The sequence below is a fragment of the Nocardia sp. NBC_01503 genome (genome assembly GCF_036327755.1).
Classification (GTDB): domain Bacteria; phylum Actinomycetota; class Actinomycetes; order Mycobacteriales; family Mycobacteriaceae; genus Nocardia.
In genome coordinates this window covers 1773708-1889050 of record NZ_CP109596.1, presented here as the reverse complement: position 1 = coordinate 1889050, position 115343 = coordinate 1773708, and the positions used below count along the sequence as shown (strand labels likewise).

General features: G+C 66.4%; 104 protein-coding genes and 4 tRNA genes (1 of these 108 only partly in view). 55 read left to right on the top strand and 53 right to left on the bottom strand.

Going from position 1 to position 115343, the window contains the following annotated elements:
• Positions 1–565, top strand: the final stretch of a protein-coding gene (locus OHB26_RS08390; RefSeq protein WP_330183633.1) for an HNH endonuclease signature motif containing protein. The gene continues 932 nt to the left of window position 1, outside the view; only the last 565 of its 1497 coding nucleotides appear in the window; its start codon lies off the left edge, out of view; it ends in the stop codon at positions 563–565.
• 306 nt (positions 566–871) lie between these two features.
• Here OHB26_RS08390 and OHB26_RS08385 read toward each other — a convergent pair whose 3' ends face one another.
• Together OHB26_RS08385 and OHB26_RS08380 are read right to left on the bottom strand one after the other, a co-directional pair.
• A complete protein-coding gene (locus tag OHB26_RS08385; RefSeq protein WP_330183632.1) occupies positions 872–1063 on the bottom strand; it encodes a DUF397 domain-containing protein in 192 nt (63 codons plus the stop codon).
• Complete coding sequence (locus OHB26_RS08380) at positions 1060–1974, bottom strand: helix-turn-helix domain-containing protein (protein ID WP_330183631.1); 915 nt, start codon at positions 1972–1974, stop codon at positions 1060–1062. Before OHB26_RS08380 ends, OHB26_RS08385 begins: the two co-directional genes overlap by 4 nt.
• 152 nt (positions 1975–2126) lie before the next feature.
• On the opposite strand from OHB26_RS08380, the gene OHB26_RS08375 reads away from it, so the two are divergent.
• The 5 genes from OHB26_RS08375 to OHB26_RS08355 all read left to right on the top strand — a co-directional run bounded on the left by OHB26_RS08375 (position 2127) and on the right by OHB26_RS08355 (position 4884).
• The gene (locus OHB26_RS08375; protein WP_330183630.1) at positions 2127–2591 is read left to right on the top strand and encodes a DUF4254 domain-containing protein; all 465 of its coding nucleotides are present in this window, start codon (positions 2127–2129) and stop codon (positions 2589–2591) included.
• A gap of 24 nt (positions 2592–2615) precedes the next feature.
• Positions 2616–2825, top strand: coding sequence for a hypothetical protein (locus OHB26_RS08370; RefSeq protein ID WP_330183629.1), 210 nt, complete (start codon positions 2616–2618; stop codon positions 2823–2825).
• A 72-nt stretch (positions 2826–2897) separates the two neighbouring features.
• Positions 2898–3218 (top strand): type VII secretion target, encoded by a 321-nt coding sequence (locus OHB26_RS08365; protein ID WP_330183628.1) that lies wholly within the window; start codon positions 2898–2900, stop codon positions 3216–3218.
• The gene (locus OHB26_RS08360; protein WP_330183627.1) at positions 3215–4039 is read left to right on the top strand and encodes a hypothetical protein; all 825 of its coding nucleotides are present in this window, start codon (positions 3215–3217) and stop codon (positions 4037–4039) included. Before OHB26_RS08365 ends, OHB26_RS08360 begins: the two co-directional genes overlap by 4 nt.
• Positions 4040–4050: 11 nt before the next feature.
• Positions 4051–4884, top strand: a complete 834-nt coding sequence (locus OHB26_RS08355) for a hypothetical protein (RefSeq protein ID WP_330183626.1) — start codon at positions 4051–4053, stop codon at positions 4882–4884.
• A 272-nt stretch (positions 4885–5156) separates the two neighbouring features.
• Here OHB26_RS08355 and OHB26_RS08350 read toward each other — a convergent pair whose 3' ends face one another.
• Complete coding sequence (locus OHB26_RS08350) at positions 5157–6419, bottom strand: glycosyltransferase 87 family protein (RefSeq protein WP_330183625.1); 1263 nt, start codon at positions 6417–6419, stop codon at positions 5157–5159.
• A gap of 299 nt (positions 6420–6718) precedes the next feature.
• Here OHB26_RS08350 and purL point away from each other — a divergent pair, with 299 nt between their 5' ends.
• Positions 6719–9013 (top strand): phosphoribosylformylglycinamidine synthase subunit PurL, encoded by a 2295-nt coding sequence (gene purL / locus OHB26_RS08345; RefSeq protein ID WP_330183624.1) that lies wholly within the window; start codon positions 6719–6721, stop codon positions 9011–9013.
• A gap of 97 nt (positions 9014–9110) precedes the next feature.
• Here purL and OHB26_RS08340 read toward each other — a convergent pair whose 3' ends face one another.
• Entirely contained in the window at positions 9111–9401 is a 291-nt protein-coding gene (locus tag OHB26_RS08340; protein WP_067568436.1) for a YiaA/YiaB family inner membrane protein, read from the bottom strand.
• Positions 9402–9545: 144 nt separating this feature from the next.
• Here OHB26_RS08340 and OHB26_RS08335 point away from each other — a divergent pair, with 144 nt between their 5' ends.
• The 3 genes from OHB26_RS08335 (at position 9546) to OHB26_RS08325 (ending at position 12487) form a co-directional block, all read left to right on the top strand.
• Positions 9546–11315 (top strand): alpha/beta hydrolase, encoded by a 1770-nt coding sequence (locus OHB26_RS08335; RefSeq protein WP_330183623.1) that lies wholly within the window; start codon positions 9546–9548, stop codon positions 11313–11315.
• Positions 11316–11411: 96 nt separating this feature from the next.
• Entirely contained in the window at positions 11412–12122 is a 711-nt protein-coding gene (locus tag OHB26_RS08330; RefSeq protein ID WP_330183622.1) for a CPBP family intramembrane glutamic endopeptidase, read from the top strand.
• On the top strand, positions 12101–12487 hold the full coding sequence (locus OHB26_RS08325; RefSeq protein ID WP_330183621.1) for a sterol carrier family protein: 387 nt from the start codon (positions 12101–12103) through the stop codon (positions 12485–12487). Before OHB26_RS08330 ends, OHB26_RS08325 begins: the two co-directional genes overlap by 22 nt.
• Positions 12488–12529: 42 nt before the next feature.
• Here OHB26_RS08325 and OHB26_RS08320 read toward each other — a convergent pair whose 3' ends face one another.
• A complete protein-coding gene (locus OHB26_RS08320; RefSeq protein WP_330183620.1) occupies positions 12530–13864 on the bottom strand; it encodes a YhgE/Pip domain-containing protein in 1335 nt (444 codons plus the stop codon).
• Positions 13865–13979: 115 nt separating this feature from the next.
• Here OHB26_RS08320 and purF point away from each other — a divergent pair, with 115 nt between their 5' ends.
• From purF to purM, 6 genes are all read left to right on the top strand, one after another.
• Positions 13980–15545, top strand: a complete 1566-nt coding sequence (purF, locus tag OHB26_RS08315; RefSeq protein ID WP_330183619.1) for an amidophosphoribosyltransferase — start codon at positions 13980–13982, stop codon at positions 15543–15545.
• A gap of 332 nt (positions 15546–15877) precedes the next feature.
• A complete protein-coding gene (locus OHB26_RS08310; RefSeq protein ID WP_330185540.1) occupies positions 15878–17419 on the top strand; it encodes an ABC transporter substrate-binding protein in 1542 nt (513 codons plus the stop codon).
• Entirely contained in the window at positions 17419–18441 is a 1023-nt protein-coding gene (locus OHB26_RS08305; RefSeq protein ID WP_330185539.1) for an ABC transporter permease, read from the top strand. Before OHB26_RS08310 ends, OHB26_RS08305 begins: the two co-directional genes overlap by 1 nt.
• Positions 18441–19436 (top strand): ABC transporter permease, encoded by a 996-nt coding sequence (locus OHB26_RS08300; protein WP_330183618.1) that lies wholly within the window; start codon positions 18441–18443, stop codon positions 19434–19436. The genes OHB26_RS08305 and OHB26_RS08300 overlap by 1 nt, the downstream gene beginning before the upstream one ends.
• A complete protein-coding gene (locus OHB26_RS08295; RefSeq protein WP_330183617.1) occupies positions 19429–21111 on the top strand; it encodes an ABC transporter ATP-binding protein in 1683 nt (560 codons plus the stop codon). Before OHB26_RS08300 ends, OHB26_RS08295 begins: the two co-directional genes overlap by 8 nt.
• 104 nt (positions 21112–21215) lie before the next feature.
• Positions 21216–22295, top strand: a complete 1080-nt coding sequence (gene purM / locus OHB26_RS08290) for a phosphoribosylformylglycinamidine cyclo-ligase (protein WP_330183616.1) — start codon at positions 21216–21218, stop codon at positions 22293–22295.
• 292 nt (positions 22296–22587) lie between these two features.
• On the opposite strand, the gene OHB26_RS08285 is transcribed toward purM, so the two are convergent.
• The 4 genes from OHB26_RS08285 to ygfZ form a co-directional block, all read right to left on the bottom strand.
• The gene (locus tag OHB26_RS08285; protein WP_330183615.1) at positions 22588–22797 is read right to left on the bottom strand and encodes a DUF3073 domain-containing protein; all 210 of its coding nucleotides are present in this window, start codon (positions 22795–22797) and stop codon (positions 22588–22590) included.
• Between the two features lie 207 nt (positions 22798–23004).
• A complete protein-coding gene (locus OHB26_RS08280; RefSeq protein ID WP_330183614.1) occupies positions 23005–23961 on the bottom strand; it encodes an asparaginase in 957 nt (318 codons plus the stop codon).
• A 148-nt stretch (positions 23962–24109) separates the two neighbouring features.
• Positions 24110–24769 carry an MOSC domain-containing protein gene (locus OHB26_RS08275; protein ID WP_330183613.1) on the bottom strand — a complete coding sequence of 220 codons (660 nt, stop codon included), beginning with the start codon at positions 24767–24769 and terminating at the stop codon, positions 24110–24112.
• Positions 24766–25881 carry a CAF17-like 4Fe-4S cluster assembly/insertion protein YgfZ gene (gene ygfZ, locus OHB26_RS08270; protein ID WP_330183612.1) on the bottom strand — a complete coding sequence of 372 codons (1116 nt, stop codon included), beginning with the start codon at positions 25879–25881 and terminating at the stop codon, positions 24766–24768. The genes OHB26_RS08275 and ygfZ overlap by 4 nt, the downstream gene beginning before the upstream one ends.
• A 424-nt stretch (positions 25882–26305) precedes the next feature.
• On the opposite strand from ygfZ, the gene OHB26_RS08265 reads away from it, so the two are divergent.
• The 5 genes from OHB26_RS08265 (at position 26306) to OHB26_RS08245 (ending at position 33555) form a co-directional block, all read left to right on the top strand.
• A complete protein-coding gene (locus OHB26_RS08265; protein ID WP_330183611.1) occupies positions 26306–27235 on the top strand; it encodes an aminodeoxychorismate lyase in 930 nt (309 codons plus the stop codon).
• Between the two features lie 184 nt (positions 27236–27419).
• Entirely contained in the window at positions 27420–28895 is a 1476-nt protein-coding gene (locus OHB26_RS08260; protein ID WP_330183610.1) for a cytochrome ubiquinol oxidase subunit I, read from the top strand.
• Positions 28896–28904: 9 nt separating this feature from the next.
• Positions 28905–29960 carry a cytochrome d ubiquinol oxidase subunit II gene (cydB, locus tag OHB26_RS08255; RefSeq protein WP_330183609.1) on the top strand — a complete coding sequence of 352 codons (1056 nt, stop codon included), beginning with the start codon at positions 28905–28907 and terminating at the stop codon, positions 29958–29960.
• Between the two features lie 38 nt (positions 29961–29998).
• Positions 29999–31849, top strand: a complete 1851-nt coding sequence (cydD, locus tag OHB26_RS08250; protein WP_330183608.1) for a thiol reductant ABC exporter subunit CydD — start codon at positions 29999–30001, stop codon at positions 31847–31849.
• Complete coding sequence (locus OHB26_RS08245; protein WP_330183607.1) at positions 31846–33555, top strand: ATP-binding cassette domain-containing protein; 1710 nt, start codon at positions 31846–31848, stop codon at positions 33553–33555. Before cydD ends, OHB26_RS08245 begins: the two co-directional genes overlap by 4 nt.
• A gap of 402 nt (positions 33556–33957) precedes the next feature.
• Here the strand turns inward: OHB26_RS08245 and OHB26_RS08240 are convergent, their stop codons facing one another.
• The 6 genes from OHB26_RS08240 to OHB26_RS08215 all read right to left on the bottom strand — a co-directional run bounded on the left by OHB26_RS08240 (position 33958) and on the right by OHB26_RS08215 (position 38203).
• Positions 33958–34671 carry an FABP family protein gene (locus tag OHB26_RS08240; RefSeq protein WP_330183606.1) on the bottom strand — a complete coding sequence of 238 codons (714 nt, stop codon included), beginning with the start codon at positions 34669–34671 and terminating at the stop codon, positions 33958–33960.
• Between the two features lie 317 nt (positions 34672–34988).
• A complete protein-coding gene (locus OHB26_RS08235) occupies positions 34989–35294 on the bottom strand; it encodes a DUF1416 domain-containing protein (RefSeq protein ID WP_067568422.1) in 306 nt (101 codons plus the stop codon).
• 6 nt (positions 35295–35300) lie between these two features.
• Positions 35301–36134, bottom strand: a complete 834-nt coding sequence (locus OHB26_RS08230; RefSeq protein WP_330183605.1) for a sulfurtransferase — start codon at positions 36132–36134, stop codon at positions 35301–35303.
• Between the two features lie 26 nt (positions 36135–36160).
• Positions 36161–36646 carry a DUF4395 domain-containing protein gene (locus OHB26_RS08225; protein ID WP_330183604.1) on the bottom strand — a complete coding sequence of 162 codons (486 nt, stop codon included), beginning with the start codon at positions 36644–36646 and terminating at the stop codon, positions 36161–36163.
• Positions 36647–36908: 262 nt separating this feature from the next.
• Positions 36909–37364: a thioredoxin family protein gene (locus tag OHB26_RS08220; RefSeq protein WP_330183603.1), complete on the bottom strand. Its 456-nt coding sequence runs from the start codon at positions 37362–37364 to the stop codon at positions 36909–36911.
• Entirely contained in the window at positions 37361–38203 is an 843-nt protein-coding gene (locus tag OHB26_RS08215; RefSeq protein WP_330183602.1) for an LmeA family phospholipid-binding protein, read from the bottom strand. The genes OHB26_RS08220 and OHB26_RS08215 overlap by 4 nt, the downstream gene beginning before the upstream one ends.
• A gap of 311 nt (positions 38204–38514) precedes the next feature.
• Here OHB26_RS08215 and OHB26_RS08210 point away from each other — a divergent pair, with 311 nt between their 5' ends.
• The 7 genes from OHB26_RS08210 to OHB26_RS08180 all read left to right on the top strand — a co-directional run bounded on the left by OHB26_RS08210 (position 38515) and on the right by OHB26_RS08180 (position 46295).
• The gene (locus OHB26_RS08210) at positions 38515–39273 is read left to right on the top strand and encodes a winged helix-turn-helix transcriptional regulator (RefSeq protein ID WP_330183601.1); all 759 of its coding nucleotides are present in this window, start codon (positions 38515–38517) and stop codon (positions 39271–39273) included.
• A complete protein-coding gene (gene mshD, locus OHB26_RS08205; RefSeq protein ID WP_330183600.1) occupies positions 39273–40169 on the top strand; it encodes a mycothiol synthase in 897 nt (298 codons plus the stop codon). The genes OHB26_RS08210 and mshD overlap by 1 nt, the downstream gene beginning before the upstream one ends.
• Before the next feature lie 252 nt (positions 40170–40421).
• Entirely contained in the window at positions 40422–41549 is a 1128-nt protein-coding gene (pstS, locus tag OHB26_RS08200; RefSeq protein ID WP_330183599.1) for a phosphate ABC transporter substrate-binding protein PstS, read from the top strand.
• Positions 41550–41677: 128 nt separating this feature from the next.
• The gene (pstC, locus tag OHB26_RS08195; RefSeq protein WP_330185538.1) at positions 41678–42649 is read left to right on the top strand and encodes a phosphate ABC transporter permease subunit PstC; all 972 of its coding nucleotides are present in this window, start codon (positions 41678–41680) and stop codon (positions 42647–42649) included.
• On the top strand, positions 42646–43545 hold the full coding sequence (gene pstA, locus OHB26_RS08190; RefSeq protein ID WP_330183598.1) for a phosphate ABC transporter permease PstA: 900 nt from the start codon (positions 42646–42648) through the stop codon (positions 43543–43545). The genes pstC and pstA overlap by 4 nt, the downstream gene beginning before the upstream one ends.
• Positions 43546–43562: 17 nt before the next feature.
• The gene (gene pstB / locus OHB26_RS08185; RefSeq protein WP_330183597.1) at positions 43563–44339 is read left to right on the top strand and encodes a phosphate ABC transporter ATP-binding protein PstB; all 777 of its coding nucleotides are present in this window, start codon (positions 43563–43565) and stop codon (positions 44337–44339) included.
• Between the two features lie 351 nt (positions 44340–44690).
• Positions 44691–46295 carry an MFS transporter gene (locus tag OHB26_RS08180; protein WP_330183596.1) on the top strand — a complete coding sequence of 535 codons (1605 nt, stop codon included), beginning with the start codon at positions 44691–44693 and terminating at the stop codon, positions 46293–46295.
• A 95-nt stretch (positions 46296–46390) separates the two neighbouring features.
• On the opposite strand, the gene phoU is transcribed toward OHB26_RS08180, so the two are convergent.
• The 6 genes from phoU to OHB26_RS08150 all read right to left on the bottom strand — a co-directional run bounded on the left by phoU (position 46391) and on the right by OHB26_RS08150 (position 52941).
• Entirely contained in the window at positions 46391–47062 is a 672-nt protein-coding gene (gene phoU / locus OHB26_RS08175; RefSeq protein ID WP_067568412.1) for a phosphate signaling complex protein PhoU, read from the bottom strand.
• A gap of 111 nt (positions 47063–47173) precedes the next feature.
• Positions 47174–49342, bottom strand: a complete 2169-nt coding sequence (locus OHB26_RS08170; protein ID WP_330183595.1) for an LCP family protein — start codon at positions 49340–49342, stop codon at positions 47174–47176.
• Positions 49343–49587: 245 nt separating this feature from the next.
• Positions 49588–50745, bottom strand: a complete 1158-nt coding sequence (dusB, locus tag OHB26_RS08165; RefSeq protein ID WP_442942875.1) for a tRNA dihydrouridine synthase DusB — start codon at positions 50743–50745, stop codon at positions 49588–49590.
• A gap of 185 nt (positions 50746–50930) precedes the next feature.
• Positions 50931–51902, bottom strand: coding sequence for an acyl-ACP desaturase (locus tag OHB26_RS08160; RefSeq protein ID WP_330183594.1), 972 nt, complete (start codon positions 51900–51902; stop codon positions 50931–50933).
• Between the two features lie 213 nt (positions 51903–52115).
• Entirely contained in the window at positions 52116–52712 is a 597-nt protein-coding gene (locus OHB26_RS08155; RefSeq protein WP_330183593.1) for a DUF937 domain-containing protein, read from the bottom strand.
• Positions 52713–52868: 156 nt separating this feature from the next.
• A tRNA-Lys gene (locus tag OHB26_RS08150) sits at positions 52869–52941 on the bottom strand.
• A gap of 1116 nt (positions 52942–54057) precedes the next feature.
• On the opposite strand from OHB26_RS08150, the gene OHB26_RS08145 reads away from it, so the two are divergent.
• The 6 genes from OHB26_RS08145 (at position 54058) to OHB26_RS08120 (ending at position 56281) form a co-directional block, all read left to right on the top strand.
• A complete protein-coding gene (locus tag OHB26_RS08145) occupies positions 54058–54723 on the top strand; it encodes a TetR/AcrR family transcriptional regulator (protein WP_330183592.1) in 666 nt (221 codons plus the stop codon).
• A 94-nt stretch (positions 54724–54817) separates the two neighbouring features.
• Positions 54818–54890, top strand: a tRNA-Glu gene (locus tag OHB26_RS08140).
• 36 nt (positions 54891–54926) lie between these two features.
• Positions 54927–55000 (top strand) — tRNA-Asp (locus OHB26_RS08135).
• Positions 55001–55035: 35 nt separating this feature from the next.
• Positions 55036–55112, top strand: a tRNA-Phe gene (locus tag OHB26_RS08130).
• Between the two features lie 85 nt (positions 55113–55197).
• Positions 55198–55371, top strand: coding sequence for a hypothetical protein (locus OHB26_RS08125; RefSeq protein WP_330183591.1), 174 nt, complete (start codon positions 55198–55200; stop codon positions 55369–55371).
• 190 nt (positions 55372–55561) lie between these two features.
• A complete protein-coding gene (locus OHB26_RS08120; RefSeq protein WP_330183590.1) occupies positions 55562–56281 on the top strand; it encodes a polyprenol monophosphomannose synthase in 720 nt (239 codons plus the stop codon).
• Here OHB26_RS08120 and OHB26_RS08115 read toward each other — a convergent pair.
• Together OHB26_RS08115 and OHB26_RS08110 are read right to left on the bottom strand one after the other, a co-directional pair.
• On the bottom strand, positions 56278–57777 hold the full coding sequence (locus OHB26_RS08115; RefSeq protein ID WP_330183589.1) for an HAD-IB family hydrolase: 1500 nt from the start codon (positions 57775–57777) through the stop codon (positions 56278–56280). The two genes, OHB26_RS08120 and OHB26_RS08115, sit on opposite strands and share 4 nt — an antisense overlap.
• Positions 57774–60140, bottom strand: a complete 2367-nt coding sequence (locus tag OHB26_RS08110; protein ID WP_330183588.1) for a glycerol-3-phosphate 1-O-acyltransferase — start codon at positions 60138–60140, stop codon at positions 57774–57776. The genes OHB26_RS08115 and OHB26_RS08110 overlap by 4 nt, the downstream gene beginning before the upstream one ends.
• Positions 60141–60340: 200 nt before the next feature.
• Between OHB26_RS08110 and OHB26_RS08105 the strand changes: the two genes are divergently transcribed.
• Positions 60341–61675, top strand: a complete 1335-nt coding sequence (locus OHB26_RS08105) for a salicylate synthase (RefSeq protein ID WP_330183587.1) — start codon at positions 60341–60343, stop codon at positions 61673–61675.
• 2 nt (positions 61676–61677) lie between these two features.
• Here the strand turns inward: OHB26_RS08105 and OHB26_RS08100 are convergent, their stop codons facing one another.
• From OHB26_RS08100 to OHB26_RS08085, 4 genes are all read right to left on the bottom strand, one after another.
• Positions 61678–62556, bottom strand: a complete 879-nt coding sequence (locus OHB26_RS08100) for an oxidoreductase (RefSeq protein WP_330183586.1) — start codon at positions 62554–62556, stop codon at positions 61678–61680.
• Positions 62557–62690: 134 nt separating this feature from the next.
• Entirely contained in the window at positions 62691–64316 is a 1626-nt protein-coding gene (locus tag OHB26_RS08095) for a (2,3-dihydroxybenzoyl)adenylate synthase (RefSeq protein WP_330183585.1), read from the bottom strand.
• Between the two features lie 76 nt (positions 64317–64392).
• Positions 64393–65052 (bottom strand): disulfide bond formation protein B, encoded by a 660-nt coding sequence (locus OHB26_RS08090; RefSeq protein WP_330183584.1) that lies wholly within the window; start codon positions 65050–65052, stop codon positions 64393–64395.
• Entirely contained in the window at positions 65046–65210 is a 165-nt protein-coding gene (locus OHB26_RS08085; RefSeq protein WP_330183583.1) for a DUF5993 family protein, read from the bottom strand. The genes OHB26_RS08090 and OHB26_RS08085 overlap by 7 nt, the downstream gene beginning before the upstream one ends.
• 159 nt (positions 65211–65369) lie before the next feature.
• Here OHB26_RS08085 and OHB26_RS08080 point away from each other — a divergent pair, with 159 nt between their 5' ends.
• The 3 genes from OHB26_RS08080 to OHB26_RS08070 all read left to right on the top strand — a co-directional run bounded on the left by OHB26_RS08080 (position 65370) and on the right by OHB26_RS08070 (position 67998).
• A complete protein-coding gene (locus tag OHB26_RS08080; protein ID WP_330183582.1) occupies positions 65370–66254 on the top strand; it encodes an oxidoreductase in 885 nt (294 codons plus the stop codon).
• 3 nt (positions 66255–66257) lie between these two features.
• Complete coding sequence (locus tag OHB26_RS08075) at positions 66258–66620, top strand: PH domain-containing protein (protein WP_330183581.1); 363 nt, start codon at positions 66258–66260, stop codon at positions 66618–66620.
• Positions 66621–66909: 289 nt separating this feature from the next.
• Positions 66910–67998, top strand: a complete 1089-nt coding sequence (locus tag OHB26_RS08070; RefSeq protein WP_330183580.1) for a 3-deoxy-7-phosphoheptulonate synthase — start codon at positions 66910–66912, stop codon at positions 67996–67998.
• Between the two features lie 188 nt (positions 67999–68186).
• Here OHB26_RS08070 and OHB26_RS08065 read toward each other — a convergent pair whose 3' ends face one another.
• Positions 68187–68768, bottom strand: a complete 582-nt coding sequence (locus OHB26_RS08065) for a GNAT family N-acetyltransferase (protein ID WP_330183579.1) — start codon at positions 68766–68768, stop codon at positions 68187–68189.
• 133 nt (positions 68769–68901) lie between these two features.
• Between OHB26_RS08065 and sigJ the strand changes: the two genes are divergently transcribed.
• Entirely contained in the window at positions 68902–69828 is a 927-nt protein-coding gene (gene sigJ / locus OHB26_RS08060) for an RNA polymerase sigma factor SigJ (protein ID WP_330183578.1), read from the top strand.
• A 50-nt stretch (positions 69829–69878) separates the two neighbouring features.
• Here the strand turns inward: sigJ and OHB26_RS08055 are convergent, their stop codons facing one another.
• Positions 69879–70133: a hypothetical protein gene (locus OHB26_RS08055; RefSeq protein ID WP_330183577.1), complete on the bottom strand. Its 255-nt coding sequence runs from the start codon at positions 70131–70133 to the stop codon at positions 69879–69881.
• 174 nt (positions 70134–70307) lie between these two features.
• Here OHB26_RS08055 and OHB26_RS08050 point away from each other — a divergent pair, with 174 nt between their 5' ends.
• Positions 70308–71489 carry a pyridoxal phosphate-dependent aminotransferase gene (locus tag OHB26_RS08050; RefSeq protein WP_330183576.1) on the top strand — a complete coding sequence of 394 codons (1182 nt, stop codon included), beginning with the start codon at positions 70308–70310 and terminating at the stop codon, positions 71487–71489.
• 248 nt (positions 71490–71737) lie between these two features.
• On the top strand, positions 71738–72382 hold the full coding sequence (locus OHB26_RS08045) for a LysE family translocator (protein ID WP_330183575.1): 645 nt from the start codon (positions 71738–71740) through the stop codon (positions 72380–72382).
• A gap of 31 nt (positions 72383–72413) precedes the next feature.
• Here the strand turns inward: OHB26_RS08045 and OHB26_RS08040 are convergent, their stop codons facing one another.
• The 4 genes from OHB26_RS08040 to OHB26_RS08025 all read right to left on the bottom strand — a co-directional run bounded on the left by OHB26_RS08040 (position 72414) and on the right by OHB26_RS08025 (position 76950).
• A complete protein-coding gene (locus OHB26_RS08040; RefSeq protein ID WP_330183574.1) occupies positions 72414–73823 on the bottom strand; it encodes a M1 family metallopeptidase in 1410 nt (469 codons plus the stop codon).
• A gap of 61 nt (positions 73824–73884) precedes the next feature.
• On the bottom strand, positions 73885–74523 hold the full coding sequence (locus OHB26_RS08035; RefSeq protein ID WP_330183573.1) for a LysE family translocator: 639 nt from the start codon (positions 74521–74523) through the stop codon (positions 73885–73887).
• Between the two features lie 61 nt (positions 74524–74584).
• Positions 74585–75253, bottom strand: coding sequence for a DUF3239 domain-containing protein (locus OHB26_RS08030; RefSeq protein ID WP_330183572.1), 669 nt, complete (start codon positions 75251–75253; stop codon positions 74585–74587).
• A gap of 38 nt (positions 75254–75291) precedes the next feature.
• Entirely contained in the window at positions 75292–76950 is a 1659-nt protein-coding gene (locus OHB26_RS08025) for a DNA repair helicase XPB (protein ID WP_330183571.1), read from the bottom strand.
• A gap of 207 nt (positions 76951–77157) precedes the next feature.
• Between OHB26_RS08025 and OHB26_RS08020 the strand changes: the two genes are divergently transcribed.
• Positions 77158–78714 (top strand): endoglycoceramidase I, encoded by a 1557-nt coding sequence (locus tag OHB26_RS08020; RefSeq protein ID WP_330183570.1) that lies wholly within the window; start codon positions 77158–77160, stop codon positions 78712–78714.
• A gap of 292 nt (positions 78715–79006) precedes the next feature.
• A complete protein-coding gene (locus OHB26_RS08015) occupies positions 79007–79534 on the top strand; it encodes an LppU/SCO3897 family protein (protein WP_330183569.1) in 528 nt (175 codons plus the stop codon).
• Positions 79535–79593: 59 nt separating this feature from the next.
• On the opposite strand, the gene OHB26_RS08010 is transcribed toward OHB26_RS08015, so the two are convergent.
• The 4 genes from OHB26_RS08010 to OHB26_RS07995 form a co-directional block, all read right to left on the bottom strand.
• Complete coding sequence (locus tag OHB26_RS08010) at positions 79594–81858, bottom strand: helicase-associated domain-containing protein (protein ID WP_330185536.1); 2265 nt, start codon at positions 81856–81858, stop codon at positions 79594–79596.
• A 361-nt stretch (positions 81859–82219) separates the two neighbouring features.
• Positions 82220–82408, bottom strand: coding sequence for a hypothetical protein (locus OHB26_RS08005; RefSeq protein ID WP_067568388.1), 189 nt, complete (start codon positions 82406–82408; stop codon positions 82220–82222).
• A gap of 156 nt (positions 82409–82564) precedes the next feature.
• A complete protein-coding gene (locus tag OHB26_RS08000; RefSeq protein ID WP_330183568.1) occupies positions 82565–83191 on the bottom strand; it encodes a resuscitation-promoting factor Rpf1 domain-containing protein in 627 nt (208 codons plus the stop codon).
• A 426-nt stretch (positions 83192–83617) separates the two neighbouring features.
• Complete coding sequence (locus OHB26_RS07995; RefSeq protein ID WP_330185919.1) at positions 83618–83848, bottom strand: hypothetical protein; 231 nt, start codon at positions 83846–83848, stop codon at positions 83618–83620.
• A gap of 182 nt (positions 83849–84030) precedes the next feature.
• Here OHB26_RS07995 and OHB26_RS07990 point away from each other — a divergent pair, with 182 nt between their 5' ends.
• On the top strand, positions 84031–84459 hold the full coding sequence (locus OHB26_RS07990; RefSeq protein ID WP_174562516.1) for a cold-shock protein: 429 nt from the start codon (positions 84031–84033) through the stop codon (positions 84457–84459).
• Between the two features lie 113 nt (positions 84460–84572).
• On the opposite strand, the gene OHB26_RS07985 is transcribed toward OHB26_RS07990, so the two are convergent.
• The 3 genes from OHB26_RS07985 to OHB26_RS07975 form a co-directional block, all read right to left on the bottom strand.
• The gene (locus OHB26_RS07985; protein WP_330183567.1) at positions 84573–85157 is read right to left on the bottom strand and encodes a DUF2771 domain-containing protein; all 585 of its coding nucleotides are present in this window, start codon (positions 85155–85157) and stop codon (positions 84573–84575) included.
• A gap of 15 nt (positions 85158–85172) precedes the next feature.
• On the bottom strand, positions 85173–86753 hold the full coding sequence (locus tag OHB26_RS07980) for an MFS transporter (RefSeq protein WP_442942990.1): 1581 nt from the start codon (positions 86751–86753) through the stop codon (positions 85173–85175).
• Positions 86754–87397: 644 nt separating this feature from the next.
• Positions 87398–88192, bottom strand: a complete 795-nt coding sequence (locus tag OHB26_RS07975; RefSeq protein ID WP_330183565.1) for a glutaminyl-peptide cyclotransferase — start codon at positions 88190–88192, stop codon at positions 87398–87400.
• Positions 88193–88209: 17 nt separating this feature from the next.
• Here OHB26_RS07975 and OHB26_RS07970 point away from each other — a divergent pair, with 17 nt between their 5' ends.
• Together OHB26_RS07970 and OHB26_RS07965 are read left to right on the top strand one after the other, a co-directional pair.
• Complete coding sequence (locus tag OHB26_RS07970) at positions 88210–89427, top strand: DUF3027 domain-containing protein (RefSeq protein ID WP_330183564.1); 1218 nt, start codon at positions 88210–88212, stop codon at positions 89425–89427.
• 176 nt (positions 89428–89603) lie between these two features.
• Positions 89604–92618, top strand: a complete 3015-nt coding sequence (locus OHB26_RS07965) for a sacsin N-terminal ATP-binding-like domain-containing protein (protein WP_330183563.1) — start codon at positions 89604–89606, stop codon at positions 92616–92618.
• Positions 92619–92764: 146 nt separating this feature from the next.
• Here the strand turns inward: OHB26_RS07965 and OHB26_RS07960 are convergent, their stop codons facing one another.
• Positions 92765–93379, bottom strand: a complete 615-nt coding sequence (locus tag OHB26_RS07960) for a TetR/AcrR family transcriptional regulator (protein WP_330183562.1) — start codon at positions 93377–93379, stop codon at positions 92765–92767.
• A 127-nt stretch (positions 93380–93506) separates the two neighbouring features.
• Between OHB26_RS07960 and OHB26_RS07955 the strand changes: the two genes are divergently transcribed.
• Positions 93507–95582 carry a neutral/alkaline ceramidase gene (locus tag OHB26_RS07955; RefSeq protein ID WP_330183561.1) on the top strand — a complete coding sequence of 692 codons (2076 nt, stop codon included), beginning with the start codon at positions 93507–93509 and terminating at the stop codon, positions 95580–95582.
• A gap of 138 nt (positions 95583–95720) precedes the next feature.
• Here OHB26_RS07955 and OHB26_RS07950 read toward each other — a convergent pair whose 3' ends face one another.
• Positions 95721–95960 (bottom strand): DUF2530 domain-containing protein, encoded by a 240-nt coding sequence (locus OHB26_RS07950; RefSeq protein WP_330183560.1) that lies wholly within the window; start codon positions 95958–95960, stop codon positions 95721–95723.
• Positions 95961–96123: 163 nt separating this feature from the next.
• Here OHB26_RS07950 and OHB26_RS07945 point away from each other — a divergent pair, with 163 nt between their 5' ends.
• On the top strand, positions 96124–96561 hold the full coding sequence (locus OHB26_RS07945; RefSeq protein WP_330183559.1) for a MarR family winged helix-turn-helix transcriptional regulator: 438 nt from the start codon (positions 96124–96126) through the stop codon (positions 96559–96561).
• Positions 96562–96570: 9 nt separating this feature from the next.
• Here OHB26_RS07945 and OHB26_RS07940 read toward each other — a convergent pair whose 3' ends face one another.
• From OHB26_RS07940 to pdxH, 7 genes are all read right to left on the bottom strand, one after another.
• Positions 96571–98187 carry an AMP-binding protein gene (locus tag OHB26_RS07940; protein WP_442942989.1) on the bottom strand — a complete coding sequence of 539 codons (1617 nt, stop codon included), beginning with the start codon at positions 98185–98187 and terminating at the stop codon, positions 96571–96573.
• 128 nt (positions 98188–98315) lie between these two features.
• The gene (locus tag OHB26_RS07935; protein WP_330185535.1) at positions 98316–98705 is read right to left on the bottom strand and encodes a YccF domain-containing protein; all 390 of its coding nucleotides are present in this window, start codon (positions 98703–98705) and stop codon (positions 98316–98318) included.
• Positions 98706–99461: 756 nt separating this feature from the next.
• Entirely contained in the window at positions 99462–100667 is a 1206-nt protein-coding gene (locus OHB26_RS07930) for a GNAT family N-acetyltransferase (RefSeq protein WP_330183557.1), read from the bottom strand.
• 484 nt (positions 100668–101151) lie between these two features.
• Positions 101152–102465, bottom strand: coding sequence for a citrate synthase (locus OHB26_RS07925; RefSeq protein WP_084514680.1), 1314 nt, complete (start codon positions 102463–102465; stop codon positions 101152–101154).
• 202 nt (positions 102466–102667) lie between these two features.
• A complete protein-coding gene (locus tag OHB26_RS07920) occupies positions 102668–103027 on the bottom strand; it encodes a DUF4189 domain-containing protein (RefSeq protein ID WP_330183556.1) in 360 nt (119 codons plus the stop codon).
• A gap of 97 nt (positions 103028–103124) precedes the next feature.
• Positions 103125–104405, bottom strand: coding sequence for an MFS transporter (locus OHB26_RS07915; RefSeq protein ID WP_330183555.1), 1281 nt, complete (start codon positions 104403–104405; stop codon positions 103125–103127).
• Between the two features lie 109 nt (positions 104406–104514).
• Entirely contained in the window at positions 104515–105240 is a 726-nt protein-coding gene (pdxH, locus tag OHB26_RS07910; RefSeq protein WP_330183554.1) for a pyridoxamine 5'-phosphate oxidase, read from the bottom strand.
• Positions 105241–105340: 100 nt separating this feature from the next.
• Between pdxH and OHB26_RS07905 the strand changes: the two genes are divergently transcribed.
• Entirely contained in the window at positions 105341–106480 is a 1140-nt protein-coding gene (locus tag OHB26_RS07905; RefSeq protein ID WP_330183553.1) for a citrate synthase 2, read from the top strand.
• 165 nt (positions 106481–106645) lie between these two features.
• On the opposite strand, the gene OHB26_RS07900 is transcribed toward OHB26_RS07905, so the two are convergent.
• Positions 106646–107455, bottom strand: a complete 810-nt coding sequence (locus OHB26_RS07900) for an RDD family protein (RefSeq protein ID WP_330183552.1) — start codon at positions 107453–107455, stop codon at positions 106646–106648.
• Between the two features lie 179 nt (positions 107456–107634).
• Between OHB26_RS07900 and OHB26_RS07895 the strand changes: the two genes are divergently transcribed.
• Both OHB26_RS07895 and OHB26_RS07890 read left to right on the top strand, forming a co-directional pair.
• The gene (locus OHB26_RS07895; RefSeq protein WP_330183551.1) at positions 107635–107814 is read left to right on the top strand and encodes a DUF1272 domain-containing protein; all 180 of its coding nucleotides are present in this window, start codon (positions 107635–107637) and stop codon (positions 107812–107814) included.
• 50 nt (positions 107815–107864) lie between these two features.
• On the top strand, positions 107865–108734 hold the full coding sequence (locus tag OHB26_RS07890; protein ID WP_330183550.1) for a polysaccharide deacetylase family protein: 870 nt from the start codon (positions 107865–107867) through the stop codon (positions 108732–108734).
• 10 nt (positions 108735–108744) lie between these two features.
• Here the strand turns inward: OHB26_RS07890 and OHB26_RS07885 are convergent, their stop codons facing one another.
• Complete coding sequence (locus OHB26_RS07885) at positions 108745–109581, bottom strand: hypothetical protein (protein WP_330183549.1); 837 nt, start codon at positions 109579–109581, stop codon at positions 108745–108747.
• A 133-nt stretch (positions 109582–109714) separates the two neighbouring features.
• Here OHB26_RS07885 and serC point away from each other — a divergent pair, with 133 nt between their 5' ends.
• The 3 genes from serC to OHB26_RS07870 all read left to right on the top strand — a co-directional run bounded on the left by serC (position 109715) and on the right by OHB26_RS07870 (position 113412).
• A complete protein-coding gene (gene serC, locus OHB26_RS07880) occupies positions 109715–110839 on the top strand; it encodes a phosphoserine transaminase (RefSeq protein ID WP_067568373.1) in 1125 nt (374 codons plus the stop codon).
• 310 nt (positions 110840–111149) lie between these two features.
• Positions 111150–112298, top strand: a complete 1149-nt coding sequence (gene sepH, locus OHB26_RS07875; protein ID WP_330183548.1) for a septation protein SepH — start codon at positions 111150–111152, stop codon at positions 112296–112298.
• A gap of 376 nt (positions 112299–112674) precedes the next feature.
• Positions 112675–113412, top strand: coding sequence for a DUF6928 family protein (locus tag OHB26_RS07870; RefSeq protein ID WP_330183547.1), 738 nt, complete (start codon positions 112675–112677; stop codon positions 113410–113412).
• A 5-nt stretch (positions 113413–113417) separates the two neighbouring features.
• On the opposite strand, the gene OHB26_RS07865 is transcribed toward OHB26_RS07870, so the two are convergent.
• Together OHB26_RS07865 and OHB26_RS07860 are read right to left on the bottom strand one after the other, a co-directional pair.
• Positions 113418–113708: a DUF2537 domain-containing protein gene (locus tag OHB26_RS07865; RefSeq protein WP_330183546.1), complete on the bottom strand. Its 291-nt coding sequence runs from the start codon at positions 113706–113708 to the stop codon at positions 113418–113420.
• Between the two features lie 46 nt (positions 113709–113754).
• Positions 113755–114558: a TrmH family RNA methyltransferase gene (locus tag OHB26_RS07860; protein WP_330183545.1), complete on the bottom strand. Its 804-nt coding sequence runs from the start codon at positions 114556–114558 to the stop codon at positions 113755–113757.
• A gap of 91 nt (positions 114559–114649) precedes the next feature.
• On the opposite strand from OHB26_RS07860, the gene OHB26_RS07855 reads away from it, so the two are divergent.
• The gene (locus OHB26_RS07855) at positions 114650–115012 is read left to right on the top strand and encodes an FKBP-type peptidyl-prolyl cis-trans isomerase (RefSeq protein ID WP_330183544.1); all 363 of its coding nucleotides are present in this window, start codon (positions 114650–114652) and stop codon (positions 115010–115012) included.
• Positions 115013–115343 lie beyond the last annotated feature (331 nt).

Sequence of the window (115343 nt, the reverse complement as noted above, 5' to 3'; positions counted from 1 at the left end):
CGGGGTGGCGACCACCGCCACCGGTGGCACCCTGTCCATCGGCGAAGCGATAGAGCTCGCCGCGAACTCCACCCAATACCTGGCGGTGTTCGACGCGGCCGGTATGCCACTGCACTTGGGTCGTGGCAGCAATCGCCGGTTGGCGAGCAAGGCGCAGCGTTTGGCGTTGATCGCCGCCGAAAAAGGTTGCACTCGCCCCAACTGCACCGCCCCGGCGACCCTGGCCGCCGTGCATCACGTCACCGAATGGTCGAAGGGTGGGCGCACCGATATCGAGAATCTCACCCTGGCGTGCGATAGCTGCCATGCCCTGGTCCACGACGGTCCGGGTGGTTGGAAGACGGTGAAACTCGGTGCGGACAGCGAGTTCCCGGGCCGTACCGGCTGGATCGCCCCACCCCACATGAACCCGTCGGGGATACCGCAGGTGAACCACCGACACCATCCGGGTGAGTTGATGGCCGCGACCGTCTCCCGTATCCAATCCCGCAACGAGGTTGAGCGACAACGCCTGAAGGAGTGGCTCAACCGACGCCGCTGCACCCCACCGCCCACAACCGAATAGCCGTGGCCGCCCGGCCCGTGACACCGCAGGTTTCCACTGCCGGTGCCACGGGTGTTGCCGTGCAGGCCCTATGTCATTCCGGCTCTTGGTCTTTGGGGTTCTTATCGCTTCGGGTTGTGTCCCGAAACGGGACCACAGCCAGTCTCCCCGTCAGGTACTGCCACCCACCCACCTGATGGGGGAGCGACAGCCGGGTACGGCAGGCGAGGTTCCCACACCTCTTCTTTTCCGCATGCACTTCCTCAACCGAACCCGGCCCGCAAAGCATCCGCGCCGCAAGCCCCACCCAGCACGAGAAACCCCCTTTCAGCCCAGCCAAATCCCACTGGCGAGGAAGCGATCCCACTGCTCGCCGGAGAACACCAGCGCCGGTCCCGCCGAGTCCTTCGAGTCCCGCACCCCGACCGCTCCGGCCGCGAGATGAGCGATCTCAACACAGGTGTCCGCGTTCGGGCTCTTACTGGACTTGAACCATCGGGCGTCGGATAGATCGATCACGCCTCGCACTCCTCTGCGACCCTCGAAAATAGTTGCCTGGTATCGCTTTCACTCAACGCTACCCGCTCGATTCCGGCTATCGCCTGCCGATGTCGGTCGATGACGCTGCTCTGTTCGAGATAGAGCGCGCCTTCATAGCCCTCGACGTAGACGACCGGTGGTTCGGTCAGATTGCGGCTTTGCAGTGGCGGGAATTCGAGCAGCGTGAATGACTGGACCACGAACCCCGGGTGATCGTCGCCGTCGAGCGGCACGATCTGAAGAGAGATATTGGGCCGCGTGGCCAGGTCTGCGAGGTGACGTGACTGCGTCGCCATCACCTTCCGCCCCCCGGGCCTGTGCCTCAGAACCGCTTCCGACAGTAGACATTTCATGCTGAAGCTGTCGGCTCGATCGACGAGCATCGCCTGCCTGCGCGCCGCCAGTTCGAGTCGCCGTTCCACGTCGACCGCCGACAAGTCCGGGAAGCCGATCCGGATCATGGCGCGTCGATAGTCGGGATGCTGCAACAGGCCGGGGATCAGTGCGAGATGGAAGATCGTCACGCGCCGGGCGGTGGCCTCGAGCGACAGATAGTGGTCGAAGTGGTTGGCATACTGATCGGAATACGCCCGCCACCAACCGGCCGATGACTGGTTGAGTTTCGTCGCGCGTATCTCCTGCTTCACCTCTTCCCAGAGCCCGAGTGCCTCGGTGCGCTCCGCGCTGGGTTCAACGATTCCGTAATAGTCGAGCAGTGAAGCAATCTGGACGGTCGATATCTTTATCTTCTGTCCATCCTCCAGTCGGCCGAGGGTCTGCGGCGATATTTCGATATGCAAACCAGCGGCCAATTGGCTTTTCCCCGTGCGTATTCGGTGTGCGCGAAGCAGTCGACCGAGAGCTCTGAGTGGAAGCGTGGATCCAGCCATTTTGTTAGCCTCGCTATCGGGGATGCTCCAGATTGGATGCCCCATACTGGGTTACTAGTTGATTTTATCGAATTACTGGTCTGGACATTCCTTTTCATGGAATTTGGATGTCTACTGAAGTAGCGAACGCGAAATGCCGAGGGGAGCAACGGATGACGACCTACCTGCCATCGAAGGATCTACTCCTGGAAGCCTGTGCGGGCAGGGTCGCGCTACCGCATCCCCTCCTGGAGGCGGCTTACGAACTGGCCAGTCTCTTCGAAGCTCGCCAGTCCGCCGATCCGGCCGAGGTCATCGAAATCGACTGTGCTCGTGCGAAGTTGGTTCACGAGGTGGACTGTTGGATTGCCCGCGAACTCCCACGTCCCTACGCCGCGGCGGCCCTGCACACCGAAACGGTGGGCATGGTCGTGGACCGCCTGGCTCAATTCTCGGTCGCCGCCCGCACCGCCCTGGGCGCCCCGGCCCGCGAATGCAGTTTGCACTACACCTGGAAACGGCTGGCCGAACTCTCCCTCGCCTACGCCGACCTCTCCCACGACCTCAATCTCCGCACCCGCCGCATCCCCGACTACATCGCCCCGCTCCTGGAAGACCTTCAACACCAACAGTTTTGAGTTCGCCCCAGAAAGAGGTGCCCAATGACCGCAGTATGGCTGCCCTTCCTCCTCGGCCTCACCGCCGGAAGCCTCCTGGTCTGGTTGACAACCCAGCTCTCCACCCAGCACCGCCCTCCAGCCGCCGAAGGCTGGACCGTCGCCGCCATAACCTCCCGCCTGGAGAATGAACGCCGACAACTGCCACCCAAACCCATTGCGTCGAAACCGGCTGTGGCAGAGCGTCTCTGGTAATATCCAGGGGTATTTTCGTAGGGTGGGCGACGAACAATACGGGGCTTGAACCCAATGTGAACCGGGGGCGAAATGCAGGTTTCTCCAGAGGAATTGCGGGACGCGGCGAACACATTCGACGGCATCGTCGGAGCGGTCGGGAAGTTGCCGGTCATCGATACCGCCTCCGGCGTGCTGGGGACGCTGGGATCGTTCATGCAGGGCTCCGATACCGGCCCGGAGTTGGATCGGATAGAAGCGGTGCGCGCCAAGGCGATCCCCATCGTCAGCGGCCGCTATCAGGAGTTCGCCGCCGTGCTGCGCGAATCCGCCGACACCTACCACGGATCCGATCAGGACTCGGCGGCCAGGTTCGATGCCCTCGGCGACTTCAACTCCGGGGCCGGGGCGTGAAGGTTCCCACCCCGGACCAGGTGATGTTCTGGAATGTCGATATGGGATCGGTGGCTCCCAAAGCCGAGTTGATCGCCAAGGGCATCCGGGATGCCGCCGACGATATGCACAAGACCATCGACGGCATGAACTGGTCCGGGGACGGCCGCAACGGCGCGGAGCACCGCTCCGAGCGAGAACGTTCGCAAATGCGGTTCAACAGTGCGGCGTATGCGGCCGTCTCCGAACTGAACCAGCAGTTCGGACTGACCGAAGGGTCCGGCTCGAGCAGTCACAACTACCGCGTGGCCGAGTGGGCTGGACGGATCGACCAGACTGCCCGGGACGGTATGCAGGCCGAATTCGCGGTGCGCAATCTCGATGCGACGGCGCAGGGCAAGGAGCAAACCGCGCTATTCGATTCGGTTCGCGAAGGAACCGCGTTCGTCTCCAAACGTATGCCCGTCATCGGCAGCGACATGTTGGAGCTCGCGGTGAAGTCAGGGTCACCGGAGGTCAAGATGTGGCTGCTGGGCTCGGTCCCGGATTCCCATGTCACGGTCGACCTCACCTCGGACGCCAACCCCAGCCAGCGCTACCACAGCATCCTCGCCGGGATGTCCCAGGCGTCCGGGCAGCACGATTTCCGGTCGGACCCGAATGTCGGTCAATACTTCGACCAGACAACCGGCAAACTGAAGTCGCTGGAGGAGATCGCCGGAAAGAACCCGCAAACGACACTGACCGAATTCGACAGCGCCATGCGGAACTTCCTACCCAATCTGGCCAATTACGACGCCAGCTGGACCCTCGGACACAGCCCGAACGAACTCCCGAAATGAGAACTGACACGATGCGATCGCACGCCCGCCTGATCGGTGCCGTTCTTTCCGCCTGCCTGCTCACCGGGTGTTCGACCGATCATGCGCCCGCGAAATACCAGCTTCCCGAGAACGTGCAGTACAACTATCGCTGGACGGCCGCAACCGGAGTGGATCTCACCTCCGATGCCGCGATCGTCACGCGTGCCGTCATCGAGTCCGCACTCATCGCATCGATTACGCAGACGACCACGAAACGTGACATAGGGAAGTACACCTATCCCGGATATACCCGCGCTGTAGACCCCGCTATCGGGGACCAGGACAACTTCCTCTACAACGCTTGGAGCGTAAGCAATCTCGATGCCTGGGGTCCGGTTCACGGCACCGCCTACGCCGAAATCGTTTCGCTGCAAAAATCATCCGACGCTCGTGCACCGCGCTCGGTGGATGCATTGGCTTGCGTCTGGTTCAACGGCCTCAGCATCAGCCTGAGCTCTCCCAGCATCAAGTACCGGTCGCTGTTCGAACCGGCTCTCGCACCGCAGGCCGTCAAGATGAAACTGCTTGCCCCGCAAGACGAAACGCCGAAACTGACCGCATTGGGTCAGGGTCCGGCCCGCTATCCGACAACCGATGTATTCGGTGACTGGTCGGCGGAATCGATTGAGGTGAACAGCAGTTGGTGGGCTGCTCGAGCTAGCAAGCCCTACCAAGATCCGTGCGCCGCACTGCCTGTCAATCCGGTTCCACCCGAACAGCTTGCGACGACCACGGTGACGTTCTATCCGGCCCACCTGCCGACTCTCGACCCCTACCCCGGCTGGCCCGCCGACGCCGAACATCCGACCGGTACCGGCAAATGAGTTCCCCGAAACTGCCGCCCGAGATTCTGGCAGCGCTGCGGATGCCTGCCGCCGAACCTGTGGAATCTCAGTCCGGAGATGAGCCTTCGGAGGTTGCATCGGCTGACGGTTCAGCCGAACGCGATGATTCGGACACCGACGCTGCCACCGGCTTCACGAACGCGGTGAGTTACGAAGAGTGGCACGGCGAACAGACGTGGTCGGTTCGCGCGCCACCGTGATCGTGAGATCGCCCGCTATCCCGCACGCCGAAATGCCAAGGACGTAACGACTTACGCGGCGACGCGCTCGGAGTCTTCCTTCGGCCGCGGGTGATACGTCAGCACCGCCACCACGAACAGCGCCAGGGTGAACAGCACGTAGCTGCTGCCGATGATCTGTTGCCACCACGCCCAGGTGAGCTCGCGGTCACGGTCGTGCGGCAGCAGCCACTGCGGGCCGATGGCGAACAGGATGACCGCCAGACCCGTCGCACCCAGGAACGCCGGGCTGCGGCGGCCATTGGCGATGGCATCGGCCACCACGATCAGCACCGGCGCGATCCACACCCAGTGATGCGACCAGGACACCGGCGAAACCAGCAGTACCGCACCGGCGTTCACCATCAGCGCCGCCGCGTCCGCGCCCACCGAGATGAGCCGCTTCATCCAGATCGCGGCCAGCGCCACGGCCAGCACCGACAGCAGCACCCAGATCAGCGTCGCCGCCGAATCCGAGACACCCAACCGGTACGCGAAACCCTTCAGCGACTGATTACCCGCGTACCAGGGCGGACCGATCCGCCCGGTATCGGAGAGCGTGTGGAACCAGTACTGCACCGAATCGTGCGGGAAGAGCGCGAAACCCACCGCCACCGCGCCGATGGTGGAGAGCACCAGCGTGGCCGCGCCCTTCCAATCCTTGCGCAGCAGGAAGTAGAGCAGATATCCGCCGGGCGTCAACTTCACCGACACCGCGATACCGATCAGCATGCCGCGCGGCCAGAAAGGCTTGCGCGCCAGGCAATCCAGCGTGATCGCGGCCATCAGCACCAGGTTGATCTGCCCGAACCCGTAGGTCTGGCGGATCGGCTCGGCCAATTGCAGGATGGCGAGCGCACCGATCACGATGGCCAGCCGATTCGCCCGCGCCAGCTGCGGCCGCAGCCGATCCAGCACCACCCACAGCGTGATGGCGAGCGAGAGGATCGAGACGATCAGCACCGCCCACTCCGAGAGCGCCAGCGGCATGAGCGCCAGCGGCGCGAAGAACAGCGCCGCCAAAGGCGGATAGGTGAACGGCAATCCGAGCCCGTACACCGGCGGCATCGGACCGTACAGATCCTTGTCGTCCAGCCAGGCCCGCGCGCCATTGCGGTACACCTGTAGATCGATGTACCCGTGCCAGAAGTGCGCGAAATAGCTCACGAGAGCGGACACCACGAACAGCGCGACCGCGATAACGAGCAGCTTCTTCTGCTGCCGAGTCAGCGAAGAACCCCGCGGTGCACTCGTGGGCTTCTCCGCCGGATCCGCCAGCCCGGATCGTTCGTTCACCGGGACAGACTAGCTCTGCCTTTTGCCTTCGCTCCGCTACGGCGGGTTCGCGGCCCCGAAGTCTCGCTTCTTCCCTCCCTCCGCTCCTCCGCTGCGCTCCCCCGCTCCACTCAGTCCAGAAGCGAGACGGCCGCGAACCTGGCCGGTGTAAGGGATCTCAGGGCATGCCGCCGAGGTGAATCCGAGGCAGGTTCGGAGGCGTGTTGCGTGGCAACTAGACTCTGACCAGTATCTCGCCGAAATCCAGCATGCCGGTTCTCGGTTCTGACCTGCCCGGCCGAAAGGACTCTGGTTTCCCCGTGACCAGCCACGTCGATACCGTCAGCAACGCCGCGGCCAGCCCGGACCTTGCGCAGCCCTATAAGGAACTCGGCCTCAAGGACGACGAGTACGCCCGCATCAAGGAGATCCTCGGCCGCCGGCCGACGGATGCCGAGCTGGCGATGTACTCGGTGATGTGGTCCGAGCACTGCTCGTACAAGTCCTCCAAGGTGCACCTGCGCTACTTCGGCGAGACCACCACCGAACAGATGCGTTCCTCGATGCTCGCGGGCATCGGCGAGAACGCCGGTGTGGTGGATATCGGTGACGGCTGGGCGGTCACCTTCAAGGTCGAATCGCACAACCACCCTTCGTACGTGGAGCCCTATCAGGGTGCGGCCACCGGCGTCGGCGGCATCGTCCGCGACATCATGGCCATGGGCGCGCGCCCGATCGCGGTGATGGATCAGCTGCGCTTCGGTGCGGCCGATCACCCGGACACCCGCCGCGTCGTCGACGGCGTGGTGCGCGGTGTCGGTGGTTACGGCAATTCGCTGGGTCTGCCCAATGTCGGCGGCGAGACCGTGTTCGATGCTTCCTACCAGGGCAATCCGCTCGTCAACGCGCTGTGCGCGGGCGTCATGCGGGTCGAGGACCTGAAGCTGGCCTTCGCCTCCGGTGAGGGCAACAAGATCATTCTGTTCGGCGCGCGCACCGGCCTGGACGGCATCGGCGGCGTGTCGGTGCTGGCCTCGGACACCTTCTCCGGTGACGAATCCGGTTCCGGCCGTAAGAAACTCCCCAGCGTGCAGGTGGGCGATCCGTTCACCGAGAAGGTGCTCATCGAGTGCTGTCTCGAGCTGTACCACTCCGGTGTCGTCGTCGGCATCCAGGACCTCGGCGGTGCCGGACTGTCCTGCGCCACCTCCGAACTGGCCGCGGCCGGTTCCGGCGGTATGCATATCAACCTGGACCAGGTGCCGCTGCGCGCCGCGAATATGTCTCCCGCCGAGATCCTTTCGAGCGAATCCCAGGAGCGCATGTGCGCCGTGGTCGCGCCCGAGAATGTGGATCGCTTCATGGAGATCTGCCGCAAGTGGGACACCACCGCCACCGTCATCGGTGAGGTCACCGACGGCGAGCACCTGCAGATCACCTGGCACGGCGAGACCGTCGTCGACGTTCCGCCGCGCACCGTCGCCCACCACGGCCCGGTGTACGAGCGCCCCGTCCAGCGCCCCGCCGACCAGGACGCGCTGAACGCGGATTCCACTGCCGCGCTGAACCGTCCGAAGACCGGCGACGAACTGCGCGCCACCCTGCTGAAGATGATCGCCAGCCCGCAGCTGTGCTCGCGCAAGTGGATCACCGAACAGTACGACCGCTACGTGCGCGGCAATACCGTGCTCGCCGAGCACGCCGACGCCGGTGTCATCCGCATCGACGAGGAGTCCGGCCGCGGTATCGCCCTGGCCACCGACGCCTCGGGCCGCTACACCAAGCTGGACCCGTACACCGGTGCGCAGCTCGCGCTGGCCGAGGCGTTCCGCAATGTCGCCACCACCGGCGCCACCCCCAAGGCCGTCACCAACTGCCTGAACTTCGGTTCCCCCGAGGATCCGGGCGTCATGTGGCAGTTCCAGCAGGCCGTGCGCGGTCTGGCGGATGGCTGTGTGGCCCTGGGCATTCCGGTCACCGGCGGTAACGTCTCCTTCTACAACCAGACCGGCCAGACCGCCATCCTGCCGACCCCCGTGGTCGGCGTGCTCGGCGTCATCGACGATGTGCACCGCCGCATCCCGACCGGCCTGGGCCTGGAGCCCGGCGAGACGCTCATCCTGCTCGGTGAGACCCGCGATGAGCTGGACGGCTCCATCTGGGCGCAGGTCGAACACGATCACCTGGGTGGCGTCCCGCCCAAGGTCGACTTCGCCCGCGAGCAGCTGCTTTCGGAGATCCTCACCGCCGGTTCGCGCGACGGCATGATCAGCGCCGCGCACGACCTCTCCGAGGGTGGTCTGGCGCAGACCGTCATCGAGGCGTCCCTCGCCGGTGAAACCGGTTGCCGCATCCTGCTTCCCGAGGGCGCGGACCCGTTCGTCGCGCTCTTCTCCGAATCCGCCGGTCGCGTGCTCGTCGCGGTGCCGCGCTCGGAGGAGACCCGCTTCACCAAGATGTGTGATGCGCGCGGCCTGCCGTGGGCGCGGATCGGCGTGGTCGATCAGGGCTCGGACTCGGTCGAGGTGCAGGGCCAGTTCTCGATCACCCTGGACGAACTGCGCACCGCCTTCGAGGGCACGCTGCCCGCACTGTTCGGCCACTTCGAACACTGACCCAGCGCGCGCAACGCGAAAACCGAAGCACCCCGCCGCACCCGGACCCCTCGTTCCGGGTGCGGCGGGGTGCTCTCGTCTCCGCGCGGTTCGGGGATCACGAGACGACCTTGAACGGATCATGCTCGGCCATCAGCTTTTCCAAGCGGGCCTCGTCGATCCGGGAATGCACCTTCGTCGACTCGTACTGATCGCGAATCACTTTCGCGAGGGTGAAGCAGCTGCTCACCAGGAACAACATGGACATCAGCAGAAATCCGCGCTGCCAGAAATCCAAGGGGAGTCGCGCGATGCCGATACCCATGGCGCAGAAGCTGATTCCGAAGGCGATGACGGCCTGAGCCAGAAAAGCGGTGGTGCTCTTGGTCTGTGCGCTGGAGGTGCTCATGGCCATTGAGTCTGTCGAGCGCGCGCCTCGCCGCACCCCGTACAACTACTCGAGTGGCGTGCGTAGAAGCAACACGCCGTGATCATGGTGCCACTCACATCGGTGCATCCCCGGATTCGAGGGCAGGCCGTCCATACTTGACGGGTGCTGGACCCCGCCGTGACCTTGACGCGGCTGCGCACGCGCAGCGCCGCGCTCATGCGGCGTGGCTGGGGACAGCGGGCCGCGCGCATCGCCTCCCGCGCCGAGGACATCATCGACCTCAATCACACCGGTCTGGTGGTGGCGACCCTCTTCTTCGCCCTCTCCCTCACACCGTCGCTGGTACCGCGCGATTGGTTGTTCCAGGGATTGATCTCCGGGCTCAACGCGGCGGCCGGATACGGCGTGGGCTGTGTCCTGCAATGGTTGTTCCGCAGGTGGATTCGGCCGCGGTTGCCGATCGACACCCCGCCCGAATGGGTGCGCTACGTGGTGAGGGTCGCCGTCGTGCTCACCTGTGCGCTGGCCGCGGCGTACATGCTGGTCATGTCCGCCGACTGGCAACGCGAGATCACCGGGCTGATGGGTATGGAGGGCACCACCCGCGCCGCCTACCTGCGCACCGGCGGTTTGAGTTTCGTGGTCGGCGCGCTCGTGGTGGCGGTGTTCCGCACCCTGCGCGAGACGGTGCGATTCATCGGGCGGCAGCTCAGTCGCTGGGTACGGATACCGCCCGCGCTCGCACCCGCCACCGGTGCGCTACTGCTGTTCGTACTGATCATCACGCTCTTCAACGGCGTGGCCACCCGGGCGTTCTTCGCGGTCGCCAATTCCGCGTTCAGTGTGCGCAACGACAAGATGACCCCGTATGCCGTACAGCCCACCCGGCCCGAACGCTCCGGCAGCCCGCAGTCACTCGCCACATGGGAGACCCTCGGCTCGGAGGGCCGCTGGTTCGTCTCGCACGGGCCGGATCCCATGCTCATCAGCGCCGTCACCGGAAAGCCCGCGCGCCAACCCATTCGGGTGTACGTGGGTTTGCAGTCCGCCGATGCGAACACCACCGAGGAGGAGCTGGCCGTCGCCGAACTCCAGCGCACCGGGGCCTTCGACCGCAAGGTGCTGGTCATCGTCACCACCACCGGCACCGGCTGGGTGAACTCCATGAGCGCGGCCGCGCTGGAGTACATGTACGGCGGCGACACCGCGATTCTGGCGTCGCAGTACTCGTATCTGCCCAGCGTGCTGTCCTTCCTCGCGGACCGGCAGAAGGTCGCGGTGGCCGGGCGCAAGATGTTCGACGCGGTGTACTCGGCGTGGTCGGCGCGACCGGAGAACGCGCGCCCCAAACTCCTCGTCTACGGCGAGAGTCTCGGCTCACAGGGCTCCGAATCGGCCTTCGACGGCCTGGCCGATCTGCGCTCCAAGGTGGACGGCGCGCTCTGGGTCGGCCCGCCCAACTCGAATCGGCTGTGGGAGCAGTTCGTTTCGCGCCGCGATCCGGGCACCCGCGAGGTGGACCCCATCTACGCCGACGGTCTCGTCGTCCGATTCGCCGCCACCGCGGCCGATCTCGACAAACCCTCGGCCGACTGGCGACGCCCCCGCATCGCCTACCTCATGCACCCGTCGGACCCCATCGTCTGGTGGTCCTCGGATCTCATTTTCTCGCAACCGGATTGGCTCTCCGAACCGCGCGGCGCGGATGTCTCCTCCCAGATGCGCTGGTCGCCCTTCGTCACCTTCTGGCAGGTGGCGGCGGACCTCACGAACGCACAGGGCGTCAGTGACGGCCACGGTCACCGGTACGGCTCCCTGGTCCTGGACGGCTGGGCCGCCATCGCCGCACCGCCGGACTGGACCCCCGAACTCTCCGAGAAGATCCGCACCCAAATCGAACTCGCCGAAGAATACGAGCGAGTGGTGAAGTAGGTGCGCGCCACGAAAAAGCCTGCTGCCCCTGCTGATTCCGGTGTTCCCGCCGCTCCTCATGACCTCGGTGTAGCCGCCACTCCTCGTCATCCCGGCATGCTTGTGGCCGGGATCCACATCGCGGCGGTTGCCCTCCCGCTGCTGTGGAGCAATCGGGTATTGCCCGCACTCGACCTGGATATCCGGGGCCGCACCGCCGCCAACACCGCCTTCGCGGTCGCCTATACCGTTGCCTTCCAAGGGAATCCGAGATGGATATCCGCGGGTGGACTGCGGGCCGGTGCCGGCGCGGGAGGTGTGGTCCTCGCCGGTTACGGTGCGGGCCTGGCGATTCCGCCGATCCGCCGCCAATTGGCCGGGACCGCACACCGTGGACCCGCCGTCTCGACGGCCGAATGGGCCGCACTGCATATCCCCGGCGGCACCGTGTTCAGTGAAGAGCTGGTCTACCGCGCCACCCTCACTCCACTGCTCGAGCGCACTCTCGGCAGCACCGGAACCTGGCTGGGCGCACTGACTTTCGGCCTCTCGCACATCCGCGCCGCGCGCTCCGCCGGTGACCCGGTCCCCGGCACCGTGGCCGTCACCACCCTGGCGGGCGCGGTCTTCGACCAGCTGCGCCGCCGCACCGGCAGTGTCACCGCCCCGGCGCTGCTGCACCTGGCCATCAATGGCGGCGGCGCACTGGCGCCTTTCGCCGCCCGCCGCCTCCTGCCGCGTTCCCGAGCGGCTGCCCCACCAGGGATGACGGGAGATGTGTCGGAGAGCGGCGGTAGCCTTTTCGCGTGGCAGGACGTGGAGCGGTGAATCCGGGGGAGGTCAGGGCGGCGGTGGCCGCGGTGGGGGAGTGGCTGCGGGACGAGTCGGCCGGGGCTCCCGCGCGAGCAGAGTTGGCGGCGGCGGTGCGGGGGACCGCGCGATCGCTGGCGGCGGACGCGCCGGGCGGGGCCGTCGAGGTGCGGGTGCCGCCGTTCGTGGCGGTGCAGTGCATCGAGGGATTGCGGCATACCCGGGGGACGCCGCCCAATGTGGTCGAAACCGATCCGCGCACTTGGCTATTGCTGGCCACGGGGCTCTTGGACTTCGAGGGCGCGGTGGCCTCGGGGGTGCTCACGGCATCGGGGAGCCGGGCCGGTGAAGTCGCCCGGTGGCTGCCGATCGTGCCGCTCTGAATTCTGCCCTGCGGCACTCGGCCTCGATGCCGGGCGTGAAACCTACTGCGCCGCAGCGGCTGTCGCGGGCTTGCGCTCCAAACCCTTGCGGTCGTAGAAGCGCGTGATCGCCAAACCGAAGACCAGGCCGATGGCCAGACCCAGCGTCGCCATCCAGGCGCCCCGCGCGAGTCCGGCCTGGCCGCTGCCGTAGAAGTAGAGGATGGAGCGGGTACCCAGGAATACCTGGTGCATGGGCTCGAAACCGGCCAGCCAGCCGAAGTACTTGGGCGTCGCCTCGATCGGCACGGTGCCGCCCGAGGACGGCAGGCCCAGGATGATGAAGATGATCAGATTGATGATCAGACCGGCGGTGCCCACCGCCGCGAGGATCGAGGTGCAGGTCACCCCGACCGCGGTGATCACGAACGCACCGTAGATGAACAGCAGCAGCGGTCGATCGATCGGCATGCCCAGCAACGCCCCGATACCGAGCAGTGCCCCCGATACCGCGATCGACATCACCACCACCGCGGACCATTTCAGCAGCAGCGTATGCACCCGGGAGATCGGCGTGCGCGGGAAATGCACGTACCACGGCCCCCATTCGGTCGGCAGGAAGCCGAGCGCCGAATCGATGAGCTGGTGAATGATCATCGCCCCGACCATGCCCGCCAGCAGGAGCAGCAGGCTGTAGAAGAAGGCGGTCAGGCCCTCACCGGAACCGCCGGGCAGCGGCCGGAACTCCTCGACCGCGATGCTCAGCGGGTGCGCCAGGGTGATCATGGTGGCCGCCGACAGCGTGGGTGCGGGCGGACCGCCGGGCGGTGGCGTCAGGGTCGTCTTCACCTGGTCGGTCAGCTGCTGCCCGACCTGCGCGTCCACCTGGGTGAGCGCCTGCGCGCCGAACTTCTGCACGATGGCCGTGGCGAAGGCCCCGGTGCGCGGATTGGTCTGCAGGGTGATCGCCGGTTTGCTGATCTCACCCGGCACCACACTGCCGACGCCGAGAATGCCGAGCCGTTTGGAGAAGTCACTCGGAATGATGAGCGTTCCGTACACCTGCGCCGACTGCATCTGCAGCTGCGCCTCATTGATGCCGAGCACCCGCAGATCGATCTTGTCGGACGGCACCGCCTGCTGGAGTCCCGCCGCGACCTGATCGCCGAAGTTCACATGCTTGGTCTGATCGCCCGTGGTCAGGTCGTCGCCGACATCCTGATTCACCAGCGCGATCGGGAAATTGTGCAGGTTCTTCTCGGGATCGACGATGTAGTCGAGGTACATCACACCCAGCAGCGAAGCCAGCAGCGTCACCACCAGAATGGGAAAGGCCCACCTGAACGGCGTCAGCCGCCGCGGGGCCGGAGTCGATGCCGAAGTACCGGTGCTCGCCACGCCCGAACGCTAACAGCAAACCTCCTGTCATCCGGGTTATCCCAGCGGTGGGTTGCGCGACGGTTACCAGTACTATGGGGTCTGCCCCCCGCCCGCCGAACAGGGAGCAAACACGGTGACCCTGCCCCCCGCCGACACCACCCCCGATCAGCCCGAGAACGAACCCCGCGAAGAGTGTGGAGTTTTCGGTGTCTGGGCCCCGGGCGAAGATGTGGCCAAGCTCACTTACTACGGGCTGTACGCCCTCCAGCATCGCGGTCAAGAGGCAGCCGGCATCGCCGTCTCCGATGGTTCGCAGGTGCTGGTATTCAAGGATTTGGGCCTGGTGAGCCAGGTCTTCGACGAGCAGACTCTCGCGGCCATGCCCGGCCACGTGGCCGTCGGCCACTGCCGGTACTCCACCACCGGCTCCACCACCTGGGAGAACGCTCAGCCGATCTTCCGCACCACCGCGGTGGGCTCCGGACTTGCGTTGGGCCACAACGGAAATCTGGTCAATACCGCCGAATTGAGTGCTCGCGCACGAGAACTCGGCCTGATCAGCGGCCGACTGGCCGGCAATATGGCCGCCACCTCCGATTCGGATGTGATGACCGCGCTGCTCGCGCACGCCGCCGCCGACAAGAGCATCGAGCAGGCCGCCCTGGAGCTGCTGCCGACCCTGCGCGGCGCCTTCTGCCTGACCTTCATGGATGAGCACACGCTCTATGCCGCGCGGGATCCGCACGGTGTGCGCCCGCTCTGCCTGGGCCGGCTCGAACGTGGCTGGGTGGTCGCCAGCGAAACCGCCGCGCTCGATATCGTCGGCGCCGCCTTCGTGCGCGAGATCGAGCCGGGCGAACTGCTGGCGATCGACGCGGACGGGGTGCGCTCGCTGCGCTTCGCCAATCCCACGCCCAAGGGCTGCGTCTTCGAGATGGTGTACCTGGCCCGTCCGGACAGCACCATCTCCGGTCGTTCGGTGCACGCCACCCGCGTGGAGATCGGCCGCCGCCTGGCCGTCGAGCATCCCGTCGAGGCGGATCTGGTCATCCCGGTGCCGGAGTCCGGTACCCCGGCCGCCGTGGGCTACGCACAGGGCTCCGGTGTGCCCTACGGTCAGGGCCTGATGAAGAACGCCTATGTGGGCCGCACCTTCATCCAGCCCAGTCAGACCATTCGCCAGCTCGGCATTCGACTCAAGCTGAATCCGCTGCGCGAGGTCATCCGCGGTAAGCGCCTGATCGTGGTGGACGACTCCATCGTGCGCGGCAACACCCAGCGCGCGTTGATCCGAATGCTGCGCGAGGCAGGCGCTTTGGAGATCCATGTGCGGATCGCCTCGCCGCCGGTCAAATGGCCGTGCTTCTACGGCATCGACTTCGCCTCGCGCGCGGAGCTGATCGCCAACGGGGCCGGGCCGGACGGTATCGAGGGCACCAGCATGGACGAAATGGTCGACGGCGTCCGCCGCTCCATCGGCGCGGACAGCCTCGGCTACATCTCCCTCGACGCCATGGTCGCCGCCACCGAACAGCCGCGCTCACGACTATGCTGCGCCTGCTTCGACGGTGACTACCCGATCCCGCTGCCCACCGAGGCGGCCATCGGCAAGAATCTGCTGGAGAGCGTCCTCACCGGCGCGACCGAGGCCGAGCTGCTGGCGGACAACGCGAATGCGAGCGCCCTCAGTCGTCCGTAGTAAACCCCCGCGCCGCCGGTAACCGGCCTCGCGCATCCCGTGCCCGTCCGCGATCTTCGCGGGCGGGCACGAGTGTTTTCGCGCCCTTTCCTGCCATTGCTCGCGAATTGCGCTGTCGCAGTTGAGACATCGTCCTGCTCGGGCAGGTAATGCAAAAGTGATGAGTTTGTTCGGATTCGCAACATTCCGGTTATAACCGGCAGATACTGTCCGCAGCCAAACGAAGTCCACCGCGGCGCGGCGGGGTCGCGACCCGGCCCACGCGCCGCGTCTCGAAAGCAGGCGGTATGCGCGCGAAAAGTATTGCGGCAGTGGGGCTGGCGGGCCTCACCATGCTCGCGGCGGCAGGATGTGGGTCCGGGCGGACCGGCGGAGACAGCGGAGGTGCGGGCCTGGTCGTCGGCACCACCGACAAGATCTTCGCGCTCGACCCGGCCGCGGCCTACGACAATGGATCACTGCTGGTGGAGACGCAGGTCTACCAGTTCCTGATGAACTTCGCCCCCGGCGAGGCGGTTCCGAAACCCGATGCCGCGCAGAAGTGCGGCTTCAGCAGCCCGACGGTGTACAGCTGCACGCTCAAGCCGAATCTGAAGTTCGCCAACGGCAATCCGCTCACCGCGAACAGCGTGAAGTTCTCCTTCGACCGCATGCTGAAGATCAACGACCCGAACGGCCCGGCCTCACTGCTGGGCAATCTCGACCACACCGACGCGGTCGACGCGACCACCGTCAACTTCACCCTGAAGGTCGCCAACGATCAGACCTTCCCCGCGATCCTGCCCACCCAGGCCGGACCCATCGTCGACGAGAAGGTGTTCCCCGCGGACAAACTCCTCGACGACGACGCCATCTGGAAGGCCAAGCCGTTCTCCGGCCCGTACTCCATCACCAGCTACGACAAGAACAAACTCGTGTCGTACCAGGCGAATTCGGACTACGACGGCCTCTTCGGCAAGCCGAAGACCGAAACCGTCTCCACCAAGTACTACGCCGGTTCGGAGAATATGCGCATCGATGTGCAGAACGGCGATATCGACGTGGCCTGGCGCTCCCTCGCGCCGACCGATATCGACTCCCTGCGCGGCAACGACAAGGTGACGGTCAAGGAGGGACCCGGCGGCGAACTGCGCTACCTGGTGTTCAACATGAACACCATGCCCGGCGCCAACCCGGCCGCGAAACTCGCCGTCCGCAAGGCGCTGGCCTCGTCGATCGACCGTGAGGCACTATCCACCGGCGTGTACAAGAACACCTATGCTCCCGCGTATTCGTCGGTGCCGCAGGGTGTTCCGGGCGCCACCGAACCCTTCAAAGACATCTACGGCGCCAAGCCGAACAAGACCGCCGCGGCCAAATTCCTCGCCGACGCCGGCGTGCCCACCCCGGTGGATCTGAACATCCAGTACAACACCGACCACTACGGCAGCACCGCGTCGGAGGAGTACGCCGCGATCAAGAGCCAGCTCGAAGCCACCGGGCTGTTCAAGGTGAATCTGCAATCCACCGAATGGGTTTCGTATCAGAAGGAACGGGTCAAGGACACCTACCCGATCTTCCACTTCGGCTGGTTCCCGGACTACCCGGACGCCGACGACTACCTGACCCCGTTCTTCGGCACCAACAACTTCCTGCAGTCGCACTTCGAGGATCCGCGGATCAATGCCGAACTGCTGGCCGAGGTGACCGAACCCGACAATGCCAAGCGCATGGCCGCCCTTGCCACCGTGCAGCATTCGCTCGCGGCCGATTTCATTCCGATCCTGCCGCTGCTCTCGGGTAAGCAGATCGCCGTCGCGGGCAAGAACGTCTCGGGCGTGGAGAACACCCTCGATCCGTCGTTCAAGTTCCGGTTCGGAGTGCTCAGCAAGTGATCTCCGGTCAACTGCTGCGGTACCTCGGGGTACGGCTGCTGCTGATCGTGCCCACCACCTGGATTCTGGTGACAGTCGTATTCTTCCTGATGCGGGTGGTGGGCGATCCGATCACAGCGGCGCTCGGCGGACGGCTACCGGCCGACCAACTCGCGGCGCGGAAACACGCCGCCGGACTGGATCGGCCCATCCTCACCCAGTACTGGGACTACATCAGCAAGCTCGTACAGGGGGATTTCGGCCGCTCCCAAGACAATCGGGCGATCACCGAAGTGGTGTCGACCTACGGGGCGGCCACCCTCGAGCTGGTGTTCTGGGCGCTGATAGTGGCCTTCGCCGTGGGAATTCCGTTGGGGCGCTACGCCGCCACCCGTCGTGATACGGCCGCGGACGCGGGATTGCGCTTGTTCGCCATCCTCGCCTACGCGGCGCCGGTGTTCTTCGTCGGCCTGCTGCTCAAACTGATCTTCTCGGTGAAACTGCACTGGCTGCCCGCCTCCGGACGGGCCAGCACCAATGTGGAGCTCGCCCTGCAACATGTCTCGCCCAAGACGAACGTGCTGTTCATCGACGCGATTCTGTACGGCGACACCGGGTACCTGATGGATGTGCTCAAACACGCTGTGCTGCCGGCCATCGCACTCGGCCTGCTCACGGCGGGCGTCTTCCTGCGCCTGGTCCGGATCAACCTGATCCAGACCCTGCGCAGCGATTACGTCGACGCCGCCCGCGCCCGCGGCCTCTCCGCGCGCGTGGTGACCCGGCGGCACGCCTTCCGCAATGCGCTCATTCCCGTCGTCACCGTCATGGGCATGTATATCGCCTCCATGCTCGGCGGCGCCATCCTCACCGAACGGACCTTCGACTGGAAGGGGCTCGGCTATCAGCTCACCGAGTACCTGACCCAGCGCGATTTCGTCGCGGTGCAGGGCATCGTCACCTTCCTGGCGCTGGTGGTGGCGGTCATGAGCTTCCTGGTGGATCTGATCGTCGCGCTGATCGACCCGAGGGTGAGGTTCTGATGACTGCACCGGAAGTAATGGCTGATCCCGCCGTCCCGACCGGCACCGTGGCGGGGCGGCGCGGGCTGCCAGGACTGCGGCTGTTCCGTATGACGCACGGATTCCAGCGCGCCACACTGATATTCGGCCTCGCCCTGATCGCCGCATTCCTGCTTGCCGCCCTGCTGGCGCCCTGGTTGGCGCCCTACGGATTGGCCCAGAACGCCGCGGACGGAGTCGATTTCGCACGCCAGCAGGCGCCGTCGAGTCAGCACTGGCTCGGCACCTCGGTGCGCGGTGAAGACGTACTCTCGCGCGTGCTCTACGGCGCGCGCACCGCGCTGTACGTGATCGCCGTTTCCCTCGTGCTTTCGCTATTCGTCGGTGTCCCTTTGGGATTGATCTCCGGCTATATCGGGCGCTGGGTGGATCGGGTGCTCGTGCTGTTCATGGACGCCATGTTCGCGTTCCCGACCCTGCTGCTGGCCATCGTGGTCTCGATCATGGTGGCCGGTGGTAACTCCAGCAAGCTCGGCGGTGTGCTGTCGGCGGCCGTCGCCATCACGGTTATCTTTGTGCCGCAATACTTCCGGGTGGTACGCAATGCCACCGTCGCGGTCAAGAACGAACCGTATGTGGACGCCGCGCGGGTGAGTGGAGCCTCCACTTTGCGCATTCTGTACAAGCACATCTTCGCCAATGTCACCCAGTCACTGCCGGTGATCATCACCCTCAATGGCGCGGAGGCGATTCTCACCCTCGCCGGACTCGGCTTCCTCGGCTTCGGTATCGAACCCACCCAGGCCGCCGAATGGGGTTTCGACCTCAACAAGGCACTCCAGGACGTGCCCAACGGCATCTGGTGGACCGGCGTCTTCCCCGGCGCCGCGATCGTTCTGGTGGTGCTGGGCATGACACTGGTCGGCGAGAGCCTCAACGAAGTACTCAACCCGCTGCTGCGCACCCGCCGCGGCGTCGACGCCGCCGCACCGGAACAGGAGGCCGCCGATGCCTGATCAGCCCCGGCCCGAGCAGGCCACGACACCCGAAAAGCGCAGTCCCGCACTCTCGGTCGAGGCACTGTCGGTCACCTTCGCCACCGACGCCGGAGCCGTCCGCGCGGTCTGCGACGTCTCCTATGCGGTGTACCCGGGCGAAGTGCTGGCCGTCGTCGGCGAATCCGGCTCCGGCAAATCGGTGAGCTCACGCACCGCCATCGGACTGCTGCCGTCCACCGCACGGGTGAGCGGCACCGTCATGCTCGGCAGCGCCGAGATCACCAAGATGAGCGAACGCCAGCTCACCGCGGTGCGCGGCGGCGATATCGCCATGATCTTCCAGGAACCCGGCTCCGCGCTGGACGCGCTCTTCACCGTCGGCTACCAGATCATGGAAGCCCTACGCGCACACAAGAAGATGTCCCGGATCGCCGCGCGCACCCGCGCCATCGATCTGCTGCGCCTGGTCGGGCTGCCCGAACCCGAGCGTCGCGTCAACTACTACCCGCATCAACTCTCCGGCGGGCAGAAGCAGCGCGTCATGATCGCCATCGCGATCGCCTGCGAACCCAAGGTGATCATCGCCGACGAACCCACCACCGCCCTCGATGTCACCGTGCAGGCCGAAATCCTGGAGCTGCTCCGGGATCTGCGCGATCGCATCGGCAGCGCCATCGTTCTCATCACGCACAATATGGGCGTGGTCGCGGATATGGCCGACCGCGTAGTCGTCATGCGCGCCGGGCGCGTCGTCGAACAGGCCACGGCGGATGAGCTTTTCGCCAACCCCACCCAGGAGTACACCCGCGCACTGCTCGCCGCCGTCCCGCACCTGGGCACCTCGACCCGGGTGGCGCCCGCGGCGGACTCCGGTGAACCCGTGCTCGAGATCACCGATCTCACCGTCGAATTCGCCAGTGGTCTGCGCAGATCCACCTTCACGGCGGTGCGGCGGGTGAGCTTCGAGATCGCGCGCGGCGAAACCCTCGGCCTGGTCGGCGAATCCGGCTCGGGCAAATCGACCATCGGCCGTTGCGCGGCCGGATTACAGCGCGCCACCGGCGGATCCGTGCGCGTGCTCGGCTCCGAACTCACCGGACTCTCCGAGCGCCGCCTGCGACCCATGCGCCGCCGTCTCGGCTTCGTCTTCCAGGACCCGGCGACCTCCCTCAACCCGAGGCTCACCGTCGGCGACTGCGTGGCCGAACCGCTCGTGGTGCACCGCGCCGCCACCGGCACGGCCATGCGCGACCGGGTCCGCGCACTCCTCGATGACGTCCAACTCCCCGAGGGCACCGAAAAGCGCTACCCGCACGAACTCTCGGGCGGCCAGCGCCAGCGCGTCAGCCTGGCCCGCGCCCTCGTCCTCAATCCGGACCTGCTCATCGCCGACGAACCGACCAGCGCCCTGGACGTCTCCGTCCAGGCCACCGTCCTGGAGCTCTTCGCCGACCTGCAGCGCGAATACGGCTGGGCCTGCCTGTTCATCAGCCACGACCTGGCCGTTGTCGACCAACTCGCCGACCGCGTAGTCGTCCTCTGCAATGGCGAAGTGGTCGAACAGGGCACCCGCGACCAGATCCTGCGCACCCCCGCGCAGGACTACACCCGCCGCCTGGTAGCCGCGGTTCCGGTCCCCGATCCGGAGGAGCAGCGCCGTCGTCGCGCGGAAAGAAGTCAGCTGATTTCGTAAGGGTTGGTTTCTGCTATATGGGGAGGCGGCACGGTCGTTATGCGTCTCCGGTACCGTGAGCAGCGCATCTATCCGTCCGATTCGGCTTGGAGCTTTCCCCGACAATGACTGAACAGACACCCAGTGGCGCTGGTGCTTCGTACGCAGCGGCCGGAGTGGATATCGAAGCTGGCGACCGCGCGGTAGAGCTGTTCGCGCCGCTGGCCAAGAAGGCTTCCCGGCCCGAAGTACAGGGTGGACTCGGCGGCTTCGCCGGACTGTTCGCGCTGAAGGGCGGATACAAGGAGCCGCTGCTGGCCTCCTCCACCGACGGCGTCGGCACCAAGATCGCCATCGCGCAGGCCATGGACAAGCACGACACCGTCGGCCTCGACCTGGTCGCCATGGTCGTCGACGACCTCGTCGTCTGCGGTGCCGAACCGCTGTTCCTGCAGGACTACATCGCCGTCGGCAAGGTCGTCCCCGAGCGCGTCGCCCAGATCGTCTCCGGTATCGCCGAAGGCTGCATCCTGGCCGGCTGCGCCCTGCTCGGCGGCGAGACCGCCGAACACCCGGGCCTGATGGGCGCGGACGACTACGACATCTCCGGCACCGGCGTCGGCGTGGTCGAGGCCGATGCCGTGCTCGGCCCGGATCGCGTCCGCCCCGGCGATGTGGTCATCGGTATGGGCGCCTCGGGTCTGCACTCCAACGGTTACTCCCTGGCCCGCAAGGTGCTGCTGGATATCGACCGCATGCAGCTCTCCGGACATGTCGAGGAGTTCGGCCGTACCCTCGGCGAGGAGCTGCTGGAGCCCACCAAGATCTATGCCAAGGACTGCCTGGCCCTGATCGCCGAAACCGATGTGCGCACCTTCTCGCACGTCACCGGCGGCGGTCTGGCGCAAAACCTGGCCCGCGTCCTGCCGGCCGGTCTGGTCGCCGAACTGGATCGCGGCACCTGGAGCCCCGCCCCGGTCTTCAAGCTCATCGCTCAGCGCGGTCGCGTCGAGCGCGCCGAGATGGAGAAGACCTTCAATATGGGCGTCGGCATGGTCGCCGTCGTGGCCCCCGAGGACGCCGACCGCGCCCTCGCGGTGCTGACCGCCCGCCACATCGACTGCTGGACCCTCGGCACCGTCAAGAAGGCCAAGGACGCCGACGCCCAGCGCGCCGTCCTGCTCGGCGAGCACCCGCGCTTCTGATCACCTAGGCAAAGCACAGGGCCCCGGCTACTCCACGGAGTAACCGGGGCCCTGCTGTATGTCTGGAATGCCGGATATCGTTGCCGCCCGCCACCTTCGGAGCACCGAGCCGGGAATCCACGTACGCGGAATTCCGGTACGCCGGTACAGAACACACATCGGCGCCTCGTCCTGGTTGGACGAGACGCTCGTATCAGCGGTCCTTCAATGTCGTCGGAGCTCGGCGCGCATCGACGTGTCAAAGGGCAGGCCAGTCACGGCCTGCCCCTTACTCACGTGCGATAAATCCGAGTCAGCGGCGCCAGTCGTCGTAGTCGTCTTCGTCCCAGCTCGACTGCGAGTCTTTCGCGTCGTGCTCGTCGGAAAGCACACCACTCCGCGGCAATTCGGAGGGACTTCCTCCCAGCTCCCGCTGAAGGCTCTGGAAGTCGGTCGGCGCCGAGCTGTACTTGAGCTCGCGTGCCACCTTGGTCTGCTTTGCCTTAGCCCGGCCACGGCCCATGGCTGACCCCCTCGTGTCACTGCGGGGCGGCCTGGGGTGGTTTGGCGGCCCCGTTCGAATTAATAATCTTCCTGACAGACACTTTAGCGTGTGTCAGGCGGTCTCGCTTCCAGGAGTGGGGGAGAAACCGTCGAAGTGCCGCCCGTGACCGGATTTCGCGGCTCCGGAGCAGCCGCGCGATCGAGGCGGAACGAGGGGCGCGGGTGGCTAGAACACCCCCGGCACGGCGCGAATCACACCCACCCGGGCGCCACCGCCGAGCACCGCGGGCGAGGCCAACTCCGCGTGCTCATCGGTCCACTCGATACCCATACGCTGCAACAGCGCCAGCGTCAGCGGCAATCGGGCCCGATCGGAACCGTCATCGATCTTGTAGGCGAAAGCCGAGCCATCCGGCAGCGCGCCCGCGTGCACACCATCCGCGCCGATCTTGCAGACCAGACCCGGCGTGGCCGACATGACCCGGAAATCCGGGCCGTCCGTGCCGGAAATCACTCGCGGATGCGCGCGAATCGCGTCCGCGACGCGCCGCTCCGGGCTATTTTCCGGCGCGGTCGCCAGCGTGGCGTAGGCGCGCGCCAGATTCACCAGCGAGACCGGCACGATCGGCAGACCACAACCGTCGATACCGAGATCGGTCTCCGGCTCACCTGTGACATCGGTGATGGTGGACAGCACCGCCTGCTGCAGGGGATGCGCGATGTCGAGGTAACCGGTCGTAGGCCAACCGTTGATCTGACAGGTCGCGAGCATCGCGGCGTGCTTGCCCGAGCAGTTCATGAAGATCCGGCGGGCCGCCGTATCGCCAGCGGCCAGTGCCTGGGCGCGCGCATGATCCTCGAAGGGCAGATCGGGTGGGCATTCGAGATCGTCCTCGGTGAATCCGAAGCGATCCAGCAGGCGCTGTACCAGGTACACATGGTCGGGTTCACCGAAATGCGAGGCGGTCGCGATGGCCAGCTCGGCGGTGTCGACCGGTTCGAAACCATTGCGCAGCAGGGCCAATGCCTGCATGGGCTTATTGGTCGAGCGCGGGAAGATCGGACCGTGCACCGCGCCCACCTCGACCAGCGGTTCACCATCCGGGCGCAGCACCACCGCGGAACCCCGGTGCACACACTCGCGGAAACCCGACCGCACCACCTCGACCAGCTCTGTGCTCAATTTGCCCTCCACTTCGCTCCGGGCAGGTTCGCGGCCCCGCAAGCCCGGTTCTTCACTCCTACGCTCAGTCGCTGCGCTCCACCGCTTCGTCGCTCCAGAACCGAGCCGGGCCGCGAACCTGATGTCCGCGCTCGGCTGCGAGTCTGTTTCATCGGCTCGCGCTCACATGCCTGCGGCGATGCCGCTCGATCTGCATGCGGACATCGTCGGAGATGGTCGGCTCGGACTCCAGGAGCAGCTCCAAGCGAGTCATATCCGCGCCGGTGAAGAGATCGCGCACGGTGACACCGTGCGCGGGGATGTGCAGGACGCGCACCTCGTCGTCGGCACCGATCGTGCCCTCGGTCAGTACCCGCAGGTAAGCGCCCGTATTCGACTGTGCGGTGAACCTTTTCACCCACTGCTGCTCGCCGGACCAGTGCTGGAAGGTCGCGCACGGGACCCGCGGCGCGGACACCTCGAGGACGGTATCGCCGATGGCCCAGCGGGCGCCGAGCACGGCATCGCTCACCGCGAGACCTGTGACGCGCAGGTTTTCGCCGAACCAGCCGGGCGGGAGCGCCCGATTCAGCTCGGCCGTCCAACCGTCGGCGTCCTCGTCGGCGTAGGCGTAGACGGCCTGATGCACTCCGCCGTGATTGGCGGTATCGCAGACGTGATCGCCGTCCAGGCCCAGGGCGCGCACCGGAACCCGATGCGACACCGGACGTTTGTCGATGGCGGTGCGCCCGACGCGGGTCGGGACCGCAAGCTCCTCGTGCACCACGCAGACGGCGATGACCCGTCCGATGGTGGCGTTCGCGCTCATCGGCCGCGCAGCCGCTCGACGGCCAGCCTGCCCGCCTGCGGTTCGTCATGGGCCGGAACGGAATCCGGATCGATGGCGGCCGAGCACGGGCCCACCTCGAGCGGAGTATCCGCGGGGACATTGCGTTTCACCAGCGCCAGCGCGATGGGACCGAGTTCGTAATGGTCCACGATGGTGCCCAGCACGCCCACCGCGCGACCGCCCGCCGTCACCGCATCACCGGTGACCGGGCGCGAATCCGCGGAGCCGTCCAGGTGCAGCAGCACCAGATTGCGGGGCGGCTTACCCAGATTGTGGACGCGCGCCACCGTCTCCTGCCCGCGATAGCAGCCCTTGTTCAGATGTACCGCGCCGTACTCCTCGATACCGCCGACCCAGTTCGCCTCGTGCGGGATCGTGCGGTCATCGGTATCGATGCCGATACGCGGGCGCAGGGCCGCGACCCGCAGCGCCTCGAAGGTCCAGCTGCCGGCCGCCTCCGCACCGGCCGCGCGCAGTCGCGTCCACCAGGAGGTGAGCTGATCGCGGGGGACCAGGAGATCGAAGGAGTCGGCGGTGGGCCACGGCATCCGGCGGAGGAAGCCACCGCCGGGCAGGGCCACGGCCTGATAGGTGTCGGGAAGGGCGGTGATGCCCAGGGTTTCGGTCAGCTCCGGCACGCGCGGGCCGAGCAGGCTCAGCACCGCGTACTCGGGTGCGGCCTCGGGCTTGGCGTCCGCCCAGAACACCATCTTCTGTAGGAAGGCGAGAAGATCGGGGCCGCGGGTCGCCTCGGTATCGATCCAGAGGGTGCCGTCCAGATCGGTGAGCACGAAGTGATGCAGGACGCGACCGTTCAGATCGAGATCCAGATCCTCGGCCGACTGCCCATCGCCCAGGTCGGTGATCGCCTGACTGGAGATGGTGTTCAGCCAGCTCAACCGCTCTTTACCGGTGATGCTGAGTACGAACCGGTGCGATCGATCCACCACGGCGGCGCGTTGAACGGCGGCGCGCTGCTCGCCCAGCGGATCTCCGTAATGCCACGCGACCGCCGCATCCGGTGATTCGGGCGGCCCCGCGACAGCCCCTGGAACCTGAAGAATCGGACTGGGTGCTACCTCGAAGGACACCACCCCACCCTAGCTGTGTCTAATTTGCGCCGCCTTCGGTGCCTATTCGCGCCGCCTTCGGCTTCGCGCACTGTGCCTGTTTGCGCCGCCTTCGGCGTCGCGGTTCGCGGCCCTCGAAGGCTCGGTTCTTCACTTTCTGCGCCGCCTTCGGCGTCGCGGTTCGCGGCCCTCGAAGGCTCGGTTCTTCACTTTCTGCGCCGCCTTCGGCGTCGCGGTTCGCGGCCCTCGAAGGCTCGGTTCTTCACTCCTCCGGTCAGTCGCTGCGCTCCTTCCCTCCGTCGCTCCAGAACCGAGCCGGGCCGCGAACTCGGTGGTTTTGGGTCTATTAGGGATGGGTGTTTGGAGGGCTTTGTATTGGCGGGTTGGCGTTTATTGGTGGCCGGATATCGCTCGTCCGCGGGGTATCTGTCATAGGGTCGGTCGCATGGTGGAACGGGTTCTGGTGACTCTTGACGGCGCGATCCGGGATCCGGACGCGCCGCTTTTGTATGCGGACGATATCGGCGCACTGCGGGGCGACGGGATATTCGAGACGGTGCTGGTGCGGGACGGGGTGGCCTGCGCACTGGAATTGCATCTGGCTCGACTGCGGCGCTCGGCGCAGGCTCTCGAACTGCCCGCCCCGGATCTGGACGCGTGGCGGTTCGCGGTGGAGTTGGCGGCCGAGGAGTGGGGGAGCGAACAGGAGGGCATGCTGCGCATGGTGCTCACCCGCGGGCGTGACAGCGATCACGGATCGAGTGATGGCAAACTTGCAGCAAACGCACCCGGTGGGTTGTCCGCGGCCGAACCCGCCAGCACCGGTTACGTTTTGGTGGCTCCGGTGCACGAGCGGGTGAAAACCGCTCGCAGCGAGGGTGTTTCGGTCATCACGCTGTCGCGCGGGATCTCCATCGATCTGGCGCAGGCCGCGCCCTGGCAGCTGCTCGGGGCCAAAACCCTCTCGTACGCAACGAATATGGCGGCCCTGCGGTTCGCCCGCCGGATGAACGCCGATGATGTGATCTTCACCAGCACCGAACATCGCGTGCTGGAGGGTCCGCGCTCGACAGTGGTTGTGCAGCGCGAGAATCAGCTGATCACCCCGCCCGCGCGCAATGGTGTGCTGCCCGGCACGACACAGCGCGCACTCTTCGCGCAGGCGGAGAAGGCGGGCTGGGACTGCCGCTACGAACCGCTGTTCACCGCCGACCTCATCACCGCCGACAGTGTCTGGATGCTCTCCAGCGTCACCCTGGCCGCACGGGTGAAATCCCTGGACGGCCTGCGCATGTCGGCTCCCGAGAATGCCGCCGAGATCGCCGCGCTGGTGGATCGGGGTGTCGCGCTGCCCGGCAGCATCGCGGACTGGTGACCTGATTCCAGGGCCCTTTTCCGGAACCTCATCCGACCGAGGTCCTCGCCTTCCGGGGCTTTGGTCGGTGATTCGTCACAAGTGGGCAAATTGGTAGCACGCTGTGGCGCGTCACATGTTGATCTGAATTACGAAAAGCGTAGTGTCCATTACTACGTCATGTCGTAGATCGGCTGGAGGTCGGATGAGCGTCGTTGACTTAGCGCGCTGGCAGTTCGGAATCACCACCGTCTATCACTTCATCTTCGTGCCCCTGACCATCGGACTCGCGCCGCTGGTGGCGGGCATGCAGACCGCATGGGTGATTACGGGCAAAGAGCACTGGTACCGCCTCACCAAGTTCTTCGGGAAGCTCTTCCTGATCAACTTCGCCCTCGGCGTCGCCACCGGCATCGTGCAGGAGTTCCAATTCGGCATGGCCTGGAGCGAATACTCCCGCTTCGTCGGCGATGTCTTCGGCGCACCCCTGGCCATGGAGGCCCTGGTCGCCTTCTTCCTCGAATCCACCTTCCTCGGACTGTGGATCTTCGGCTGGACGCGACTACCCAAGAAGGTGCACCTCGCCACCATCTGGCTGGTCGCCATCGGCGTCAACGCCTCCGCGTACTTCATCGTCGCGGCAAACTCCTTCATGCAGCATCCGGTCGGCGCGGAGTACAACCCGAACACCAAACGCGCCGAGTTGACCAGTATTTGGGAGCTCATCACCAACAACACCACCCTCGCGGCCTTCCCGCACGTGGTCGCCGGAGCCTTCCTGACCTCCGGCACCTTTGTCGCCGGAATCGCGGGCTGGTGGATGGTGCGCCGGGTGCGGCAGGGCCAAAAGGCCAGTGACAGCACCCCGGTCGAGGAGGCTCGCACCATGTGGCGGCCCGCCGCGCGCATGGGCCTGTACGTGGTGCTGGTCGCCGCGGTCGCACTCGTCTTCACCGGTGACATCCAGGGCAAGCTCATGTTCAAACAACAGCCCATGAAGATGGCCTCGGCGGAATCGTTGTGCCACACCGAAACCGATCCGGACTTCTCCGTCCTGACCATCGGTACGCATAACAACTGCGACAGCGTGAACCACCTCATCGAGGTGCCCGGCGTACTGCCGTACCTCGCCGAGGGCAAGTTCAGCGACGTCACCCTGGACGGCGTCAAGGATCTGCAGTTCTCCTACAACGAGAAGTTCGGTGTCGGCGACTACCGGCCCAACCTCTTCGTCACCTACTGGTCCTTCCGCGCCATGATCGGCTTCCTCGCGGGCTCGATCCTGTTGGCGCTGGTCGGATTCTGGGTCACCCGGCGCGGCCGGGTACCGGACCAGAAGTGGTTCTCCTGGCTGTCGCTGATCGCCATCGTCACCCCGTTCCTGGGCAATATCTCCGGCTGGGTCTTCACCGAAATGGGCCGCCAGCCCTGGGTGGTCGCACCCAATCCCACCGGCGATCAACACATTCGAATGACGGTGCAGCAGGGCGTCTCCGGCGTCACCGCGGGCACCATCGTCACCTCGCTCATCGTCTTCACCCTGCTGTACGGCCTGCTCGCGGTCGCGTGGTTCTACCTCATGCGCCGCTATGTCGTTGCGGGACCGGAGGATCCGGCCCCCGCCGATACCGGCCCGCGCATGACCGGGGACGCCGTCGACAAGCTTTCCTTCGCCTACTAGGAGCCGAGGATGAGTCTCCCTGAATTCTGGTTTCTACTGATCGCGGTGCTCTTCACCGGCTACTTCGTCCTGGAGGGCTTCGACTACGGCGTCGGCATGCTCATGCCGATCCTGGGTAGGGGATCCGAAGTGCGAAAGCGGGTGGTGCTCAACACCATCGGACCCGTATGGGACGGCAATGAGGTGTGGCTGCTCACCGCGGGCGGCGCCATGTTCGCCGCCTTCCCGGAGTGGTACGCCAGCCTGTTCTCCGGGTTCTACCTCGCACTGCTGCTCATTCTGGTCGGACTGATCGCCCGTGCCTGCGCCATCGAATGGCGCAGCAAGATCAATGACGACAAATGGCGGGTGTGGTGCGATATCGGCATCGGACTCGGCTCCTGGATCCCTGCTCTCGCATGGGGATTGGCCTTCGCCAATATCGTGCGCGGTGTGAAGCTCGGCGAGCACCGGCAGATCGGCGGCAACCTGCTCGATCTGCTCAACCCGTACGCGCTGCTCGGCGGGCTCACCACACTGCTGCTGTTCATGCTGCACGGTGCGCTCTTCATCGCGCTCAAGACCGGTAACGAAGTGCGCGACGACGCACAGGCGCTGATCCGCAAACTCTTCGTGCCCACCGCCGTGGTGGTCGCCGCCTTCGGTATCTGGACCCAGCTCGCCTACGGCAAGGGCTGGACCTGGATTCCGCTGGTACTGGCAGTGGTCGGATTGCTGCTCGCGGGCTTCGCCGCCACCCAGGGCCGGGACGGCTGGGCCTTCACCGGCACCGCGCTCACCATTGTCGGAGCGACCGCGCTGCTGTTCGGGTCGCTGTTCCCGAATGTGCTGCCCTCCACCATCGATGCCGCCTTCAGCCTCACCGTGGACGGGCGCGACGGCACCGTCTCGGCCTCCTCCACGCACTACACGCTGGTGGTGATGAGCTGGGTCGCGGTGGCCATGGTGCCGGCGGTGCTGATCTACCAGGGCTGGACCTACTGGGTGTTCCGTCAGCGGCTCACCGTGGAACAGATTCCCGCCCCGATCGGACTCCCGCTCGAATCCGCTCGAACCGATGCCTGAGATCTCCGAACCGCAACGCACAGTACGGAACTGAACAGATGGCACGACCGGTAGACCCGCGCCTGTGGCGGTACGCCCGCTCGGCACGCACATATCTCGCGCTGAGCGTCGGCCTGTCGCTGGCGACCACGAGCTGCATCGTGGTCACGGCCCTGGCCCTGGCGCGGGTCCTCGCCGGAGTCATCACCGATCCGGCCCGCCGCGATATCGATTCCTGGACAGCGGAACTGACGGTGTTCGCCGTCGCCGTGCTGATCCGGGTCACCGCCACCTGGTGGCAGTCCCGGCTCGCGCACCGCGCCGGAGCGCGGGTGGTCGCCGAACTCGAGACCGCGGTCCTCACCGCGGGCGCTCACCTGCCTCCCCGCGAATTGGAAAGCCGCCGAACCGAATTGGCGGTGGTGGTCGGCAACGGCCTGAGCGGTCTGCGCGCCTACCTCGCCGGATACCTGCCCGCCCTACTGCTCTCCACGCTCATCCCGCCCATCGTGCTGGCCGTCATAGCCGCCCACGACTGGATCTCCGGCGCGATCATCCTGGTCACCCTGCCGCTGATTCCGATCTTCATGATTCTCATCGGCCTGCTCACCCGGGGACGCGCCAACGAAACCCTGGCGGCCACCACCCGCCTGTCGGACCAACTTCTGGACCTGTTCGCGGGCATGCCCACGCTGCGCGCTCTGGGCCGCGAAACCGGCCGCGCCACAGCCGTTCCCGACCGGTCGGCCGACAGCGTCGAACCGTCGCGCACCACCATGCAACACCGAGTCCGCGAACTGGGCGACGCCTTGCACAAGCGCACCATGTCCGCCCTCCGCATGGCCTTCCTGTCCTCCATGGTCCTGGAATCCCTCGCCACCCTCTGCGTGGCTTTGGTGGCAGTCTCCATCGGCCTGCGCCTGGTCTTCGGCGATATGGGCCTGTACGCCGGACTGCTGGCGCTGATCCTGGCTCCCGAGGTCTACCTCCCCATCCGCGCGGTGGGCGAACGCTTCCACGCAGCCCAGGACGGAATGGCCGCCGCCGAAAAGGCTTTCGCCATCCTCGACCCCGAAACCACCCCCGGCTCGGATCGAGCCAGTTCGGCTACCGCGCCGCAGCCCCACCCGAACCGTGCCGTACCGAATGATCGGGAATTTCACGGCCGCATAGAGATTCGCCAACTCACCATCGCAGCGCGCGACGGCGCGGCCCCGGAGAATCTCTCCGCGATCCTGCGCCCCGGTGCGGTCACCGTTCTGACCGGCCCGAACGGCAGCGGCAAATCCAGTGCCCTGCAAGCGATCCTCGGGCTCATCACTCCCGACGCGGGCGAAGTGACCGTGGACGGCGTTCCCCTGCCGGACCTGGATCTCGAAGCCTGGTGGTCCGATGTGGCCTGGCTACCCCAGCGCCCCGTCCTGGTCCCCGGCACCCTCCGCGACAACCTCGAACTCCTCGGCCCGCCCGCCGACCCGGCTCAGCTCGACGGAGCCTGCCGCGCAAGCGGATTCGACACCGTCCTGGCCGAGCTACCCGCGGGCTGGAACACAATGGTCGGCACCGGCGGCACCGGCCTGTCCCTTGGTCAACGCCAACGCTTGGCCCTCGCCCGCACTCTCGCCGCCGACCGCCGCGTCCTGCTCCTGGACGAACCCACCGCCCACCTGGACCCCGAATCGGAGTCCCGGGTCCTGGCAGCCCTGGTCGCCCGAGCCCGAGCCGGTGTCACCGTGGTGATCGTCGGCCACCGCCCCTCGATCCTGGCCATCGCGGACCACACCGTCCCCGTACAAGCCACCCTTGCCGCCGCCGACCGCCAATCTCCGCCCGGGACGCGAATGTCCGCCGGCTCGAAAGGCGTCGAGACGTTCGTGGGTTCGGACCGTGCGGAAGCGGGTGTGCGATGAGCGCGGTGCTGATGGACTTCCGCCGAATACGGGACCTGCTCGAGCTTTCGAAAGGCCGGTTGGCGCTTTCGGTCGTGTGGGGAGTGGCCGCACTCGGGAGTGGGCTCGGGTTGGCGGCGCTGGCCGCTTGGCTGATCGCGCGGGCCTGGGAGATGCCGCCGGTGCTCGATTTGAGTATCGCGGTGGTGACGGTGCGGGCGTTGGGTATCTCGCGTGGAGTGGCGCGGTACCTCGAGCGGCTCGCCACCCACGATGTGGCGCTGCGGTCGATGAGTCTGGCGCGCACCACCACCTATCGCACGCTTGCCGCCGCTGACATCTGGCGGCCGCGTCGTACGGGTGAGCAAGGGCGTGGGCCTGCCCTGGGGGCGGCGGGAGACAATGGGGAGGAAGCCGCCCTCGGCGCCGCCGAAGTGACTGTGCGCGAAGGCGATCCGACCCGGCTGCGGCGAGGCGAGCTGCTCGGGCGGGTCGGGAGCGATATCGATGATCTCGGGGCGGTGGTGGTGCGGGCGTTCGTGCCGATCGCGGTCGCGGTGATTCTGTCGGTGCTCGCGGTGGTGCTACTGGCCTTCATCTCGATTCCGGCGGCGCTGATTCTCGCTGTGGCGCTGGCTGTTTCCGGGATCGTCGCACCGTGGCTCGCCGCTCGGGCGGCACGGGAGGCGGAGTTGGCGGTGCGGGCGGATCGGACCGAGTTCACCGCCGAGGCGCTCACCGTGCTCGACCACGCACCCGAATTGCGGGTCGCCGGAAGGCTTTCCGGTGCGATCGCGGCCGCCGAGCGGGCGGGGCAGCGGGCGGTGGCGGCCGAGGATCGTGCCGCCGCGCGCAGTGCGTGGTCGGCGGCGGTGCTGCCCTTGTCCATCGGTGCGAGCGTGCTCGGATCGCTGCTCATCGGTATCGCCCTGTACGGCGACGGTCCGGCGCTGGCCACCAAGGGTTTTCAAACCATCCCGGGTGGCGGGATCACCCCCATGGCCTTCGCGGTCCTGGTGCTGGTGCCGCTGTCGGCGTTCGAGGCGGTGGCCGTACTGCCAGCCGCCGCGCAGGCGCTCACCACCGGGCGGGCCGCACTGCACCGGCTGCTGCGCCTCGAACGCCCTGAAAACGCTCCCGTGGCAATGGATCTGCCGCCGCTGCCGCAGGGGCACCGGATCGCCGTCACGGGGCCGAGCGGAGCGGGTAAGACCACGCTGTTGATGGCCTGGGCGGGGCTGTTCGATACCCCGCGCCCCGGGGTCACGTTCTTCGCCGAGGATGCGCATATCTTCGGCACGACCGTGCTGGAGAACCTGCGGGTGGCTCGCGGCGATATCACCGCCGCCGAAGCCGAGAACGCCCTGCGGGCGGTCGGCGCGGGAGAGTGGCTGGATTCACTGCCGGACGGCGTGGACACCGATCTCATCGGGGGAGCGGCCGCGGTATCGGGTGGGCAGCGCCGCCGCATTCTGCTGGCCCGCGCCCTGCTGTCCCCGGCCGAGGTGCTGCTCCTGGACGAACCCACCGAGCACCTCGAGGCCGAAGCGGGCGCGGAGCTGCTGCGCGAACTCCTCGATCGCGACAGCGGTCCGGTCGCACCGGATCGCACGGTTGTGGTTGTCACCCACCAGCTTCCGGCGGAACACCGCGCGGACACGATCGTGGAAGTAGCCGCGAACTCAACCGTCTCGATCCGCCGATTTATTCCGGCAAACCAGCACTGACCTGCGATTTCGCGGACCGAGAAAATACGTTGCCGCTTCCCGTCCGGCCGACTAGTTTCGTCTGTACACAGGAAGGAGGTGGTTCGAATAATGAGTAATTCGAGGACGCGTGAGGTGGCTGCCAGCTAGGCGCCTCCGCTGCAACGGATTCTCGTAGCGCGAGCGCTGAGCGAATCCCAGGCAGTCACCCGGCCCCTGAGTCCCAGATCTGTCCGGTCTGGATCGCGTGAGTTGCCTCCGCGATATGACTCAGGGGCTGTTCTCGTCCGCCTCTCCGCGACTATTGCCGGTCGCTGGGCGCGGCGGGACTCAGTTCCCGGACCGGCGGTCGGATCTCCGCCCAGTTCTGGGGGTACCCCAGGAGTTACCCTCGGCTCCCGAGATCACGAATTGCGTTGGGAATTAACCGACGTAGCGCTGCAAACGAGCCGACAATCGCGGCTCCAAGGCGCCGTCCGGAGCGATGCGCTCCTCGACGTAACCCAGATCGCCGCCCTCGACAATGCCGTAGAGCCGCTTGGCCCCGCCGACCACGATGCCGGACTGACTGCGAATCACCACATCGGTGGCGAGCTCCCAGGAGGACTGGGTCAGCGCCTGGCCGTAGAAGAGCTCGACAATCCCGGAGGAGTGCGTGAGCAGCAGTTCCAGGACCTCGTCGTCACCGTCGATACCGACCCGCCAGAAACCGCTCTCGCGCAAGTCCGGTCCGGCGTACTCGCCCTCGGAGTCGATGACCCAGGAACGCGCTTCCCAGGTGAGATAGTCGCCGCCGTCATGCGAGACGATGATCTGCTGACCGAAGCGGTAATCGCCGGTCTCGGGATCATTGCCCTCACCCTCACCGCGCCACACACCCACCAGGGGCAGCAGCGCGAGCATGGAGGAGCTCAGGTCCGGACCCAGGCGCAGATTCGCGGTATCGATCGGCAGGGGTAGGCCGTCGAGCGAGGGGATGTTCGTCGCACCGGTCACCTTGGCGCGCTCGGCGGCCTCGGCTACAGCCTGATCACCGCTGCGACGCTGAGCGTCGCCGCCACGGCGAGCGGTCAGCTCGTCCGGCGTTGCCTGATCAGATGTTCCGTTGTCGACGTTCTCGCTCGCCGGTTCGCTCACGACTCGGTGAACAGCCGGTAGAGGACGTACAGACCGAACCAGGCGATCAGCACGGAGACGAGAACCAGCAGAATCTCGAAGGTAAGCACCACGCCTCGGAGTCTATCGGCCCGGTCGCCAGACATGAAAACGGCCCCGGAAATTCCGGGGCCGTCTCAGGTCTTTCGACTTCCTGCCCAACGTAACTCGTGATTTCGAGAGTTACGGGTAACTCACCGGGTACGGGCTAACCAGACAACTGCGTGACCGTCAGCGGCCAACGCGGCTGTCGCGGCTCCCGAGTCTGGCTCGAAGTCGCGGAGAGGCGGGTCTGCCTTTTACTTGGCGACGGTCACGTCCACATTGTGGATGCCGTTGCCCTCGGGGGCGATCTCGGTGGTGCCGTTGCCCGACGCCGACAGCGCGCGGATGGTCCACGAACCCGGCGCGGCGAAGAAGCGGAAGTCGCCGGTGCCCGAGGCCACGACCTCGGCGGTGAAATCGCCGTTGCCGTCCAGCAGCCGGACGAACGCGCCACCGACGGTCTGGCCGTCAGCGGTCAGGACGCGGCCGGTGATGACCGTCTCCTTCTCCACGTCGACGCCCGCCGGAATGGCCTGTCCCTGGGTAGGTGCTGCACACATATCTGATTACGCTCCCAACTCGATCGGTGCACCGACGAGGGAGCCGTACTCGGTCCAGCTCCCGTCGTAGTTCTTGACGTTCTTGTGGCCCAGCAGCTCCTGCAGCACGAACCAGGTGTGCGAGGAACGCTCGCCGATCCGGCAGTAGGCGATGGTCTCCTTCTCGCCGTCCAGGCCCGCTTCCTTGTAGATGGCGGCGAGGTCCGCATCGGACTTGAAAGTGCCGTCCTCGTTCGCGGCCTTGGACCACGGCACGTTGATGGCGCCGGGGATGTGGCCGGGACGCTGCGACTGCTCCTGCGGCAGGTGCGCGGGGGCCAGGATCTTGCCGGAGAACTCGTCGGGCGAGCGCACGTCGACCAGATTCTTGGTGCCGATGGCCTGGATGGCCTCATCGCGGAAGGCGCGGATGGACAGATCCTGCTCGCTGGCCTTGTACGCGGTGGCCGGGCGGACCTTGACATCCTTGACCAGCGGGCGGCCGTCGAGCTCCCACTTCTTGCGGCCACCGTCGAGCAGCTTCACGTCCTGGTGGCCGTAGAGCTTGAAGTACCAGTACGCGTACGCCGCGAACCAGTTGTTGTTGCCGCCGTACAGCACCACGGTGTCGTCATTGCCGATGCCGCGGGTGGAGAGCAGATCGGAGAACTGCTCGCGGTTCACGAAATCGCGACGAACCTGATCCTGGAGATCCTTCTTCCAGTCCAGACGCACGGCGCCCTCGATGTGCCCCAGGTCGTAAGCCGAGGTGTCCTCGTCGACCTCTACGAGGACGACGCCGGGGGTGTTCAGGTTCTCTTCGACCCAGTCTGCGGAGACCAGGACATCGGAGCGAGCCATGTTGTTCCTTTCGGGGTGGTGCCGGGTCAGGCGGTGGGAGTGGGGGTGGTCGGCGCGGTCTTGAACCGCGAGACGAGGGGGTAGATCTTGCAGCCCAGGCAGATACCGAAGGCCGCGTTCAGGAAGGCCGCGAACAGCGCGAAACCGGTGAAGATCGCGCCTGCGACGGTGGCCCCGGCGGCGAAGCCGATCACGCCGAGGACGGCGAAGGCCAGGCCGACCAACTGCGCGAACCGAAGCGGCGCAACGGGTTCCACCTCGGGGGCGGGTCCGACGCGGGGTGCGACGAAGTTCGCGTAGATCAGGCCGTAGGGGCTGCGCCGCGGACCATTGGCCGCGCCGAGTGCGAAGACCACGGCCTGCGCGGCGAGCAGCACCGCTGCGGCGGGGATGGAGAAGGTGGCGATGATCAGTACGAGAGCCAGGACGGCGGTGGTGATCCAGGCCGCGAAACGCGGGCCGCGAACATCGACCTGTCCGGCGGGCGGCCTGGTGGGATTGGGGTTCGACATGTGCGTACTCCTGCGCGAAGTGGTCTATTGGTCATTTCCGCCGGAGGATCGGAACGATCACTCAACAGCGGGACACACCCGGTCGGCGCGAGGGATGGGGCAAACGAAAGGCCGACCGGCTAGCGGCACAGGCAGCAACAACCACCGAGGCGGCACAGGTCTACCGTGCGGCGTCGGGTGAGCATCAGCTCGCGGTTGGTTTGCACGAGAGGGAGTTTACCCAATTTTCGGGGGAAATTGGACCCCGGGTCCGTAATGCTGGTCACTCGGAGCCCTCGGAGACGGTTACGGACGCCAGTGACCTGCGCAAATCGGCAGATTTCGGAACTCCGGCTATCCGGAATTTTTCCTGCCCATTGGGATCGAGGATGAAAGTTGTCGGTAGCGAGAGCACATTCAGCTCGCGCGCCAGGTCCGGATTCGCATCGATATCGAGCTCCAGATCCAGCGGCGGCGCGGGTGTACCGGCCAGCTCGGCGACCACGCTCGCCACCACCCGGCGCACCGCCGCGCATGGTCCACACCAGTCCGCGGAGAAGTGCAGGACGGTGGGGCGACCGGGAATCACTCCGGCCGCGGCGAGCAGCGCCGCGCGGGCGCTCTCGGGGGCCGACGGTGCGGGAGCGAGCTCGCGTACGCGACCCTCGTTGCGGCGCACCAGGATTCCTATCCCGATGGCGGCGACGAGTGCGACGGCCAGCACGCCCAGCGTGATCACGGCTGCTGTAACCGATCCAGATCGATGGTGACGTTCCGGCCGCGACCCTCGACCACGATCTGCCCGCCACTGGCCTCGACCTTGGTGGGGCGAATGCCGAACGGCAGATCACGGGTGTCGATGGTGCGGGTGAACAGCGCCAGCACCCGGGGCTTATCGCTCTCGGGTGTCACCGGCGGGGGCGAGGAGGCGACATCACCCTGATTCGCCGCGCCCACCCCGCGGTAGATATCGGTCGCGGTGATCCGCACCTGATCGTCGACCAGGCGCAGATCGGCCAGCACGCTGACCGTCTCACCGCTGCTCCGAGTGCCCGGGACGACCGGCGCGTCGGCGTCCGGGAGCGGAATGGTGCCGGTCAGGATGATCGCCCCGGCCGTGGTCATACCCGAACCGCCGGAGCCGCCGGTGCCATCGGATTTATCGGCGGGCGGGCCGAACACCTGCAGATCCGGGATCTTGAACAGGCGTCCCAGCTCGACCGGTTCGATGCGCATGCGCGCCTCCACCTGATCCACCGGTACCGACTGCACCTTGCCGTCGATCAGATCGCGCAGCGACATGTGCACGCCGCGGAGGTTGGTCTCGACCATGATCTCGCCCGGAATGTCCGGTCGCATGGCCCGCGCCCGAATGTCCACATTCTTGTATTCGTCATTCAATGCCTGTGCCACGAACGGGAATCCGTGAAAGGTGACCTCGGGGTCCGCGCTCAGGTTCGACCCGTCGCGGAGCATTCGCGACACCCGGTACTCGGAATACGCGGCCGCTCCGAAGTCGAGCACGACGGCCAGCCCTGCCAAGCAGAGCAGCCCGATGATCACCCGACGGAAAGCCATATCTGCACCTTAATAGTGTCCGCACCCCAGTATGGTTCGCGGCCGTCCCGGTTCTGGACTGACCGGAGGCGGGGGAGCGCAGCGGAGGAGCCGGAGGGAGGGAAGAACCGGGACTTCGGGGCCGCGAACCCGCCCGTAGCGAAGCGGAGGGCAGAAAATACCGATAGCCAAGGCCCGATAAGCTGCCCGGATTGCGTGGGTGTCGGTCCGGACACGCTAATGTAGCAACCGATATACCTGTGATAACCAGCATGAGGTCGTGGCGTACAGAGCGGTTGCCACGCACATGCCAGATGGGATGGAGGGCCCCCATGGAGCTGCTCCTGCTGACCTCCGACCCCAACCCCGAGGCGGTGCTGCCTTCACTCGCGCTGTTGCCGCACCACGTGCGGCCCGCGCCGACCGAGGTGGCATCCCTGCTCGAGGCAGGCTCCGCCGACGTCGCGCTGGTCGATGCCCGCACCGATCTGGCCGCCGCGCGCGGCCTATGTCGTTTGCTGGGCAGCACCGGATCGTCGGTGCCGGTGGTCGCGGTGCTCACCGAGGGTGGGCTGGTGGCCGTGAACGCGGACTGGGGGCTGGACGACATCCTGCTGCCCGGCACCGGTCCGGCCGAACTCGACGCCCGCCTGCGACTGCTGGTCGCGCGCAACGGTGGCGTCGCCAGCCCGGAGAACACCGGCAAGATCACCTTGGGTGAGTTGGTGATCGACGAGGGCACATACACCGCGCGCCTGCGCGGTCGCCCGCTCGATCTGACCTACAAGGAATTCGAGCTGCTGAAGTACCTCGCGCAGCATGCGGGCCGGGTCTTCACCCGCGCCCAGTTGCTGCAGGAGGTGTGGGGCTACGACTTCTTCGGCGGCACCCGCACGGTCGACGTGCATGTGCGTCGCCTGCGCGCCAAGCTGGGCAGCGAGTACGAATCGCTGATCGGCACGGTTCGCAATGTCGGGTACAAGGCGGTGCGCCCGGCGCGCTCGTCCGGCGCCAAGGGTGAGACGGTCGCCTTCGCGGAGACCGATGGCACCGACGACTCCGAATTGACCTCGGCGAACGGCACTTTCTGATGATCTCCTACACCGATCGGCTGCCCTTCGAGACCGCCGAGCAGGTGCGGGGAGTGCTGGAGCGGGCCACCGCCGCGGACGGGGTGGCCCCGGTCTCCGAACAGGCGGTGCTCTCACTGGGCGCCGACGGCCCGGCCCTGCACCTGGTGGAGCAGTGGGACGATGCGATCGGCGGCTACGCCAATGTGACGCCCGCTCACGGTGAGCATCCGGCCATGGCCGAGGTCGCGGTCGATCCGCGATTCCGGAAACAGGGCCTCGGCGCGGGTCTGGTGGCGGGTGCGCTGTCGGCCGGTGGGCCCGGCGCGCGGGTCTGGGCACATGGGAATCTGCCCGCCGCGCAGGCTGTCGCCAAGCGTCTCGGTTTGGTTGTCGCGCGCGAACTCTGGCAGATGCGCCGTGATCTGGCTAACACGGAGCTACCGGAACTGGTGGTTCCGGAGGGTCTGGCACTGCGCACCTACGCCGGACCGTCCGACGATGCCGAGATCCTGCGCGTCAACAATGCCGCCTTCTCCTGGCATCCCGAACAGGGCGGCTGGACCGAGCGCGATATCGACGCGCGCCGCGGTGAGTCCTGGTTCGATCCGGCGGGGCTGTTCATCGCCGTCGATCCGGCCGATCCGGAGCGCATCCTCGGATTCCATTGGACCAAGGTGCATTCGGATGAGACCCCGGCGATCGGCGAGGTCTACGTGGTCGGGGTGGATCCGGCCGCGCAGGGTCGCGGGCTCGGGCGGCTGCTGACCCTGGCGGGTCTGCATCATCTGCGCGAGCGTGGTCTGGGCGCGGTGCTGCTCTACACCGAGGCCGACAACACCGCGGCGGTCAATACCTATACCAAGCTCGGGTTCGCGCCCGCCCATATCGATGTGGCGTATACCACCGCCTCTTAGCTGCGGTTCGTCCCGTTGAGCGGGGTCTCGGGCAACGTTGCGGCAAATGTCACATATCGTGCAGCGGAATCGCGCCGGGTTGTTCATCTGCCGTTCACCTTCCCAGGTCCAGTTGGCCACCGAGCGCCCTTACGTTGCATGTGGGCAGCACTCAGCTGACCGGTGCGCTAGTTCGCAGCGAACAGCCGCCACATATGCCCGTCCGACCGTTGAGGGGTTGGGCGTGCAAACCGTGATTCGCGGAGGAATCAAGTGAATCTCAAGCGCAGCAGCGCCCTGATCGGTGTGCTGGCAGCAGCCGGCGCCATGACGCTGACCGCCTGTGGCAGCGACGACAACTCGGCCTCGACCGGGAATGTCGCCAAGATCGACGTCGCCTGCGGCGGCAAGACCGCGCTCAAGGCCAGCGGTTCGTCGGCCCAGAAGAACGCCATGGACCGCTTCATCGCCGCCTACGAGGGCAACTGCCCCAGCGCCAAGCTGGACTACACATCCTCGGGCTCCGGCGCGGGTGTGAACGAGTTCATCGGCGGCCAGACCGATTTCGCGGGCTCCGACTCGGCGCTGAGCGCCAAGAAGGGTGAGACCGACAAGGCCGCCGCCCGCTGCGGCAGCCCGGCCTGGAACCTGCCGACCGTCTTCGGCCCCATCGCCGTCACCTACAACGTGCCCGGCGTGACCGATCTGGTGCTGGACGCCCCGACCCTGGCCAAGATCTTCAACGGCCAGATCACCACCTGGGATGACGCCCACATCAAGGCGCTCAACACCGCCAAGGCCGACAAGCTGACCTCGGACAAGATCGCGGTCCTGTTCCGCTCCGACGAGTCCGGCACCACTGACAACTTCCAGACGTATCTGGACGCCGCCTCCGAGGGCGCGTGGGGCAAGGGCGCCGGTAAGGCGTTCGTCGGCGGCGTCGGTGAGGGCGCGAAGGGCAACGAGGGCACCTCGGCCGCCATCAAGAGCACCCCGTTCTCGATCACCTACAACGAGTGGTCGTTCGCCAAGGCGCAGAACCTGTCGGTGGCGCGCATCCTGACCACCAGCACCTCCAACGACCCGAAGCCGGTCGAGCTGACCACGGCGACCGCCGGTAAGGCGATCGACAGCGTCAAGATCGCCGGTCAGGGTAACGACCTGGTGCTGGACAACAGCTCGATCTACAAGCCCACCACCGGTGGCGCCTACCCGATCATGCTGGCCACCTACGAGATCGTCTGCTCGAAGTACAGCGACGCCGACACCGCCAAGGCTGTCAAGGCGTTCCTGACCTCGGCCGTCGGCAACGGTCAGACCGGCCTCGCGGACGCCGGCTACGTGCCGATCCCGGACGCGTTCAAGACCAAGCTGACCACCGCGATCAACGCCATTTCCTGATCGACTGATCGCCACCGACTGATCGAAGAAGCACCATGACCGTGCACGATGAAACAGCCTCGGCGGGCCTGTCGGTGACGACGGACCCGCGCGAGGACCGTGCCCAGCCGCCGGGGGATACTGCGCTCATGCCGACCGAACCCAGCACCAAGCCGGCCGCAGGGCGCAAGGCCCCGACGAAGTACGGGGCGGAGTTCATTTTCCGTTCGGCGGCCACCACCGCCGGCGGCGTGATCGTCGCGGCCATCGCGTTGATCGCGCTGTTCCTGCTGATTCGCGCGGTGCCCTCGGTGGCGGCGAACAAGGCGAACTTCTTCACCAGCACCGAGTTCAGCACCTCGAACCCGGACAACCTGCGCTTCGGCATCAAGGACCTGTTCATGGTCACGGTGCTGAGTTCGGTGTTGGCGCTGGCGATCGCGGTTCCCATCGGTGTGGGTATCGCGTTGTTCCTGACGCAGTACGCGCCGAAGGTGCTGGCTCGGCCGTTCTCCATGGTGGTCGACCTGCTGGCCGCGGTGCCTTCGATCGTGTTCGGTCTGTGGGGTGTACTGGTCCTGGCTCCGAAGATCGAGCCGTTCCAGCGCTTCCTGAACGAACATCTCGGTTGGTTCTTTCTCTTCTCCGACGGCAATGTCAGCATTGCCGGTGGTGGCACGATCTTCACCGCGGGCGTGGTGCTCGCGGTGATGATCCTGCCGATCATCACCTCCGTCAGTCGTGAGGTCTTCGGCCTGACCCCGCTCTCGCATGTCGAGGCGGCGCAGGCGCTGGGCGCCACCAAGTGGGAGGTCGTGCGCATGACGGTGCTGCCGTACGGCCGCTCCGGCATGATCGCGGGCTCCATGCTGGGCCTGGGTCGCGCGCTCGGTGAGACCATCGCCGTGCTCGTGGTGTTGCGCACCTCGGCACAGGCGGGTGGCTGGTCGCTGTTCGACGGCGGCTACACCTTCGCCTCCAAGATCGCCTCTGCCGCTTCGGAATTCAGCTCCAAGCTGCCTACCGGCGCTTATATCGCCGCCGGTTTCGTGTTGTTCGCTTTGACCTTCGTGGTCAACGCGCTGGCCCGGCTCGTCGCAGGCGGGAAGGTGAACGGATGACCACCACACTCGACAAGCCGATCAAGGCCCCGACCTTCCGGCACGTCAGCACCTCCCGCCGGATCAAGAACGGGCTGGCCACCGGCATCGTCTGGGCCTGCTTCGCGATCGCCCTGGTGCCGCTGCTGTGGGTGCTCTACACCGTCATCGAAAGGGGCTTCGACTCGATCGCCTCGCTCGACTGGTGGACCAAATCGCAGAAGGGCGTGCTGCCCGAGCAGTCCGCGGGCGGTGTCTACCACGCCATCTACGGCACCATCGTGCAGTCGGCCATGGCCGCGATAATCGCTGTGCCGCTGGGCATCATGGCCGCCATCTATCTGGTCGAATACGGCCGCGGCTGGCTGGCCAAGACCACCACGTTCATGGTCGACATCCTGGCGGGTGTGCCCTCGATCGTGGCGGCGCTGTTCATCTTCGCGCTGTGGATCGCCACTTTCGGTGCGCCGCAGAGTGCTTTCGCGGTCGCGCTGGCCCTGGTGTTGCTCATGCTGCCGGTGGTGGTGCGCAGCACCGAGGAGATGCTCAAGCTGGTTCCCGACGAATTGCGGGAGGCCTCTTACGCTCTCGGTATTCCGAAGTGGAAAACCATTCTGCGGATCGTGGTTCCGACCGCGGCCCCCGGCATGATCTCCGGCATTCTGCTCTCGGTGGCCCGTGTCATGGGTGAGACCGCACCCGTGCTGGTGCTGGTCGGCTACTCGAAGTCGATCAACCAGAACCTTTTCGACGGCAATATGGCCTCGCTTCCGCTGATGATCTACCAGGAGCTGGCCAACCCGGAACCCGCCGGCCGGGCCCGGGTGTGGGGCGCCGCCCTCACCCTGATCCTGATCATCGCGCTGCTGTACCTCGCCGCTGCGGCGGTCAACAAGCTGCTGACGCGGAACCGATAGAGGAACGGAAAAGACTGATGGCCAAGCGGATCGACGTCAAAGATCTCAATATCTACTACGGCAAATTCCATGCGGTCTCCGATGTTTCGCTGACCGTGCTGCCGCGCAGCGTGACCGCCTTCATCGGCCCGTCCGGCTGTGGTAAGTCCACCGTGCTGCGTGCGCTGAACCGCATGCACGAGGTGACCCCGAGTGCCCGTGTCGAGGGCGCGGTGCTGCTCGACGGTGAGGACATCTACGGCGCCACCATCGACCCGGTGGGCGTGCGGCGCACCATCGGCATGGTGTTCCAGCGGCCGAACCCGTTCCCCACCATGTCGATTCGCGACAATGTGGTGGCCGGGCTGAAGCTGCAGGGTGTGCGCGGTAAGAAGGAGCTCGAAGAGGTCGCCGAGCGCTCACTGCGCGGCGCGAACCTCTGGAACGAGGTCAAGGACCGGCTGGACAAGCCCGGTGGCGGGCTCTCGGGTGGTCAGCAGCAGCGGCTGTGCATCGCCCGTGCCATTGCCATCTCCCCGGATGTGCTGCTCATGGACGAGCCGTGTTCGGCCCTGGACCCCATCTCCACGCTCGCGATCGAGGATCTGATCTCCGAGCTGAAGAAGGAGTTCACGATTGTCATCGTCACGCACAATATGCAGCAGGCCGCGCGTGTGAGTGACCAGACGGCGTTCTTCAATCTGGAGGCGCAGGGCAAGCCCGGCAAGCTCATCGAGATCGACGAGACCGAGCGGATCTTCTCCAACCCGTCGCAGAAGTCCACCGAGGACTACATCTCGGGCCGTTTCGGATAGAAATCCCCGCCTCCCCGCGACTTCGAGCCGGGCCCAGGGGCCGCACCAGTTGCGTTGGCCACTGGCGGTGCCGTGGGTGCTGGGTTGGCCCGTACCCCGGGAGTTACCCGGATCCTTACGGGATCAGCGGTCGCTGTCCCATATCGATCGCTCGACGCGGCCCCGGACCACCAGGTCCGGGGCCGCTTTTTGCGTTGCGAACGGCTCCTGTGTGCTGCGTCATACATACCGTGGGAGGTTGTGTGCAACTCTCGGTAACATCTACTCTGACCGAGTTGGTAAACCAATCGGTCTAGTTGGAGGTGTCGGGTGACTGTTTCAATGGCGAACCGGGTATCCGGAACCGCCGGGATGAGTCGACAGGCGCGCATCGCCGCGCTGGTCGCCATCTGCCTGGCGGAACTGCTCGTGGTGCTGGACAACACGCTCGTGAATGTGGCGCTGCCATCCATGGCGGTACAGCTCGAAGCCGATATGAGCGGATTGCAGTGGATTGTCGACGCGTTCACGCTGGCGTTCTCGGGCCTGCTGCTCGCCATGGGGCATCTCGGTGACAGGTTCGGCCGGCGCAGGTTCATGATCATCGGATTGATCGGCGTCGCGGTCATGTCGGCGGCGGGGGCGCTCTCCTCCGGGCTCGGACAGGTCATCGCCGCCCGCGCGGGGATGGGAGTCTTCGCGGCGGTGGTGTTCCCGGCGACGCTGGCGCTGCTGATCAATATCTTCACCGATGCCAGGGAGCGGGCCGCGGCCGTCGCCTCCTGGACCGCCATGGCGGGTATCGCGGTCGCGCTCGGACCGACCATCGGCGGCTGGCTGCTGAAGTACTTCTCCTGGCATTCGGTGTTCTGGATCAATGTGCCGGTGGCGCTGATCGCCATCGCCGCGGTCATTGTCACGGTGCCGGAATCGCGTGCGGCGCATGTGGATCGGCTCGATCGCATCGGTATCGTGCTGTCGCTGGTGGGTGTGACGGCGCTGGTGTGGTCGATCATCGAAGCGCCCAAGCACGGCTGGCTGTCGGCGCAAAGCCTGGCGGGATACCTGCTTTCGATCCTGGCGTTGACGGTGTTCGTCGGCTGGGAGCTGCGGGTGGCGACACCGGTGCTGAATATGCGGCTGTTCCGCAATCGCCGCTTCGCACTCCCGTCGCTGGCCATCACCGTCTCCTACTTCGCGGCGTTCGGATTCCTGTTCCTGATCACGCAGTACTTCCAGGGCGTCAAGGAGCTGACCCCGCTCGAATTCGGCATCCACTCACTGCCTTTCGCGATCGCCGTCGGTTTCGGCGCACCCATCGCGACCATGCTGGCGCAGCGGTTCGGCACCACGGCCATGGTGGTGAGCGGACTGTTGATTCTCGCGGTGGCCATGTACATCGCGGGGCAGACGAGGGTCGAAACCGCCTATGTGGGACCGGTTGTGGTCTCCATGATCCTGATGGGCCTGGGATTCGCGGTGGTTCAGGGTCCGGCGACCGAATCCATCATGGGCTCGGTGCCTTTGGCGGAGGCGGGCGCGGGTTCGGCGGTCAATGACACCACCCGTGAGGTCGGCGGTGCGCTGGGTGTGGCGTTGCTCGGCTCGATCATGACCTCGGTGTACACCCACAATGTGGGTGACAAGATCGCCGGGATTCCCGATCAGATCATGAATCCGCAGCAGAAGGAGCTGGCGAGCAATACCCCGATCAGCGTCCTCGAGATCATCAAGACGCCGGTGAATCCCCTGCTGTCACAGGCGAAGACGGACCTGATCCACGCCATGAAGGTGGCCGCGCTTGACGGCGCGCAGGCGGCCTCCTACGTCGCGGTGGGCACCCTGGTCGTCGCGGCTCTCATTGTGGCGCTCACGCTGCCGTGGCGGCCGGAACGCCGTCCGTCGGTGCTGTTGGGCTGGCGCGAAAAAGAGCCCATCGCAACCGATTCGGATGCCGAGTCGGCGCGGCGGGCGTGAGACGGCTCGACGCCCGCACCGTGTCGTGTGCGGGCGTCGAGGCAATTCCCTTGTCGTCTCCGGATTTCAGGATGGATCCGGAGCCACGGGAGTTGTCAGATGCTTTCCTTCTCGGAATCCGGGTCCGGGGGCAGGACGCCGGTCACCAGGAACACCACGCGGCGTCCGATCTCCACGGCGTGATCGGCGAAGCGCTCGTAGTACCGGCCCAGCAGCGCCACATCGACGGCGGAGGGCACACCGAACTGCCAGTCGCGGTCCATGATCAGCGTGAACAGATGCTTGCGCAGATCGTCCATCGCCTCGTCGTCGTCGGTGAGCTTGGCGGCCCGCTCGGGATCGCGGGTCTCCAGCACCTCCTTGGCGGTCGCGCCCATCTTGACCGCGATCCGGCCCATTTCGGCGAAGTAGCTGTTGACCGCCTCGGGCACGGCGTGGTTCGGGAAGCGCCGACGGGTCATCTTGGCGACGTGCAGGGCGAGCGCGCCCATCCGGTTCACATCGGCGACGATCTGGATGGCGCTGACGACCTGCCGCAAATCACCGGCGACGGGGGCCTGCAGGGCCAGCAGTGCGAAGGCCTTCTCCTCGGCCAGCTGGATCATCTCGGCGATGCGGTCGTACTCGGTGATCACCTGCTCCGCGAGCTCGAGATCGGCATTGAGCAGCGAGTTGGTAGCCCGCTCCATGGCCGATCCGGCGAGCCCGGCCATGCCGCCGAGCAGATCGGCGAGCTCGGCCATTTGTTCGTTGTAGATGACACGCATGAGTCAAGACATTAGTGGTAGCCGCTGTCCAAGTCACCAACGGTGGGTGAATCATCGGTGCCGTTCCGGCTCGGCAACGTCGGCGCACGTCGAGAGCGTGCGGGCGGCCGCCTACTTGCAGGTGTCGTCGGCGGCGTTCACGTGTTCCAGGTCGGAGGGGAGTGTGATCGGGGCCGCACTAGCACCGCCGGAATCGGTGGGGATGTCGGGCAGCGACTGGCCGAACGCGACGGGCGCGCGCACGCTGCCCGCGTAGTCGGAGCCGAGCACGACCTCGACGATGCTGCCGAGTCCGGTGGCGGATTCCAGGACCGCGCCGGGCAGGGCGCTGGCGACCGTGGCGGCGGCGGCCTCATGCCCGCTGGAGTAGCGGACCAAGGTCTTGAGCGAGGTGCCGTCGGCGTAATTGCCGGTGCTGTAGATCTGGAAGCCCTGATTGGCGAGTTTGGTCGCGGCGGCGGAGGCCACGCCCGAGATGCCGGATCCGTTGGAGACCTGCAGCGATACCGTGGATGGGTCGACGGCGGTCAGCTTCGGTTTGGCAGGGGGCGCGTCGGCGGTGGTGGTCGCCGGATCGGACTTCTTCTCACCGGGCAGCGGCTGATCGTCGATGACCGCGCGGAAGATGGCCTTGATATCGGATTCGCGCGGAATCTCATTGCCGTACGAGGTGGTTCCGGCGGTCGGCACGGTCAGGAAGGTGATGGATCCGGCCTGCATCTTCTGCATGGACCGGCCCAGCATGAGCAGATCCTTGGTGGTGACGTTGTCCATGAAGGAGTGCTGGGCGAAGGCGTTGATGAAGCCGTTCATCTTGCCCGGATCGAAGAGCACCTTGCCGGACATCGCGCCACGCAGCAGCGAGGACAGAAAGCGCTGTTGCCGATTGATCCGGTCGTAGTCGCTGCGCTCTTCGCCGACCACATGCCGGGCACGGACGTAGTCCAGAGCGGTGGCGCCGTTCACGATCTGCTTGCCCGGAGTGGTCAACACCGTGCCGAGGACTTCGTCGACGAGGGGTTTGGTGGTGCAGACCTCGACGCCGCCGATGGTGTCGACCATGGTCTCGAAACCGGCGAAGTCGATGCCGACGAAGTGGTTGATCTTGAGGCCGGACATCTTCTGAATGACCTTGGTCAGGCACTTCGGCCCGCCGAGCGCGTAGACGGCATTGAGCTTGTCGCCGATGGCGGACGGGAAGCTCTCCCCGGTGTACGCGCCCTTGTCGTTGTCCCAGCCCTCGCAGACCGGGCGGGTGACGTCGAGGTCGCGGGGGAAGGAGACGGCGACCACGCGCTGCCGGTTGGCCGGAATGTTCACCAGCATGACGGTGTCCGAGCGTGCGCCTTCGGCGTCATTGGTATCGCCCGCGCCCAGTTGCGAATTCACGCCCGCGCGGGTGTCGGTGCCGACGATCAGGAAGTTCTCGTCGCCGTATTGCGCGTCGGCGTCGACCACGTCGGGGGAGTCGTTGTCGAGTGCGGAGACCTGGTTGAAGCCATTGTCCTTGGCGTGCAGGTAACTCCAGCCGCCGCCGGTGATCAGCATGGCGATGACCGCGAGCAGGGCGCCCGCGCTGCGCCCGGCGAGCCGCAGTCGGCGATCGCGCTTGCGGCGTGCGGGGGAGAGCGGTTTGGGTCCGACCGCGGTCGGGAGCGCGGTGGTGGGGTAGTCGGCGGGCGATTCGACGGGGGCGGTGGCCCGCAATTTCTTGCGCCCGGCGCGGGGCGGTTCGGTGATCGCGGGTAGTTCCTCGGTGACCGGATCCGCGGTCGGATCGATCCGTTCGGGCGGAACCGCGCGTCGCGCAGCGGTATTGGCGGGTGTGGCGACCCGGCGTAGGCCCTCGGCCGCGGCGTTGGCGGGGACGGTTCGCTGAGAACCGGTGCCGCCGGGCGGATTCGGGGGGACCACGTGCTGGGAGCCGGTGCCACCCTGGGGATTCGGCCGGACCGTGCGCTGCGAGCCGGTGGCCTCCGCACCGTGCCGGGAACCGTTGGGGGCGTTCGATTCCGGGGGCAGGGCGCGCCTGCCGGTGGTGTCGGCGGGTGGCTGCTGGGCGGGTTCGTCGTCGCGGCGGCGCCGGCGGCGGGATTTGCGTTCGCTGTCCACGCGTTCGACGAGATCCTGCACCGAGATGGGCGCGGAGCCGGGGTCCGGGTTGTCATTGTGCCGGGACCGCCGGGAGGCGCGAGGCTGGGCGTCGTCATCCGCGGGATAGCGCTCCCACGGGGCGCGACCTCCGGGCCGTGGCGTACGCCCGTACCGATCGTCACCCACCAACGAACCTCACTTTGCTTTTCGATGCCGACCGTCATGATAACGATTCCGCCACGGTCGACCACTCGAACGCCGATCCGGCGGGTGTGGCCGACCTCGCCACGCCCGGTTTCGGAGAGCCTGAGCTCGGCGAGTCGAGTGCTGTCGCGATCGGCCGGAGGGTTGCTGCGAAAAAGTGTGCCAGGGAGCGGGCTATCGCTGCGCCGACGCGGCGCCGAAGCTGTCAGGCGTTACGACTTCGCCGCTCAGCCGCCGCTGTGCATGACATCGGCGGCGCACGGCACGGTGGGATCCTCCGGATCGTCCAGCCAGCCGTCCGGTAGCGCGACCTTGCCGGGGGAGCCCTGGCGGCCGCGCGGGCCCTCGGCATCCTTGGGGAATGGCGCATCGGCGTCGAGTTGCCCGATCAGGTCGTCCAATCGCGCCATACTGCTGACCGTCGCGAAGCTGCGGCGTAGATCGCCGCCGATCGGGAAGCCCATCAGATACCAGGCCATATGCTTGCGGATATCGCGCATGGCCTTGTCCTCGCCGTCGTGCGCGACGAGCAGTTCGGTATGTCGGCGCAGGATCTCCCCGACCCGGCCCAGGTTCGGCGGGGCGGGCAGCGGTTCACCGCGCAGGGCGGCCTGGAGTTCGGCGAAAAGCCAAGGGCGGCCGAGGCATCCGCGGCCGACGACGACGCCGTCGCAGCCGGTCTCGGCCATCATGCGCAGGGCGTCGTCGGCGCTGAAGATATCGCCGTTGCCGAGCACCGGAATGCCGGTGACGGCCTCCTTGAGGCGGGTGATGGCGGTCCAGTCGGCCTCGCCGGAGTAGCGCTGGGCGGCGGTGCGGGCGTGCAGGGCGACCGCGGCCGCACCCTCCGCCTCGGCAATGCGGCCGGTGTCCAGGAAGGTGTGGTGCTCATCGTCGATGCCGATGCGGAACTTCACCGTGATCGGTACGCCCGCAGGTTCGGCCGCCGACACCATCGCCTTGACGATGTCGCGGAACAGCTGTCGCTTGTACGGCAGTGCCGCTCCGCCGCCGAGCCGCGTCACCTTGGGCACGGGACAGCCGAGGTTCAGGTCGATGTGGTCGGCCCATCCCTCGCCGACGATGATCCGTACGGCCTCGCCGACGGTCTTGGGGTCCACCGCGTACAGCTGCATCGATCGGGGACTCTCGTCCGCGCCGAACGACATCATGTGCAGCGTCTTCTCATTACGCTCCACCACGGCCCGCGCGGTGATCATCTCGCATACGTAAATCGAAGTGGCGCTGCCGAATTCCCGGCACAGCGTCCGGAAGGCCACATTGGTGATGCCGGCCATCGGAGCCAGTACGACGGCCGGATCGACCGGATACGGTCCGATCCGCAGCGCGGTCTTGGAGGCTTCGATCGAGGTCGTCACGCCCACCAGTGTCTCATCACCCGCCCGGTGCCCCCGCTCACATCCCCCGCGAGCAAGCTCTGAGAGATGAAACGGCTCCTCGCGACTCGAGGTCGCGAGGAGCCGGAGGCTGGGGGGTTTGGGGGCGAAGCCCCCGAGACCCCAGCGTCAGCGTCCCCCACACCCGGGGGTTTGGGGGCGGACCCCGACGCCTACGCGCGAGCGAAAGCCTTTTCTGCCTTGGCTGCTTCGCGGGCGAGCATCTTGTCGCGCTGCTCCTCGAACTTGAGGACGTCCTTGCCGAGCTTCTCGAGGAAGAGGCCCAGGCGTTCGCGGGTCTCCTCACCGCGTGCGGTGAAGTCGTCGCGCTCGAAGATGCGCCACTTCTTCAGGACCGGGTTGACCACTTCTTCCAGGTGCTGGCGCAGGTCGTAGATGCCGTGCTTGGCCATCAGGACGCCGTTGCGGCGGAAGTTCGGCATGCCAGCGCCCGGCATCTGGAAGTTCTCCAGGATGAGGGTGATGGCGTCCAGGGTCTGGTCGGGCGAAAGGTCAAGGGCCGCACCGCACATATTGCGGTAGAAGATCATGTGCAGGTTCTCGTCGGCGGCGATGCGCTGCAGCATGCGGTCGGCGATCGGGTCGTCGCAGACGCGTCCGGTGTTGCGGTGCGAGACGCGGGTGGCGAGTTCCTGGAAGGTCACGTAGGCGACCGAGTAGAGGAAGCCCGCATCGGTCTGGCTGACCTGTGCGGGGGAGGCGAAGCCGTTGGTCATGTGGATCATGCGGGCTTCTTCGAGGGCGACCGGGTCGACGGCGCGCGTGGTGACGAGGTAGTCGCGCATCACGATGCCGTGCCGGTTCTCCTCGGCGGTCCACCGGCCGACCCAGGTGCCCCAGGCGCCGTCCTGGGAGAAGTTCTCGGCGATCTCACGGTGGTAGGAGGGGAGGTTGTCCTCGGTGAGCAGGTTGGTGATCATCGAGGCCTTGGCGAGTTCGCTCAGCCGTGACTGCGACGGATCCCAGTCCTCGCCGCCCATGGCGGCGAAGTTGCGGCCCTCGTCCCACGGCACGTAGTCGTGCGGATGCCATTCCTTGGCCAGGGAGAGGTGCCGATCTACGTTCTCCGCGGCAACCGGCTCCAACTCCGTCAGTAGCTCGAGTTGAGTCAGATCCTTTGCCATGTATATGCCCTTCGTAATCGTGCGATCAAGCTGTCGTACCCTCGCCGGCCTGCCGCCGCGGCCCATACCTTACGGCACCGTATGGTGATGTGAAACTCATGCGAGTGCCATTGCGGGGTCAGTGAGAGATGTCATATGACAAGCGGCCCACGGCGCCCTGTCTATCGCCGTGAGCCGCAGTTCGTTAGCCGCGCACCGTGTCTCGATGCATACTCACTTCTTGCCGAGCAGTCCGCCCAGTACGTTGCCGAGCACATTTCCGGCGTTCTGGCCGACGGCCTTGCCGAGGATGTCCCCGAGTCCGCCGCCGCCCTTACCGCCGGTGGCGCCGCCGAGCAGGCTGCCCAGGATGTCGCCGATACCGCCGCCACCGCTGGCAGCGGCTTCGCCGCCGGTGGCCGCGCCGCCACCGCCCATTGCCTTCTTACCAAGGTAGGCCAACACGATGGGGGCGAGCATGGGGAGCAGTTTGGCCATCAGGTCCTGCGCGTTACCGCCGCCCACATTGCCGAGCGCGCTGATCACCGTGTTCTTCTCGGTGCCGAAGGTCTGATCGACGATCTGGTTGCCGTTTTCGGTGTCGACCTGGTTGATGTCGACGCCGCCGTCGAGCAGACCGTGCGGCTGGTTGGCGACTTCGCCTTCGAGGTTCAGGCCGACGTCGGGGTTGCCGGCCTGTGCCTGGAATCCGCCGAGGAGGACGGGAATGGCCGCGTTGATCGCGGTGGTGGCGGTCGCCTCGTCGACTCCGAGCTTGTCGGCGATCTGTGCGACGGGCACATTGGAGAGCAGGTCATCGAAGGAAGTCATGAACTCCGCCTGTGGTGTTGGCATCCCGGAAAAGCCCTACCCGGGTCACGGTAGGCGAAATCCGGACAGATTGCCACGGATTCGCCAATGTGGCGAGGGGCCCGAATGTAGTATCCCGGACCCCTCGGCAACTGTGTCCCGAACAGGGACAAACGGTGCCCCCAGCAGGGCTCGAACCTGCGACCTGCGGATTAAAAGTCCGTAGCTCTACCAACTGAGCTATAGGGGCGCGGCGGTGAGTTTAGTAGGTTGACCCCGCAACTGTTAAACGAGTATCCGATTGTGTTCTGACGTGGGGCATTTGCGCTGGTCGTGGCGGTTCGCGTCGAGTGTGTCGTGGTGTCGCCGGGCGTTGCGGGCCGATCATGGGGTTGGGCTCGGGGGTGGCGGCGGCGGGGGGACCGCCGGGTTACCGGATGTCCGGTTCGCGGGGTGCCGGGTGGTGGTAGACCGACCGGTTGTGCCGAAGGGGTGACCGCTTGTGCCGATCCCCTATTTTCGGGGGCATCGGGGTGGGTCCCCCGGGGCACGATGAGGGGCTGTGAGGGTGCGGACCGGTCGGTGGGGATTGTGAGGGGGCGAGGGGCGCGCCCCCGCCGCCGTCCGAGCGTGCTCGCGCCCGCCGGAACCGGCGCTGTACTGCTGTTCGGCAATCGCGTTGACTCGCAGATTGTTTCGATGCGCCTAATTGTGAATATCATCCAATGGTGATGTGGTGCAAGCGTTTTGGGTCGTGGGGAGGGAACCGGGTCGATTCGGCACCGGTGCGGTGGCCGTGCCGCGCCGGCGCCGCCGGGCGTTCCGGGGTGGGGTCCGCGGGTGCGGTCGAATGGCGAACATCCGTGGGATATGGGCGAATTCAGCTTTTCGGACCATTCGCCCAGTGGTTAGCTGGGGAATTGCGGCTTTCGATAGGGGGCGTGCTGGCTAACTGACTCTCCGGTACACCTCACGCAGGGTGCGCATTCCGGGTACGGTGACCGACTGGTGAATTCCTGAAGAACCGGGATTGCCCCGGTAGCACGGGATTCGGCTTATCGTTGAAGTGCCCGAACGTGTTGCGACCGGTTCCGGCCGATCGTGGCTCCAACAGATCAGGCTGCGGGAGGCCCATCCAGACGACTTGAACGCCCGGGTGCGCACCCCCTGCGGCGCACCCGGGCGGGAAAAACTATACCAGTTGGTGTGTTTCAAGTTTTTCGCGCTTTTTCGTACCAAAAGTTTGGTAATTCGGGCGAAGCCCGTTTTGAAGTATTTGAAAGACACGTAACTTTGCGTCGATGGCGCTTTGTGGAACACCACGGAGTAGCCAGCGGCGGTAGCTAGCTTCGGAGGCGTTTCGAGCATGGCACGGCAGCAAGAGCGGGCCCGCCGGACACGCGCGGCGATCATAAGGTCCGCCGCCGTTGAGTTCGGGAAGAGCGGCTATGCCGCTGCATCGCTCAACCGCATATTGGAAGGTTCACGCGCGACCAAGGGCGCCATGTACTTTCACTTCGACTCCAAGGAGGACCTGGCTCGCGCGGTCTTGGAAGCGGCCGTCGACCGCTACCGCGCGTCCACCGAAAGATGGCTCGGCAGAGGGGATCTCGGACCCCTGGATGTCCTGCACGGCATGATCGACGAGATCGCGCTGCGGTTGGAGAACGACATCATCATCCAGGCCGAGTTCCGGCTCATCATCGAACCGGAGTTCTATCGCGATATCCAGGCCGGTGGCGGTCGCATTCTCGGGCGGTCCATCCGGCTGCTCGCGGTGCGGGCGATCGAGCACAAGCAATTGCGCCAGGACGCCGATCCGGATCGTTTCACCCGCACACTGGCGGCGGCCCTGGCGGGTCAGCGCTATATCGCCGATGTGCTGGGCGGTCCGGTGGATCTGCGTTCCCGGTTCACCGAGGCGCTCGAGATGATCGTGGAAGCCACCGCGACTCCCGAGTGGACCGAGGAGTTCCGGCGCGTCGGATGGCGGGTGTCCGCCAAGTTGGAAGATCTCAATTTGGCTGTTTGACCAGCAGATTTGGGATTACGGCGGATGCTGTCATAAGCTATCTCCGCTCCCAACGGAAGCCGTTGAGTGTAAACGGTCCAGAGAAATCTGGCGGGCCCCCTTCGTCTAGCGGCCTAGGACGCCGCCCTTTCAAGGCGGTAGCGCGGGTTCGAATCCCGTAGGGGGTACAACAGTGGAGACACTGTTGTTGAGGAGCAGAGCAAGGCCCTGTGGCGCAGTTGGTTAGCGCGCCGCCCTGTCACGGCGGAGGTCGCGGGTTCGAGTCCCGTCAGGGTCGCAAGACTTATCTTGGCATTCGATACCGGGTGCTTCGGCCAGGTAGCTCAGTTGGTACGAGCGTCCGCCTGAAAAGCGGAAGGTCGCCGGTTCGATCCCGGCTCTGGCCACCATAGTCATCAAGGACCGCACCCTCGGGTGCGGTCTTTTTTGCGTGTTCGGCACGGGGCCTTCTGATCTTGGTGGGATGCTGGGGTCATGGCTGAGGAAGACAACCAGTGGTACTACTGCATCGACCATCACCGGGCCGAACAGGGTAAGCAGTGCTGGGTGGGTGGCCGGATGGGCCCGTATCCCGACAAGGCAACTGCCGAAAGGGCTTTGGAGATCGCGAAGGCGCGGAATAGGGCCGCGGATGAAGGCGAGGACTGATCTCGTAAGATCGGGGTAACTCCTGGGGCACGCTCGAAATTGGGTTGGCTCCCAACCGCAGGCACGCGTGTCCAACCGTCGACGGCTCTTTGCTGGGCGCTGAAGATGCGGGGAGGCGGGGGAGTGCAGAAACGACGATGTGCCCGCCCGTGCTGGGGGTACGGGCGAGAATCGAGCGGGAGGGCGACCCTTGAAGGTGACCGTTGTGGTGCCGACCTACAACGAGCGGGAGAACCTGCCGGTGGCGGTGGAACGACTCACCGCGCTACCGGTGGCCGACCTGCATGTGCTGGTGGTGGACGACAATTCACCCGACGGCACCGGCGAGGTGGCCGACAAGCTGGCCGTGGACCTGCCGAATGTGGTCGGCGTGCTGCACCGTACCGAGAAGGACGGGCTGGGCCGCGCCTACATCGCGGGCATCACCAAGGCCCTGGACGAGGGCGCGGATGTGGTGATCCAGATGGATGCCGACCTCTCGCATCCGGCCGAGGTCATCCCGGCCATGCTGGAGAAGCTGGAGACCACCGACGCGGGCGTCGTGCTCGGGTCCCGTTACGTGCCCGGCGGTTCCACCGCCGAGGAGTGGAAGTGGCATCGCAAGGCGCTCTCGGCGTGGGCGAACTTCTACGTGAATCTGATTCTGCGCCTGGGCGTCAAGGACGCGACCGCCGGTTTCAAGGCGTGGAAGGCCGATACGCTGCGCGCCATCGATGTGGCGTCGATCAAGAGCAATGGCTACTCGTTCCAGGTGGAGATGAACTACCGGACGGTCAAGAAGGGCATTGCCATCGCCGAGGTGCCGATCCGCTTCGAGGAGCGCACCAAGGGCGCGTCCAAGATGACATTCAAGGTGCAGCTGGAGTCGGCGCTGATGCCGTGGAAGCTGTTGTTCGGCAAGCAGGTCTAGTTCTCCGGCCAGTGCAGCAGGGTGTCGACGAAGAGTTGACGGACCCGCTCCACCTCGTCGTCCAGCTGTGCGGGGTCCCAGCCGCTGACGTCGATGGGTGGCAGGACGGCGACGTCGACCACCCCTTTCCGTACCACCGCCGAGTTCCGCCAGGCGATTTCGCCCGCATTGCGGATGACGACCGGGATGATCGGTACCCCCGCCTGGATGGCGATGTGGAATGCGCCCTTCTTGAAGGCGCCCACGCGCGGTGTGAGCGACCGGGTGCCCTCCGGAGCGATGACGACCGACAGTCCGCCCCTGAGGGTTTCGACGACGGGCTGCAAGGCCGCGCGGGCGGCGGCGCTGTCGCCGCGGTTGATGAAGGTGACCTCCACGAATCGCATGAGCGGTCCGAACAGCGGATTGTTGGCGACCTCCTGCTTGGCGACACCGGTGAATCCCGCACCGAGCACCTCGGCGATCACGATGATGTCGAATTGACTCTGGTGATTGAAGATGAAGACGGCGGGCCTTGGGGCGCGGGCATTTTCGGCCCCGGACACGCGTACGCGCACACCGGTGCCGCGCAGTGTGGAGTCGGCGGCGACGGTCATCATGGAATCGGCCATCTGCCTGCGCTGTTTGGTGTGCGCCTTGGCGGCGACCCCGAAGAGCGCGCCGCCGACCAGTGCCCCGAAGCCGCTGACGGTGCGCGCGTAGTCGGTCGGTTTGGGGGCCTGCCGGGGCCGGAAATGCAGTACCGGCCAACTCTTCTCGGCGGCCTCGAGTACCACGCGCGGATCCGGGTTGACGGCGAACGGATGCCCCGCGAGTTGGAGTAGCGGCAGGTCCGCGGCGCTGTCGGCATAGATCCAGCTCTGGGCGAGGTCGATGCCGCGGGTGGCGGCGAACCGGCGGACCGCGTCCGCTTTGCCATTGCGCCACAGCGGTTTTCCGTCGACGTGCCCGGTCAGGACGCCGTCCTGTACGGACATGGTGGTGCACAGTACGTTCGGTATGCCCAGCTCTTCCGCGACGGGTTGGACCTGATACCTGGTCAGCGAGCTGACGAGTATCAGTGTGTGCCCGGCGGTTTCGTGTTCGCGTACCAGGCGCCAGGCTTCGGGGTAGAGGTGGCCGTGCACGGTCCTGTGGAACAGTGCCGCGCCGAGTTCGTCGAGTTCGGTCTCGGGTACTCCGGCCCAGGTGTGCATGGCCTGCTGCAGGAATCGCTCGTACTCGCCCTCACTGCGCGCCCCGCGGATACTGCCGAGCATCACATTGGTGACGGCGGTGCGCCCGCTGCGCCGCCGCACCAGGCGTTCGAGTGCGGCGGGTGGATTGAATCCGCTGACCACGGTCCCGCCGAAGTCGAAGACCGCCGCGACCCGTGGCCCCCGCGGACCGCTCCGGATGGCCGCCACCGCCTCCTCGAGATCCATTGCGCCGATGGGCTGTTCGATGATGCCGACGCCAGGCGCGAGGAGTTCACCGCCGGAGGCTCGGTGCGTCATAGCGCATCCAGCCGGTTGGACGGGTCGAGGGTGGCGGCGCGGGAGATGCGACCGCCGATGGCCCGCAGTTCGGCGGCGAAGTGGGTGCGCCGGGTGACCAGGTCCTGTGGGTCGTCGCCGGCTTCGAGCAGACCGTGATTATCGGCGAGTTTGAGTGCGCTGCCGAATAATTCGGAGGAGACCGATTCGGGGCTGTGCAATCGCTGTTGTAACAGCATCTGTTTGCCCACCTGCAGACATTCGTCGATGAACGTCTTCTTGTCGATGGTGACGGCGGGATCGCGGGCGGCGAGGCGTTCGGCCACCACGAGTTGGGCGTCGAAGAAGGATCGCAGTACCCGGTGCGCCATCATGAAACCGGATTCCGCCAGGCGGGCCAGGATTTCCGAGCCGACGGTGCCTGCCGCGGTGCGCCGATGCCACTCCGGATCGACCCGCAACATTTCAGCGGTGAGCTGGCTGGTGAACTCGGTGCGTTCGGGGAAGAAGAATTCGAATTTGAGCAGGTCGCGCAGCCGGTAGGCGGCCTCCCAGCCGACGCGCAGCTGATCGCCCTCGGGCGCCTCGACGGCGGTGAGTACGGCCAGCTCGAGGATGGCGCGATTGGCGAACCAGTGCACCGCGCTATTGCGGTAGAACGCGGCCTCGAGGTGTGCGCCCGCGCCGATGGCGTAGACCGGTTCCAGGCCACCGCGATACACGGTGACGACCTTGGCGACGGCGAGCTGCTCCAGCACCACGGCCAGGCCGTGATCATCGCGCAGGGTCTCGAGCTCACCGCGCGGCAGGTTCCGGTCTTCGATGTAGTCGAGCACGGGTGCGATGGCATTGCCCAGTTCGGCGCGGGTGAGCGCGCGCTCGTGCACACCGAGCAGGACCAGGGTGGTGAGGGCGTTGACGGTGATCGGGGTGACGTCGTTGATGCCGACGGCGACCTCGAAGGCGAGCCGCTGCACCGCCCGGTGCTCCAGCTCCTCCAGCTCGGGTTCGGCTGTCAGGGCGTGCGTCTTCAACGGATCGCCGTGTGCCGACAGCCGGTCGCGGGCGGAGAGCGGATTCCCGAATCGCACGTAGACATGTCCGGCGGAGTGCTGTTGATTGCGCACATACCGGGCCAGCCAGGCCAATCCCTCGGCCTGTTTCATACCGCCGGTCTGTTCGTCGGCAATGGCTCCGATTTCATTGAGTCGCTCATAGGTGATGGAGACCGGAACGAGCATCACATCGTCGATGCGGGATGAACGCAAAGCCGCCGCAAGGTAATTCAACAATCCATAGCGCGGGGGCCGGAGTTTTCCGGTGCGGGTGCGTCCGCCTTCGAAATACCATTCGAGATTGAATCGTTTGGCGAGGAGATAGGCGAAGTATTCTTCGACGACCGCTTTGTATACCTCGTCATCGCCGAAACTGCGCCGGATGAATACGGTTCCGGTACGCCGGGCAATGGGTCCGATCGGCCAGAACTTCAGGTTTGCCCCGCCGACCACATGATTGGGCGGAAAGTCATTGCGCGCCAGAATATCCCCGAGGACGAAGGCGTCCACATAGGAGCGATGCGAGGGCAGGAATACCAGTGGATAGCGGCGGTTCAGCGCGCGCAGCCGGTCGAGTCCGATGGGGTCGTCGTCGACCTTCCAGGTGGAGGCGTGCACCGGCCGCATGGCCTGGGTGAACAGATCCGAGACCAGGCGGCTCTGCGCGGCGACGAGTTCGCGCAGCGCCTTCTCGGCGCGCCGGTACACCTCGCGCGGGTTCGTATCCGCCTGTTCGGCAATGGCATCGAGGCGGCGCAGGAATTCGGGGGAGTCCAGGATCTCCTCGGCCACCAGGCGCGGCACCTTGTAGCGGTCGCCGATCACCGCGCGTTCGGCGCGTTCGAGGGCGACGGTGCCCGCGCGCACGATGGCGCGCGCGAAAGATTCGGGGGCGCCGACGGATCCGGGATTATTGGCGCGCAGCTCGCTGAGCCGGGCGGGTGCGCCGGTGAGGACCAGATGCCGGTCCGGGGCCTTGGTGACGAGCCTGCGCTGCATGAACCGATTGGGTTTGCGCGGATTCGAGAGGGTGACCAGGTCGCCGAAGCTGGTGCGCCGCACACCGTCTCGCTCGGGCGGCAGCCACAGGACGCGGACCGGCACCACCAGCGGATCGTCATGCCGCTCGACGAGGCGGGTGGTGAGGGCGTCCGGGTCCAGATCGATCTGGATGACGGGCGCGGCGGTGCCGAACTCCTGGGCGATACCGCCCTCTGCGAGCCAGTTGCCGATGAGTTCGCGTTCGACCCGTCCGGCGGCGTCGACGAGCGCGACCACCGACCCGGGGGTGCTGGCGGCCTCCGGGAGCCGACTGTCGTGATCGAGCATCTGTTATTACCTCCGCACGTGGACCGCCGCAATCCATTGAAGCCGATGGGGCGGTCGCGGGGCGGCGGGTCGGTCAATTCCCCGATCGTGCTGCGGGTTTCGGCTGGTGTGACGGAGGCCGTACGGCGAGGTTGACCATTCGAAGGAAGGTAATGCTAACCTTCCGCAATAAGTTAGGTAAGCATAACCTTGGAGGACCGGTGGCGGCCACGGACGAACGGGTACGGCTCGACGACGAGCGGCAATGGGGCGAGTACGTCACCGATCCGGTGGCGGCGGTCGCCGCACTGGCCGCGGCGGATCGCTTCGGCGAATACGTGGTGTACGAACGCCCCGGCACCTGGGTGTTCGCGGCCGACCCGATCGGCGGTATCGAACTCGACGCCGACGAACTGCGGGTGAGCTGGGACGGCGAGACCACCTCCGGCGCGTGGGAAGGCAGTCCGGCGCAGGCCGTGGACCGCGCCCTCGCCGGTATCCCGCTGGGGCGGCGAAACGCGTACGGCTGGATCGGATTCGAATTCTGCGCCTGGTCGCTGGGTGCGACCGCGCATGTGCATCCGCGAGCCACGCTGGCGCACTTGATGATTCCGCGCATCGAGGTGCGCATCGACGCCTCCGGGGTGCGGGTCGCCGGTGCGACCCCGGCCGAGACGGCCGATATTCACGAACTCATCGCGGCGGCCCAGGGCAGTGCGCTGCCGGTCGCGCATCCGGTGGATGTGACCATCGACCCCACCGGCTACGCGGACCGGGTGGCGGCGGGCGTCGCCGAGATCCGCGACGGCAAATATCAGAAGGTGATCTTGTCGCGGAAGGTGGATCTGCCCTTCGCCGTGAACATTCCGGACTCCTACCGGCTGGGGCGGATGCACAATACGCCCGCGCGCTCGTTCCTGCTGCGACTGGGCGGCCTGGAGGCCGCGGGCTTCAGCCCGGAGCTGGTGGCCGCGGTCGACGGTGAGCGCGTTGTCACCACCGAACCGCTCGCGGGCACCCGTGCCTTCGGCCGCGGTGACGCGGTGGATTCGGCGGCCCGCGCCGAGCTGATCAGCGATCCCAAAGAGATTGTCGAGCACGCGATCTCGGTGCAGACCTCGTTCTCGGAGATCGCCGCCGTCGCCGAGCCGGAGACCACCGCGGTCTCGGATTTCATGGCGGTGCGCGAACGCGGCAGTGTTCAGCATCTGGCCTCCACGGTCAAGGGCCGCCTCGCCGCGGACCGCAGCCCGTGGGACGCGCTGGAGACCCTCTTCCCGTCGGTGACCGCCTCGGGTATCCCCAAGGCGGCGGGTGTGGACGCGGTCTTCCGCCTCGATCATGACCCGCGCGGCCTGTACTCCGGTGCGGTGGTGACGATTTCGCCGGATGGCGCGCTGGAGGCCACCCTGGTGCTGCGCGCGGTCTACCAGAGCGGTGCGGGCGCGTGGCTGCGCGCGGGCGCGGGCGTGGTCGGGCAATCCCGCCCCGAACGCGAATTCGAGGAGACATGCGAGAAGCTCGGCAGCGTCGCACCGTATGTGGTGCGCGCGTAGTTTCAGTCCGGGTGCACCTGGAAGTCGACGCCGGTGAGTTTCTCGGCCAGTTCCCAGAGTTGAGCGGCGACCTTCTCATCGTGTGAGGCGGCATTGGAGGAGACCGGGGCCGGGTAGCCGCTCCAGTTGAAGTGATCGGGGCCGTAGTAGCCGCCGGGCTCCGCCTCCGCGGTGGCGGCGAAAAGGGTTGGCAGTGCGCCCATCTCGGCGCTCTGAGCGATCAGGCGATTACCGAGCCCGATGATCTGCTCCAACAGGTTCTGGGTTTTGGAGTTGATCTCGGTGGCCGCGTACCCGGGGTGCGCGGCCACCGCCAGTTTGGCCGATCCGGCCGCGAGCAGGCGGCGCTGGAGTTCATAGGTGAACAGCAGCAGCGCCAGTTTCGTCTGCGCGTACGCCCCGAAGCGCGAGTAGGCGCGGTGCTCCCAGTTCAGATCCTCCAGATCGATGCGCCCGATGAAATGGGTGATGCTGGAGACGTTCACCACGCGCTCGCGGATGCGGTCCATGAGCAGTCCGGTGAGCGCGAAGTGGCCGAGAAAGTTCGTGCCGACATGCATTTCGAAGCCGTCGGTGGTGTGGCCGTACGGCACCGCCATCACCCCGGCATTGTTGATCAGCCCGTGCGCGTAGTCGACGGTGTCGGCGAAGGCGCGCACCGAGGCCAGATCGGCCAGATCCAGCGGGCGCACCTGTACCCGCCCGTCGATGGTCTTGGCGACCGCCTGTCCCTTGATCTCATTGCGGCAGGCCATGATCACCAGTGCGCCCGCCTCGGCGAGTCCGCGCGCGGTGGCCGCGCCCAGTCCGCTGGTCGCACCGGTGACGATGTAGGTCTTATCGGTCAGATCCGGGATATTCGACGTACTCCACCCACCCATAGACGAACCCTATGATGTGCGCGGCGGGGCGTCGCGTGGAAACGCGGTGATGAAGTGCACACGCCCAAAATGGCCGATCGCGGGTGCCCGGGATGCGCCTGGCGGCGATCCGTGCTCGCGGCGCCCGCGCGGGTTCACGCCGCGCGCAGTGCCTTCTTGTCGATCTTGCCGACGGCGGTGACGGGCAGGGTATCGGCCTGGCGCAGTACATCGGGGAGTTTGTAGGTGGCGAGTCCGCGCGCGGTCAGGAAGGCTTTGATCTGCACCAGTGAGGGCATATCGCCGTCGACAACCAGTACGGCACAGACCCTTTCGCCGAGCGCGGCATCGGGCAGTCCGACCGCCGCCGCATGCCGGACCGCGGGGTGGGCGAGCAGATGCTCCTCCAGCTCATCGCAGGATATGTTCTCGCCGCCGCGATTGATGACATCCTTGATGCGCCCGGAGACCATGAGATGTCCACTGGGCAGGCGGCGCACCAGGTCACCGCTGCGGTAGAAGCCATCCGGGGTGAAGGCGCGTGAATTATGTTCGGGGGCACGGTAATACCCGCGCAGCGTGTACGGGCCACGGGTGAGCAGTTCGCCCTCCTCGCCGTCCGCGACGTCCTTGCCGTCGGCATCGACCACCCGCACCTCGTCGGCGGGGGACAGGGGCCGCCCCTGGGTGGTGCAGACGATCTCGTCGGAGTCCTCGAAGCGGGTGTAGTTGAGCAGTCCTTCGGCCATGCCGAACACCTGTTGCAGGCGAACATTCAAGGCGGGTCGCACTTCTCGTGCGTTGACCGCGGCCAGGCGAGCGCCGCCGACCTGGAGCAGGCGCAGCGTGGACAGATCCGCCTCCTCCCAATCGACCGCGGCGGACCACAACTGCGCCAGTGGCGGCACCACGGCGGTGACCGTGACGCCGTGCCTCTCGATGGCGGCGAAGGCGTTCTCCGGGCTGGGATCGGTGATGAACACCATGCCGCCGCCGGTGGCGATGGTGCCCAGAATGCCGGGGCAGGCGAGTGGGAAGTTGTGCGCCACGGGCAGAGTCGCGAGATACACGTCCTGCGGCCGCAGCTCGCATACCTCGGCACTGGCCTCGGAGTTGTAGGTGTAGTCGTCGTGTGTGCGGGCGATCAGCTTGGGCAGGCCGGTGGTACCGCCGGAGACCAGCATGAGCGCGATATCGGAGGCATCGATGACGGGCAGCGAATTGCCGTGTGCGGGAACCGAATGCAGATCGGTGAAGGCGCCCGGATCGCCGAGGACCAGCACATGCCGCAGCGCCGGCACGGCGGCGCACACCTCGTGCGCGAGTACGCGATAGTCGAAATCGGCTGCGCGGTCGGCGATCACATAGGCGACCGCGCCCGAGAGCCGGGTGAGATGTTCGATCTCGGCGCGGCGATGCGCGGGCAGGGTCAGCACCGGAATGATGCCCGCGCGCAGCAGTCCGAAGAGCACGGGCACGAATTCGAGCACATTGGGCAGCTGCACCACGACCCGATCGCCCGGTGCGATACCGAGTTTCAGCAGGCCGTGCGCCATGCGGTCCGCGGCGGTGTCGAGTTCGGCGTAGGTGGACCCCGCGCCCGGCGTTCCGGGATCGCCGAGCAGGGCGGTGCGCTCGGGCCACTGTCGCGCCGCGTTCCGTAGCAGTTCGCCGAGCGGGCGTCCGGCCCAGTATCCGGCCCGCCGATAGCGCTCGGCGAGGTCGTCGGGGAAGGGGACGAAGCCGTCGCGGTGGTCGCGGGCGGTGGATGGCGATGTCACGGTGCTTGAGCCTCTGCGAGTAAGGGTTGCTTAACGAAGGTTAGGCAACCCTATCTCACGATGGCAATCGCGTCGTTCAGTGTGCGGGCAGCACACAGCCGCCGTCGAGAATCCCGAGATCGTGCGGCAGTTGATAGCAGGCCGGATCATCGGGCAGCTTCGGGTGGAAGCCCTCCAGGAAGAACGTCGCCACCAGATTCACCGCGATGACCAGCGCGAGGAATCCGAAGGCCAGCTTCCCGGCCGTGCGATGCGGTGACGCGGGCAGGCTCACGGTCGAGGTGGCGTACGAAAACGTCAGCACCACGCCGATTGTCGTAATCGCCGCGACGAACAGAATCCACGCCCACACGTACAGGTGCAGCCCGAACACCGCGCCCATATATCCGGGATCGCCGGGCAGGATATGCAGCATGGTCTGCCGCCAGGCGGTGAACGCGCCGCCGAAGCAGGCCACGATCGCCATACCCCAGCCCACCGCGTAATCGCGCGGCGCGATGGTCCCGGTCATCCCCTTGCGCACGATATAGGCCCCGCCCAGCGCGGCCAGCATCATGAAGTAGCGCTGCAGCATGCACAGCGGGCACGGGTACTCCCAGTTCACGAATTGGAAGCCGAGTCCGCCGCAGATCACCCCGGCCCAGCCGACGATGAAGATGAGCGCCAGCCAGTACTGCAGTTGATTCAGTACTCCGCCACGGCTTTCCACGGTTCCGGGAGCGGTATCGGTCACCATGTCAGCCCCAATCCGAGGCTGCTGGTGATGTGCACCTTCAGCAGCACACCGCAGGCGATGACGACAACCCACCAGGCCGACAGGATCGCGCGCCGCGAACTCTGTCCGACAATGAGGAACAGCACGCACAGCAAGCCCGCGAGTATGAGCGTGTCCATACGCGCGGACGCTACCGCTCTGCCTGGTCACCGCCTACGAACGCGTTGCGGACACGCCGTCCGGCGCGCGAGTGTAGCGAACTGTCGGCGAATTCGGCGCGAATCGCGGTTGCGCGCGAGACCCGACGGGCGGGCTGTCGCGCCCCTAGACTCGACCTCGTGAGTGGTTGGGACATCGCCGACATCCCGGATCAGACCGGTCGAACGGTCATTGTGACGGGGGCCAACAGTGGGCTCGGCGCGGTCACCGCGCGAGCACTCGCCCAGGCCGGGGCGCAGGTGATCATGGCCTGCCGCAATGAGGTCAAGGCGCGTTCGGTCGCCGACGGCATCGGTAAGAACGTGCAAGTGCGCCGCCTGGATCTGGCGGATCTGGCCTCGGTGCGCGAATTCGCCGACGGTATCGACGCGGTGGACCTGCTGATCAACAACGCGGGTGTCATGGCGGTTCCGCTCAAGCGCACCGCCGACGGCTTCGAAATGCAGATCGGCACAAACCATCTCGGCCATTTCGCGCTGACCGGACTGCTGCTGGACAAGGTGCGCGATCGCATCGTCACCGTCTCCAGCGGTATGCACGCCATGGGCAAGATCGACCTGGCCGATCTGAACTGGGAGCAGCGCCGCTATCAGCGCTGGCTCGCCTACGGGCAGTCCAAGCTGGCGAATCTCATGTTCACCTATGAACTACAGCGGCGACTGACAGCCGCTGGCTCGCACAAGCTTTCGGTCGGTGCGCATCCCGGCTTCGCCGCCACCGAACTGCAATCCCATACCGAGTCGATCCAGGACTTCTTCCTCGGGATCGCCAATCGGGTCTTCGCGCAGAGCGCCGAAATGGGCGCGCTGCCAACGCTTTACGCAGCCACCGCCGCCGAGGTGCGGCCGGGCGGATACTACGGGCCCACCGGATTGCGCGGTATGCGTGGCAATCCCGGGCCGAGCGGCTCCACCGCCGCGTCACGGGATGAGGTGACCGCGCGCCGCCTCTGGGAATTGTCCGAGCAGCTGACCAAGGTCAGCTATGCCTTTCCACGTAGGTAGGTCATGAGCATTCCGTTCGATCGACCGGATCAGCTGGAGAAGATCCAGCAGGGCCTGCTTCAGGGAGAGCAGATCCTGGCGGTGTACGACGCCATCGGCGTGGGTACCGGATTTCTCGGGCTCACCGATCGCCGGGTGATCATTCAGGACAATTCGTTCGTGGGGAAGAAGGTCGCCATCACGAGCATCCCGTACTCGCGCATCAGCACCGTCAGCGTGATCACCAACAAATCCTTCGCCGGACAGTTCTTCTCCTCCGGGCACATAGTCATCAGCACCGGGCACAACGAGTACGAGGTCGAGTTCCGCGGCGATGAGAAGACGCGGCATGTGCACGACGTGATCCTGCATTACATCGCGCGCTAGCTACGCGCCGGCGAATGTCGTTCGCGGGCGGCGTTTCCCGAATTCGCATCTCATATATTGAGACGACGTTCCATAGTGTGTCAGCGGCCACACGCAATCTCCGCGATCTCTGATACGGTGTCCGGCATGCAGCGCGTGTATTTCTGGTTTAGCCAGCCGGCCCCGGGTGGGTCGAGCGGCGTGAACCTGCGCTGACCTCCTCCACCCCGAGCCGGACAACAGACCGGCTCCGAGGGGTTCCAGAAATTCGAATCTCCGTGGGTCGGCCTGAGAAAAGGAACCCACGATCATGACTCTCGCTGCCGATCTCGATCCCCGGCACGCCGATCTCGACGACCAGCGCACTCTCAGCGTGAGCCCGCTGCGCTCGCCCGCCGACGTGCGTGGATCGCATCCGCTCGATGACACCCTGGCCGATACCGTGCGCGCCGGCCGCAAGGCCACCATCGACGTACTCAATGGCGCTGACGACCGCCTCATGGTGATCGTCGGCCCGTGTTCGGTGCACGACACCGCCGCCGCCATGGATTACGCGCGCCGCCTGGCCGCCAAGGCCGATGAGCTCGGGGACCGGCTGCACGTGGTCATGCGCGTCTACTTCGAGAAGCCGCGCACCACGCTCGGGTGGAAGGGGCTGATCAACGATCCGCACCTGGACGGCAGCTTCGACATCAACACCGGACTCGATGTGGGTCGTCAGCTGCTGGTGGACATCACCGCGCTCGGCCTGCCCGTGGCCTGTGAGTTCCTCGATCCGATCACCCCGCAGTACATCGCGGATCTGGTCTCCTACGGTGCGATCGGCGCGCGTACCGCCGCCAGCCAGGTGCATCGGCAGCTGTCCTCGGCGCTGTCCATGCCGGTCGGCATCAAGAACGGCACCGATGGCGATGTGCAGGTCGCGGTCGACGGGGTGCGCGCGGCGGCGGCCAGCCATGTCTTCCCCGGCACCGATCTGGACGGGCGTTCGGCGCTGATCCGCACCGCGGGCAATCCGGACTGCCATGTCATCCTGCGCGGCGGCAGCAACGGCACCAACTTCGATGCCGAATCCTGCGCGGAAGCCATTATCCGACTGGAGAAGTCGTCGCTGGCGCAGCGCCTGGTGGTCGACGCCTCGCACGGCAACAGCAATAAGGACCACAACAAGCAGGTCGACGTGGTCACCGATATCGCCGGGCGCATCGCCGCGGGCGAGAAGAGCGTGGTCGGCCTGATGATGGAGAGCTTCATCGTCGCGGGCCGCCAGGACCTCACCCTCGGCCACCCGGAGACCCTGACCTACGGCCAGTCCATCACCGACGCCTGCCTCGACTGGGAGGTCACCGCGGCTCAGCTCGACGTCCTCGCCGACGCCGTCGCCGCTCGCCGCGGCTGAAAAGACCGTCTCCCGCGTCGTCCCGGACGTCGTCCTGCGTCCTCCCGGACGGTATACCTCGTCATCCCGGCGCGTTCTTGGCCGGGATCCACTGAAATTTGTTGCGGTGCAACAGGTGTGGATCCCGGCCAAAACCATGCCGGATGACGGTGCTGCCGGGACGACGGGCTGGATTCCGGGATGACGGGCTAGATTCCGGCGGGCCAGTCGGTGGCCGGGACGGCCGGATCGGTGCGGAGGCGGGCGGCTATCCAGCTGTCGAGGCGGGTGCCGCGCTGAACACAGCCGCCGCGCAGTAGGCCCTCGTAGTGGAAGCCCGCCCGGCGGGCGACGGCGGCCGAGGCGTGATTGCCGACGATCGCGCGCCATTCGATGCGCTCGAGGGTGAGCCAATCGTCTGCGAAGGCCGCCGCGCAGACCAGATTGACCGCGTGGGTCATGAGCCCCCGGCCGCGGACCGCCGCGGAGAGCCAGAAGCCGATCTCGGCGGAGTTGTGGTCGCGGCGGGAATCGACCGGCCCGAGGCCGATCATGCCTACGACCTGTGAGTCTTTACCGAGGCGCAGTGCCCAGGTGGGGCTGCGGTCGGCCCAGCCGGGCGTCACCATGTCGTAGATGAACTTCTCGGCGTCGGCCCGGATGTAGGGGACCGGCATGGTCGTCCACTGTCCGACCGAAGGCTGTTGGCAGCACGCGGTGATGTCGTCGATATCCAGGACGGTCGGCGGTGCGAGCCAGACCGTGCCATTCGAGAGCGTCCGCGCGTCCATCCGGCCATGCTGTCACGGAACGATATACCGGCGCAGGGGGATTCCGGCGTGGAGTCGGGCGGGTGTCGATCACCGTATCCGGCATTCCGGGCCGGTGCCCGATTGGTCGGACCGCGACCGTAGGATCGGTTCGATGGTCGCCGCGCTGCTCACCGATTTGTTCGAAACCCATCGGCCACACCTGCTCTCGGTGGCCTACCGGCTGACGGGCAGCGTCGCCGATGCCGAGGATGCGGTGCAGGAGAGCTGGTTACGGCTCGCGGTCGCCCGCCAGCACGAGATCGAGGATCTGCGCGCCTGGCTCACCACGGTGGTCTCCCGCATCTGCTTGGATCGGCTGCGCAGTGCCAGCGCGCGCCGCGAGCAGTATGTGGGGCAGTGGCTTCCGGAGCCCATCGTCACCAGCCCGCTACCCTCGAGCACGCCCGATCCGCTGGCCGCGGTGGTCCGCAAACAGGATGCGCGCTTCGCCGCCCTGGTGGTGATGGATACCCTCACCCCGCCGCAGCGCGTGGCTTTCGTTCTGCACGACGGGTTTTCGGTGCCTTTCGACGAGATCGCCGATATTCTCGGCGTCTCCACCGAGGCTGCGCGGGCACTGGCCACGCGGGCCCGGAAAGCCTTGGCGCACACGCCGGAACCGGTCACCGATACCGAACACGATGCCGCGGTGCAGCAGCTGCTCGAAGCGCTCTACCGCGGTGATGTGGATGCCGTTGTGGCGGCGCTGCATCCGGATGTGCGCACCATCGGCGATGCGGGTGGCACCACCGCTACGGCCATCAATGTGGTTGCGGGCGTGGATAAGAACGCGCGGTTGTGGCTGGGACTGCGCACCCGGTACGGCTTCGACGATCCGGCGACCTATCAGGCCGGCGCGTTCGAATTCGTACTCGTCAATGGCCAATTGGGGATGCTGATGCACGAGCGGGCCTCGGAGAACGGTCGTCCCGGGACGCCGCCCCGCGTATACGGATACACCGTGCGCGACGGAAAGGTCTGGGGCATCTACGATCTCGTCAATCCGGCCAAACTCAAGGGCCTGCGGCTGCCGCACTGAGACCCGATGGGCGGCACACCCCCGACCGACATGCCGCACATCGGAGGTCATCAGCCCGGGTAGCTGGCTCCGGAGCCGGAGCTGCAGTCCATACCGCCGGACAGGCTGACCGAACCGGTGGGCATGCAATTGCCGATACCCGAACCGGTGCCGGAGCCGGAGCCGCCCGAACCGGAGGGCGGGAAGCTGGAGCCGAGGTTCCAATCACCGGTGGTCCAGTTGCCAGCAATAAGCTGGTGTGCAATCTGGTGCACAATATCGACGGCCTGTGTCGGGTGCAGAAGAAGTTCCAAGTACGAGGGCATATTTCGCCCCTTTCGAGAAAACCGCTGATAGGCGGTTGTGAGATAAAACACGGGCAGGCTAGCCGCCTTTGCGACATTGCACAACGAGCCAGGTAGAAGGTCCGATCACGAAGTGAAACATAGCCTTTCGCTATCGAATCGCAACCATTCGGACGGGTGGACTATCCTCCGGACATGCCTCAGATTCCGACCGTCGCAAGGCTGCGTCCCTACGCTTCGACAATCTTTGCCGAGATGACCGAACTCGCCGTTCGGCACGGCGCGGTCAACCTCGGTCAGGGCTTCCCGGACTCCGACGGACCCGCCGGGATGCTCGAGGTCGCCCGGCAGGCCATCGCCGACGGGTTCAACCAATACCCGCCCGGCCGTGGGGTTCCCGCACTGCGCCAGGCCATCGCCGCCGACCGCGCGCGCCGCTACGGCACCCACTACGACCCGGACAGTCAGGTGCTGGTGACGGTCGGGGCCACCGAGGCCATTGCCGCCACCATCCTCGGACTGGTCGAGCCCGGGGACGAAGTGGTGCTCATCGAGCCCTATTACGACTCCTATGCCGCCGCGGTCGCACTGGCCGGGGCCCAGCGGCGCACCGCCCGACTGGTTCCGGACGGTGACGGCTTCGCCCTGGATCTGGACAGCCTGCGCGCCGCCATCACCCCGAAAACCCGTATGCTGCTGGTTAATTCACCCCACAACCCGACCGGCACCGTCCTGTCGCGCGCCGATCTCACCGCCATCGCCGAGATCGCCATCGAACATGATCTCTACGTCATGTCCGATGAGGCGTACGAGCATCTGGCCTTCGACGGCCACCGGCACATCAGCATCGCCACCCTGCCCGGCATGTTCGAGCGCACCATCGTGATCTCCAGCGCCGCAAAGACTTTCAGTGTTACCGGCTGGAAGATCGGCTGGGCCTGCGCCCCCGCACCACTGCTGGACGCCGTCCTGGCCGCCAAACAGTTCCTCACCTTCGTCGGCGGCGGCCCGTTCCAGCCCGCCGTCGCGCACGCGCTGGAACACGAACAGCAGTGGGTTGCCGCCTTGCGAGACACCCTCTCCGAGAAGCGGTTGCGGCTCTCCGCCGCGCTGTCCGACGCGGGCTTCGCCGTAAAACGAAGCGACGGAACCTATTTCGTCTGCGCCGATATCAGGCCCCTGAGCGCCGCCGACGCCTACGACTTCTGCCGTGAACTTCCCGAACGCCTGGGCGTGGCCGCGGTCCCGGTCAGCGTCTTCGCCGATGACAAACCCGCCTGGAACCACCTGGTCCGCTTCACCTTCTGCAAGAAGGAAGAGACCATCGCCGAGGGCGTCCGCCGCCTGCGCGCGGGCCGCACCGCCGCCAGCCACTAGCCAATCCCTGCGGCCCCACCCGCCTGTCATCCCAGCTTGGCCGGGCGCACCTGTTATCCCAGCCCAGCCTGGCCTGCCGCCTCGTGTGGCAGCGTGCCGGTTGCCCTGCCCGCCATCCCAGCCAGGCCGGGCCCGCCGCAGCCCGCCCGTCATCCCGGCATGCTTGTGGCCGGGATCCACACCCGTGACGTCCACCGGTGATCAACTGGACCGCGACAGTCGAGGTCCGGTCGGCGCAGGATCGAGGCATGATCCCGCTGACCGCCATCCTCGGCGTCGCCTCGGTGGCACTCGGCATGGTGCTCACCCCCGGCCCGAACATGATGTACCTGGTATCGCGGACCGTCTCACAGGGCCGCCGCGCCGGATTCATCTCCCTCACCGGCGTGGCCGCGGGTTTCGCGGTCTACCTGACCGCCGCCGCGATCGGCATCACCGCCGTCTTCGCCATGGTGCCCGCGCTCTACCTGGCCCTGAAGCTGGCCGGTGCGGCCTACCTGCTCTACCTGGCGTGGAAAACCCTTCGCCCCGGCGGCCTTTCGGCCTTCGCCCCCGAGACGCTCCCCCCGGATCCCACCCGCCGCCTCTTCGTCATGGGATTCCTCACCAACCTGTTGAACCCCAAGATCGCCATTATGTACATGGCCCTCATCCCGCAGTTCGTGGTTCCCGCCCACGGCAGCGTCTGGTTGCAGAGCCTGGCCCTGGGCGCGGTCCAGATCGTCATCGCCGTCACCGTCAACGGCCTCATCGTCCTGACCGCGGGCGCCATCGCGACCTTCCTCGGCGGCCGTCCGCTGTGGCTGCGGGCCCAGCGCTTCGTCACCGGCTCCGTACTGGGCGCCATGGCGGCTCTGGTGATCACAGACCGCGCCCGCCCGGTTCCCGCCTAGCGGAACAGGTTTCGGCCCCGCAGCGGTCCGCTCAGGACCGCAGCGAGCCCGGGTACAGGAATTCGTCGGCGGGTGGTTCGGCGCGATCCAGCCAGGCCGCGAGGAAACCGGTCAGATCCGTCGGGGTGCGGGACTGCATGAACCGGCGGAACTCCGGCATGGAGGCATTGCCGTAGCGGTGGCCGTCCACGAAATCGTGGATGGCGCCGAAGAAGGCGGTATCGCCCATGGTGCGGCGCAGGGCGTGCAGGAAGAGCGGACCGCGGTAGTAGACCGAGGTGAATTCGTTTCCCACACCCGGATTCTGCAGGGTGATCTGCCAGAACTTGGCCTCGGTGCGGTACTTGGCCACGGTCTCGCGGTATTGGGCGTCGACATCCTTGCCCTCCACGCGCTCGGGCCACAGATAGTCGGCGGTGTAGCTGGCGAAGCATTCGTTCAGACAGATATCGGACCACTGCTTCACCGACATGGAGTCACCCCACCACTGGTGGGTGAGCTCATGCACCACGGTGTCCAGATCGGTCCAGGGCGCGTAGATGGGGCGGGACTGCGTCTCCAGCGAGAACTGCAGATCGGTGTCCACGTAGATGCCACCGGCGGTGTCGAACGGGTATGGGCCGTACAGGGTTTCGAGGAAGTCCAGGAACTCCGGCAGCCTGGCCTCGTTGTCCCGGGCCTGTTTGCTGGCATCGGGTGCGAAGGCGCTCAACAGCGGCGTGCCATTGGCGCGCTGCTGGGCCAGGAAGTCGAATTTGTCGATGGCGATGGTGGTCAGATAGCCGACCACCGGCTGGCGCATCTCCCAATTCACCGTGCGATTGCCGCCGTTCACCACATCGCTGATCTTCAGCCCATTGGACATGACCTCCCATTCGGCCGGCACGGTGGCGTGCAGCGCGAAAGTGGCTTTGTCCAAAGGCGTGTCATTGAGCGGATACCAGGCCGAGGCCGAATGTGGTTCGCCCGCAACGAAAGCGCCGCCGCTGGGGGAGAGCACCCAGCCGTCGCCGTCGGTGCCGGTGATCTCGCCCGCGTACTCCACCCGCACGGTGAACGGCAGGCCGGGCAGCAGCGGCAGCATGGGTGTGATCACCAGTTCGTGGTCCTGCGTGCGATCGAACCAGGCGGGCAGATTATTGACCGTCACCTTGGAGATCTGCGGGCCGCTGTAGTCCAGGTCGAAGGTGTGCAGCGCCTGGGTGGCGACCGCGTCGACGCGGGTGGAGCCGGTGATGACGTGCGCGGCCGGGTCGTAGCCGAGGGTGACGTCGTAGTTCTCGGCGTCGTATCCGCCATTGCCGTCCAGCGGATAGTACGGATCGCCGAGCCCCGGCGCGCCCGCCCAGGGGTCATTCGGATCCGCCTGTGCGGGAACCGCGTTCGCGGCCGCCACCAGTGCCGCGCCGACCACCGTGTACCGCCACCAGCTATGCCTCATACGTCGAGCCGCCCCTTTCCGGGGTGCACACCCCGACCCGCGACTCTAGTCGCCGCCGTGATCAATGACTGGTGCCCGACACGGCAACGCTCGCGCCGAGTCCGATGATCATCACTCCGCCCGCGCCGCCGACCCGCTCCAACCGCTTGGGCGAGCGCGCGAACCAATCCCGGGCGAGCCCCGCCGCCAGCCCCCAGGCACTGTCCGAGACCACCGCGATCGACAGGAAGATGACGCCCAGGATGAGCATCTGCACGGGGACCGGCCCGCTTGCCGGATCCACGAACTGCGGCAGCACCGCGGAGAAGAAGATGATGGCCTTGGGATTGCTGATCCCGACCAGGAACGCCTGGCGCATGAGCTTGCCGCCCTCGGCCGGATCGCGGTTGGACTCCCATGCCTCGCGCAGTGATTTACGCTCGCGAATCGCCTGTACGCCCAGGTAGATCAGGTACAGCGCACCCGCGATCTTGACCGTATTGAGCGCGATGGCCGAGGCCGCCACGATCGCGCCGAGCCCGACCGCGACCAGGGCGAGCACCAGGAGCACGCCCAGGGCGTGACCCAGGACCGACAGCAGGGCCGCCTTTCGCCCGGAGGTGAGGGCACGGCCGATGACGAAGAGCACGCCGGGGCCGGGGATGATGATGAGGACGGTGGCCGCGACGAAGAAGGCGGCAAGATTCGCGCCGGGGATCATCGGATCATTCTACGTTCGGGCGCAACGGATTTCGGGGAATATTCGCCGGGCAGACTTCCCGCTATCCGCGTAGCTCCTCGGGTAGTTGCTGCGGGTCCAGCAGCAGCCGTTTGGCATCCACATGCCGCACCTTGTCCGCCAGATCCAGATTGTCGGTGAGCAGCTGCCACTCGACCTCCCGGATGGTGGCGCGGGCGCGCTCGATGATGTTCAGATCGCGAGTGCCCCAGGCGATCGGCATGGCGCTCACCGCCTGCCACAGATCGCCCACCGAACCGGGTGCGCGGTCGATGCGCACCGTTACCGACGGCACCTGTTCGCCGATCCGATTGCGATGTCCGGGCAGGGTGCGCACCGTGCGCGTCACCAGGGCGTAGCGCGGGCCGTCGGTATTCGGCTTGGCCAGATCCACCAGCGCCAGCAGGACCGTCCTGGAGCCGTCGGTCTCGGACACCACCGCGGGCACGAGTTCGCCTGCGGCATAGAGTCGATCGACCCGACCGCGATGCGGTGTCCACAATCCGATGAAGAGCGAGGTGGCCGCCCCCAACAGGAATGCCACCGCCAACAACCAGGACCACGGGTGATTCACCCACACCAGAAACCCGGTGCCCAGACCCAGCACGATCGCGGCACCCACCCCGAGCACCCGCAGACGCCGCAGGTCGGCGACGACTTCGTTGACCGCCCGGGCATGCTCACGGTCCACCGCGAATTCGAAGCGTCGCACGTGCGTTCCCTCCCGCCTACTGGAGGCTTCTCCTCCAGTTATCCTAACGTCGGCCCCAGCAGGTCGTCCGCATCGGTGATGCGATAGGCATACCCCTGCTCCGCAAGGAAACGCTGCCGGTGCGCGGCGTATTCGGCGTCCAGCGTGTCACGTGCGACAACCGAATAGAAGTGAGCCTGGCCGCCATCCTGTTTCGGCCGCAACAGTCGCCCGAGCCGCTGCGCCTCCTCCTGCCGGGATCCGAAGGTGCCCGAAACCTGCACGGCCACAGAGGCTTCCGGTAGATCGATGGAGAAATTCGCGACCTTGCTGACCACCAGCACCGGAATCTCCCCGCGCCGGAAGGCGTCGAACAGCGCTTCGCGCTCCTTGGTACGGGTGGAACCCTGGATGATCGGGGCGTTCAGATGCTCACCCAGCTCTTCCAGCTGGTCCAGGTACGCCCCGATGACCAGGCTCGGCGAGCCCTTGTGCTGGGCCAGGATCGACTCCACCACCGGAAGCTTGGTGCGCGCGGTGGAGCACAGCTTGTAGCGCTCCTCCGGTTCGGCTGTGGCGTATGCCATACGTTCGGCATCGGTGAGCGTCACCCGCACCTCGACACAGTCGGCGGGGGCGATCCAGCCCTGCGCCTCGATATCCTTCCACGGCGCGTCGTAACGCTTGGGGCCGATCAGCGAGAACACATCACCCTCGCGGCCGTCCTCGCGCACCAGGGTCGCGGTCAGGCCGAGGCGGCGGCGGGACTGCAGATCCGCGGTCATCCGGAAGACCGGTGCGGGCAGCAGATGCACCTCGTCGTAGATGACCAGACCCCAGTCACGGCTGTCGAAGAGCTCGAGATGGCGGTACTCGCCCTTGGTCTTGCGCGTGATCACCTGATAGGTGGCGATGGTGACCGGGCGGATCTCCTTGCGCTCACCGGAGTATTCGCCGATCTCCTCCTCGGTGAGCGAGGTGCGGGCCAGCAGTTCGCGCCGCCACTGCCGTCCGGCCACCGTATTGGTGACCAGAATCAGGGTGGTGGCCTTGGCTTTTGCCATCGCGGCCGCGCCGACCATGGTCTTGCCCGCACCACAGGGCAGGACGACGACGCCGGACCCGCCCGCCCAGAACGAGTCCGCGGCCATCTGCTGATAGTCGCGCAGCTCCCAGTGCCCGCCCTCGTAGTCGAGGTCGATGGCGTGCGCCTCACCGTCGACATAGCCCGCGAGGTCCTCGGCCGGCCAGCCGATCTTCAACAGCATCTGTTTGATGCGACCGCGCTCGGAGGGATGCACCACCACGGTGTCGTCATCCACGCGGGTGCCGAGCATGGGGGCGATCTTCTTGTGCCGGAGCACCTCTTCGAGCACCGCGCGATCCAGGCTGACCAGGGTGAGTCCGTGCGCCGGATTCTTCACCAGCTGCAACCGGCCGTACCTGGCCATGGTGTCGACGATGTCCACCAGCAGCGGCTGCGGGACGGCGTACCGGGAGAACTTCACCAGTGCGTCGACCACCTGCTCGGCATCGTGACCGGCGGCGCGGGCATTCCACAGGGCCAGGGGGGTGATGCGGTAGGTGTGCACATGCTCGGGGGCGCGCTCGAGCTCCGCGAAGGGTGCGATGGACTGGCGGGCGGCGTCCGCGGCCTCGTGATCGACCTCGAGCAGCAGTGTCTTGTCACTTTGAACGATGAGCGGTCCGTCGGTCACGGCACCTCCTGGCTTGTCGGGCCCGATCGGGCCGCAGTCCATTGTTCCTGATCGCACCGACAGCTGTTCCGGACGGTTGCCGCGGGAGCGGTGCCGGGCATTTCCGCGAAAACGGTCAAGACCCGAGTTTCGGTGGCTACGATCACCTGCAACTTGGGCGCTTGTCCAGTTAGTTCGTATTACTCCGAAAGCTGAATAGAGGTGCCGATGCGCAGGGGACAACGGGGCAGACGGTGGCTGGTGAGTCTGGTGGCGGGTGCGCTCGGGGGAGCGCTGCTGGTCGCGCCGCCGAGCGCGCAGGCCGCACCGACGCCGATCGCGGCCATTCACGCCGACGGCGGCAGGTTCGTCGACGAGTTCGGGCGCGTCGTACTGCTGCACGGTGTGAACAATGTGGATAAAGACGCGCCCTACATTCAGCTCGGGGATGGCTTCACCCTCACCGCCGAGGACGCGGCGCTGCTGGCCGGGCACGGATTCAATACCGTGCGGCTCGGGGTGTCGTTCGACGGACTCATGCCGACCAGGGGTGTGGTCGACGCCGACTATCTGGATCGGGTCGCCACCGTGGTGGATACCCTGGCGCAGAACGGGATTCACACCCTCCTGGACAATCATCAGGACGGACTCTCGAAGATATGGGGCGGCAACGGTTTTCCCGAATGGGCGCTGAAATCTCGTCCGGGCGCATTGGAACCGAATCTGGGCTTCCCGCTCTACTACCTCATGCCGAGTATGAATCAGGGCTGGGATGAGGTGTGGGACAACAGCAATGGTGTGCTGGACTATCTCGGCTCCGCGCTCGGCGCGCTCGCCGGACGCCTCGACGGGCATGCGGGCGTACTCGGCTTCGAGCTCATGAACGAGCCGTGGCCGGGCAGTGCGTTCCTGTCCTGCTATCCGAACGGCTGCCCGGGCTTCGATGTGAAATATCAAGCGGCCATGCAGAAATTGACCGATGCGGTGCGGGCGCGCAATGCGAACACCATGGTGTTCTGGGAGCCCAATGTCACCTGGAATGAGACCATGCCCTCGAACCTGGGCAAGAATCCGCCGATCACCGCGCCGAATATCGCCTTCGCCCCGCACGACTACTGCATTCCGAGTCAGCTCGCCATCTATCTGGGTCTTCCGGCGTTCCTGCGCGGGCTCTGCCCGGTGCAGCAGGACAAGACCTGGGGCAATATCGACTCCTTCGCCCAGCGCACCCACTTGCCTACGCTGGTAACCGAATTCGGCGACGGTGATCCGACGGTGCTGCGCAACACCGTAATTCGCGCCGATGAGCGTTTCGTCAGCTGGCAGTACTGGCATTACGCCTCCCGGTTCGGCGCGGGTGGTATGCGGCCGGACCCGTTCCTCGGGGATATCGGACAACAGCTGGTGCGGACCTATCCGCAGGCCACCGCGGGGACGCCCGGGCGCATGATCTTCGACTCCGCCACAGGCGATTTCGCTTACCGTTACACCCCGCATGCCGCGGCGAAGCCGACCGAGATCTACGTCTCGGATCTGCATTATCCGAACGGATATGAGGTACGAGTGGAGGGCGGAACGGTGACCTCGGCCGCGGGCGCGCGGGTGGTGACGGTGGAAGCCGGTTCCGCCCTGCCGGTGACCGTCCATATCAATCGGCCGGGGTCGAAGGGTGCGACCGTCCCGACCGGTCCGATCGGCAGCGGGTCGGCCGGTTCGGGTTCCGCCGGGCTCTCCTCCGATGCGGGCTCGGCGCTGGGCTCGGGTGATACCGGATCCGCATACTGACGCCGCGATTTATCGCCTCGACTGTGTAACGATCCATTCCGAACAGGCGACACAGGTGCGTGGCGCCACTTCTGGACATGCGCCCAAATCGAGAGGGAACAGATGAACTACCTGAGCCTGCAGATGCTCAACACGCTCCTGCCCACCATCCTGAATCTGTCCATGTTGGGCATGCGCGGCATGCATATGGTCTGAAATACCCCGATTCGGTGATGCGTCCGCCGATCGCGCAAAGGTATCCTCACCGCGTTCACGGCAGCCGTGAATTGTACGGTGAGAAAGGTTTTCGCAGGTGAAGTTCACAGGAACGAGGCCGCTACTGCGCCTCGTACTGGCCCTCGTGGCCGTGGCGGTGGCCGCGCTGGCAGTGACCGGTTGTTCGATGGTCAAGGACGCCAGCAAGTCCGATACCGCCAAATCCAAGGTCGGCGATTGCATCAATGTGATCGAAGGATCCATGGTCGACTCCAAGACCGAGCCGGTCGACTGCTCCTCGGAGCAGGCGGTCTACAAGGTCGCCCAGATTTTCGACACCAAGACCGACTGCAAGGAAGAGCAGACCTCGTACGAGGAGACGCTCAATGGCGGGACCACCGCATTCCTGTGCCTGACGCCCAACTTCAAGGAGGGCGCCTGCTACAACGAAAGCCAGACCACCGGATACAAGAATGTCGCCTGCACCGCGCCGGAAGCCTCTTTCAAGGTGACCAAGCGCATCGACGGTCAGGCCGACGAATTCCTGTGTGATGCCACCACCTCGATCGGTTTCCGTACCGTCTCCGACCCGAAAACCACTTTCTGCCTAGGGAATCCGAAGTAGGAAGCCCCACTCTCGGGGCTGTCGGGGGCTCGGCCCCCGAACCCCCGGAAGCTTCGGTTCTATTCGATAAGTGCTACCGACGCGATCCGGTGCAGGGTGAAGTGCCGGATCGCGCCGGTTACCGGGTCGAGTGCGTCCAGTTGTCCGCCACCGACTTTGAGTGGTTCGACAATGCGCTGCGTGGCTATGCCCGAGGCGTCCACATAACCGATATGTACGGGTCGCCTTGTGCGCGCGGCCAACTGGAGCAGGTTCAGGGTGGCGGCGGTGGTGGTTCGCGAGCCATCCGAGCGAACCGTTTGACCCGAACGCGACTGTGCCGCACGCTCACCCGCGCGCAGCTCCGAGACCAGGGCCTGAAGCTGTTCGGGGCTGGGCGGATTCGGCCGCCAGTTCGGCTTCTGCCCGTTGCGCGCCGGGATTCGGGCACCGCGTGGCCGCAGATCCACGATCGCGCCGGAGGAGTCCTCACCGGCGGGGCTGAAGCCCGCGGCGCGCAGCTGCTCCAGCACCTCGTTCAGCGATGCCTGCGAGATCGCCACCGTCGGGGCCACCGCCCGCAGCGCCAGTTGCCCGGCGACCGGTGCGGCCAGTACCTCCGCCAGCAGTGCGGGATCCTCACTGCGAACGAAGGATTGGGCCATACCCGCGCGCAGTCGGCCGTGCCGGCGCGCCACATCGTCGATGAGATAGGTCAGCGCCTGCGGTACCGGGGTGCGCGAATGCGCGGCGAACAGATTGTGCAGCTCCGCCGCGGTCGCACCGCCGTCCAGCGCGCGCCGCACCGAGGTTTCGCTGAGTCGGTAAACCGTTGCCGCACCGGCGGATTCGATATCGGCGACCATCGAGATCCGGTCCTGCAGCTCGGGGACGAGCGGTCCGGGCGCGATAATCGTCAGATCCGCCTGTACCAGCACATGATCCACGGGTGCGGGCAGCGCCGCCGCCATCTCCGACTCCGCGTCCTCCGGGCGGCCGTGCAATAGCGCGCGGCCCGCCGAGGTGACCGCGCCGCGCGCGACCAGTCCCAGCGCCTCGGCCTCGGACAGCGTGCGCTCCACCGACTCCAGCCGATAGTGCCGCCGCCAGCGCGGCTGTCGCCAGGCCAGGGCGCGCCCCAGATCGGCGGCGGAAACCGCGTTGCCGGAGGGGTATTCGGCCAGCAGGCTCAGGATGGCACGGCGGTCGCGTACGGCGTGCACATTGCGCAGCTCCGCGGAGAGCGCGGCGAGGGGCTTGTCATTGGCGTCGCGCAGCCCGATCATCCACGGGAAGCGATCCAGGTCCAGCCACGCCTGCGCCAAGACCACCCAGCGGCGCGGGGGCACCACGGCGAGCCAGGCGTCGGCGGTGGTGGTCGGCGCCCAGAAATCCTCGGTGCCGTCATCGGGAAGTGGTTCGGGGGAGCCCTTGTCGAGTAGTCGGGCGGCGGCCAGCACCTCGGCGATGAGGCCGATCCGGGTCTCGTCGATACCGGTCTGCTTGACCACCCGCCGGATCTCCCGCACCCCGAGCCCGCCGGAGCGCAGCGCGGGCGCGGGTGCCTGGCCCAGAACATCGAGGACGGATGCGCTGTGCCGCAGCAGTTCTCCCACCTCACCGGCGGCCGCGGCATTCACATCCGAGCTGGTCTGTTTACGGAGTTCGGGTTGCGGCGGGGTCAGCGCGTGCGGATCGGTGACCGGCTCGTCCCGCAGCACCTGACCGACCGAGAGCGGCAGTTCGACCGTCTCGTCATCGATCCAATGCAGTAGTCGGCGTGCCAGCAGTCGCTGTACCGGCCGATCCTCGGGGGTACCGGGAGCCGCGTCGCGGGTGCGCCCGCGCGGTCCGGTCGCCGCCAGTTTGTCCAGCAGTCCGCGCTCGGGCGGATTCAGCTCCGCCAGTGCGGTATTGATCTCGGGTTCGGTGAGCGCGTCCGGTAGTTCGGTGGTGCTGCCCAGCGGCCAGGGCAGGGCCTCCTGCGCGGCGGTCGTCAGACGCAGCGCCTTGTCCGACCCCCACACCAGCGCGCGGGCGCGCAGCGTTGCCACCGCGGCATCGAGGGCCGCCTTGCCGACCCGATCCCCGAGCAGTTTGGTCAATGCGGTGCGCGGCACCGGTTTCGGATCGCGTAGATCGGCGGCTCCCTGCACCACCAGGGTTTCGATGACCGCGAAGTCGAGTGTGTCGAGCTCGTCGGTGGCGCGCAGTACCGAGGCGCGCTGTTCGGTCCGGGCCGCCAGCACCGCCATGGAGGCGGGCAGCGGCACCGCGAGATCCGGGCGCAACTGCAACAGCCGCACGAGCGCCTCGTCCTCGAGCCCGGCCAGCCAGTCGGTCAGCGTCGTGGGCTCGGGAGCCTTCGCGGCGGCTTTGCGAGGTTTCGCGGTCTTGGTCGCACGGCCGGAGGAGTTTGCCTCGGTCGCCGCGCGGGCATCGCTCGCGGCGCCGTCGGTCGCGGGGCTGCTGCCGTTCTCGGCAGGAGGAACGGTATCGGTCACTTCACCCGATCCAGGCGGAAGACTGCTTCTGTCTCGAATACCCGGTGAGACAGGCGGAATGGGCGCCGCGGGCCCGGGAGGATGCGACCGAGCGCACGGCGAAGGGGCGGTATGAGGCGCGGTGCCGGGGCCGCCGCGGATGCGACGGCCGCGTGGGAGCGAGCCGCGCCGTCAACCGCATTGTTATCGGTCGAGAGGCTGATCAGCGGTTGATGATCGTGTGCGGGTGCACGTAGGGCAGCTGATCCACGGGAAGCGGGAACTCGGTGTCCTCACCGTACGGGGAGAGGCCGCCCGAGCGGGTCGACGAGAGCTCGGTGACGGCGTGATCGCCATTGGCCGTCTCCGGCCAGCCATTGTCGACGTAGGGTTTCTTCGATTTGTTCACCACGCGCTCATTCTGGCATGCGCGGTAGACGAGTGTCCCCTCCGGCACCCGGAAGTTTGCCCGCGGCACGGCGTTCGAGCAGCAACGCCGGTGTGCGACAAACACAAACGCCCCGCATCGTCATTGATGCGGGGCGTCTGTATACGCGAGGCAAGTGTCTCAGTTGGGGAGCAGACCCTTGTTCGCCTGGAAGAAGTTCACGATCGACGGATCGAGCTGAGTGTTGTTGGCCTTGCTGACATTCAGGAAGTCGAGCACCGGCTGCGGGATGTTGATGCCCTGCTGCTGTGCGATCTCCATGGCGCGATCGACGGCCTGGAAGACCTGCTGGCTGCCGTCGGCGGCCTGGACGTTGCCCGGGGCCGGGGGATTCCACTTCGTCGGCGCTTCCGTCTGCGGGGCGGTGCGCTGCGACGGGGCGCTGTGCAGGCCGAGGCTCGAGGAGCAGGAGGGCCATGCGCCCCAGCCCTGCGAGGCGAGTACCTTCTCGGCGACGGTGATCTGCTGTTCGCGGCTGGCCTGGTTGGCGGTGGGGGCGTATTCGCCGCCGCCGTGGGCGGTCCAGGTGCTGGGCGAGAACTGCAGCCCTCCCTGGAAACCGTTCCCGGTGTTGATACCCCAGTTGCCTCCGGCTTCGCACTGTGCGAGGCGATCCCAGTCGGAGTCGGGTGCCGCGCTGGCGTTACCGGCCATGGCCACTCCGGCTCCACCGAGGGCGATGCCCGTCAGGGCTACCTTGGCGACCGTGCGACCGGTGTTACTCGGCTTGCGATGGCGTCCACTCATGTTCGGGTTTTCCTCTCGTACGCGCCTCGAGGCATGACTACCGGGGGCGAACTGAGAGGTCGTCCGCTCCGGCGCGCTGGTGCGCGCTGTTCCTCGTCCTCACCCCTGGTTCCAGTTGGGGTCCGTGCCCGCGGGGTGAGGTTCGGTGCGGCGGGCCGGTGGCGCCGGGCTGACCCGGCTGAGGAGTGACACTACGACGCTTGCCGCGAAAAATCACCATTTGGTAACCGTCGTGTCTGTCCCGGACGCTATCCGGCGCAACGGGTTCCGCTTACCGTCTGCGCAGGTGGTCACGGCGAGTCTGGCCCGATAGGGGTCTGTCACCCCGCTGTGACCGTTCTGTTATGTGACGAAGGTCACACGCATGGGCGGGTAACGAAGTGGGCATACAGACGTGTCACAGACGGGAACCCGCCTAACGCCGAATCAGCGCGCGCGACGACCCGACCAGAGCGCGAACACCAGCGCCAAGAGGAATCCGAGCGGTGCCGCCATCGCTGTCAGATAGAGCCACAGCCCGGGCTTGGAATCGGTCAACAGCCCGACGCCGAAGATTGCGACGATTGCCAGCAATCCCACCGCGAACAAAGTCATCGCTACCTGAAGGAGCCAGCTTCCGGACCTGCGCGGAGCCTGCTGAGAAGAAGTGTCGGACACCCTAAGACCGTAAAACTGATGTGCTTGCGCTATACGCACCGGGGTAGACTCAGCCGCAATCGCGTCCTGCCATCGCTGTGGGGCGCGTTCTTTTCGCAAACGGAGGGTTGCGGACGATTGGTCCGACAACCAACAGCTGTGCCCGGCGAGCCCGGGCATCGAATGACGAACGGGTGAGCGCAGTGCCGACCGGCAAGGTGAAGTGGTACGACGTCGAAAAGGGCTTCGGCTTCCTTTCCCAGGACGAGGGTGAGGACGTCTATGTTCGATCGTCGGCGCTGCCCGAAGGTGTCGAAGCGCTCAAGCCCGGACAGCGGGTCGAATTCGGGATGGCGGCGGGTCGTCGCGGTCCGCAGGCCTTGAGCCTCAAGCTGCTCGAAACCCCAACTGTCCGTGGACCTGAGCGCGAACGCGGTGAACGTCGGCCCCGCGGTGAGGGTCCGATCAACCGCAAGTCCACCGATGAGCTGCACGGCCTCATCGAGGACATGATCACGATCCTGGAGACCAAGGTGCAGCCCGATCTGCGCCGCGGTAAGTACCCGGATCGCAAGACCGCACAGCGCATCGCCGAGGTCGTGCGCGGCGTCGCGCGCGAGCTCGACCACTAGGTCGTAGCCGAAAAGCGAACGGGCCCCGGTGAGTTCGACTCACCGGGGCCCCGTCGTATCGGGATGGCTTGTGTCACCGTGTATTCGGGATGGCCCCGACATCGCGCTTTACATCACTGGATCTCGAGACCCTGATACGCCGGGGTGTGGATGGACCAGATGGCGCTGGGCACCCAGCCCACATTGCCCGCCGCGTCCATGGCCGGCACCGGCAGGTACAACTCGGCCACGGCCAGCTTGATCTGCGGATCGTTCGGGGTGGGCACCGTGATGGCGTACGGTGTGCCGTCGCTCTTGACCTCGGTGTTGACCAGGCCCTTCTTGTAATCGTCATAGGAGAAGGCGCCGACCGCGACATTGTCACCGGGGATGCGGTACCAGAGCTTCATCCGCCAGGGCGCGTTCGCGATCTCCTTGGGCAGGGAGATCTGCAGCGGGGTACCCGAGGGCACATCGAGGTTCGAGATCGATTCGCTGGTGCTGCAGTCGTTCAGGTCAATCTGGCTGTTCGCGACCTTCGGATCGCAGAACATGAAGGGCGACACCGTGACCGCCTTACCGTGCGCGTACGCGGTGATCTCCGGCTCCGGCTTGCTCGCACGATGGGCCACCACCGCGATGACGGCGACATAGGCCACGGCCACCACGAGCAGGGCCGCCAATAGCGCGACGATCGTGCGGGCGTTCGGTTTGCTCACCGTTGATTCCTGTCCTCACTGGGCGGGCTCCCCGGCGCCGTGAGCGCCGGGGATCTCCTGCTGCGCGTGCTGCGGTCGATTGCCGCCCAAACCGGGCAGCAGCGAATGCCCACGGTAACTGACCACCGTTTGCGCCAGCCCCAGCGCCATCACCGCCGTGACCGCAGCGAAACCTTTCCACCAGTCGGTGGGCAGCAGTACGCCCATCGAGCCGCCGATCACCCAGGACAGCTGCAAAACAGTCTCCGACCGGCCGAAACCGGAGGCGATCGATTCGGCGGGGAGATCGTCCTGGATGGCGGCGTCCAGCGAGACCTTGGCCAGTGCGCTCGCACCCGCGGCGACCAGGGTGGCCACGATCGCGCCGATCAGGTTGTCCAGCACGATGGCCACGGCCGCGGCCGCGACGCAGGACAGGGTGCACAGCAGCACGATCAGGGTGGGGCGGCCCAGCTTCATGCGCGCGCCCGTGGCATTGCCGGCGAAGTTGCCGATGGCGGCGGCCGCGCCGACCACACCGAGCATGGCGGCCTGCTGGACCGGGCGGTGTTCGGTGGCCTTGGCGACGAAAGCCACATAGAAGGTGAGGAATCCGGTGAGGACGCGGACCGTGCCATTGCCCCACAGACCGGTGACCACCGCGCGGCCCAGGGGCTGACGGCGGCGGCTGGGCTGGATCTCCGCGGCCTTGGTGGCGTCCAGCACTTCGGTGTGTGAATCGTCGCCGTGATAGGTCAGGGTCGCGGGGACCTCGCCCTCGGTGACCTCCACCCAGGACGGGATCTTCAGGCTGAGATAGCAACCGGCTCCGGCCAATACGGCCGCGAACAGCAGTGCGCCCGCCGAATGCGCCACCGAGGCGATGAGACCCGCCACACCGCCCGCGCCGAGTGTGCCGCCGACCAGACCGAAGACGGTGAGTCGGGAGTTGGTGCGCACCAGGTCGATTCCCGGTGGGAGTACACGCGGTGTGACCGCGCTCTTGAGCACCGAGAACGATTTACTCAGAATCATCATGCACAAGGCGAGGGGATAGAGCGCCCAGTTGTTCACATTGAAGATCAGCAGTACCGCCACCAGCACACGCACAGCGAACGAACCCGCGAGTGCCAGTCTGCGACCGCGCTGCAATCGATCCAGCATGGGACCGATCAGGGGCGCGATCACCGCGAACGGGGCAATGGTGATCAACAGGTACAGCGCGACCTTGGTCTTGGATTCGGCTGTCGCACTGGCGAAGAACAGGGTGTTCGCCAATGCCACGGCAACCGCCGCGTCCGTGGCGAAGTTGGCCATGGTCGCGTAGACCAGCGCGGTAAGCCCGGACTCCTCGGCCCCATCCGCCTTGGCGGCCCGCTGAAAAGTCGCGAATCCCCGCTCGGTCAGTTCGATACTCCGCCGCGCCGCCACCCGCGTAACGGTCAACTTCCGCGGCGGTTTGTGCAGCCCGGCATCGCTGATCTGCTCGGTCTCGCCATCCCGCTCATGCGAGTGCGGTAGCGGCCGAGTCGTTTCCGGCCGGGTGGGCTCCGGCTTCCCCCGACTCGCACGCGCGCGCTCCGAATCGGGTGTGGGCGTTTCGCGCCCGCCGGGCAGTGCCGCCCGCGACTCCGGCGGCAGTGCGGCGTCACGTGGTCGTTGCGCGCCATAGGTATCCGGTGGCTGCGGCGTATCGGACGGGTGGTCGGGTCGTGCGGCAAAAGGCTTGGTGAGAGGCGTTTCCGGTGGGGTCGGCTCGGAGCGTCGCTGCGACCATCGGGAGGTGCGCCGCTGCTGCTCGTCGGCTCGGGTGCCCGATCCGAGTGGATGTCCGGACGCGTCGGACGGCTGTGCGGGGGTCCGGTGGGCCAGGAACTCCGGCACCTCGGACTGACCGCCGCGCTGTTGCCGCGCGGGCTGGTTCGCGGGCGGATACCGGTCGTATCCGGGATGCCGATCGATGAGTGGGGACTCCTCGTCACCCCACCGACCGGAGTCGGCGTCGGGTTCGCGGGGAGTCGTCACGCGCTCAATTCTTGCAGTGTCGAACGACAGCGGCTCCACTACGGCGGGTGTGCGATGACACAGGGCGGACGTCCAGGTCTCTGGACAGCGCCGCACGATGACGCATTCATGCAGGGCAGAACGTTATGCGCCGTGAGTGTGGTCGCGGTACGGCCGCGCCGCCGGGTGGAAAATCGCCTCAACCACGTGTGGTTCTCGCGCACCAACATGCGGCGTGTCGGGTTTATCCGGGTGCGTCAGGCGGGGGTGAAACGGACTTCGTAGGTGGTGGGCCACTTCTTTCCGGTGAGGAGGAAGTGGTCGGTGCCGGGGAGGGTGGCTATGCCGTTGAGGACGTCGGCTCCGGGCGGGCGGGTGGAGCGGGGATAGAGGGCGGAGGCGTCGATGGTGTGCAGGACAGCGCCGGTTTCGGGGTCGATGTGCAGGATGGTGTCGGTGGGCCAGGCGTTGGCGTAGACGGAACCGTCGGGGGCGCAGTCGAGTTCATTGAGTTTGCTGCCCTGATGGCTGGTGAGGGTGATGGTTCCGGTGGGGGCGAAGGTTTTCGGGTCGCGGAAGGTGAGGGTGTCGGTGCCATTGCTCATGAGGACGCGACCGCCGCGGGTACACAGGCCCCAGCCCTCGCCGTCGAAGGTGGTTCTGCGCAGTTCGGCAAGGGTTTTCGGATCGCGGGCAATGGCGATGCCGTCCTTGTAGGTGAGCTGCCACAGCAGCTCCCCGGCCGCGGTGATGCCCTCGCCGAACATCGGCGCGGACAACTCGGCGCGCGCGAGCTCGTTCGCGCCGTCGAGGGTGGTTGCGCGGATGTACGACTGACCGGAGAGCCCGGTGCTTTCGTACAGCGTGTCGCCGTCGATCTCGAGACCTTCGGTGAATGCCTGCGTGTCGTGCGGGCGAGTCGCGATGACTTCGACACGCAGACTCGGCGTGTCGTCAGCTCTGTCGCATGCGGTGATTGCGGCGGCCAGGCACATGGCCGTGGACAGCACGATCTTCACGGCCGCTACCGGTGCACGACGTTTGCGCTCCATACGGCAAAATGTAGGGCGTGAGCGCGGTTGGAGTTTCGGAGTCCGGTGTTCGGCCGATCCTGGCGGAGGCGGTCGACCTGGCTCGCCGTGCGCTCCTGGAGTTGGAGCCGCTCGGTGTCGGCAGGCATATCGGTGTCACCGCCGAGGATGATTCGGCGGCCACCCATCACTTCGAGGCCACGCTGCCCGGCTATCGCGGCTGGCAGTGGGCGGTTGTCGTGGCCGCCCCGCCCGAGGCGACGCATGTCACGGTGAGCGAATCGGCGCTGCTGCCGGGTCCGGACGCGCTCATCGCCCCGGACTTCCTGCCTTGGGATCAGCGCATCCGCCCGGGTGATCTCGCCCCCGGCGATCTGCTGGCCCCGCCCGCCGGCGATCCGCGCTTGGTCCCGGGCTATATCGCCAGCGGTGATCCGGTCGTCGACGATGTCGCCCTCGAGCTCGGCCTCGGCCGCCCCCAGGTGCTGAGCCGCGAAGGCCGCGAGGAGGCCGCCGATCGCTGGTTCTCCGAATTCGGTCCGGAGACCGATATGGCCCGTGCCGCACCGGGAACCTGTGGCGCCTGCGGATTCTTCGTTCCGCTCGCCGGTGGGCTGCGTGCCGCGTTCGGTGTCTGCGCCAATGCGATGGGCGCGGACGGCCGTGTGGTGCATATGGAGTACGGCTGTGGCGCGCACTCCGATACCGAACTCCCCACGGGTGCGGGCTCACCGATCTACGAGGCCTTCGACGACGCCGCTTTCGACGTGATCCCGGCCGAAGAGCTCCGCAAGCCCGAACCCGCCCCCGAGACTCCGGCCGCCACGGTCGAGGTCGCGACCGAGACTCCGGCTGCCGAGGCGGACGATTCGGCCGCCGGGGTCGTGGTCGCCGCCGCGACTCCCGCAGTGCAGGCGGAGACCGTCGTCGCCGATGTCATTGCCGTCGTGGACAACACCGGCGAGGCGGTGACCGTGGTCGAATCGGTCTCCGACGCCGGGTCCGCGGTGACCGTCGAAGCGGCCGATGTCGCCTCGGAATCCATTGTGGTCGAAGGTGTTCCGGATGCCGTGGCATCCGAATCGGCACCCGTCGAACCCGCGGCGCCGGATGCGCCCGCCGACAATGGGATTCCCGCCCTGTTCGATATCGCCGATCCCGATGCGGTGGTCGATGACGCCTGGGGTGTGAGCGCGGTGCGCGTCGAGACCGAGACCGGCGCGGCGGATACGGACGACTCCGGAGCCGCGGAGTAGTCGACGGCGCGCGCGGCCGGGATATCGGACGCCGACACAGTGATCGGGTTGGGTCATTCGGGCCCACCCGGGTTTGAATTCAGCACAGCGGTTCCCGCTGCGCTTCGTCGTGCCTTCCGGCTGGTTCGGGCACGGCGAGCGGTATCGCGGCGGCCGGGCGCACACGAGCGGAAGGGATGCGTGGGTTGAACGGCGGTAGGGGAGTGGGGGATCCGTTCGATACTGCGGGACTGCGGGCGGGGGTGATCGCCGCCTGGCTGGGATCGCCCACCCGATTGCGCGAGGACGCCGCCACCGAGTCGGACCTGGTGCGCGCGGGCTACCGGGATCGGCTGCTGACCGAGCTGGCGCAGAATGCCGCCGATGCCGCCGCCAAGGCGGGGGTCGCCGGAAGGGTCGATGTCCGGCTGGACGGCCGCACCCTGCATATAGCCAATACCGGTGTGGCGCTGGATGTTTCGGGTGTGCACGCGCTGACGGCGCTGCGTGCCTCGGCCAAGTCCGGCGCCGATGCCTCGGTGGGCCGGTTCGGTGTCGGTTTCACCGCCGTACTGAGCGTTTCGGAGGAGATCGAATTCCGTTCCAAGGGTGGTTCGGTGCGGTTCTCCCGTGCCGAGACGCTGGCGCTCATGCGGGCGGAGGGTGTCGAAATACCCGATGTGGAAGGGGATTTCACCCCGCCCGCCCTGCGATTGGCCTGGTCGAGTGATGCCGAGCCCGCGGCCGGATTCGACAGTGAGATCGTCCTGCGACTCCGCGACGAGGTGGACGCCGATGCGCTGCTGGCCGGTATGCGCGCCGAAGCGGTGGATCTGCTGCTGGAATTGCCCGCGCTGCAGAGCATTCGGATCGCCGACGACGAGATAGCCAGTGCGGTAACCGATCTCGACAATGGTATCCAGGAATTGCGGATCACCGGCGAGTGGGAGGACCGCCGCTGGTGGCAGTTCCGGACCGCGCGGGCACGCTGGTTGCTGCCCGTCCGGGAAGGGCGTCCGGTTACCGCGCCCCAGGATGTACTGCGCGCCCCCACCCGTTCGGATGAGGAACTGTCGCTCCCGGCGTTGCTGATCGCCGATATCCTGATGCAACCGGATCGCCGCCGCCTGCTGCCGGGTGCCCGCATCGCCGAATTGGCCTCGGGTTATGCCGATTTCGCGCTGGCACTGCCGCCCGCCGATCGCCTGGTGCTGGTCCCGGCCCCGGGGTTCGCGCGTAGCGAGGCCGATGCGACGCTGCGGGAGGCCCTGATCGCGGAGCTCCGCGAGACCGCCTGGCTGCCGGTGCTGCACGGCCCTGATCACGCGCCCGGAATCGCCGCGCCGCGCGCCGCCGATCCGCTGCTCGATATCGATGCCGCGCTGGATGCGAACGCCGCACGTGGCTCGGCGCCCGCCGCGGCGACCATTCGGGACGACGAATTCCAGCTCGCACTCGATTTGACCGGGTCCGAATCCACAGTGAATGACGTTCTCGGCCATGATCTTTCGTCGGACGCGAGCGGTACGTCCGCGGTCGCGGACGCGCAGAACTTCCGCGGTGTGCTGCCGCCGCGGAGCGCGAGCGTGTTCACCGGTGCGACCCCGGAATTGGCGGGTTTGCTGGCGGAGATCGTCGGGCCGCTGGTTATCCCGGAGCTTTCCGGCCGTGCCGGATCCGATGCGCTCGGCGTGCTGGACGTGCATCGCATCGGCCTGGCCCGGATCGCGGAATTGTCCGGCAGCCTGGAACGCCCGGCGCAGTGGTGGTATTCGCTGTATGACGCCTTGGAGCCGTTCGTCCTGGATCCCCTCTCCGTGGAGGAGTTGGGCGCGCTGGCGGTGCCGCTGACCGACGGCCGAGTGGTGACGGGCCCGCGCACGGTGGTGCTGGATGATCAACTGGAATCGGCGATTCCGGTGCATTGGGCCCGCCTGGTGCATCCGGAGGCCGCACACGAACTGCTGGGCCGTTTGGGAGCACGTGCCGCGACCCCGGAGGATCTGCTGAACGATCCTGCCCTGCGGGCGATTCTGGAGGACGACCCGAGCGACCCGGATACCGTGGAGGCGGTGCTGAACCTGGCCGCCAACGCGATCCCCGGTTCCTTGCCGTCCTGGCTCGGCCTGCTCGAATTGCCCGACAGCACAGGCGAATTGCTCCCCGCCGATGAACTCCTCCTGCCCGAGGCCCCGCTGGGACGCGTCCTGGTGGAGGAATCACCATTCGAGACCATCGCCGATGAGACGCTGATCAAGTACGGCCCGGAAGCCTTGCGCGCCATCGGTGTCGGCTGGAGTTTCACCGTGCTGACCGAGGAGGACCCCACCGGTCCGGATCATCATCTCGATGACGAGGACAGCTGGTGGGAGGATCTGCGGGAGGACCCGCCGGTGCTGCGGGCCGTCCGCGACCTGGACCTGGTCGACGAGGAAGAGTGGCCGGAAGCGTTGCGCCTCTTGCTCTCCGACGAAACCACTCGCCCGCTGCTCGCCGATCGCGACGGCTATACGGCCTGGTGGCTGCGTAAGCACGCGCATATCGACGGTATCCCGCTCGGACTGATGCGCCATCCCGAGGATGAGAGCCTGCACGGTCTGCTCCCGGCGATCCCGGGCTTCGCCGATCCGGATCTGCGCATCCTGCGCGGCGTTCTCTCGGCACCCGAGATCATGACCGCCCAGCTGGCGGAGGAGCTCCTGGACGCACTCGCCGATCCTGCGAGAATGCCTACCCCCGAGGCGATTTCGACCACGCACCGCCGTCTGGCGGAGGCCATGGCGGCGGGTCTGCTCGACGTCGACGATCTGGATTTCCCGGGTCAGGTCCGCGCGCTCTCGGGTGCGGTCATCGATCCCGCCGACGCTCTGGTCCTGGATCAGCCCTGGTTCGGTCCGGCGCTACCCGCCGACCGTCTGGTGGTGGGCGATATCGCCTCCGCGCAATCGCTTGCGGCCCTACTGGATCTGCCTCTCGCATCGGAGGTGGTCACCGCCGAAGTGCTCGGCGTCGGCCGCGCCACCACCTGGTCCGCCGACCCGCTCGGCATCCTGCTCCGCCTGCAGCTCGATACCCCTACCCGCACAGGCGAACTCGTCATCCACGAGGAACTCCGCGTTCGTCTCACGGGCGCGGTAGAGGCCACGGTCGCAGTGCCGTGGTGGCAGGTCGGCGATACGACGCACGTCCGGTCTCAACCCCACAGCGGCTAGCCCCGCCTCCGTCATCCCGGCATGCTTTCGGCCGGGATCTCGCCCAGCTCTGTGGATCCCGGCCGAAACGCGCCGGGATGACGGGGGCTGGGCCGGAAATAACTCCGGCGCGCGAAGGATTCGCGCGCCGGGGGAGGGTGGGCGGTTCAGGAGGCGTGTGAGCAGACCAGGGTTGCTAGGAGGTCCAGCTGTTCGCGGGCCGCGATGCTGTCATTGTCGACGAGCCAGCGCAGCACGATGCCGTCGATGGTGTTGAGCGTGAAGCGGCTCAGCGTGGCGACGGGGATATCCCACTGGGTGCCGGTGGCTTCACGGGCGTGTTCGACGATGTCGGCGAGCGTGGAGTCGTTGAACGTGTACTGCTCGCGAGCGATTGCGAGTTTGGCCGGAGTTTGTTCGCCCTCGCGTAGTGCGTAGGTGGTGGTTTCGTAGGTGAGTAGTTGACGTTCGGGTGTGGCTTCGACGTTGAGCCACATGAGTTCCAGGGCGGAGCGCACCAATTTTCGAAGCGCTTCTTTTCCAGTTCCGACGTCTTGCCATACCGCTTCGTTGGCGTCGACGGAATCACGCAATTCCATCGAGAGCGCCTTGACCAGCTCGGTCATCAGCTGATCTTTGTTTTCGAAACAGTAATGCACCACACCGAGCGAAACACCGGCTGCCTGTGCAACATCGCGCGTGGTAACTCCTGCCACGCCCTTTTTTTCGGCAAGGCCGATGGCCGCCTCGATAAGGTGGGCCCGTCGTTCTTCGACGCTCAATCGGGAGGACACTCCAGGGAGTTAAGCGTCCGGGAAGCGTGCAGTCAATTCGCGCGCTGCGAAATTCCTGACTGGACGAACGTCCAGTTCTATGGTTCGCTGCCTTCCGGAACGGAAGGAGACGCGAATGGCGCTGTCGGACAACGGAACGACCGATCCGAGCGAGGTCACGACCGTCTCGCGCAGAACCGTGCTGGCCGGTGCGGCGGTGGGCTCCGCGGCGCTCGCGGTTTCGGCGACATTCGCGCTACCTAACGCTCCGGCGCACGCCGATTCCGGCGAATACCTGGTCGGAGTGGGCATTTCGGACATAACCGGTCCGGCTGCCGAATGCGGCATGATGGGTTACTCGCAATTCGGACAGGACACCGCGGGTATCCACCTGCGTCCGCGCGCCCGCGCCTTCATCTTCGGTACCGAAGCACAGCGCCTGGTCTACGTCGTCGCCGACAACGGCATGATCTTCCAATCCGTGCACCGCGGGGTCATGACCGAACTCGCCAAGCGATTCGGTGATCGCTACACCGAACAGAACACCCTGCTCACCTCGACGCATTCACACGCCACCTGCGGCGGCTCCAGTAATGACTACGCCTACAACCTCTCCATTCTGGGATTCCAGCAGCAGGTGTACGACGCCGAGGTGAACGGCATCGTCGAGGCCATTACCGCCGCCGATGCCGATCTCGCGCCCGGCAGCCTGGCCCTGGGCCGGGGCGAACTGCACGACGCCAGCGTGAACCGCTCCAGGATCGCCTGGGAGCGCAATCCCGAAGCGGATAAACAGGTCTACCCCGATGCCATCGACCCCACCGTCACCGTGCTGTCCCTGCGCCGGGGCGGCCGCGAGGTCGGCGCCATCACCTGGTTCGCCACCCACAACACCTCCATGAGCAATACCAACCGGCTCATCAGCGCCGATAACAAGGGTTACGCCTCATACTCGTTCGAGCACGAGGAGCACGGCGTCCGCTATCTGGACGGCGCCGATTTCGTGGCGGCCTTCCCACAGACCAACTCCGGCGATATGTCGCCCAACCTGAATCTGCACCCCACCGACGGGCCGACGCGGAACGAATTCGATAACACCCGCATCATCGGCGACCGCCAATACCGTGCGGGCAAGGCCGCTCTCGCCGCGGCCCGGCCGCTGAGCGGACCGATCGACAGCATGCTCTGCTACATCGATATCGCCGATATCGAGGTCGACGGCCGCTGGACACCGAGCGGACAGCCCCGGCATACCGCTCCCGCCTGCGCGGGCGTATCCCTCATCGCGGGCAGCATCGAGGACGGACCCGGCCTGCCCGGCATCCCCATCCCCGAGGGTGTGCGAAATCCGTTCGTGGACGCGCTCGGCGGCGTCAACCAGCCGATTCCGGACTGGCTCGCCGACGCGCAGGCTCCCAAGGCCATTGTCGCGCCGCTGGGCATCATGCCGCCGGTGCCGTGGGTGCCGAGTGTGGTGCCGCTGCAGATCGTGCGCATCGGCGAGCTCTATCTCGCCTGTGGCGGAGCGGAATTCACCATCACCTCCGGTCTGCGTATCCGGCGCGTCGTCGCCGACGCCCTGGGTGTTCCGCTCGAACAGGTCCTCATGCAGGGCTACGCCAACTGCTATCACGAGTACGTGGCCACCCCCGAGGAGTACGACGCCCAGCAGTACGAGGGCGGATCGACCCTGTACGGCCGGTACACCCTGCCCGCCTATCAGCAGGAATTCCACCGTCTCGCAACGGCTTTCGCCGCCCAGCAGCGCGTGCCGCGCGGTCCCGCCCCGCGTGATGTCTCCAATCTGCAGCCCGATTTCGTCGCCACACCCGGCCCCGACGCCACCCCACCCGGCGCGAACTTCGGCGATGTCCTCACCGAGCCCGCCGCGAGTTACGCTCCGGGCGAGCAGGCCGCCGCCGAATTCGTCTCGGCCCATCCCAAACACAACAATCGGCGCAACGACACCTTCCTGGAAGTCCAGCGCGCCGGTGCCTCCGGCTGGACCCGCGTCGCCAATGAGGGCGAGTGGGACGTCAAATACTTCTGGTCCCGCCGGGGCGCGGATATTTCGGTGGCTCGATTCACCTGGGACATCCCCGCCGGAACACCCTCCGGCCGTTACCGTTTCCAGCATTTCGCCGACCAGCTCGCGACCGACGGCACCCTGCGCCCCTTCATCGGCACCTCGAACGAATTCGATATCGCCTGAGCTGACCTCCCTCGCCATCCCGGCATGTTCTCGGCCGGGATCCACACCCGCAGCGCGGCAACCTGTTGCTGTGGATCCCGGCCAAGGGCGCGCCGGGATGACGAGGCTGGTCTGGGATGACGAGGGCGGTACTTCTGCTCACTCCAGGCCGAGCTGTGCGCCCTTGTCGCCCCGCCGCGCACCCCGCCGCTGGATCGCGAAGATGGTGTAGCCGAGCAGGCCGACCCCCAGCCCCATCAGGCATACGGGCCGCGCGGTGGCCCAGTCATCATTCAGCCACACCGCGATGCTGGCGATCAGGAACCCGATGCTGCCGACCAACAGGACCGGTCGGGGGTCGGTGAAGCGCGGGGGGATTTCCGGCACGGGCTGAGTCACAGGTTTAAGGGTAGACAGTGCGGGGGTACTAGGGAGTGCGGGCGCGTACCGGTGGGTTCGTCACCCGGTCGCAGGGCCGGAATCCTGCATGTCGGTGCGGGTGTACCCCGGGAGCGCACGAACAGGCGTCCCGTGCGCGAGGCGTCCCGTATCGTTTCGCCTTGTGACAACGCCTTCCGATATTCGAGCGCTCGCCGGTGAACTGTCGCTGGCGGTGGTGCGCTTGACGCGACATCTGCGAGGTAGGCGCGCCGATGCCCAGATTTCGCTGACCCAGCTCTCCGCGCTCGCGACGCTCAATCGCGACGGTGCGATGACCCCGGGCTCGCTGGCAGCCAAGGAGCGCGTCCAACCACCGTCCATGACGCGAGTTATCGCGTCACTCTCGGAAATGGCGCTGGTACAACGCGATCCGCATCCGACCGACGGCCGCCAGATCATCGTCTCGCTGTCCGAGAGCGGGCGCGCGCTCATCGCCGATGAGACGCACGCCCGCGAAGCCTGGATGACCGAACAGCTCTCCAGGCTGAGCCCGGAGCAGCTGTCGGTGCTGGAGCAGGCGGTCGGCATCATGAAGCAGATCGTCGACCAGTCGGAGTAGCCGCGGCGGTCAGCCGGGCGAGCGGCCGTACCTGAGGTACTCGGCGAGTAGTTCGGCACCCAGCCCGGGTGTCAGTGGCCTATACGCCAGGGATTTCGTATTGCCCAGGTAGACCGGATCTTCGGTGAGCCAGCAGGCGCGCCGCAGGGTCGGCTTGTCGATCTTGCGGGTCGCCGTGACCGGGATCGACTCGATGATCCGCACGAAGCGGGGCGCCCACTTGGTGCCGAGATCGGATTGGGCGGCCAGGAAGCGGCCGAACAGCTCCGGATCGAACTTCACGCCGGCGTCCAGCTCCAGGGTCGCCATCACCTGATCACCGGTGCGCGGATCCGGAACCGGGTAGACCGCCGCGATCCGCACCCCCGGAAAGCGGGCCAGAATCCGCTCCACCGGGGCGGTTGAGAAGTTTTCGCTGTCCACCCGAATGCGATCGCTGGAGCGCCCGGCGAAGTAGAAGAAGTCGTCGGCGTCCCGGTAGCCGAGATCCCCGGACCGGAAGGTCGCGCCGTCGATCCGCTCCGCGGTCGCCTGGTCATTGCGGTAGTAGCCCTCGAACATGGCCGCGCCGGTGCGGTTCACGATCTCGCCGATGGCCTCGGCGGCATTGAGCAGCACCCCATTCGCGTCGAAAACCGCACGGGGGCATTCGTTCCCGTCCTCGTCGTGAATGGCGACCCGCATGAATTCTGGCGCCCGGCCGAGCGAGCCGACCGGGGAATCCGGGGTCAGCCGAATCACCACACCGCCCTCGGAGGAGCCATAGCTCTCGACCGGCCGCACCCCGAACCGTCGCGCGAACTCGTCCCGGTCGCGGGGAGCCGCTTCGGTGCCGAAGGCCGTGCGCAGCTTGGTATCCCGCTCCAGCGGCGACTCCGGGGTGGCGAGCAGATACGCCAGCGACCGCCCCACATAATTGAAATAGGTTGCGCCGAACCGCCTTACATCCGGCAGGAATCCCGAGGCGGAGAAGCGCCGCCGCATGGTGAAGGTCGCGCCGGTGAATACCGAAGGGGCCCAGCACGCCATGATGGCATTGCCGTGGAACAGCGGCATGGCGTTGTAGGTGACATCATCGCGGGTCAGCGACGCGTGATTGACCGCGCCCAGCGCCGCCAGCCGCCCGGTCGTGCAGATCACCGCCTTGGGTGCGCCGGTCGATCCCGAGGTGAAGGTCAGCAGCAGCCGGGTGGATCGATCGCGGGCCTCGGGCGCGACCCGTACTGGGCGCGCGACCGCCTCGGAAACCCGCTTCCGCCACTCGGATTCGTCGGCGATCAGAATGCGGCCGGCCTCGACCCCGGTATCCAGTTCGGTGAGCGATTCGCGTCGGTCGGCATCGGTGATGATCAGATCGCAGTCCACGCCGCGGATATCGGCGGCGAGTTCGGACCCGCGCCGAGTCGGATTGATACCGATCAGCGTCGCGCCCGCGAAGGCCGCCGCGCCGAGCAGGAAAATGTACTCGGGCACATTCTCCAGCAGCACCCCGAGATGGAACGGCCGTCCGGGCCGCCGCAGTTCGGCGAGTACAGCCGCGCGGGCCGCGCATTCGCGCACCACCTCGTCCCAGCTCCAGACGGAGTCCTCGAAGCGCAGCCCGGGATGCCCGTCTCCCTCCCGCATGAGCAGCAGATCGGTGAAGGTCAGGCCGCGCTCGGCGACCTCGACGGGTGTCAGCCGCGGAATCTCCGGGCCGGTGGCCCACAACGGATTGTCTTGCATACCGGAAACTGTGCCGTGGTCCGGCCGGTTCAGGCGGCGAAAGCCCGGTCACTGGGCACGATTTCGCGCCCCAGCGGGAACAGTGAGATAGGGATGAGTTTCAGGTTCGCCCAGGCGAAGGGAATCCCGATGATCGTGATGGCCAAGGCGATACTGGTGAACAGATGCCCCAGTGCCAGCCACCACCCGGCGAAGATCACCCAGATGATATTGCCGATGAGCGAGCCCGCACCCGCACCCGGCTTCTCCACCGCTTCGCGCCCGAACGGCCACAGGACGAACGAGGCGATGCGGAATGATGCGATACCCCACGGAATGGTGATGATCAGGATGCAGCAGATGAGTCCGGCGATGAGGTAGCCGATGGCCATCCAGAATCCGACCAGCACGAGCCACAGGATGTTCAGGAGCAACTGAATCGGTTTCACGCTCTCCAGCATGCCAGTGCGGGCGGCGCGGCGGCACCGGGAAAACCCTTACTTCTGAGTGGGGACACTGCTCCGGGTGGGCGGTGAGCAGTCCGAATTGCCTGGGTATCGACCTATTCATTCTTGGCCGCTGTTAATGTCGAGCAATTGAAAATAACTCCAGCTCCATAGGTTTCTCCGGTCAAATAAGGGACGGGAGCATGCTTTGAGCAATCGAATGCGAATCGGTGCGGGAGCGATGGCATCGACCTCCGCATCGGCCGCCGCGGCCGATCATCGCGCAGAAGGACTTCAAACCGCTGCTGTCCAATGCCATGACGACCCTGGGCATTCCGGAGACCATCGTCGGCGCGGATATGACCTATGACGGGCATCTGGTGGTGCTGGCCTCGCGTGAGCTGTACGTCATGAACCGCGACCTCACCGGCGACCCCCAGGTCGTGCGCGCGGGCGATGACGAGACAATCTCCAACTCCATGGCCGTCGACGCGGACGGCGGCATCTACTTCGCCTCTGACAAGGTGACGCGCAAGGCGGTGTGGAAGGACGGCAAGCTCTCGACCGACGCGGCCGACGGGGCAGACCAACCTGGGCAATGGGGCCTACGCGATCGTCGAAGCGTTCCCCAATGGCGACCTGCTCTTCAACAGCATCGGCGGCCCGTTCCGCGCCAAGATCGCCAAGTAGCAACGGAAGGCCGGCGGGGCGGCGCCGAATCCGGTGCCGCCCCGCTGTTTTCGTCCAAGCTCAGAAGAACCAGCCCAACTCCGGATCACGATCGCCGACGAAAGCGGAGTCGAAGGCGCGCAGCACTGCCGCATCCTTCGCTTGAATTCGGTTGGCGGCGGCGAAGACTCGCGCCCGATGCGCGCCGAAGTACAGGCTGCTCAATACATCGATGCCGAGTTCCAGATCCGCCGAGCGCCCGGTGGGCGCGCATTCGGCCACCCCGTCGCGCACCCGCAGCGCGAAGTTCCCGCCCGCATCGCGGAACGGATCCTGCACGGTGAGAACGATATCCAGATCGGAGCGATAGGTGCGGGCGGACAAAGCCTTCGGCACATCCATGATCCGCGCCCACAGTCCGTCATTGCGGTCCGTGACGCGAACCAGCCGCGGGTTGGTCACCAGCCACGGCAGTGGATCGTCATCGGTGAGTTCCGCCTCCACCTTGTTCAGCAGATCGAGGCTGAGCAGCACCCGCCACAGCGCGATATGCGCCTCCGGGGTGACCGCGCGGAATTCGGCGATGGTGGCCACCGACTCGTGCTCGCGCCACTGACGGCGGTAGAGCACATAACCGTCCGGATGGGTCAGCACGAAGAGGGTGGACGAACCATCGCGATAGCGCTCCGGATCGGCGAACCAGATATTCCAATTGGCGTCCGGCCGCGCCTGGCCGCCGGGTACCAGTCGCCGCCAGCGATCGTAGACCTCGCGGATATGGTCGTGTGAGTCGGCGAGCTTCGCGGTCCGCACGCCACCGGGATCCGGTGTATCGGAACGGAATTCGGCCCGCTTGCGGTCGATGGTGACCGTATTCGCCGTAGTGGCCGGACCGTAGCCGAAGCGGCCGTAGATGGTGCCCTCACTGGCGGTGAACATGGTGAGCGGAACACCCTCGGCCTCGGTGCGCGCGTGCTGCTCGGTGTAGAGCGCGCGCAGAATGCCGCGCCGGCGGTGTGTGGGCGCGACCGTCACCGAGGAGACGCCACAGGCTTGGATGGTGCCCTCACCGGGCACGGTGACCGTCATGGTGGTGTCCACAGTATGGCCGACGATCTGCCCGTCGTCGACCGCGACGATCGCGCGCTCGACCGGGAACAGGTCGGGGATATTGTCGACTTCGGGCTTGTCGTAGCGCATACCGAAGCAGACCTCGGCCAGTTCGATGATGGCGGGAAAGTCGCTCTCGGTGGCCGAACGCAGGATGATGCCATTCGCAAGTGCCATGGTTCGACCATCCCATGAATCCGAACCCGGGCGCATTCGATTTTCCCCCGGGTGGCGTCACCCGCCCCCGAACTCCTTCGGGTGACGCCACTCGCCCCTGCGGTCCCTCCCCGGCGTCGCGCCTCCCCGCGCTTCGCCGCCCCCCGGACTCCGCCATCCCCCCGGATGGCGCTCCCCCCCGGGTACCGCCACCCCCCGATGGCGTCCCCCCGGTTTTGTCACCCTCCCCGGTGACGTCCCCTCCGATTCGTCACCCTCCCAAGTGACGTCCCCCCGGTACCGCCGCCACCCTCCCCGGTGACGTTCCCCCCCCGGTCGAGATCGTCTCGATCTCGTGAGAACTACTTTGCCCGGCGGCACTGATGATCTTCTTAACAAGTCCTTGCAGAACCGAAACCCTGTCGGCGGAACGGCTTCCACAACGACGAAACCCGCCTCCGTTGTGCCGGAAGCGGGTTCGATGTCAGGTATTACGCGACCGGGCTCAGCGCTCGGTGATGCCGCGGTAGTCGCGCTCGGCGTGGCCGGTGTAGATCTGCCGCGGACGGCCGATCTTCAAAGGCTCGCTGTGCATTTCGCGCCAGTGCGCGATCCAGCCCGGCAGTCGGCCCATGGCGAACAGCACGGTGAACATGCGGGTCGGGAAGCCCATGGCGCGGTAGATGACGCCGGTGTAGAAGTCGACGTTCGGGTACAGGCGACGCTCGATGAAGTACTCATCGGTCAGCGCGGCCTCTTCCAGGGCCTTGGCGATATCGAGCAGCTGATCGTCGCCGCCGATCTTCTGCAGAATCGTATCGGCGACATTCTTGACCAGAGCCGCGCGCGGGTCGTAGTTGCGGTAGACGCGGTGTCCGAAGCCCATGAGCTTCACGCCGTCTTCCTTGTTCTTGACCTTGCGCACGAACTCCTTGACGTCGCCGCCGTTCGCCTTGATCTCGTCCAGCATCTCCAGCACGGCCTGGTTGGCGCCGCCGTGCAGCGGACCCCAGAGCGCGTTGATACCGCCGGAGACGGAGGTGAACAGGTTGGCATCGGACGAACCGACAAGGCGCACAGTCGAAGTCGAGCAGTTCTGCTCGTGATCGGCGTGCAGGATGAGCAGCATGTCCAGCGCCGCGGCGACCTCGGGGTCGACCTCGTACGGTTCGGCCGGGAAGCCGAAGGTCATGCGCAGGAAGTTCTCGACCAGGCTCAGCGAGTTGTCCGGGTACAGGAACGGCTGACCGACCGACTTCTTGTAGGCGTAGGCCGCGATGGTCGGCAGCTTGGCCAGTAGTCGAATGGTGGAGAGCTCGACCTGCTCGGGATCGCGCGGATCCAGCGAATCCTGGTAGTAGGCCGACAGCGCGTTCACCGCGGAGGAGAGCACCGGCATCGGGTGCGCGTTGCGCGGGAAGCCGTCGAAGAAGCGCTTCAGATCCTCGTGCAGCAGGGTGTGCCGGCGGATCCGGTCGGTGAAGTCGTCGAGCTGGGCCTGGGTCGGCAGCTCACCGTAGATGAGCAGGTAGCTGACCTCGATGAAGGTCGACTTACCGGCCAGCTGCTCGATCGGGTAGCCGCGGTAGCGCAGGATGCCGGCTTCACCGTCGATGTAGGTGATCGCCGACTTGGTCGACGCGGTGTTCATGAAACCGGGGTCATAGGTCACGTACCCGGTGCTGGCGAGCAGCTTGCCCAGGTCGATCCCGTCGTTGCCCTCGACGGCCTTGGCGACCGTCATCGGGTACTCACCGCCGGGGTAGCTAAGCACCGGCTTGGCGTCGTCGTCGACGTTGATGATGTTCTCAGCGGGCACGGAAGGATCCCTCTCAGGCTTGAAACCATAGGCTTCGGCGCGGTGGCGCACGACGCGCTTGCTTCAACGCTAGTCGCTGTCCGGTAAGCCCGACTAACGAGGGTGTCCCTTTGCTACCTCACAGTCACATGGTCGCGATGTGAGGATCGGCGCGGTTATGCGCTATGAGCATGAACCGCGCCGGTCGTCCCGCAGATGGTGGCTAGTCGTTGCAAACGGTCTTGATGATCACCGAATCGAAGGCCACGCGGGCGCGGTCCTCGGCCTCCTCGCGGGTCGCGCCGTAGCGGCCCACGTACTGGTGCTGGCTCTTGGAGTGGCTGATCGAACCGCAGTCGGTGAAGGCCACCAGCACCTCGCAGTTGTGGCCGTTGCAGCGGTTCAGCGCCTCGGACTTCGCATCCTCTTTGGTCGAATAGTTCCAGGAGGCATGCCAATTGCCCTCGTCGGAGACGGCGATCGCACCCCAGGCGGTGCCGGAGGCGTTCGCCTGGGCCGGAACGATGAGGCCCGCGAAGCCGATTGCGGCCATGGCGATGGTGGCGGTGATTGCCTTCTTCATGATGTTTCCCCGTGCATCCCGTAGAGCGTGTGCTGGTGATGCAGATGAAATTAGGGGGGCGTCTTTACGACTTCCTTGGGAAATTCTTATAAGGCGTTCAGGCGGGGATTTCGGCGTGCGCGCGTGCCACCCGGTAGCGGACGAAGGCCGGGAAGATCAGCGCCGCGACGACCATTCCGATCACCACCAGCACCCCACCGCCCGCGGCCGCCGCGGCGGTACCCACGGCCGCTGCCGCGAAACCGTGTGCAACATCACCGATTCGGGGTCCGCCCGCGACCACCACGATGAATACGCCCTGCAGTCTGCCGCGCATCTCATCGGTGGCCACCGACTGCAACATGGTGGTGCGCAGCGCCGCCGAGAACATATCGACCGCACCGCCGAAGGCCAGGGACGCGAACGCGATCCACAGTGCCACCGTCGTGCTCAGACTGTGCCCGGCCGCGCCGACCGCCAGGCCGAAGCCCACCATGCCGATGCCCCACAGCACGATCAGCACCACAACGGCCAAGCCCTGCCTGCGGATGCGCGACAGCCAGCCGGAGAAGACGCCACCCAGCACCGCACCCACCGACATGGCCGCGAACAACAGGCCCAGGGCGTGACCGCTGCTGGCGGTATCGCCGAAGCTGTCCTGCGCGATCTGCGGGAACAGTGCGCGCGGCATACCGAAGACCATGGCCACCACGTCGACGGCGAAGGACGCCAACAGGATTCGCTGGGTCGCCAGGTAGACGAAGCCGTCCAGGACCTCACGCAATCCGGCGCGGCGGGCCTCGCCGGTGGGCGGGATCGGCGGCAGTTTCCAGGTCGCCCACAGCGTGGCCAGCAGGGCGATGGAGTCCAGCAGATACAGCGTGGACAGACCGCTGACCGGAATCAGCATGCCCGCCACCACGGGCCCGGCGATGGCGCCGAACTGCATGACCGTCATGGAGAGCGAATTGGCCGCGGGCAGTTGATCTTCCGGTAGCAGGCGGGGGTAGATGGCGCTGCGCGCGGGCTGATTCACCGCGAAGAACGCCTGCTGCACCGAGAAGAGGATCAGGATCAGCCAGGGATTGTTCAGCCCGGCCGCGGCCTGCCCCCAGAAGGCCAGCGCGGTCAGGCCGGTGCCCGCGCTGGTGATCAGCAGCAGTTTGCGCCGGTCCATCACATCGGCGAGCGCACCGCCCCACAGGCCGAACACGATGAGCGGAATCAAGCCGAAGAGTCCGGCCAGTCCGACATAGGAGGAGCTGTGCGTGATGTCGTACAGCTGCTTGGGCACCGCCACTACCGAGAGCTGCGCGCCGATCACCGTGACGATGCCGGTGGTCCAGAGCCTCCGGTAATCGGCGTTGCGTAAGGGGGTTATATCGGCGAGCAGCTTCACCGCCGTGACATTAATGGGATGAATTGCTGTGCGACTAGCCTTTATTCATGGTCGTCCCATGATTCGAGAGTGAGAAACCCCACGAGCCGAAGTATTGCGATCATGCTGGTCAGGGCTGCAAACGCTCGACCTTCATGGCGGAGACGTCCGTATTGCCGGGTTCCAGAATGACGCGGAGGCGATTGTGCATGCGGCTGCGGCGACCCTGCCAGAACTCCACGTACTCCGGTTCGAGCAGGAATCCGCCCCACTGCGGCGGCACCGGAATCGAATCGACGCCCTCGAAACGCGAGGTCACCTGGGTGTGCTGACGATCCAGCTCCTCCCGCGAGGCGATCGGCCGGGATTGCAGTGAGGCCCACGCCCCGAGCTGCGAACCCCGCGGGCGGGACTGCCAGTAGATCGCGGTGGTCTCCGGCGCGACCCGCCGCACCGGACCGCGCACGGTGATCTGCCTGCCGAGCGCGGGCCAGACGAAAGTCGCCGACGCGTACGGCGTCGCGGTGAGTTGCCGTCCTTTGAACGATTCGTAATTCGTGTAAAAAGTCACACCCTCGGGGGACAGTCCTTTGCACAGCACGGTTCGAGAGGACGGTTTCGGACCCGATTCCGTGATCTCTACGGTGGCCAGCACCATGGCATTGGAATCGGTCAGTCCGGCACTGGTGGCGTGCTCGATCCAGTTGCGTAGCAACGGTTCCCAGCCGTCCGCCAGCCAGCTCTCGTCGAGGTCGGTCTCCAGGCCCGGATGATTGTCCCCGGCGTCGACTCCGTACTCCACGCGCAGGGCCGCGATATCGAGGTCGGGAGTGGCGTAATTCTCCTGGTCGGGCATGGGCCAGACGTTACTCCGCAGTAATGCGCGCGTTAAGGTCTAGGTGATCGGCGTGGCTGCCCATGGATCGGGCAGCCCGATTTGCAAGGAGAGTCACAACATGACTGCCAGCGCTGCGGCCAGCCCTGTCATCCCAGCTGATTTCGTCAGCGGTCTCGAAGGCGTGGTGGCATTCACCACCGATATCGCCGAACCGGATAAGGATGGTGGCGCGCTCCGGTACCGCGGCGTCGACATCGAAGACCTGGTCGCGAACCGGGTCACCTTCGGTGATGTCTGGTCCCTCCTGGTGGACGGTGAGTTCGGGCACGGACTGCCGCCCGCCGAGCCGTTCCCGCTGCCGATTCACACCGGCGATGTCCGCGTCGACGTGCAGGCCGGCCTGGCCATGCTCGCCCCGATCTGGGGCTACCAGCCGCTGCTGGATATCGACGACGACACCGCGCGCGACAATCTCGCGCGTGCCTCGGTGATGGCGCTGTCCTATGTCGCGCAGTCGGCGCGCGGTATCTACCAGCCCGCCGTACCGCAGCGGAAGATCGACGAGTGCACCACCATTACCGAGCGGTTCATGACCCGCTGGAAGGGTGATCCGGACCCCAAGCACACCGAGGCCATCGACGCCTACTGGGTCTCCGCGGCCGAGCACGGTATGAACGCCTCCACTTTCACCGCCCGCGTCATCGCCTCCACCGGCGCCGATGTGGCCGCCTCGCTCTCCGGCGCGATCGGTGCCATGTCCGGCCCGCTGCACGGTGGCGCTCCGGCCCGTGTGCTCCCCATGATCGAAGCGGTCGAACAGTCCGGTGACGCCCGTGCGCTGGTCAAGGGCATCCTGGACCGCAAGGAGAAGCTCATGGGCTTCGGTCACCGGGTCTACCGGGCCGAGGATCCGCGCGCCCGCGTGCTGCGCGCCACCGCCAAGCGCTTGGCCGCCCCGCGCTACGAGGTCGCCGCCGCGCTCGAGCAGGCCGCCCTGGCCGAGCTGCGTGAGCGTCGCCCGGACCGCGCCATCGAGACCAATGTCGAGTTCTGGGCCGCGGTCATCCTGGACTTCGCCGAGGTGCCGGCGCACATGATGCCCGCCATGTTCACCTGTGGTCGCACCGCCGGTTGGTGTGCGCACATCCTGGAGCAGAAGAAGCTCGGCAAGCTGGTCCGCCCCGCCGCCATCTACACCGGTCCGGCCCCGCGCCTGCCCGAGACCGTGGTCGGCTGGGACACCGTCGTCCGCAAGTGATTTCGGTGCGCGCCGAATAGGCAACACCCCCATACAGTTCGTGGCCCGCAGCGGATTCCGCTGCGGGCCACGCTGTTTCGTACCGGGCCGGGGCCTCGTCATTTCGAGTCGGCCCGGCCCCGTCATCCCGGCGTGCTTTTGGCCGGGATCCACGATGTCAGCTGACTAGACCTTCACCACAATCGTGCTGACGATCTTGTCGGCCAGGGTCTGGCGCTTGCCGTCCCACAGCGGCATCAACCAGCCGATGTAGCAGGCCAGGCTGTCCACCACGTGCAGCAGTTTGCGGCCGATGGCCAGACCGAATCCGACCGGCTGACCGGTGGCCTCACGCACCAGGCGAATCCCGACGATCTTCTTGCCGGGCGTCTGTCCGGTGGTGCCCTCACGGTAGGCCAGGAACAGACCCGCGCCGATGTAGAGGATCAGCGCCAGGCCCATGCAGATGCCGCCGAGCGCGTTCATCCCACCGGCGGTGCAGCCGGCGCTGTAGTTGGGAGTCGAGCTGTAGGCGCTGTCGTAGAGGGCCGAGCAGTCCGGCGAATCCGTACCGGCCGTGGACGCGATGATCTGTAGCAGCGCGCCGGGCAGGAAGAACATCAGCGCGTCGAGCAGGTACGCGCCCACCCGAGCACCCCAACTCGCGTACGGCAGTTGCGGTGCGCCGTAGGGGGAGTAGCCCCCCTGGCCGGGTTGCTGTGCGCCATAAGGCTGTTGGGTGTAGTCGTAGGCCGGCTGTGGTGCGGCACCCTGCTGTGGATAGCCGGGCTGTGCGGTCGGCTGCTGTGGATAACCGGGCTGCGACGGTGGCTGCTGCTGTGGATAACCCGGCTGCGAGTAACCCGGTTGTGCGGGCTGCTGCGGATAGCCGTAACCGGGCTGTGCGTCCTGGGGCGGGTAACCGTATCCGGGCTGCTGCGGGGGATAGCCGTAGCCGGGCTGCTGCGGCGGATAGGGATTGTTCGGGTAGGTCATGTACTTCCTTGTTGCGAGTCGAAACGGCCGGTGCCGCAAAGGGGGAAGCGGCACCGGGCACCCCCCGATTGCCGCCGATTGGCTACCGGCGGACAAGGTGACTGGGCCGATACAGTCTGGAGCACCGCGGGCGTGACGGCGCGCCGGGGCTGGGAAGAACTGAAACACGGAGGTACGACATGGCATTGGAGATGCGGACGCGCTGCGAACGTTGCGAGGCTGTCGATTTGCCCGCGGACGGTCCGGCCGTCATCTGCTCGTACGAATGCACGTTCTGCGAAGCTTGCGGCCGAACAATGAATTACGTTTGCCCGAATTGTGGTGGTGAATTGGTTGCGAGGCCGCGAAGGTCCGAATAACGCTGATTTCAATCCTGGGCACCCGGTCCCCGGTGGCATAACCTGCCCAGGTGCTCGACGCAGGACTTTCCCGGAGACGTTTGCTCACCGTCGGCGTGGCCATGGCCGCCGGTTACGTATCCGCCGGTTGCGGCCGGGCGAGCGGGAACGATCGCATCCTGGAACCGCCGCTGAGCCGCACGGACAAGGGGCTGGCCCCGGCCAACCTGCCGCTCGCGCACGGCGGGTTGAACCCGGACGCGGTGGCCGCCCAATACGCCGGGAAGAAGCCGCAGCAGTGGGGGACCGATATCCCCGGAATTCTCACCGACTTCGACGCCGCCGGAAAGCGATTCGCGCTCACCTTCGACGCGTGCGGCGGCCCGGGAAATAATGACGTCGACGAGAATCTACTGAGTCTGCTTATCGCACAGCAGCTTCCGGCCACCCTATTCGTCAACAAACGCTGGATCGACGCGAATCAGGCGCGTGCGGCGCAGCTCGCGGCGAACCCGCTCTTCGAACTCGCCAATCACGGCACCGCGCATCGGCCGCTCTCGGTGAACGGCCGCGCGGCCTATGAGATCAAGGGCACCGCCTCGGCGCAGGAGGCGGTGGACGAGGTCTGGGGCAATCATGAACGCCTCACCCGGCTGGTCGGCCGCGCACCGCGCTTCTTCCGCACCGGCACAGCGCATTACGACGAATTCGCGGTGGCCATCGTCAAGGACCTGGGCGAAACCCCGGTCGGCTACTCCCTCAACGCCGATTACGGTGCGACCTCCACCGCGGCCCAGGTGCAGGCGAACATGATGACCGCGAAACCGGGTGGTATCTCGCTGGCGCATATGCACCGGCCGCGGTCCGGGACCGCACCCGGTATGTACGCCGCCCTGACCGCTTTGAAGGCCAACGGCTTTCAATTCGTGAACCTGCCGTAGTCCCGGGGCGTCAATCGAGTTCGCGGGAGGCGAGCCAGTCGACCGTCGCCGATTCGCCGCGGTCGATGGTGAAGAAGGCGATCTCCAGATGTCTGCCCAGGTCCACCAGCTCCAGGGCGGCCAGCGGGACGGGCTGGATGATGCGGACGCGCCAGGGCGCGGGTTCATCCCAGGCGTGCAGCTCCAGGTCCAGGCGCAGCACCGGATCATCGCGGCCGGTGTAGTCGGCGGCGATCGGGGTGGCGGCCAGGACGGTGGCCCGCGCCCGGCGGCCGTCGGCGAGGATCTTGGCGATATTGGTGCGGCTCGCCTCCTCGATGGCGGGCACGTAGAGCACCACGCGGTCGAGATCGCCCGGATCGACGCGGCAGCACACCACATCGCCGGGCTGCATCCATTCCTGGTCAGGGGTATTGACGCGCTGGCGGACCCGGGTCTCGTAGGCATGCCTGCCCTCGAGCTGGATTCGCACCCAGAACTCCTGGCCGGGGCCGGGACGATCCCGGCCGCGCGGCTCGGATTCGGTGCGCGGATCGGTATTCTCCGAGACCGAGTTCCGGGCCGCGGAGCGGACGCTCAGGATTGTCGCGGTGCCCTCGATGCCGTGCATGAGCAACTCGCGGCGGGCGGCATCGTCCAGTGCCGGACCACGGCGAACCAGGCCGTGTGAGCCGAATTGTGAGGACAGGCGCAGCCCGGTGAGGCGGCGCAGCAGGCTCGGGCGCGGCTCGGGATCCGCGCCGCGACCGGTCTCACCTGCGGTAATGCCTTGTGCGGCGGTCGAATTCGAGGGCTCGGTGGGTGCACCGGCGGAAGATCCAGGTCGCTCGTGCGCGGCCATGTTCATACCGCTGAACGGTAGTGGGTGTGTGGTCTCCGCCACAGCGATACTCGCCGTTTGCCGAAGCCCGAGGTCCGAACGTGTTGCAGGGTCGACCCACTCGTTTCGGGGCCGATGCGCAGCAACTACCCTTGTCGCCATGACCTCTGCGTTCCCGACCATCCCCGACGATCTCAAGCCCGCCGACGGACGGTTCGGCTGCGGACCCTCCAAGGTGCGTCCCGAACAGCTGCAGTCCCTGGTGGATACCGGCGCTTCGGTGTTCGGTACCTCGCACCGGCAGAAGCCGGTCAAGGACGTGGTGGCGCGGGTGCGTTCCGGCCTGCGCGAATTGTTCGCCCTGCCCGACGGTTACGAGGTCGTGCTCGGCAACGGTGGCACCACCGCGTTCTGGGACGCCGCCGCCTTCGGCCTGATCCGCGAGAAGTCGCTGCACCTGACCAACGGCGAGTTCTCCTCCAAGTTCGCCTCGGTGGCCAAGGCCAACCCGTTCATCGGTGATCCGATCGTGGTCAAGGCGGAGCCGGGCAGCGCGCCCGAGCCCACCTCCGATCCGTCGGTCGACCTCATCGGCTGGGCGCATAACGAGACCTCCACCGGTGTCGCCATTCCGGTTTCGCGCCCCGCGGGTTCGGAGAACGCGCTCATCGCCATCGACGCCACCTCGGGTGCGGGCGGTCTGCCGGTGAACATCGCCGATTCCGATGTGTACTACTTCGCACCGCAGAAGTGCTTCGCCTCCGATGGCGGGCTGTGGATCGCCCTGATGAGCCCGGCCGCGCTGGCCCGCGTCGAGGAGATCAAGAACTCCGGTCGTTTCACCCCGGAATTCCTGTCGTTGCCCATCGCGGTGGACAACTCCACCAAGGATCAGACGTACAACACCCCGGCGCTCGCCACGCTGTTGCTGTTCGCGAATCAGATCGAATGGATGAATGGCAACGGCGGACTCGATTGGTGCGTGAAGCGCACCGCCGATTCCTCGTCGCGCCTGTACAACTGGGCCGAGACCAGCGAATTCGCCACCCCGTTCGTGGTGGATCCGGCGCATCGCTCGCAGGTGGTCGGCACCATCGATTTCAATGATTCGGTGGATGCGGCGCAGGTCGCGAAGGTGCTGCGCGCCAACGGAATCGTCGATACCGAGCCGTACCGTAAGCTGGGTCGTAACCAGTTGCGCGTCGGCATGTTCCCGGCCATCGATCCGGAGGATGTGTCGCAGCTGACCCGCTGCATCGATTGGGTTGTCGGACAGATCGGCTGACCCGGTAAGACCGTCCAGCCCAAAGGTTCGCGGCCCGTCTCATTCTGGACTGAGTGGAGCGGGGGAGCGAAGCGGAGGAGCGGAGGGAGGGAACAATGAGACCTCCTGGGCCGCGAACCCGCCCGCAGCGAAGCGGAGGGCAAATTAGACACAGTATGCGGCGCGGGAGTCTGGCGACAGATTTCCGCGCCGCGTGTCTTGCCCCACGAACCACAGAAGTGCACTACTGTTCCAGAACGTGGGCGGTGTAGCGAGCCTGACAGCTGTGTAGACGCAGCACTGTGTTCGACGCAGTGACAAGGAGGTAACGGTGCGTGAACTTCGAGTAATCGGATTGACGCCCGATTCCACGCACATCGTGTGCATCGATACCGAGAGCGGCCAGAAGTACCGGCTGCCCGCCGATGACAAACTGCGTGCCGCCGCCCGCGGAGATCTTGCCCGATTCGGACAAATCGAGATCGAAACGGAAGCCACGATGCGCCCTCGCGATATCCAGGCTCGAATCCGTGCCGGTGCCTCGGTCGAGCAGGTGACCGAAGAGTCGGGCATGCCCGCCAGTCGAGTGGAGCGCTTCGCGTATCCCGTTCTCCTGGAACGTGCTCGCGCCGCCGAGTTGGCACAGCAGGCGCATCCGGTGCGCAATGACGGCCCCGCCATCGAAACCCTCATCGAAATCGTCTCCGCGGCCTTCGCCGAGCGCGGCCACGATATCGGCGTTGCCGAATGGGACGCTTGGAAGGACGAAAAGGGTTACTGGGTCGCCCAATTGCAGTGGCAGGCCGGTCGTTCGGTCATTGCCGCGCACTGGCGCTACCAGCCGGACGCGCACGGCGGTTCGGTTGTACCGCTCGATGATCCGGCCTCGGACCTGATCGATCCCGACTTCGGCCGCGCCCTGCGCGGGCTGGCCACCATCCTGCCGGACCGCAATGAGCCGGTCGCCCCGGAGCCCGCTCCCGCACCGCGTACCACCGCGCCCGCTCCCCGTGAGGAGCGCGCCGAATACGAATCCGCACCCGCCCGGGTCGCCAGCCAGCAGTCCATGGACGGCTACTACGAGCAGCGCGCCGCCGTCGGTGACGGCACCGTGCCCGCCCCCGCGGTGGCCGCCGCAGCTCCGGCCCCGGTCGCCACCCCGACCGCTCCGGTCTCGACTCCGCCTGCGGCTCCGGCGCATTCGGCCCCCGCACCTGCGGCTCCGGCGGCTTCGGCCCCTGCGCAGACCGCTCCCGCACAGCCCGCGGCCACCGCGCCCGCGGCGAATGCCCCGGCATCGGCTCCGGTCGAGGAGCCCGTTGTCCCGGAACCGGCCGCGCCCGCGGCCCCGCGGCCCCCGCCGCGTCGGCGGCTCCGGCCGCCACGCCCGCCGCGCCCGCGGCGAAACCCGCGCAGAAGCCCGCCCGGGCCAAGCGTGGCGGTAAGGCCCCTATGCCGTCCTGGGAAGACGTTCTCCTAGGTGTGCGCAGCTCCGGCCACTGATCTTCGATTCGACATTCTCGATGCTGAAAGTTTGCTAGAGAGCTGAAATGGTTGCGGCATAATTGCCCACGGCGCTCCTTCCACGTATTGATTGCCCAATAGGTGCCGATGGTGGCCAATGTCTGCCGCCGAATATGCGTAATGACCGGATTGTCCGAAGGTTCCCAGGCGGCGGTAAGTTCGCCGCGCCGGGGGAGAGCTCGCGCAACAGCGACATTTCGGCCGCGGTGCGGGTAGATTTTATAGTGGTGGCGGTGATTGCCGGGGCTACCCGCACCTGCGTCAACTAACCGCCACTGAATGTTGCTCAAGATTTGCCAAACTTGGGTCGCAAAGAATTCGGGAGGTGCGAAGTGCCATCCACAGTCTCGTCCCTCTGGTACGTCGACGCCTCCGATCCGTTCGGAGTGCTGCGCGCGCATCCGGGACCGGATCCGGACGCCGCCTGGGCGCTGGCCAGACAGCTCCATCCCGACCGCGATGTGGTGCCCGCCGCCTCCGGCACCATGAAGGTGTGGGCGGGGCCGGACCCCGAATCCATCTATATCGGTTGCTATCCCGGCGTCACGGTCGTCTGCTCCACCCAGGCCGCACTGCCGCGCCCTACCAAACTGCCGGAGCTGCTGGTCCGGCCGCTCGCCTCCGAGCACACCTATCTGGTCTCCTATGACCTCTCGCTGGGCTGGGGCGCGTTCGCCGAATGGGAGCGCGGGGAATTCCGCAGATCCTTCAGCGCCAGCCGCGTCAATATTCTCGAGGATGAGGGCATGCCCCGGGTCTGGGAGCGGCCGTATTGGGCGGGGGAACACCCGATCGAATTGGAGCCGGGTGAAATGGCCGACCCGCAGTTATTACCGTTCGACCCACCGGATTTCGCCGATGCCGCCAATCAGGAATGGCTCGGCTTCCGGTATCGCGGAAAGTTCTCCGAGGACGCGCTCACCCCGGACCACATCGAAGTATGCGGATTCTCGTTGTTCCCCAAGGGACAGGCCCCCGCACTCGACGGGCCCGCGGCACCGTCGACCGTCGAACGCAATGGCAGGCGTGGGTTGTTCGGCTGGCTGCGCGGTAAAGACCGGGTGTCCTGAACCGGTCAGGCCAGCAGGGCGATCCAGCCGATCAGGACGCCCACGCCCAGGCCGGCGAGCACCCAGCGCGTCACCGGCTGGAATCGCCACCGCCACGCGGTCGGCGTGACACCGCCTACGGCAATGAGATTCACCGCCACCGCCAGCAGTGGATGAATCCGCGCCAGCGCCTCACCGAAGGCATAGACCCCGGCCGCGCTGAGCAATGCCACGAACGCGATGACGGCGATACCGCTCGCCCACGGCGTCGGCTCGGAGTACCCGTAGCCGTAGGGGCCGTCGGGTGGATAGCTCACCGCGCCATCCCGGAACCGGCGGGGGCGGAACTGGCTGAGCCTGAATTCACTGGGCACGCACTCTCTCGTAGAAGGCCATGGCGGCGGCGGTGGCCACATTAAGCGAATCGGTGCCCGGTGTCATGGGGATGCGAGCGCGAATATCGCTGGCGCGCATGGTCTCCTCGGTCAGGCCGGGGCCCTCCGCGCCGAGCAACAGGGCCACCCGCTCACCGGTCATGGCGTGCGCGAGCGTGTCCGCGGCCGGATTCGGAGTGAGGGCGATGATCTGGAAACCCTTGTCGCGCAGGGTGTTCAGGCCATCGGGTAGATCGGGCAGCGAGGCGAACGGGATGCGCAGGACATGCCCCATGGAGACCCGCACCGAGCGCCGGTACAGCGGATCCGAGCAGCGGTCGCCGAACAGCACCGCATCCGCGCCGAGTCCGGCGGCATTGCGGAAGATCGAGCCGATGTTCTCGTGATCGTTCACGCCCTCGAGTACGGCCACCGTGCGCGACGCCGCGAGCACCTCGTCCGCGGTGAGCTCCCGGGGTCGGCGCGCCGCCGCCAACACGCCCCGATTCAGATGGAATCCGACAATCTCCGCCATCACCTCGGCGGTCGCGCGGTAGTACGGCACCTCGATATTCGAAAGCCGTTCGGCCAGCACCTCGTATTTGCGCGCCACACCCAATAGTGCGGAGGGGGTGAATCGCGAGGTCAGCATGCGCTCGACGACAACCGTGCCCTCGGCGATCACCAGTCCTTTTCCGCCCGGCAGATCCGGTCGCCGGTCCGCATTGCTGAGGTCGCGGAAATCGTCGACACGCGGGTCGGCGGGGTCGTCGATATCGATCACTTCGGCCACCGGCCCATTCTCGCGCGACGTCGTTCATGCTCGATCCCGGGCACCGCATAAGGTGATTGACGATCCGATCCCCTATCGAAGAGGACTGCCCATGAGCAAGCCGCTAATCGAATTCCAGGACGGGCCCGCGCCCGCCACGCTGGTCATCAAGGACCTCGTCGTTGGCGACGGTGCCGAGGCCAAGCCGGGCGATACCGTCGACGTGCACTATGTGGGCGTCGAGTTCGACAGTGGTGAAGAGTTCGATTCCTCCTGGAATCGCGGCGAGTCCATCGTCTTCCCGCTGCGCGGTCTGATCCAGGGCTGGCAGGACGGCATCCCGGGTATGAAGGTCGGCGGCCGCCGCCAGCTCACCATCCCGCCGGAGCTGGCCTACGGTCCGGTCGGCGCGGGCCACCACCTGTCGGGCAAGACCCTGGTCTTCGTCATCGACCTGCTGGACGTGCTGAGCTGAGGCTCGGCACCTCTCTGAAGTCTCGCGCCCGCCTCACATCCGTGAGGTGGGCGCAGTGGTGAAAGGGGTGGGGACAGCTGCGCCGTTTCGAATAGGCGAGGTGGGCGCAGTGGTGAAAGGGGTGGGGACAGCTGCGCCGTTTCGAATAGGCGAGGTGGGCGCAGTGGTGAGGGGGTCGGTTGCGTTCGCCTCGCATCGACGAGCGGACACAGCGGTGAAACGGCGGTTGCGTTCGCTTCGTGTAGATGGGGCCGGGGCGGTGGTGACATGGGGCGAGGACGGCTGCGCCCGCCTCGTGGGAACGGGGCGGGCGCAGTGTTTTCCGTGGTTA

Excerpts from the sequence above, each read along its gene's own strand:
- OHB26_RS08380 (WP_330183631.1), bottom strand. The coding sequence starts at position 1,974 with ATGGCTGGATCCACGCTTCCACTCAGAGCTCTCGGTCGACTGCTTCGC.
- OHB26_RS08375 (WP_330183630.1), top strand. The coding sequence starts at position 2,127 with ATGACGACCTACCTGCCATCGAAGGATCTACTCCTGGAAGCCTGTGCG.
- OHB26_RS08370 (WP_330183629.1), top strand. The coding sequence starts at position 2,616 with ATGACCGCAGTATGGCTGCCCTTCCTCCTCGGCCTCACCGCCGGAAGC.
- OHB26_RS08365 (WP_330183628.1), top strand. The coding sequence starts at position 2,898 with ATGCAGGTTTCTCCAGAGGAATTGCGGGACGCGGCGAACACATTCGAC.
- OHB26_RS08355 (WP_330183626.1), top strand. The coding sequence starts at position 4,051 with ATGCGATCGCACGCCCGCCTGATCGGTGCCGTTCTTTCCGCCTGCCTG.
- OHB26_RS08340 (WP_067568436.1), bottom strand. The coding sequence starts at position 9,401 with ATGAGCACCTCCAGCGCACAGACCAAGAGCACCACCGCTTTTCTGGCT.
- OHB26_RS08330 (WP_330183622.1), top strand. The coding sequence starts at position 11,412 with ATGCTTGTGGCCGGGATCCACATCGCGGCGGTTGCCCTCCCGCTGCTG.
- OHB26_RS08310 (WP_330185540.1), top strand. The coding sequence starts at position 15,878 with ATGCTCGCGGCGGCAGGATGTGGGTCCGGGCGGACCGGCGGAGACAGC.
- OHB26_RS08300 (WP_330183618.1), top strand. The coding sequence starts at position 18,441 with ATGACTGCACCGGAAGTAATGGCTGATCCCGCCGTCCCGACCGGCACC.
- OHB26_RS08295 (WP_330183617.1), top strand. The coding sequence starts at position 19,429 with ATGCCTGATCAGCCCCGGCCCGAGCAGGCCACGACACCCGAAAAGCGC.
- purM (WP_330183616.1), top strand. The coding sequence starts at position 21,216 with ATGACTGAACAGACACCCAGTGGCGCTGGTGCTTCGTACGCAGCGGCC.
- OHB26_RS08285 (WP_330183615.1), bottom strand. The coding sequence starts at position 22,797 with ATGGGCCGTGGCCGGGCTAAGGCAAAGCAGACCAAGGTGGCACGCGAG.
- OHB26_RS08275 (WP_330183613.1), bottom strand. The coding sequence starts at position 24,769 with ATGAGCGCGAACGCCACCATCGGACGGGTCATCGCCGTCTGCGTGGTG.
- OHB26_RS08265 (WP_330183611.1), top strand. The coding sequence starts at position 26,306 with ATGGTGGAACGGGTTCTGGTGACTCTTGACGGCGCGATCCGGGATCCG.
- OHB26_RS08260 (WP_330183610.1), top strand. The coding sequence starts at position 27,420 with ATGAGCGTCGTTGACTTAGCGCGCTGGCAGTTCGGAATCACCACCGTC.
- cydB (WP_330183609.1), top strand. The coding sequence starts at position 28,905 with ATGAGTCTCCCTGAATTCTGGTTTCTACTGATCGCGGTGCTCTTCACC.
- cydD (WP_330183608.1), top strand. The coding sequence starts at position 29,999 with ATGGCACGACCGGTAGACCCGCGCCTGTGGCGGTACGCCCGCTCGGCA.
- OHB26_RS08245 (WP_330183607.1), top strand. The coding sequence starts at position 31,846 with ATGAGCGCGGTGCTGATGGACTTCCGCCGAATACGGGACCTGCTCGAG.
- OHB26_RS08235 (WP_067568422.1), bottom strand. The coding sequence starts at position 35,294 with ATGTGTGCAGCACCTACCCAGGGACAGGCCATTCCGGCGGGCGTCGAC.
- OHB26_RS08230 (WP_330183605.1), bottom strand. The coding sequence starts at position 36,134 with ATGGCTCGCTCCGATGTCCTGGTCTCCGCAGACTGGGTCGAAGAGAAC.
- OHB26_RS08225 (WP_330183604.1), bottom strand. The coding sequence starts at position 36,646 with ATGTCGAACCCCAATCCCACCAGGCCGCCCGCCGGACAGGTCGATGTT.
- OHB26_RS08215 (WP_330183602.1), bottom strand. The coding sequence starts at position 38,203 with ATGGCTTTCCGTCGGGTGATCATCGGGCTGCTCTGCTTGGCAGGGCTG.
- OHB26_RS08210 (WP_330183601.1), top strand. The coding sequence starts at position 38,515 with ATGGAGCTGCTCCTGCTGACCTCCGACCCCAACCCCGAGGCGGTGCTG.
- mshD (WP_330183600.1), top strand. The coding sequence starts at position 39,273 with ATGATCTCCTACACCGATCGGCTGCCCTTCGAGACCGCCGAGCAGGTG.
- pstC (WP_330185538.1), top strand. The coding sequence starts at position 41,678 with ATGCCGACCGAACCCAGCACCAAGCCGGCCGCAGGGCGCAAGGCCCCG.
- pstA (WP_330183598.1), top strand. The coding sequence starts at position 42,646 with ATGACCACCACACTCGACAAGCCGATCAAGGCCCCGACCTTCCGGCAC.
- pstB (WP_330183597.1), top strand. The coding sequence starts at position 43,563 with ATGGCCAAGCGGATCGACGTCAAAGATCTCAATATCTACTACGGCAAA.
- OHB26_RS08180 (WP_330183596.1), top strand. The coding sequence starts at position 44,691 with ATGAGTCGACAGGCGCGCATCGCCGCGCTGGTCGCCATCTGCCTGGCG.
- phoU (WP_067568412.1), bottom strand. The coding sequence starts at position 47,062 with ATGCGTGTCATCTACAACGAACAAATGGCCGAGCTCGCCGATCTGCTC.
- OHB26_RS08160 (WP_330183594.1), bottom strand. The coding sequence starts at position 51,902 with ATGGCAAAGGATCTGACTCAACTCGAGCTACTGACGGAGTTGGAGCCG.
- OHB26_RS08155 (WP_330183593.1), bottom strand. The coding sequence starts at position 52,712 with ATGACTTCCTTCGATGACCTGCTCTCCAATGTGCCCGTCGCACAGATC.
- OHB26_RS08145 (WP_330183592.1), top strand. The coding sequence starts at position 54,058 with ATGGCACGGCAGCAAGAGCGGGCCCGCCGGACACGCGCGGCGATCATA.
- OHB26_RS08125 (WP_330183591.1), top strand. The coding sequence starts at position 55,198 with ATGGCTGAGGAAGACAACCAGTGGTACTACTGCATCGACCATCACCGG.
- OHB26_RS08115 (WP_330183589.1), bottom strand. The coding sequence starts at position 57,777 with ATGACGCACCGAGCCTCCGGCGGTGAACTCCTCGCGCCTGGCGTCGGC.
- OHB26_RS08110 (WP_330183588.1), bottom strand. The coding sequence starts at position 60,140 with ATGCTCGATCACGACAGTCGGCTCCCGGAGGCCGCCAGCACCCCCGGG.
- OHB26_RS08100 (WP_330183586.1), bottom strand. The coding sequence starts at position 62,556 with ATGGGTGGGTGGAGTACGTCGAATATCCCGGATCTGACCGATAAGACC.
- OHB26_RS08090 (WP_330183584.1), bottom strand. The coding sequence starts at position 65,052 with ATGGTGACCGATACCGCTCCCGGAACCGTGGAAAGCCGTGGCGGAGTA.
- OHB26_RS08085 (WP_330183583.1), bottom strand. The coding sequence starts at position 65,210 with ATGGACACGCTCATACTCGCGGGCTTGCTGTGCGTGCTGTTCCTCATT.
- OHB26_RS08075 (WP_330183581.1), top strand. The coding sequence starts at position 66,258 with ATGAGCATTCCGTTCGATCGACCGGATCAGCTGGAGAAGATCCAGCAG.
- OHB26_RS08070 (WP_330183580.1), top strand. The coding sequence starts at position 66,910 with ATGACTCTCGCTGCCGATCTCGATCCCCGGCACGCCGATCTCGACGAC.
- OHB26_RS08065 (WP_330183579.1), bottom strand. The coding sequence starts at position 68,768 with ATGGACGCGCGGACGCTCTCGAATGGCACGGTCTGGCTCGCACCGCCG.
- sigJ (WP_330183578.1), top strand. The coding sequence starts at position 68,902 with ATGGTCGCCGCGCTGCTCACCGATTTGTTCGAAACCCATCGGCCACAC.
- OHB26_RS08055 (WP_330183577.1), bottom strand. The coding sequence starts at position 70,133 with ATGCCCTCGTACTTGGAACTTCTTCTGCACCCGACACAGGCCGTCGAT.
- OHB26_RS08050 (WP_330183576.1), top strand. The coding sequence starts at position 70,308 with ATGCCTCAGATTCCGACCGTCGCAAGGCTGCGTCCCTACGCTTCGACA.
- OHB26_RS08045 (WP_330183575.1), top strand. The coding sequence starts at position 71,738 with ATGATCCCGCTGACCGCCATCCTCGGCGTCGCCTCGGTGGCACTCGGC.
- OHB26_RS08040 (WP_330183574.1), bottom strand. The coding sequence starts at position 73,823 with ATGAGGCATAGCTGGTGGCGGTACACGGTGGTCGGCGCGGCACTGGTG.
- OHB26_RS08035 (WP_330183573.1), bottom strand. The coding sequence starts at position 74,523 with ATGATCCCCGGCGCGAATCTTGCCGCCTTCTTCGTCGCGGCCACCGTC.
- OHB26_RS08020 (WP_330183570.1), top strand. The coding sequence starts at position 77,158 with ATGCGCAGGGGACAACGGGGCAGACGGTGGCTGGTGAGTCTGGTGGCG.
- OHB26_RS08000 (WP_330183568.1), bottom strand. The coding sequence starts at position 83,191 with ATGAGTGGACGCCATCGCAAGCCGAGTAACACCGGTCGCACGGTCGCC.
- OHB26_RS07975 (WP_330183565.1), bottom strand. The coding sequence starts at position 88,192 with ATGGAGCGCAAACGTCGTGCACCGGTAGCGGCCGTGAAGATCGTGCTG.
- OHB26_RS07965 (WP_330183563.1), top strand. The coding sequence starts at position 89,604 with ATGCGTGGGTTGAACGGCGGTAGGGGAGTGGGGGATCCGTTCGATACT.
- OHB26_RS07955 (WP_330183561.1), top strand. The coding sequence starts at position 93,507 with ATGGCGCTGTCGGACAACGGAACGACCGATCCGAGCGAGGTCACGACC.
- OHB26_RS07940 (WP_442942989.1), bottom strand. The coding sequence starts at position 98,187 with ATGCGGGAGGGAGACGGGCATCCCGGGCTGCGCTTCGAGGACTCCGTC.
- OHB26_RS07930 (WP_330183557.1), bottom strand. The coding sequence starts at position 100,667 with ATGGCACTTGCGAATGGCATCATCCTGCGTTCGGCCACCGAGAGCGAC.
- OHB26_RS07920 (WP_330183556.1), bottom strand. The coding sequence starts at position 103,027 with ATGAAGAAGGCAATCACCGCCACCATCGCCATGGCCGCAATCGGCTTC.
- pdxH (WP_330183554.1), bottom strand. The coding sequence starts at position 105,240 with ATGCCCGACCAGGAGAATTACGCCACTCCCGACCTCGATATCGCGGCC.
- OHB26_RS07905 (WP_330183553.1), top strand. The coding sequence starts at position 105,341 with ATGACTGCCAGCGCTGCGGCCAGCCCTGTCATCCCAGCTGATTTCGTC.
- OHB26_RS07900 (WP_330183552.1), bottom strand. The coding sequence starts at position 107,455 with ATGACCTACCCGAACAATCCCTATCCGCCGCAGCAGCCCGGCTACGGC.
- OHB26_RS07895 (WP_330183551.1), top strand. The coding sequence starts at position 107,635 with ATGGCATTGGAGATGCGGACGCGCTGCGAACGTTGCGAGGCTGTCGAT.
- OHB26_RS07885 (WP_330183549.1), bottom strand. The coding sequence starts at position 109,581 with ATGAACATGGCCGCGCACGAGCGACCTGGATCTTCCGCCGGTGCACCC.
- serC (WP_067568373.1), top strand. The coding sequence starts at position 109,715 with ATGACCTCTGCGTTCCCGACCATCCCCGACGATCTCAAGCCCGCCGAC.
- OHB26_RS07855 (WP_330183544.1), top strand. The coding sequence starts at position 114,650 with ATGAGCAAGCCGCTAATCGAATTCCAGGACGGGCCCGCGCCCGCCACG.